Origin of the sequence: Nocardioides marmoriginsengisoli, assembly GCF_003725695.1 — a bacterium.
Lineage (GTDB): Bacteria > Actinomycetota > Actinomycetes > Propionibacteriales > Nocardioidaceae > Marmoricola > Marmoricola marmoriginsengisoli.
In genome coordinates this window covers 1,584,758-1,682,001 of sequence record NZ_RJSE01000007.1, presented here as the reverse complement: position 1 = coordinate 1,682,001, position 97,244 = coordinate 1,584,758, and the positions used below count along the sequence as shown (strand labels likewise).

General features: G+C 71.1%; 83 protein-coding genes. 31 read left to right on the top strand and 52 right to left on the bottom strand.

Features of this window, described 5'->3' with window-relative positions:
• The 5 genes from EFK50_RS22270 to EFK50_RS16530 form a co-directional block, all read left to right on the top strand.
• A partial coding sequence (locus EFK50_RS22270; protein ID WP_183407868.1) for a beta strand repeat-containing protein occupies positions 1–4,460 on the top strand: 4,460 nt, incomplete at its 5' end.
• A gap of 35 nt (positions 4,461–4,495) precedes the next feature.
• Entirely contained in the window at positions 4,496–5,065 is a 570-nt protein-coding gene (locus EFK50_RS16545; RefSeq protein WP_123228588.1) for a phage tail protein, read from the top strand.
• Entirely contained in the window at positions 5,062–5,586 is a 525-nt protein-coding gene (locus tag EFK50_RS16540; RefSeq protein ID WP_123228587.1) for a phage tail protein, read from the top strand. The genes EFK50_RS16545 and EFK50_RS16540 overlap by 4 nt, the downstream gene beginning before the upstream one ends.
• Positions 5,583–6,128, top strand: a complete 546-nt coding sequence (locus EFK50_RS16535; RefSeq protein ID WP_123228586.1) for a phage tail protein — start codon at positions 5,583–5,585, stop codon at positions 6,126–6,128. Before EFK50_RS16540 ends, EFK50_RS16535 begins: the two co-directional genes overlap by 4 nt.
• Positions 6,129–6,231: 103 nt before the next feature.
• Positions 6,232–6,855, top strand: coding sequence for a DUF5701 family protein (locus EFK50_RS16530; RefSeq protein WP_123228585.1), 624 nt, complete (start codon positions 6,232–6,234; stop codon positions 6,853–6,855).
• A gap of 47 nt (positions 6,856–6,902) precedes the next feature.
• Here the strand turns inward: EFK50_RS16530 and EFK50_RS16525 are convergent, their stop codons facing one another.
• Positions 6,903–8,882, bottom strand: coding sequence for a TIGR03960 family B12-binding radical SAM protein (locus EFK50_RS16525; protein ID WP_123228584.1), 1,980 nt, complete (start codon positions 8,880–8,882; stop codon positions 6,903–6,905).
• A 103-nt stretch (positions 8,883–8,985) separates the two neighbouring features.
• Here EFK50_RS16525 and EFK50_RS16520 point away from each other — a divergent pair, with 103 nt between their 5' ends.
• Positions 8,986–10,074, top strand: a complete 1,089-nt coding sequence (locus EFK50_RS16520) for a calcium:cation antiporter (RefSeq protein ID WP_123228583.1) — start codon at positions 8,986–8,988, stop codon at positions 10,072–10,074.
• Here EFK50_RS16520 and rodA read toward each other — a convergent pair.
• Genes rodA through EFK50_RS16495 form a run of 5 tightly spaced genes read right to left on the bottom strand, consistent with a single transcriptional unit; the run spans position 10,071 to position 15,836 of the window.
• The gene (gene rodA / locus EFK50_RS16515; protein WP_123228582.1) at positions 10,071–11,252 is read right to left on the bottom strand and encodes a rod shape-determining protein RodA; all 1,182 of its coding nucleotides are present in this window, start codon (positions 11,250–11,252) and stop codon (positions 10,071–10,073) included. The two genes, EFK50_RS16520 and rodA, sit on opposite strands and share 4 nt — an antisense overlap.
• Positions 11,252–13,378 carry a penicillin-binding protein 2 gene (gene mrdA / locus EFK50_RS16510; RefSeq protein WP_123228581.1) on the bottom strand — a complete coding sequence of 709 codons (2,127 nt, stop codon included), beginning with the start codon at positions 13,376–13,378 and terminating at the stop codon, positions 11,252–11,254. The genes rodA and mrdA overlap by 1 nt, the downstream gene beginning before the upstream one ends.
• A 3-nt stretch (positions 13,379–13,381) precedes the next feature.
• Entirely contained in the window at positions 13,382–13,894 is a 513-nt protein-coding gene (gene mreD / locus EFK50_RS16505) for a rod shape-determining protein MreD (protein WP_123228580.1), read from the bottom strand.
• Complete coding sequence (mreC, locus tag EFK50_RS16500; RefSeq protein WP_123228579.1) at positions 13,891–14,784, bottom strand: rod shape-determining protein MreC; 894 nt, start codon at positions 14,782–14,784, stop codon at positions 13,891–13,893. The genes mreD and mreC overlap by 4 nt, the downstream gene beginning before the upstream one ends.
• On the bottom strand, positions 14,784–15,836 hold the full coding sequence (locus EFK50_RS16495) for a rod shape-determining protein (protein WP_425454386.1): 1,053 nt from the start codon (positions 15,834–15,836) through the stop codon (positions 14,784–14,786). Before EFK50_RS16495 ends, mreC begins: the two co-directional genes overlap by 1 nt.
• A 156-nt stretch (positions 15,837–15,992) precedes the next feature.
• Here EFK50_RS16495 and EFK50_RS16490 point away from each other — a divergent pair, with 156 nt between their 5' ends.
• On the top strand, positions 15,993–16,538 hold the full coding sequence (locus tag EFK50_RS16490; RefSeq protein ID WP_123228577.1) for a DUF937 domain-containing protein: 546 nt from the start codon (positions 15,993–15,995) through the stop codon (positions 16,536–16,538).
• A 6-nt stretch (positions 16,539–16,544) separates the two neighbouring features.
• On the opposite strand, the gene ndk is transcribed toward EFK50_RS16490, so the two are convergent.
• Complete coding sequence (ndk, locus tag EFK50_RS16485; protein ID WP_123228576.1) at positions 16,545–16,952, bottom strand: nucleoside-diphosphate kinase; 408 nt, start codon at positions 16,950–16,952, stop codon at positions 16,545–16,547.
• A 138-nt stretch (positions 16,953–17,090) separates the two neighbouring features.
• Between ndk and EFK50_RS16480 the strand changes: the two genes are divergently transcribed.
• Positions 17,091–17,384, top strand: a complete 294-nt coding sequence (locus EFK50_RS16480; protein ID WP_123228575.1) for a hypothetical protein — start codon at positions 17,091–17,093, stop codon at positions 17,382–17,384.
• A 4-nt stretch (positions 17,385–17,388) separates the two neighbouring features.
• Here the strand turns inward: EFK50_RS16480 and EFK50_RS16475 are convergent, their stop codons facing one another.
• Positions 17,389–17,724, bottom strand: a complete 336-nt coding sequence (locus tag EFK50_RS16475) for a DUF4233 domain-containing protein (RefSeq protein WP_123228574.1) — start codon at positions 17,722–17,724, stop codon at positions 17,389–17,391.
• Complete coding sequence (locus tag EFK50_RS16470) at positions 17,724–19,106, bottom strand: bifunctional folylpolyglutamate synthase/dihydrofolate synthase (protein WP_123228573.1); 1,383 nt, start codon at positions 19,104–19,106, stop codon at positions 17,724–17,726. Before EFK50_RS16470 ends, EFK50_RS16475 begins: the two co-directional genes overlap by 1 nt.
• A gap of 97 nt (positions 19,107–19,203) precedes the next feature.
• Between EFK50_RS16470 and EFK50_RS16465 the strand changes: the two genes are divergently transcribed.
• The 5 genes from EFK50_RS16465 to EFK50_RS16445 all read left to right on the top strand — a co-directional run bounded on the left by EFK50_RS16465 (position 19,204) and on the right by EFK50_RS16445 (position 23,849).
• Positions 19,204–19,686: a DUF4334 domain-containing protein gene (locus EFK50_RS16465; protein ID WP_221177413.1), complete on the top strand. Its 483-nt coding sequence runs from the start codon at positions 19,204–19,206 to the stop codon at positions 19,684–19,686.
• Positions 19,683–20,777: an NAD(P)-dependent alcohol dehydrogenase gene (locus tag EFK50_RS16460; RefSeq protein WP_123228571.1), complete on the top strand. Its 1,095-nt coding sequence runs from the start codon at positions 19,683–19,685 to the stop codon at positions 20,775–20,777. Before EFK50_RS16465 ends, EFK50_RS16460 begins: the two co-directional genes overlap by 4 nt.
• Before the next feature lie 70 nt (positions 20,778–20,847).
• On the top strand, positions 20,848–21,996 hold the full coding sequence (locus EFK50_RS16455; RefSeq protein ID WP_123228570.1) for an acyl-CoA dehydrogenase family protein: 1,149 nt from the start codon (positions 20,848–20,850) through the stop codon (positions 21,994–21,996).
• Positions 21,997–22,005: 9 nt separating this feature from the next.
• The gene (locus tag EFK50_RS16450) at positions 22,006–23,055 is read left to right on the top strand and encodes an acyl-CoA dehydrogenase family protein (RefSeq protein ID WP_123228569.1); all 1,050 of its coding nucleotides are present in this window, start codon (positions 22,006–22,008) and stop codon (positions 23,053–23,055) included.
• Positions 23,056–23,078: 23 nt separating this feature from the next.
• Positions 23,079–23,849, top strand: coding sequence for an NUDIX hydrolase (locus EFK50_RS16445; RefSeq protein ID WP_246004181.1), 771 nt, complete (start codon positions 23,079–23,081; stop codon positions 23,847–23,849).
• A 9-nt stretch (positions 23,850–23,858) separates the two neighbouring features.
• Here the strand turns inward: EFK50_RS16445 and pstB are convergent, their stop codons facing one another.
• From pstB to EFK50_RS16390, 10 genes are all read right to left on the bottom strand, one after another.
• Complete coding sequence (gene pstB / locus EFK50_RS16440) at positions 23,859–24,728, bottom strand: phosphate ABC transporter ATP-binding protein PstB (protein WP_123228568.1); 870 nt, start codon at positions 24,726–24,728, stop codon at positions 23,859–23,861.
• Positions 24,729–24,736: 8 nt separating this feature from the next.
• Positions 24,737–25,708 carry a sortase gene (locus EFK50_RS16435; RefSeq protein WP_123228567.1) on the bottom strand — a complete coding sequence of 324 codons (972 nt, stop codon included), beginning with the start codon at positions 25,706–25,708 and terminating at the stop codon, positions 24,737–24,739.
• On the bottom strand, positions 25,705–26,994 hold the full coding sequence (locus EFK50_RS16430; RefSeq protein WP_183407867.1) for an Ig-like domain-containing protein: 1,290 nt from the start codon (positions 26,992–26,994) through the stop codon (positions 25,705–25,707). Before EFK50_RS16430 ends, EFK50_RS16435 begins: the two co-directional genes overlap by 4 nt.
• A 71-nt stretch (positions 26,995–27,065) precedes the next feature.
• Complete coding sequence (locus tag EFK50_RS16425; RefSeq protein ID WP_123228565.1) at positions 27,066–28,910, bottom strand: WxL protein peptidoglycan domain-containing protein; 1,845 nt, start codon at positions 28,908–28,910, stop codon at positions 27,066–27,068.
• Between the two features lie 105 nt (positions 28,911–29,015).
• A complete protein-coding gene (locus EFK50_RS16420) occupies positions 29,016–30,572 on the bottom strand; it encodes an Ig-like domain-containing protein (protein ID WP_123228564.1) in 1,557 nt (518 codons plus the stop codon).
• Positions 30,573–30,611: 39 nt separating this feature from the next.
• Positions 30,612–31,592 carry a hypothetical protein gene (locus EFK50_RS16415; RefSeq protein ID WP_148046206.1) on the bottom strand — a complete coding sequence of 327 codons (981 nt, stop codon included), beginning with the start codon at positions 31,590–31,592 and terminating at the stop codon, positions 30,612–30,614.
• Positions 31,593–31,826: 234 nt separating this feature from the next.
• Complete coding sequence (locus EFK50_RS16410; RefSeq protein ID WP_123228562.1) at positions 31,827–34,253, bottom strand: hypothetical protein; 2,427 nt, start codon at positions 34,251–34,253, stop codon at positions 31,827–31,829.
• Positions 34,250–37,057, bottom strand: coding sequence for a phosphate ABC transporter permease PstA (gene pstA, locus EFK50_RS22535; protein WP_221177412.1), 2,808 nt, complete (start codon positions 37,055–37,057; stop codon positions 34,250–34,252). The genes EFK50_RS16410 and pstA overlap by 4 nt, the downstream gene beginning before the upstream one ends.
• A complete protein-coding gene (gene pstC, locus EFK50_RS16395) occupies positions 37,054–38,076 on the bottom strand; it encodes a phosphate ABC transporter permease subunit PstC (protein WP_123228561.1) in 1,023 nt (340 codons plus the stop codon). Before pstC ends, pstA begins: the two co-directional genes overlap by 4 nt.
• Positions 38,077–38,229: 153 nt before the next feature.
• Complete coding sequence (locus tag EFK50_RS16390; RefSeq protein WP_123228560.1) at positions 38,230–39,150, bottom strand: EamA family transporter; 921 nt, start codon at positions 39,148–39,150, stop codon at positions 38,230–38,232.
• Between the two features lie 73 nt (positions 39,151–39,223).
• On the opposite strand from EFK50_RS16390, the gene EFK50_RS16385 reads away from it, so the two are divergent.
• Positions 39,224–40,123, top strand: coding sequence for a LysR family transcriptional regulator (locus EFK50_RS16385; protein ID WP_123228559.1), 900 nt, complete (start codon positions 39,224–39,226; stop codon positions 40,121–40,123).
• Here EFK50_RS16385 and EFK50_RS16380 read toward each other — a convergent pair whose 3' ends face one another.
• The 7 genes from EFK50_RS16380 to EFK50_RS16350 all read right to left on the bottom strand — a co-directional run bounded on the left by EFK50_RS16380 (position 40,124) and on the right by EFK50_RS16350 (position 50,562).
• Positions 40,124–41,233 (bottom strand): uroporphyrinogen-III synthase, encoded by a 1,110-nt coding sequence (locus EFK50_RS16380; protein ID WP_123228558.1) that lies wholly within the window; start codon positions 41,231–41,233, stop codon positions 40,124–40,126.
• A 13-nt stretch (positions 41,234–41,246) separates the two neighbouring features.
• The gene (gene nirD / locus EFK50_RS16375; protein ID WP_123228557.1) at positions 41,247–41,621 is read right to left on the bottom strand and encodes a nitrite reductase small subunit NirD; all 375 of its coding nucleotides are present in this window, start codon (positions 41,619–41,621) and stop codon (positions 41,247–41,249) included.
• Positions 41,618–44,239, bottom strand: coding sequence for a nitrite reductase large subunit NirB (gene nirB, locus EFK50_RS16370; RefSeq protein WP_123228556.1), 2,622 nt, complete (start codon positions 44,237–44,239; stop codon positions 41,618–41,620). The genes nirD and nirB overlap by 4 nt, the downstream gene beginning before the upstream one ends.
• Positions 44,240–44,249: 10 nt before the next feature.
• Positions 44,250–45,770 (bottom strand): FAD-dependent oxidoreductase, encoded by a 1,521-nt coding sequence (locus EFK50_RS16365; RefSeq protein ID WP_123228555.1) that lies wholly within the window; start codon positions 45,768–45,770, stop codon positions 44,250–44,252.
• Positions 45,767–47,893, bottom strand: a complete 2,127-nt coding sequence (locus tag EFK50_RS16360) for a molybdopterin oxidoreductase family protein (RefSeq protein ID WP_123228554.1) — start codon at positions 47,891–47,893, stop codon at positions 45,767–45,769. The genes EFK50_RS16365 and EFK50_RS16360 overlap by 4 nt, the downstream gene beginning before the upstream one ends.
• Positions 47,890–49,449, bottom strand: coding sequence for an MFS transporter (locus tag EFK50_RS16355; RefSeq protein WP_123228553.1), 1,560 nt, complete (start codon positions 49,447–49,449; stop codon positions 47,890–47,892). The genes EFK50_RS16360 and EFK50_RS16355 overlap by 4 nt, the downstream gene beginning before the upstream one ends.
• Positions 49,450–49,644: 195 nt before the next feature.
• Positions 49,645–50,562: a co-chaperone YbbN gene (locus tag EFK50_RS16350; protein ID WP_123228552.1), complete on the bottom strand. Its 918-nt coding sequence runs from the start codon at positions 50,560–50,562 to the stop codon at positions 49,645–49,647.
• Between the two features lie 16 nt (positions 50,563–50,578).
• On the opposite strand from EFK50_RS16350, the gene EFK50_RS16345 reads away from it, so the two are divergent.
• The gene (locus EFK50_RS16345) at positions 50,579–52,735 is read left to right on the top strand and encodes an ATP-binding protein (protein WP_183407866.1); all 2,157 of its coding nucleotides are present in this window, start codon (positions 50,579–50,581) and stop codon (positions 52,733–52,735) included.
• Here EFK50_RS16345 and icmA read toward each other — a convergent pair.
• The 8 genes from icmA to EFK50_RS16310 form a co-directional block, all read right to left on the bottom strand.
• Positions 52,732–54,432 (bottom strand): coenzyme B12-dependent isobutyryl-CoA mutase large subunit, encoded by a 1,701-nt coding sequence (icmA, locus tag EFK50_RS16340; protein ID WP_123228550.1) that lies wholly within the window; start codon positions 54,430–54,432, stop codon positions 52,732–52,734. The two genes, EFK50_RS16345 and icmA, sit on opposite strands and share 4 nt — an antisense overlap.
• A gap of 52 nt (positions 54,433–54,484) precedes the next feature.
• On the bottom strand, positions 54,485–54,970 hold the full coding sequence (locus EFK50_RS16335; RefSeq protein ID WP_246004180.1) for a MarR family winged helix-turn-helix transcriptional regulator: 486 nt from the start codon (positions 54,968–54,970) through the stop codon (positions 54,485–54,487).
• A 1-nt stretch (position 54,971) separates the two neighbouring features.
• Positions 54,972–55,496: a PH domain-containing protein gene (locus EFK50_RS16330; RefSeq protein ID WP_123228549.1), complete on the bottom strand. Its 525-nt coding sequence runs from the start codon at positions 55,494–55,496 to the stop codon at positions 54,972–54,974.
• Positions 55,497–55,507: 11 nt separating this feature from the next.
• Positions 55,508–55,681: a hypothetical protein gene (locus tag EFK50_RS22265; protein ID WP_183407865.1), complete on the bottom strand. Its 174-nt coding sequence runs from the start codon at positions 55,679–55,681 to the stop codon at positions 55,508–55,510.
• A gap of 117 nt (positions 55,682–55,798) precedes the next feature.
• Positions 55,799–56,296 carry a VOC family protein gene (locus tag EFK50_RS16325; RefSeq protein ID WP_123228548.1) on the bottom strand — a complete coding sequence of 166 codons (498 nt, stop codon included), beginning with the start codon at positions 56,294–56,296 and terminating at the stop codon, positions 55,799–55,801.
• 1 nt (position 56,297) lies between these two features.
• On the bottom strand, positions 56,298–57,119 hold the full coding sequence (locus tag EFK50_RS16320; protein ID WP_123228547.1) for an SDR family NAD(P)-dependent oxidoreductase: 822 nt from the start codon (positions 57,117–57,119) through the stop codon (positions 56,298–56,300).
• A 10-nt stretch (positions 57,120–57,129) separates the two neighbouring features.
• Complete coding sequence (meaB, locus tag EFK50_RS16315) at positions 57,130–58,095, bottom strand: methylmalonyl Co-A mutase-associated GTPase MeaB (RefSeq protein ID WP_123228546.1); 966 nt, start codon at positions 58,093–58,095, stop codon at positions 57,130–57,132.
• The gene (locus EFK50_RS16310; RefSeq protein WP_123228545.1) at positions 58,096–59,286 is read right to left on the bottom strand and encodes an acetyl-CoA C-acetyltransferase; all 1,191 of its coding nucleotides are present in this window, start codon (positions 59,284–59,286) and stop codon (positions 58,096–58,098) included.
• A gap of 185 nt (positions 59,287–59,471) precedes the next feature.
• On the opposite strand from EFK50_RS16310, the gene EFK50_RS16305 reads away from it, so the two are divergent.
• Positions 59,472–60,380, top strand: a complete 909-nt coding sequence (locus EFK50_RS16305; RefSeq protein WP_123228544.1) for a class I SAM-dependent methyltransferase — start codon at positions 59,472–59,474, stop codon at positions 60,378–60,380.
• 3 nt (positions 60,381–60,383) lie between these two features.
• On the opposite strand, the gene EFK50_RS16300 is transcribed toward EFK50_RS16305, so the two are convergent.
• The 6 genes from EFK50_RS16300 to EFK50_RS16280 are packed head-to-tail and all read right to left on the bottom strand — an operon-like array spanning position 60,384 to position 65,329.
• Complete coding sequence (locus EFK50_RS16300; RefSeq protein ID WP_123228543.1) at positions 60,384–60,812, bottom strand: VOC family protein; 429 nt, start codon at positions 60,810–60,812, stop codon at positions 60,384–60,386.
• A 1-nt stretch (position 60,813) separates the two neighbouring features.
• Positions 60,814–60,966: a hypothetical protein gene (locus EFK50_RS22260; protein WP_183407864.1), complete on the bottom strand. Its 153-nt coding sequence runs from the start codon at positions 60,964–60,966 to the stop codon at positions 60,814–60,816.
• Between the two features lie 2 nt (positions 60,967–60,968).
• Positions 60,969–62,171 (bottom strand): hypothetical protein, encoded by a 1,203-nt coding sequence (locus tag EFK50_RS16295; protein ID WP_123228542.1) that lies wholly within the window; start codon positions 62,169–62,171, stop codon positions 60,969–60,971.
• The gene (locus EFK50_RS16290; RefSeq protein WP_123228541.1) at positions 62,165–63,382 is read right to left on the bottom strand and encodes an MBOAT family O-acyltransferase; all 1,218 of its coding nucleotides are present in this window, start codon (positions 63,380–63,382) and stop codon (positions 62,165–62,167) included. The genes EFK50_RS16295 and EFK50_RS16290 overlap by 7 nt, the downstream gene beginning before the upstream one ends.
• The gene (locus tag EFK50_RS16285) at positions 63,375–65,078 is read right to left on the bottom strand and encodes an HAD-IIIC family phosphatase (RefSeq protein WP_183407863.1); all 1,704 of its coding nucleotides are present in this window, start codon (positions 65,076–65,078) and stop codon (positions 63,375–63,377) included. Before EFK50_RS16285 ends, EFK50_RS16290 begins: the two co-directional genes overlap by 8 nt.
• Positions 65,079–65,092: 14 nt before the next feature.
• Positions 65,093–65,329, bottom strand: a complete 237-nt coding sequence (locus EFK50_RS16280; protein WP_123228539.1) for an acyl carrier protein — start codon at positions 65,327–65,329, stop codon at positions 65,093–65,095.
• A gap of 116 nt (positions 65,330–65,445) precedes the next feature.
• Here EFK50_RS16280 and mce point away from each other — a divergent pair, with 116 nt between their 5' ends.
• The 3 genes from mce to EFK50_RS16265 all read left to right on the top strand — a co-directional run bounded on the left by mce (position 65,446) and on the right by EFK50_RS16265 (position 68,783).
• The gene (gene mce, locus EFK50_RS16275) at positions 65,446–65,919 is read left to right on the top strand and encodes a methylmalonyl-CoA epimerase (protein WP_123228538.1); all 474 of its coding nucleotides are present in this window, start codon (positions 65,446–65,448) and stop codon (positions 65,917–65,919) included.
• A 115-nt stretch (positions 65,920–66,034) separates the two neighbouring features.
• Positions 66,035–67,372 (top strand): crotonyl-CoA carboxylase/reductase, encoded by a 1,338-nt coding sequence (ccrA, locus tag EFK50_RS16270; RefSeq protein ID WP_123228537.1) that lies wholly within the window; start codon positions 66,035–66,037, stop codon positions 67,370–67,372.
• A gap of 163 nt (positions 67,373–67,535) precedes the next feature.
• Positions 67,536–68,783 carry a hypothetical protein gene (locus tag EFK50_RS16265; RefSeq protein WP_123228536.1) on the top strand — a complete coding sequence of 416 codons (1,248 nt, stop codon included), beginning with the start codon at positions 67,536–67,538 and terminating at the stop codon, positions 68,781–68,783.
• Here EFK50_RS16265 and EFK50_RS16260 read toward each other — a convergent pair.
• Positions 68,780–69,757, bottom strand: coding sequence for an EamA family transporter (locus EFK50_RS16260; RefSeq protein WP_123228535.1), 978 nt, complete (start codon positions 69,755–69,757; stop codon positions 68,780–68,782). The genes EFK50_RS16265 and EFK50_RS16260 overlap by 4 nt on opposite strands.
• A 39-nt stretch (positions 69,758–69,796) precedes the next feature.
• Here EFK50_RS16260 and EFK50_RS16255 point away from each other — a divergent pair, with 39 nt between their 5' ends.
• Positions 69,797–70,330, top strand: a complete 534-nt coding sequence (locus tag EFK50_RS16255) for a CGNR zinc finger domain-containing protein (protein ID WP_123228534.1) — start codon at positions 69,797–69,799, stop codon at positions 70,328–70,330.
• 4 nt (positions 70,331–70,334) lie between these two features.
• Here the strand turns inward: EFK50_RS16255 and EFK50_RS16250 are convergent, their stop codons facing one another.
• Together EFK50_RS16250 and EFK50_RS16245 are read right to left on the bottom strand one after the other, a co-directional pair.
• A complete protein-coding gene (locus tag EFK50_RS16250) occupies positions 70,335–71,144 on the bottom strand; it encodes an alpha/beta fold hydrolase (RefSeq protein WP_123228711.1) in 810 nt (269 codons plus the stop codon).
• Positions 71,145–71,167: 23 nt separating this feature from the next.
• A complete protein-coding gene (locus tag EFK50_RS16245; protein WP_123228533.1) occupies positions 71,168–71,935 on the bottom strand; it encodes an endo alpha-1,4 polygalactosaminidase in 768 nt (255 codons plus the stop codon).
• A 120-nt stretch (positions 71,936–72,055) separates the two neighbouring features.
• Between EFK50_RS16245 and EFK50_RS16240 the strand changes: the two genes are divergently transcribed.
• From EFK50_RS16240 to EFK50_RS16230, 3 genes are all read left to right on the top strand, one after another.
• Positions 72,056–72,757, top strand: coding sequence for a hypothetical protein (locus EFK50_RS16240; RefSeq protein WP_123228532.1), 702 nt, complete (start codon positions 72,056–72,058; stop codon positions 72,755–72,757).
• A gap of 62 nt (positions 72,758–72,819) precedes the next feature.
• Positions 72,820–74,838, top strand: coding sequence for a sensor histidine kinase (locus EFK50_RS16235; protein ID WP_123228531.1), 2,019 nt, complete (start codon positions 72,820–72,822; stop codon positions 74,836–74,838).
• Entirely contained in the window at positions 74,831–75,487 is a 657-nt protein-coding gene (locus EFK50_RS16230) for a response regulator transcription factor (RefSeq protein ID WP_246004179.1), read from the top strand. Before EFK50_RS16235 ends, EFK50_RS16230 begins: the two co-directional genes overlap by 8 nt.
• Here EFK50_RS16230 and EFK50_RS16225 read toward each other — a convergent pair.
• Positions 75,478–76,452, bottom strand: a complete 975-nt coding sequence (locus tag EFK50_RS16225) for a helix-turn-helix transcriptional regulator (RefSeq protein WP_246004178.1) — start codon at positions 76,450–76,452, stop codon at positions 75,478–75,480. The genes EFK50_RS16230 and EFK50_RS16225 overlap by 10 nt on opposite strands.
• 94 nt (positions 76,453–76,546) lie before the next feature.
• Here EFK50_RS16225 and EFK50_RS16220 point away from each other — a divergent pair, with 94 nt between their 5' ends.
• The gene (locus EFK50_RS16220; protein WP_123228529.1) at positions 76,547–77,131 is read left to right on the top strand and encodes a DinB family protein; all 585 of its coding nucleotides are present in this window, start codon (positions 76,547–76,549) and stop codon (positions 77,129–77,131) included.
• Between the two features lie 78 nt (positions 77,132–77,209).
• Here the strand turns inward: EFK50_RS16220 and EFK50_RS16215 are convergent, their stop codons facing one another.
• Genes EFK50_RS16215 through EFK50_RS16195 form a run of 5 tightly spaced genes read right to left on the bottom strand, consistent with a single transcriptional unit; the run spans position 77,210 to position 84,801 of the window.
• Entirely contained in the window at positions 77,210–78,427 is a 1,218-nt protein-coding gene (locus EFK50_RS16215; RefSeq protein WP_123228528.1) for a 3-hydroxyacyl-CoA dehydrogenase NAD-binding domain-containing protein, read from the bottom strand.
• A gap of 42 nt (positions 78,428–78,469) precedes the next feature.
• Entirely contained in the window at positions 78,470–79,282 is an 813-nt protein-coding gene (locus EFK50_RS16210; RefSeq protein WP_123228527.1) for an oxygenase MpaB family protein, read from the bottom strand.
• A gap of 5 nt (positions 79,283–79,287) precedes the next feature.
• Positions 79,288–81,855: an alpha-glucan family phosphorylase gene (gene glgP / locus EFK50_RS16205; RefSeq protein WP_123228526.1), complete on the bottom strand. Its 2,568-nt coding sequence runs from the start codon at positions 81,853–81,855 to the stop codon at positions 79,288–79,290.
• Between the two features lie 40 nt (positions 81,856–81,895).
• Entirely contained in the window at positions 81,896–83,602 is a 1,707-nt protein-coding gene (locus EFK50_RS16200) for an ATP-binding cassette domain-containing protein (RefSeq protein WP_148046204.1), read from the bottom strand.
• Positions 83,599–84,801 (bottom strand): nucleotidyltransferase family protein, encoded by a 1,203-nt coding sequence (locus EFK50_RS16195; protein WP_123228524.1) that lies wholly within the window; start codon positions 84,799–84,801, stop codon positions 83,599–83,601. Before EFK50_RS16195 ends, EFK50_RS16200 begins: the two co-directional genes overlap by 4 nt.
• 300 nt (positions 84,802–85,101) lie before the next feature.
• On the opposite strand from EFK50_RS16195, the gene EFK50_RS16190 reads away from it, so the two are divergent.
• From EFK50_RS16190 to EFK50_RS22255, 4 genes are all read left to right on the top strand, one after another.
• Positions 85,102–85,587, top strand: a complete 486-nt coding sequence (locus tag EFK50_RS16190) for a lasso peptide biosynthesis B2 protein (RefSeq protein ID WP_123228523.1) — start codon at positions 85,102–85,104, stop codon at positions 85,585–85,587.
• Complete coding sequence (locus tag EFK50_RS16185; RefSeq protein WP_148046203.1) at positions 85,584–86,507, top strand: phosphoenolpyruvate carboxykinase (ATP); 924 nt, start codon at positions 85,584–85,586, stop codon at positions 86,505–86,507. Before EFK50_RS16190 ends, EFK50_RS16185 begins: the two co-directional genes overlap by 4 nt.
• On the top strand, positions 86,504–86,785 hold the full coding sequence (locus tag EFK50_RS16180) for a PqqD family peptide modification chaperone (protein WP_183407862.1): 282 nt from the start codon (positions 86,504–86,506) through the stop codon (positions 86,783–86,785). The genes EFK50_RS16185 and EFK50_RS16180 overlap by 4 nt, the downstream gene beginning before the upstream one ends.
• Before the next feature lie 89 nt (positions 86,786–86,874).
• Positions 86,875–89,895 (top strand): carboxypeptidase-like regulatory domain-containing protein, encoded by a 3,021-nt coding sequence (locus tag EFK50_RS22255; protein WP_183407861.1) that lies wholly within the window; start codon positions 86,875–86,877, stop codon positions 89,893–89,895.
• Positions 89,896–89,901: 6 nt separating this feature from the next.
• On the opposite strand, the gene EFK50_RS16160 is transcribed toward EFK50_RS22255, so the two are convergent.
• Positions 89,902–91,128 carry a saccharopine dehydrogenase family protein gene (locus EFK50_RS16160; protein ID WP_123228520.1) on the bottom strand — a complete coding sequence of 409 codons (1,227 nt, stop codon included), beginning with the start codon at positions 91,126–91,128 and terminating at the stop codon, positions 89,902–89,904.
• Between the two features lie 10 nt (positions 91,129–91,138).
• Entirely contained in the window at positions 91,139–92,572 is a 1,434-nt protein-coding gene (locus tag EFK50_RS16155) for a gamma-aminobutyraldehyde dehydrogenase (protein WP_123228519.1), read from the bottom strand.
• Between the two features lie 155 nt (positions 92,573–92,727).
• Between EFK50_RS16155 and EFK50_RS16150 the strand changes: the two genes are divergently transcribed.
• Positions 92,728–94,116 carry an aspartate aminotransferase family protein gene (locus tag EFK50_RS16150; protein ID WP_123228518.1) on the top strand — a complete coding sequence of 463 codons (1,389 nt, stop codon included), beginning with the start codon at positions 92,728–92,730 and terminating at the stop codon, positions 94,114–94,116.
• A gap of 61 nt (positions 94,117–94,177) precedes the next feature.
• Entirely contained in the window at positions 94,178–95,452 is a 1,275-nt protein-coding gene (locus EFK50_RS16145; protein WP_123228517.1) for an adenylate/guanylate cyclase domain-containing protein, read from the top strand.
• Here the strand turns inward: EFK50_RS16145 and EFK50_RS16140 are convergent.
• Complete coding sequence (locus EFK50_RS16140) at positions 95,449–96,369, bottom strand: NAD-dependent epimerase/dehydratase family protein (RefSeq protein ID WP_123228516.1); 921 nt, start codon at positions 96,367–96,369, stop codon at positions 95,449–95,451. The two genes, EFK50_RS16145 and EFK50_RS16140, sit on opposite strands and share 4 nt — an antisense overlap.
• A 127-nt stretch (positions 96,370–96,496) precedes the next feature.
• Between EFK50_RS16140 and EFK50_RS16135 the strand changes: the two genes are divergently transcribed.
• Entirely contained in the window at positions 96,497–97,228 is a 732-nt protein-coding gene (locus EFK50_RS16135) for a TetR/AcrR family transcriptional regulator (RefSeq protein ID WP_123228515.1), read from the top strand.
• Positions 97,229–97,244: the final 16 nt, after the last annotated feature.

Below are 97,244 nucleotides of genomic sequence, written 5' to 3'. Positions count from 1 at the left end.
CCACACGCTTCGTCCTCACCGACGGCGACGGCGGCACCAGCACCCCGGCCACCCGCACGGTCACGGTGGCCGCCACCAACAGCGCCCCGGTGATCGCCGCGATCGAGGGCACCTCCCTGGCCTACACCGAGAACGCCGCAGCCACCCCGATCACCGCGACCGGCACCGTCACCGACGCCGACTCGGCCGACTTCGCCACCGGCACCCTGACCGTCGACTACACCGCGAACGGCGCCGCCGAGGACCGGCTGGCGGTCCGCAACCAGGGCACCGGCGCGGGCCAGATCGGCGTGTCCGGCGCCAACGTCAGCTACGCCGGGACGACGATCGGCACCTTCACCGGCGGCACCGGCACCACCGGGCTGGTGATCACCCTCAACGCCAGCGCCACCCCGGCCGCCGCCCAGGCCCTGGTCCGCAACATCACCTACGCCAACGTCTCCAACACGCCGTCCACGCTGACGCGGACCGTGCGCTTCGTGCTGACCGACGGGGACGGCGGCACCAGCGCCCCGGCCACCCGGACCATCACCGTCGCCGCGGTCGACGACGCTCCCGTGCTCGCCGCCAGCGGAGGCACGACGCCGTACACCGAGCAGTCGGCGGCGGTCGCCGTCGACGCCGGCCTCACCGTCACCGACGTCGAGGGCGGGCCGAACGCCACCGGGGCCGCCGTCACGATCACCTCCCCGGTGGCCGGCGACCTGCTGCACTTCACCACCCAGAACGGGATCACCGGAAACTTCGCCTCCGGAGTCCTGACGCTCTCGGGGTCGGCAACGCTCGCGAACTACCAGGCGGCGCTGCGCAGCGTGCAGTTCTCCAACCCGAGCAGCGACGCACCCGGAACCAGCCGGTCCGTCGGGTTCCAGATCGTCGGGCCGACCGCGTCGAACACCACGACCAAGACCCTCGCGATCACCCAGGTGAACGATCCGCCGGTGGTGTTCCTCGACATGGCCGGGCCGCTGGCCTACACCGAGCAGGCCGGCTTCGTGAACCTGTTCGGACCGGCCAGCACCGTCACCGACCCGGACAACGCGACGCTGAGCTCGCTCAAGGTGACCGTCAGCGCCGGGTTCGACGCGACGTTCGACTCCTTGCGCCTCGACCCGGCGGTCGCCGGCTTCACCTCGAACTTCAGCGCCGGCGTCCTGACCCTCACCCGGGCCGGCGGCACGGTCGCCCAGTTCCAGACCGCCCTGCGCGGCGTCCAGTTCAGCAACAGCAGCAACGACCCGGACCACCGCAACGACGGCACGGCCAACCCGGCCGATGCCGATCGCTCCTTCACCGTGGTCGTCGACGACGGCGCCGGAGGCACCACGCCGCCGCTCCCCCGGTTGCTGTCGATCACCCCGGTCAACGACGCGCCCGGTGCGCCCGGGACGCTGCCGACCACGACCGGCATCCGCAACACGACCCTGGTCGCGGGCGGTGCCGTCGCCACCGGCCCGCACGTGACCCGCACGGTGAACCTCATCGGTACGGCGACCGACCCGGACGGCCTCGAATCGGCGATCACGGTGACCCCGGCAGCGGCAGCCGCCACCGCGCAGGGCGGCCGGATGACTCTCGCCGCGAACGGCGACCTGCGCTACGAGCCGCCGGCCAGTGCGACGCTCCCCAGCGACACCTACGGCTACACCCTCACCGACGGCACCACCGCGAGCGCGCCGATCACCTGGACGGTCAACCTCTCCGGCGCCGTCTGGTACGTCGCCGACCAGGCCGCCGGCACCCAGGACGGTACGGCGGCCCGCCCGTTCGCCACGATCGCCGGTGCCACGGCGGTCGCCGGCGCCAGCCAGACGATCTACGTCCGACGGGCTCCCGGCGACGGCATCCTCACCGCGGGCGTGACCCTCCAGTCGGGCCAGAAGCTGATCGGCGAAGGGGTCGCCCTGACCAACACCGACGTCGGCTCGGCCACGGTGGAGACGCTCGCCCCGGCCGGCACCAAGCCGGTGCTGACCGCGTCCAACGCCGACGTGCTCACGCTGGCCGCGAACACGCAGGTAGCAGGGGTGAGCATCGACCCGAGCGGCACCGGCGGGGGCCTGTTCGGCAACGCGGTCGCGGGCGTGACCCTGCGCTCGATGGACGTCACCGACACCGGGACCGCCGCCACCCAGCCGGGCATCGAGCTCACCGGTGCCGGCAACGGGCTGACCTTCACCGCTCCGGTCTCGTTGAGCACCACCCAGGCGGGAGCGCTCAACCTCACCGGCGCCGCCCTGTCCGGCACGCTCGCGAGCACGACCGTCAGCGGCAGCACCACCAGCCCCGGCGTCAGCCTGACCAGCACCACCGGCTCGCTCACCTTCACCACGACGGCGATCACCACCACCAACCAGCCGGGCTTCGTGCTCAGCAACGCGACCGGCATCGACGTACTGGCCGGCAGCGTGGCTTCGACCAACCGGGCCGCGGTGGACGCGACCGGACTCGGCGCGGGCAGCGACCTCACCTTCACCGACGTCGACTCGACCACCAGCACCGGCGACGGCGTGAACCTGGACGGCACCGACACCGCCTGGACGTTCAGCGCCGGATCCGGCAGCACCATCTCGGGCGCGGCCGGCATCGGGTTCGACCTCAACAACGGCACCGGGGTGGTGACCTACGCCGGCACGGTCGGCGCCGGCGCGGCCGGCAAGGCGATCGACGTCTCCAGCCGCACCGCGAACGCCACCTTCTCCGGCAACATCACCGGAGCCGGCACCGCGGGCGGGATCAGCGTCTCCGGCAACACCGCGGGCACGACGACCTTCTCCGGCGCGACCAAGACCCTCAGCACCGGTACCGGTGCGGCGGTCAGCCTGACCGGCAACGCCGGCGCGACCATCGCGTTCAGCAACGGCGGCCTCGCTCTCACCAGCACGTCCGGCGGCGGCTTCCTCGCCTCCGGAGGCGGCACCGTCACCGTGGCCGGGACCGGCAACACGATCTCGACCACGACCGGGACCGGGCTCAGCATCGCGGCCACCACCATCGGTGCCGCGAACGCGACCTTCCAGAGCATCTCCTCCAACGGTGCGCCCAGCGGCATCGTGCTGAACGGGACCGGTTCGACCGGTACCTTCTCGGTCACCGGAACCGCCGCGGCGGACAGCGGCGGCACCATCCAGAACACCACCGGCCCCGGCGTCTCGCTCACCAACGCCGACGCGATCTCGCTGAACCGGATCAAGCTGCTGGGCACCGACCGCAGCGGCATCAAGGGCACCGGGGTCACCGGGTTCTCGCTGACCAACAGCACCGTCACCGGTGCCGGCGACGCGGCGATCGACGACAACGACTCGTCGATCGCGTTCAACGACACCGCCGGCGGCCTGACCAACAACGTGGACGGCGTCGTCACCATCACCGGCAACACGCTGTCGAACGCCTACGGCGCCGGGATCAGCATCTTCCAGTACAACGGCACCATCTCCGACGCGGTGATCACCGGGAACACCGTCACCAGCACGCTCAGCACGACGACGTCCCGGGGAGCCGGCATCGCGCTGAACCTGTTCGGATCGACGACCACGGTGGCGAACCTGACCAAGGCGACCATCTCGAACAACGTCATCAGCGGTTTCCCGGCGGGCGACGCGCTCGCCGTCCAAGGCGCCAACACCGCGTCCTCCGCAGCCCCGGCCGGCACCTACGGGGTGCCCGGCACGGCCAACGTGGTCACGATGAGCGGCAACCAGATCAACGGCGACGCGACCACCAAGTTCAACGGCTTCGGCATCACGGCCAGCGTGACCGGCCGCGGCCAGGGCAACTTCGCGATCACCAACAACGGAACGGCCGGAAGCCCGATCCGGAACATGAAGGGCGCCGCCATCGGCATCGGGGCCGCGGGCGACGTGACCGCCTCCTTCGTCGTCACCGGCAACCAGATCAACGCGAACAACCAGTTCGGCAGCGACGGCATCGGCCTCGGAACGGACAAGAACATCCAGGCGGACTCCAGCACCCTGACGCATCCGAACGTCCGGGCGACGATCACCGGCAACACCGTCGCCAACACCAGCGGCACCGGCATCGGCGTCCTGCACCGCGACTCCAACGGCAGCCTGAACGTGCGTATCGACAACAACACGGTCGGCGCGCCGCTCCAGGCGAGCCCCGGGATCTCGATCAACGCCGGAAGCTCCGGCAACGCCACGTACAACCCGACCGTGTGCGCGAGCGTGTCCGGCAACAACCCGACGGCAGGTCCGCCGGACACCTTCGGGGACACCCACCCCGGGATCGAGCTGTTCAAGCGCAGCTCGTCGTCGACCACCTACGTGCTCGGTCTCACCGGCCTGGCGCCGTCACCGGCGACGAACGCGCAGGTCGAGAGCTACGTCACCGGGCTGAACCCGACCAGCTCGCTCGGCGGCGGTTTCTACGCCGGCAAGCGGGTCGCGGTGCGTACCGGAAGCAACATCACCAGCTGCACGCTGGCCGCCGGAGTGTGATCGGGGGACCAACCGCAAGGATCGAGGAGGACCGCATGGCTGAGGACGAACCGGTCGCCGACGGCACTGCCGCAGACGACGACGCGCCGTACCTGGGCGAGATCAGGATGTTCAGCTTCAACATCACCCCGAAGTACTGGGCCCCGTGCGAGGGCCAGACTCTCCAGATCAGCCAGAACCTCGCGCTGTTCAGCCTGATCGGCACGCTGTACGGCGGCAACGGCAGCACCACCTTCATGCTGCCCGACCTGCGCGGTCGGGTGCCGATGGACTGCGGCCCGACCGGCTACCCGGGCGAGGCGGCCGGCGAGGCTGCGCACACGCTGAGCCAGGCGGAGATGCCGTTGCACAACCACATCGCGTACGGGGCGAACACCTACGAGGCCCAGAACCAGCCGGGGCCGGACCTGCAGCTCTCCAACAGCGCGGGCGGCAACCTGTACACGGCGGCATCGAACACCTTCCCGATGCACCCCAGCTCCGTCAGCCTGACCGGCGGGTCGAAGCCGCACGAGAACCGGCAGCCGTGGATCGCGCTCAACTTCTGCATCTGCCTGGCCGGCGCCTTCCCGGCGTTCAACACCGAGCAGGAGGTGCACGCATGACGGCTCCGTACGCCGGCGAGATCCGGCCCTGGACGGGCACGTTCGCCCCGCGCGACTGGATGTTCTGCGACGGGAGGCTGGTGCCGATCTCCGAGTACGAACTGCTGTTCAACCTGATCGGCACCACCTACGGCGGGGACGGGCAGTCGACGTTCCAGCTGCCGAACCTCTGCGGACGGGTGCCGATCCACATGACCAACGGGATGATCGGTATGACCGGCGGCTCGGAGACGGTCACGCTCACCCGGGACCAGCTGCCGACGCACACCCACCTGATGGTCGGGTCCGCCGACCCGGCGACCAACAGCGTCATGCAGGGCCGCATCCCGGGTTCGCTGCCGTCGGCCGGCACGACCTCGGCCTACGGCTCCGACGAGCCGTTCCGCGCGATCGCCGCCAGCTCGATCGCCCCGAACGGCGGCGGCGAGGCGCACTCGAACATGCAGCCGTACCTGACCATCTCCTACATCATCTCGATGCTGGGCGAGTACCCGTACCCCGGAGAGGGTGAGGACCGATGAGCACCTGTTTCCTCGGCGAGATCCGCGCGTTCCCGTACGGCAAGGGGGCGCCCCGAGGCTGGGCCGAGTGCAACGGCCAGCTGCTGACCATCCAGAACAACACCGCGCTCTTCTCCATCCTCGGCACCCACTACGGCGGCGACGGCCGGACCACGTTCGGACTGCCGGCCCTCAACCGCCGGGTGGCGATCGGCTGGGGCCAGACCCCGGGCGGCTCCTACCGCACGCTGGGCGAGCCGGGCGGCACCGACCGCGTGACGCTGAGGACCCAGGAGATGCCGCGCCACTCGCACGACCTCCAGGTCTCGACGTCCGACGCCACGGAGCGCCAGCCGGCCGGCCAGGGATTCGCGGTCGGACGCGGGATCGCGTACTACGCGAAGCCCGAGGGGTCCGGGCTCGCCCTCGACCCGCGGATGCTCAGCTCGAGCGGCCAGAGCGAGGCGCACAACAACCTGATGCCGTACCTGACCTTCCGGTTCTGCATCGCGTTGCAAGGCGACTGGCCGCCGCACGCACAGGAGCCGGAGGAGACGAGCTAGAGGACGGCGAGCCGCAGCGACCGCGGCCGGAACCTTCTCCCTAGGCGACGCGTTGACCAGAAGCGTCTCTTCGCGACACCTACCGGAGGTCCATCACTTGCCCGTGCTCGCCACCCTGCCCTCGCTCCACGACCAGGCCGAACGGCTCATCTCTCTCGGCGTCGCCGACCTCGCCCAGATCTCAGCGCAGGAGCTCCGCGAAGCAGCAGCACCCGGCACTCCCGATGCCCTCCTGGTGATCCACCCGGAGCGGCTCCCGGTCTCCCGCTCCGCGGCGCTCCTGCGTCGCGGCGACAAGCCGGGGTTCGTGGTCGTCGACATGCCCGACGTCGACGCCTTCACGCCGATCCCCGAGGCGGCACTGCCCGAGGCCAGCACCTACCTCCTCACCGGGATCGACCGCGGCGACGAGATGGCCAACTGGAGCCCGGACGAAGCCCTTCCGGCCATCGTGAACGCCGACCGTACGCCGCTCACCCTCGCCGAAGGCGTGCAGTGGCTGATCCAGCAGCCCGATGCGCTGGCACGGAACCAGTGCTTCATGACGATCGGGTCACGGCTCCGGAAACCTGGGAACAAGCTCGACTCGCGGACGCCGGCGATCTGGATCAGCAACGGCACCGGGCGTGACGGAGCCGAGAACCGAGATGCTCCCAAGGTCGGCTGGTGCTGGGCGGGGAACCGCCACACCTGGTTGGGGTTCGCCTCCGCGGCGGAGCGCCGCTGATCTAGGTACCTTCAGCGCGTCTCGACAGGCTCGACGTCCGGGGCTGGTCAGACGACGCTCAACGGCAGCAACCGCTGCCCCGTGGGACCGATCTGGATGTCGGTCCCCATCTCCGGGCAGACCCCGCAGTCGTAGCACGGGGTCCAGCGGCAGTCCTCGACATCGACCGAGTCGGCGTCGAGGGCGTCCTCCCAGTCCTCCCAGAGCCAGTCCTTGTCGAGGCCGGAGTCGAGGTGGTCCCAAGGCAGCACCTCGGCGTAGGTGCGCTCGCGGGTGGTGAACCAGTCCACGTCGACGCCGGTCCCGGCCAGTCCCGCCTCGGCCGCCGTCATCCAGCGGTCGTAGGAGAAGTGCTCGCTCCACCCGTCGAACCGGCCGCCGTCGCGCCAGGCCGCCTCGATCACCCGGCCGACCCGGCGGTCACCGCGGGACAGAATTCCCTCGACGATCCCGGGCTTGCCGTCGTGGTAGCGGAAGCCGATCGCGCGGCCGTACTTCTTGTCGTTGCGGACCGCCTCGCGGAGCTTGTACAACCGGGCGTCGGTGGTCTCGTGGTCCAGGTGCGCAGCCCACTGGAACGGGGTGTGCGGCTTCGGCACGAACCCGCCGATCGAGACGGTGCAGCGGATGTCGTTGTGGCCGGAGACCTCGCGCCCCTTCTGGATCACCTTGCGGGCCAGGTCGGCGATCTCCAGGACGTCCTCGTCGGTCTCGGTCGGCAGCCCGACCATGAAGTAGAGCTTCACCTGCCGCCAGCCGTGCGAGTACGCCGCCGCGACGGTCGCGATCAGGTCCTCCTCGGTGACCATCTTGTTGATCACCTTGCGCATCCGCTCGGAGCCGCCCTCGGGGGCGAACGTCAGACCGGAACGGCGGCCGTTGCGGGAGAACTCGTTGGCCAGGGTGATGTTGAAGGCGTCGACCCGGGTGCTCGGCAGGCTCAGCGAGACGTTGCTGCCGTCGTACCGGTCGGCGAGGTCCTTGGCGACCTCGCCGATCTCGGTGTGGTCGGCGCTGGAGAGCGAGAGCAGGCCGACCTCGTCGAAACCGGACTTCCGGATCCCGTTCTCGACCATCGCGCCAATCGTGGTGATCGAGCGCTCCCGGACCGGCCGGGTGATCATCCCGGCCTGGCAGAACCGGCAGCCGCGGGTGCAGCCGCGGAAGATCTCCACCGAGAACCGCTCGTGCACGGTCTCGGCCAGCGGCACCAGCGGGTTGCGCGGGTACGGCCACGAGTCCAGGTCCATCAGGGTGTGCTTCGCCACCCGAGCCGGTACGCCGGGCACGTTCGGGACGGCGGCGCGCAGCGATCCGTCCTCGCCGTAGCTCACGTCGTAGAACCGCGGCACGTACACCCCGCCGCTGACCGCGAGCCGGCGCAGCAGCTCGTCACGCGCGGACGGCATGTCCCCGCTCGGCCGCCCCTCGGCCTTCCACTCCCGGACGACCTCGCTGATCTTGAGGACGACCTCCTCGCCGTCGCCGAGGACGGCCGCGTCGATGAAGTCGGCGATCGGCTCCGGGTTGAACGCGGAGTGCCCGCCGGCCAGCACGATCGTGTGCCCGTCGGTCCGGTCCGCCGCGTGCAGCGGGATCCCGGCCAGGTCCAGGGCGGTGAGCATGTTCGTGTAGCCCAGCTCCGTGGAGAACGAGAGCCCGAGCAGGTCGAACGCGCCCACCGGCCGGTGGCTGTCGACGGTGAACTGCGGGATGCCCTCGCGGCGCAGCAGCGCCTCCATGTCCGGCCAGACCGCGTAGGTGCGCTCGGCCAGGGTGTCCTCGGCCTCGTTGAGCACCTCGTAGAGGATCTGGACGCCCTGGTTGGGCAGGCCGACCTCGTAGGCGTCCGGGTACATCAGCGCCCAGCGGACCATCCGGTCGTCGTCGCCCCACTCCTTGGTCACCGAGTTCAGCTCGCCGCCGACGTACTGGATCGGCTTCTGGACACCGGGCAGGTGCGGCTCCAGGCGGCCGAAGACCGACCCGGGGCTCGACTCGGGAGCGGTGGTGGTGCTGACGGACACGACGGACCTCTCGCAACGGGGAAGGGTGCTGGCTCCAGGGTACGCGGAACGCCGCCACCGCCACGAGTCGGCGACCGGCCGCGCACCTCCCTAGACTGCGCCTATGAGCGACGCCCCCGCCGCCCGAATCCGCGACTCGACCACCTACACCCCGATCGCCGCCGCGATCGTGCTGGCCGCGCTCTGGGGCAGCCACCCCAGCGACGCCGCCCTGGTCGCGCTGGTCCCCCTGCTCGGTGGCGCCGTCTTCTCGGCGGTCCACCACGCCGAAGTGGTCGCGCACCGGATCGGCGAGCCGTTCGGGTCGCTGCTGCTCGCGGTCGCGGTGACGGTGATCGAGGTCGGCCTGATCGTGATGCTGATGACCTCCGACAAGGACACCTCGATGCTGGCGCGGGACACCGTCTTCGCCGCCGTGATGATCTGCCTCAACGGCATCGTCGGCCTGGTGCTGCTGGTCGGCGCGCTCAAGCACCACCTGGCGATCTTCAACCCCGAGGGCACCGGGGCGGCGCTGGCCACGGTGATCACGCTCGCCGCCATCACGCTGATCCTGCCGCGCTTCTCCACCAGCGAGCCGGGCCCGGAGTTCACCCCGGGACAGCTGGTTTTCGCGGCCGTGGCCTCGCTGGTCCTGTACGGGATGTTCGTGTTCACCCAGACCGTCCGGCACCGGGAATTCTTCCTGCCGGTCGACCGGGACGGCGACGGAGTCGAGGACCCGCACGAGATCACCGACCGGGACGCTCTCTGGAGCCTGGTCCTGCTGCTGATCGCGCTGGTCGCGGTCGTCGGGCTCGCCAAGATCGAGTCCAGCGGGATCGAGCGGGCCGTCACCGCGGCCGGCCTCCCCCAGGCCGTCGTCGGCGTGATCATCGCGGTACTGGTGCTGGCGCCGGAATCCATCGCCGCGGTCAAGGCAGCCGCCCGCGATCAGGTGCAGACCGGCCTGAACCTGGCCTACGGCTCGGCGATGGCCTCGATCGGGCTGACCATCCCGGCGATCGCGGTCGCCTCGATCTGGCTGGACGGTCCGCTCACGCTGGGGCTCACCCAGGTGCAGATCGTGCTGCTGGTGATGACCGTGTTCGTCTCGATCCTCACCGTGGTCCCGGGGCGGTCGAAGCCGCTCCAGGGCGGGGTCCACCTGGTGCTCTTCGCGACGTTCGTCTACCTGTCGATCAGTCCCTAGCGATAGCGGACCGTCGAGCGCAGCTGGATGTTGAGCAGCAGCCCGATCGCCATCAGCGACGCGAACATCGACGAACCGCCGTACGAGACCAGCGGCAGCGGGACGCCGGTCACCGGCATGATCCCCAGGCACATCCCGATGTTCTGGAACGTCTGGAAGCCGAACCAGCAGGCGATCCCGGCGGCGGCGACCCGGCCGAAGACGTCGTCCGCGGTCAGCGCGATCCGCAGCGCCCGGGAGAGCAGCACCGCGAAGAGCAGGATCAGTACGCCGGCGCCGATCAACCCGAGCTCCTCACCGGCGACGGTGAAGACGAAGTCGGTGTGCTGCTCGGGCACGAAGCCGGACTTGGTCTGCGAGCCGCCGAAGAGGCCCTGCCCGAAGGGCCCGCCGTTGCCGATCGCGATCCGGGCCTGGGTGACGTTGTAGCCGGCGCCGCGCGGATCCAGGTCCGGGTTCGTGAACGCCATGAACCGGTCGACCTGGTAGGCCTTGAGGACGCCGGCAGTGACCGCGATCGCGGCGCCGGCGATCCCGGACAGGGCGAGCCCGGTCATCCAGCGGCGCGGAGTTCCGGCCGAGGCGAGCACCCCGAAGATCGTGGCGGCGAGCACCAGCATCGTGCCGAGGTCCGGCTGGAGCAGGATCAGCGCGGCCGGGAGGCCGGCGATCGCCAGCATCCCGACGACCTCGGGGGTGCCGACGGTGCGCTTGCGCGAGCTCTCGGTCCGCTCGGCGACCAACAGCGCCATCCCGACGACGACGGCCAGCTTGGCGAACTCGGCCGGCTGCACCGACAACCCGCCGATCAGCAGCCAGGAGCGGGATCCGTTGATGGTCGAGCCCATCACCAGCACCAGCAGCAGGCCGGCCACCGAGCCGGCGTACACCAGCGGCGCCAGGATCCGCACCCAGCGGCGGTCGGTGACGAGCACCGCCGCGGCCAGGCCGAGGCCGATCGCCACGTTGATCAGGTGCTTGCGCAGGTACGCCGTCGGGTGTCCGTCGGTGAGGACGTCGTTCGTCGAGGTCGAGGACCAGACCAGCAGCGTCCCGATCACCAGGATCGCGGCGGTGACAGCGATCAGCACCGTGTCGAGACGGCGCAGCAGGCTCGGCGTCCGGGTCGTCCCCGGGGCGGCGTGGTCGAGGCCGCGACTCGGGTTGAGCAGTGCCATCAGCGGCCTCCCACCGGCGGCATGATCTCGCCGTCGCTGGCGAAGACCGGCAGCTTGCGCGGCGGCGTGGTGCCGGGGATCGCCGCCTTGCCGGGCACGACGGTCTCGCCGTCGATGCCGTAGAGGGCCTCCCAGATCTTGCGCACCGGCGGACCGGACGTGCCGGAGCCGGTACCGGCCTGGGTCACCACCATGATCACCACGTAGTTCTTGTCGTACGTCGCCACCCAGGACGTGCTCTGCTTGCCGTAGACCTCGGCCGACCCGGTCTTGCTGCGCACCTTCACGTCGTCCAGCGGGAAGCCGCCGAACCGCCAGGCCAGGGTGCCCGTCCTGGTGGTGCCGAGGAGCGCCTCGTCGACGTACTTCAGCGCCGCCTTGCTCGACTTCACCTTGCCCTGGACGACCGGCTTGATCCGCTTCACCAGCTTGCCGTCGGCGTCGACGATCGCCTTCGCGATCCGCGGCGCGTACAGGGTGCCGCCGTTCGAGATCGCGGCGTATGCGCGGGCGAGCTGGATCGGGGTGACCATCGTGTCGCCCTGGCCGATCGAGAAGTTCACCGAGTCACCGGCGCGGTACTGGTTGCCCTCGAGGCAGAACTCGTGGGCGAAGACGTGCAGGAAGTCCCGCTTGTTCGCGGTGTTCTTCTTGTCGATCTTGCAGTAGTAGTCCTTCATCGAGTTCCAGTAGGCGAGCTTCCACTTCCGGTCCGCGATCCGCCCCGAGGCCTCGCCCGGGATGTCGATACCGGTCTTGGAGCCGAACCCGAACTCCTTCGCCTCGGTGACCAGCGGGTCCTTCGCCTTCACGTTGCTCGGGTCGGAACCGTACTTGTTCCAGTAGCTCAGCCCCACCCGGTAGAAGAACGTGTCGCAGGAGATCTGCAGCGCCTTGGCGAAGTCGATCGACCCGTACGACGCCGACTCGTAGTTCTTGAACCAGCGGTTGCCGACCTGCAGGCCGCTGGAGCAGTCCAGCCTGGTGTCCTGGGAGAAGCCGTGGTTGAGCGCGCCGACGGACATGAACGGCTTCCAGGTCGAGCCGGGCGCGAACTGGCCCTGGGTCGCCCGGGAGACCAGCGGGACGCCGTTCTTCTTCGAGTACAGCCCCTTGAGCTGCTTCTCGGTGATCCCGTTCACCCAGATCGACGGGTCGTACGTCGGCTGGCTCGCCATCGCGACGACGTTGCCGTTCTTGGCGTCGAGCACGACGACCGCGCCGCTGTCGGCCACGTAGTTCTTGCGGGTCACCGGGTCGAAGGTCTTCCGCGCGTTGGTGATCGCCTCGTGCAGCTCCTTCTCGGCGACGCCCTGCACCTTGGCGTCGATGGACGTCACCAGGGTCTCCCCCGGCTCGGCGCTGATCTGCTGGCCCTCGCCGAGGACGCGACCCATCGAGTCGACGGCCACCTTGGTGATGCCCGGCGTACCGCGCAGCCACTGGTCGTAGGACTTCTCCAGGCCGGCCCGGCCGACCAGGGACGCGCCGTTGAGCGTGCGGTCGTCGCTCCGCTCGGCCTCGGTGAGCTCGTCACCGGTGATCGGGCTCAGGTAGCCGAGGATCCCCGCGGCGTTGATCCCGAAGGGAGCCGGGTAGCTCCGGACGCTCTCGGCACGGGCGAGCACGCCGGGGTACTCCTCACCCTGCTCGGAGATCTCCACGGCGGTGGTCTGCGGGACGTCGTTGGCGACCGGGATCGGCTGGAACGGGGAGCCGTTCCAGCAGGTCTTCTTCTCGGCGCCCTCGGTGCCGCAGAGCCGGGTCCGCGCCAGCACCTCGTCGTACGGCTTCTTGATCGTCGCGGCGACCTTGCGCAGCAGCGCCTCCCGGACCTCGGCGTCCAGCTTGCCCAGCACGGTGCGATCGACGCTGACCACCCAGCTGGTCCGGTTGGTGACCAGCGGACGCCCCATCGCGTCGACGATCAGGCCGCGCGGCGGTTGCGCCACGACCTCGCGGACCGACTGCTCGGCGGCCTTGGCCTGGTACTCCTCGCCGGTGAACACCTGGAGGTACCAGAGCCGCCCGAACAGGGTCACGAACAGCGAGAGCATCAGCACCTGCATCACGAACAGGCGGAGCCGGCTCCGGGTCCGATCGGGACGGATCAGTACGGCGGCCATGGATCAGTGCGCCATCCGGAGCGGTTGCAGGCGGTCGATCCCCCAGAGCAGCACCGGGATCAGGAACGGCGCCAGCATCAGGTCCCAGAGCACGCTGATCACGATCACCCGCAGGGTCTCGGCGACCGGCAGCGCGCCGTCGTCCAGGACGAAACCGCTGAGCGCGAAGAGCGAGGTGCCCACGAACGACGCGGCACCGACGAGCACGACCGCCATGAACGGCGACTTGCGGGCGTCCTGGCGGACCAGCCCGGCCAGGTAGCCGACCAGCACCAGGGCCAGTGCCCAGCGGCCGGCGACGTGGTCGGCCGGCGGGGCCAGGTCGAGCAGCATCCCGGCGCCGAAGCCGAGCACCGCCGCGAACTGCGGGCCCCGGGAGATCGCGGCGGCGACCACCACGACCAGGGCCAGGTTGGGCACGACGCCGTCGACGCTGACGAACCGGAAGACCACCGCCTGCGCGATCACGGCGACGCAGACCACGGCCACCAGGGTGGCGTCCTTGAGTCCCGTCATCGGGCGCCCCCTTCGGTGATGACCGGGCGGTCGCCGCGGGTGCCCTTCGGTACGACGACGCCGACGACGTCGAGCGCTGAGAAGTCCGCGAACGGACGGATCACGGCGAGCCGGCTGCTCTGCCGCGGTGAGGAGGTGACCGACTCGACCCGGCCGATCGGGATGCCGGCGACGTACGGCACGCCGTTCTTGGAGCCCCAGGTGACGACGACGTCGTCGCGCGACGGGGTCACCGCGTTGTCGACCAGCTCGAGGTCGAGCCGGCCGGAGTCGCCGATCGAGCCGCGGCCGCGCAGGAAGCCGATCTCGGCGTTGGTGCCGAGGCGGCCGCCGACGACCGAGTCGGTGTCGATGATGAGCAGCACCGTCGCGGTGGAGCGGGTGGTCTGCACGACGCGTCCGACCAGGCCGTCGTTGTTCAGGACGGTCATGTCCTTGGCCAGGCCGGCCGACGAGCCGGCGTCGATCGTCACCGTCCGGGTGAAGGACTGCACCGGGCCCATCGCGATCACCCGGGCGGCGACCAGCGAGTAGCCGGTCTCCGAGGCGGTCCTGGTCAGCGCGTCCAGGGCGGCCAGCCGCTGCCGGTCCAGCGGCTCGGTCGAGACCTGGCCGCGGAGCCGGGAGTTCTCGGCGGAGAGCGTCGCGATGTCGTTGCGCAACGACTTGTTGGTGCGGAAGAAGCCGCCGGCGTCGGCGAACGGCCGGGTGGCGGTGGCGGTGGCGTCCTCGAGCGGGCCCACCACGGCGCCGACCGCGGACCGGACCGGGTCGAGCGGGGAGTCGGTGCGGGCGTCCAGGGTGATGACGGTCAGGCTGGCGAGCACCAGCAGGCCGAGGACCCGCCGGGACTTGTCCGCAGGCCCGCCACCGTAGCCACGGCGCGCCATCAGGCTCCCCGTCGTACGTTCTCGGCGACCAGCACCTGCTGCAACGCCTCGAACTCCTCGACGCACTTGCCGGAGCCGAGCGCGACGCAGCTCAGCGGGTCGGCGGCGAGGTGGACGGGCATCCCGGTCTCGTGGCGCAGCCGCTCGTCGAGGCCGCGCAGCAGCGCTCCCCCGCCGGTCAGCACGATGCCGCGGTCCATGATGTCGCCGGCCAGCTCGGGCGGCGTCTGGTCGAGGGTGGTGCGGACCGCGTCCACGATCGTGTGCAGCTGCTCCTCGATCGCCTTGCGGATCTCGACGCTGGAGATCGTCACCGTGCGGGGCAGGCCGGAGACCATGTCGCGACCGCGGATCTCCCCGCTCAGCTCGGTGGCCATCGGGAAGGCGGAGCCGAGGGTCAGCTTGATCTCCTCGGCGGTGCCCTCGCCGAGCATCAGGGCGTGCTCCTTCTTCAGGTAGGCGATGATCGCCTGGTCGAGCTCGTCGCCGGCGGTGCGCACCGAGAGCGTCGTGACCAGGCCGCCGAGGGAGATCACCGCCACCTCGGTGGTGCCGCCGCCGATGTCGACGACCATGTTGCCGGTGGCCTCGTGCACCGGCAGCCCGGCGCCGATCGCGGCCGCCATCGGCTCCTCGATGATGTAGACCTTGCGGGCGCCGGCCTGGTAGCCGGCCTCCTTGACCGCGCGCTGCTCGACCGGGGTGACCCCGCTGGGCACGCAGATCACCAGCCGGGGCTTGGCGAAGTACCGGCGCCGGTGCACCTGGGCGATGAAGTGCCGCAGCATCTGCTCGGTGGCGTCGAAATCGGCGATCACGCCGTCGCGGAGCGGGCGGATCGCGGTGATCCCCTCCGGCGTCCGGCCGATCATCCGCTTGGCGTCGGAGCCGACGGCGAGGATCTCCCGGGTCTGGGTGTGCATGGCGACCACGGAGGGCTCGTCGAGCATGACGCCCTTGCCGCGAACATAGACCAGCGTGTTCGCGGTGCCGAGATCCACCGCCATGTCACGGCCGATCAGGTTGTTCGCCATCCGTCCTCGCAGGTACATCGTGGGGAAGTAGGGGCGACGCGCCGTCCCGCGAACAACACCGGAACCACACGTCACACCAGTAACGAGACTAGGTTCCCCGGGCGCGGATCTGGGGGACGACACGCTGCGCGTCCGCGGGGTAGGTTCTCGGCACACCGACCCGAGGGAGCACTCATGTCCGCTGTCGACGACATCCTGGCCGACCTGCCGGTCGACGACCTGGCCCAGCAGCTCGGCACCGACCCCGCTTCGCTGCAGTCCGCCGCGGCCGCCGCACTCCCCGCGCTGCTCGGCGGGCTGGAGGCCAACGCCCAGGACCCGGCCGGAGCGGCGTCACTGGCCGAGGCCCTCGGCCAGCACGACGGACCGGTCGACGCGCTGAACGTCGACGCGGCCGACGGCGCCAAGATCGTCCAGCACATCTTCGGCGGCAACCAGGACCAGGTGGTCAGCCAGCTGGGCGCCCTGGACGGGCACCCCAACGACCTGGTCAAGAAGGTGATCCCGCTGCTGGCGCCGCTGGTGCTCGCCTACCTGGCCAAGCAGGTCGGCGGCAAGGGCGGAGCAGTGGGGGGAGCCTTGGGCGGCGGCATCCTCGGCACCGTCCTGGGCGAGGTGCTCAAGGGCGCGGGTCAGGGCTCCGCGACCAGCGGCGGCAAGAGCGCCGGCTCGATCATCAGCGACGTCCTCGGCGGACTGCTCGGCGGCGGCCGAAAGTAGGGACCCTCAGAGGTCGGCGAACCAGAGCGCGATCTCACGGGCGGCGGACTCCGGCGAGTCCGAGCCGTGCACCAGGTTCTCCCGGTTCGACAGCGACAGGTCACCGCGGATGGTGCCCGGAGCCGCCTTGCGGCCGTCGGTGGCGCCGTTGAGCGCGCGCACCACCTCGATCGCCTCGTCGCCCTCGAGGACCAGCGCCACCAGCGGGCCGCTGGTCACGAAGTCGCGCAGCGGCGGGTAGAAGTCCCGCTCGACGTGCTCGGCGTAGTGCTGGTCGGCCAGGGCGGCGTCGATGTGCTGGTGCCGCATCGCCACGATCGAGAGTCCCTTGGCCTCGAAGCGGGAGAGCACCTCGCCGACGAGTCCGCGACGGACGGTGTCGGGCTTGAGCAGGACCAGGGTTCGCTGAGTCATGGCCAAAACCTACCGGTGACTCCTCCGGGCTCGCGCTGCCGGGCGGGGTGATTACGGGTTCGCGGGTTCCTCAAACCTTGCCCCGGCAGCGGCCCAACACTGGAGGCAACAGGTTGCCCCAGCCCTTGGAGGTGGTCCATGTACGCCGTGATCAACACCCTGACGCTGAGCAGGCCGCTGGACACCGACCTGCTGCGCCGCGCGCAGAGCGAGCTGATGAGCCAGGCCCGGTCGGTGGTCGGCTTCGTCCAGGCCAGCCTGATCTCCCTGGACGAGCACACCGTCGTGATCGTCGCGATCTGCGACTCGCCGCAGTCGCTGCGGCAGCTGCAGGAAACGGTCGGGTCGGCCTGGGTCAGCAAGAACCTGACGCCCCAGCTCGAACGGGCCGACCGCCGGCACGGGCCGGTGATCGCGAGCACGCTCTTCTGAGCGGTCAGGCCTCGACCCCTGCGGCGGCCTTGTCCCGGTCGATGGTGTCGCCGAGCCGGACCGCCGTGAACCAGAGCACCCCGAAGACCACGCCGAGCACGATCATCACCGGGGTGAACGCGCCGAGCGCGAGTCCGGCGACCTGGATCGCCCAGCCGACGTAGTACGCCCACGCCTTGCGGAGCATCCCCGCCACCAGGACGCAGGCGACCGCGAGGCCGAGGCCGATCACCAGCGCCTGGGTGGTGCTGAGGTCGTCGCCCTGGACCAGGACCGGCGTGGTCAGACCGAGCACGATCGCCTGCAGGAAGAGGATCGCGGAGCAGAGCCGCCGCTTCATCACTGGTCGGCCCGGGGCTGGATCAGCGCGCGCGCCTCACCGACGGTGATCACCGAGCCGGTGACGAGCACGCCCCCGGAACCGATCGCCTCGCCGAAGATCCCGCCGACCTCGGCGAGCGTGGCCGCCTCGTCGATCGCGGACGCCAGCTCCGGCTGCACGCTGACCCGGTCCTGCCCGAAGATCCCCCGGGCGACCTCGGCCAGGGCGGACGCCGACATCGACCGCTCGGTGGAGTTCTGGGTGCAGACGATGTGCGCGAGCGCCGGCTCCAGGACCGCGAGCAGGCCCTCGTAGTCCTTGTCCGCCATCACGCCGACGACGCCGATCAGCGGGCTGAAGGTGAACGAGTCGCCGAGCGCCTCGACCAGCGCGGTCGCGCCGTGCGGGTTGTGGGCCGCGTCGAGCACGATCGTCGGGGACCGCCGGACGATCTCCAGCCGGCCGGGCGAGGTGACCTCGGCGAAGGCATCCCGGACGATCTCGATCGCCAGCGGCTCGTCACCGCCGACGAACGCCTCCACCGCGGCGAGGGCCAGGGCCGCGTTCTGGGCCTGGTGCGGGCCGTACAGCGGCAGGAACACCTCGTCGTACTGGCCGCGGAGGCCTTGGAGCGACAGCATCTGGCCGCCGACCGCCGGTACCCGGGTGATCACGCCGAACTCGAGACCCTCGCGGGCGACCACCGCACCGACCTCGGCGGCCCGCTCGACGATCTGGGCGGCCACGTCCGGCTCCTGGATCGCGGTGACCACGGTCGCGCCGGGCTTGATGATGCCGACCTTCTCGCGGGCGATCTCGGCGACCGTCGTGCCGAGGTACTGGGCGTGGTCGAGCGCCACCGGGGTCAGCACCGCGACCGCTCCGTCGGCGACGTTGGTCGCGTCCCAGGAGCCGCCCATCCCGACCTCGATCACGGCCGCGTCGACCGGGGCGTCGGCGAAGGCGGCGAAGGCCATCCCGACCACCGTCTCGAAGAAGGACAGCGGGTGGTCGTGCTCGGCGTCGACCAGGTGCGTGTACGGCGCGACCTCGTTGAAGATCCGGATGAAGTCGTCGTCGGCCAGCGGCTCGCCGTCGATCACGATCCGCTCGTTCATGGTCTCGAGGTGCGGGCTGGTGAACCGTCCGGTGCGCAGGCCGAGGCCGCGGATCAGGGTCTCGACCATCCGGGCCGTCGAGGTCTTGCCGTTCGTCCCCGTCAGGTGCACCACCGGGTACGCCGCCTGCGGCTCGCCGAGCAGCTCGGTGAAGGCCTGGATCCGGTCCAGGGTCGGCTCCAGCCGGGACTCGGGCCAGCGGGAGAGCAGGGCGTCCTCGACCTCGGCGTAGGTCTCGGCCGGGCGGGCTTCGGCGGGGCTGGTGTCGTCAGGGAAAGTCATCGCCCGCTCATCGTAGTGAGGCATCGAGACCGAAGCAGCATGGGACGGCGGCGCTGGACCGCAGACAGGTAGAACGTGTTCCACTATCGTGAACGTCGTGAGTGACGACGACGTGCTCCGGTCCCGGTTCGAGCTGCTGCGCGACGCCGAGTCCGCCGACCCGGCCGACCTGGACGCACTGTGGGCCGACCTGGCCACCCTGCGCCCGGAGGAGATGCTCGGCGCCTGGCGCGGCGGCGACTTCCCCACCGGTCACCCGGCGAGCGGGCTGCTCGCCAGGATCGACTGGCACGGCAAGCGGTTCGACGCGCTGCTCGACGGCCACCCGCTGATCTGCCGGGACGAGGACGGCGCGCTGTACTCGAACACCAAGTACGCCGGCGGCGGCTACTCCTCGCTGTGGGAGGTCGGCTTCCGCGGCGAGACCACCGCCACCATGGTCTACGACGCGATGGCCGTCTTCGACCACTTCAAGCGCGTCGATGACACCACCGTGATGGGCATCATGAACGGCAAGCTCGAGGCGGCCTTCGGAACCGCCGATCTCTACTACTTCTGGCTGGAGCGTGACCAAGGATGAAGACCACCGTCGCTGTCGTGAACTCGCAGGGAGCCGACTTCTCGCTGGAGGAGATCGAGCTCGCCGACCCGCAGGCCGACGAGGTGCTGGTCAGGATCGTCGCCACCGGCCTCTGCCACACCGACATCCACCTGAAGGGCTTCCTGCCGGAGGAGATGTTCCCGAACGTCTTCGGCCACGAGGGCGCCGGCGTCGTCGAGGCGATCGGCGACGGCGTCACCGGCATCTCCGTGGGCGACCACGTGGTGCTCTCCTTCCGCTCCTGCCGGCAGTGCGAGAACTGCAAGAACGACCTGGTCGGCTACTGCGACTCCTCGCTGCTGCTCAACTACATGGGCATGCGGATGGACGGCACCACCACCTACTCCCGCGACGGCGCCCCGGTCTTCGGCAGCTTCTTCGGCCAGTCCAGCCTCTCGCTGCACGCCCTCGCGTACGCCGACAACTGCGTCGTGGTCGACAAGTCGGTCGACCTGACCAAGGTGGCGCCGTACGGGTGCGGCTTCCAGACCGGAGCCGGCACCGTGCTCAACGTGCTGAAGCCGACTCCCGCCGACAGCCTGGTCGTCTTCGGCTGCGGAGCCGTCGGCCTGGCCGCGATCGCCGCCGCGAAGCACCTCGGCGTCGGCACGATCATCGCCGTCGACCCGCTGGAGTCCCGCCGCGAGGCGGCCGCCCGGTACGGCGCGATCGGCGTCGACCCGATGGACGAGTCCGCTCCGGTCGTCGACAAGGTCAAGGAGCTGACCGGCGGCGGAGCGTCGTACGCGATCGACACCACCGCGATCTCCGCGGTCGTCAAGCAGGCCCAGCAGGCGCTCAAGGTGCGCGGCACCCTGGTCGCCCTCGGCCTGGGTGCGGAGGAGTACGCGATCGACGCGATCGACCTGCTGCAGACCGGCAAGGTGATCAAGGCCTCGATCGAGGGCGACTCCGACCCGCTGGAGATGGTGCCGCGGCTGATCGACCTGAACGCTGCCGGTGAGTTCGACGTCGACGACCTGATCACGACGTACCCGTTCAGCGAGATCAACCAGGCCGTCGCCGACGTCCTGGCCGGGAAGGTCGTCAAGCCCGTCCTGGTCTGGTAGGTCCCCGCGTCTCGACAGGGCCCGGACATCGAGCCTGTCGAGATGCCCCGCGCCTCGCTAGGGTCTCCCCATGAGGCTACGACTCACCGAGGAGGAGGCCGCGTTCCGCGAGGAGATGCGGACCTTCTTCACCACGGAGATCCCCCAGGACATCCGGGACGACGTCCGCGCCGGACGCCACCTCGGCAAGGACCACTTCGTCCGCTCGATGCAGGCGATGAACGCCGCCGGCATCGCGGTCCCGAACTGGCCGGTCGAGTGGGGCGGCAAGGACTGGACCCCGCTCCAGAAGCACCTCTGGCACGAGGAGATGCAGCTCGCCTGCGTGCCGACCCCGCTGGCCTTCAACGCCGGCATGATCGGTCCGGTGATCGCGCACTTCGGGTCGCAGGAGCTGAAGGAGCGGTTCCTGCCGGCGACCGCGAACGTCGACATCTGGTGGGCGCAGGGCTTCTCCGAGCCGAACGCCGGCTCCGACCTGGCCTCGCTGACCACCCGCGCCGAGCGTGACGGCGACGACTGGATCGTCAACGGCCAGAAGACCTGGACCACGCTCGGCCAGCACGCCGACTGGATCTTCTGCCTGGCCCGCACCGACCCCGAGGTCAAGAAGCAGGCCGGCATCTCGATGCTGCTCTTCCCGATGGACTCCCCCGGCGTCACGCTGCGTCCGATCAAGCTGATCGACGGCAGCTACGAGGTCAACGAGGTCTTCTTCGACAACGTCCGGGTCCCCGGCGAGAACCTGGTCGGCGAGGTCAACCAGGGCTGGACCCAGGCCAAGTTCCTGCTCGGCAACGAGCGCGTCGGCGTGGCCCCGGTCGGCGCCACCAAGCGCGCGCTGGCCACCGCGAAGGCGCACGCGACCGACCTGGGCGCCCTCTCCGACCCGCTGCTCGCGGCCCGCTTCGTCGAGCTCGAGAACGAGCTGCTCGCCCTCGAGCTGACCGCCCTGCGGGTGGTGGCGAACTCGGCGGACGGCAAGCCGCACCCGGCCTCGTCGGTGCTCAAGCTCAAGGGCAGCGAGCTCCAGCAGGACGTCACCGAGCTGCTCGTCGACCTCGCCGGGCCGCTGTCGCTGTCCTCCGGGTCCGAGACGGTGCCGGAGTGGGCCGCGCTCACGGTGCCGACCTACCTGAACTTCCGCAAGGCGTCGATCTACGGCGGATCCAACGAGATCCAGCGGACGATCATCGCCGGCACGATCCTGGGACTCTGAGAGGCTGACATGGACTTCGAACTCGACGAGGAGCAGACCGCGCTGCGCGACGCCGTCCGCGGGCTGCTGAAGGGCTACGACCCGGCGACCAACTCCGAGCACCGGCGCGAGGTCACCGCGACCGACCCCGGGTACGACGAGGCGCTCTGGGGCCGGCTGGCCGAGATGGGCCTGCTCGGGCTCCCGTTCGCGGAGGCCGATGGCGGCATGGGCGCCGGCCCGGTCGAGGTGGCGCTGGTCGCCGAGGAGATCGGCCGGGTGCTCGCGCCCGAGCCGTACGTCGCCGCGGTGGTGCTGGCCGGCGGGCTGGTCGCCGAGCTCGGCAGCGACGCGCAGCGCAGTGACGTCCTCGGCTCGCTGGCGGCCGGCGAACGCCTGCTCGCCTTCGCGTCCGGCGACGTCGCCGAGCCGGTGGTCCAGGGCGCCCGCGCAGACACGATCGTCTGGGAGGTCGGCGGCGAGGTCTTCCTGGTCGACCGGCCCGCCGGGGCGGTGGCCTACCGGACCCACGACGGCGGCCGCGCGGCCCGGCTGGAGTTCGACCGTGCCGCCGCCACCCCGCTGGGCAACGGCGGTGACGCCCGCGCGGCCCTCGCCACGGTCCAGGCGCGCGCCCGGATCGCCGCCTGCCACGAGGCGCTCGGCGCGATGGACACGGCGCTGCGGCTGACCACGTCGTACCTGACCACCCGGCAGCAGTTCGGGGTGACCCTCAACCGGTTCCAGGCGCTGACCTTCCGGGCCGCCGACATGTACACCGACCTCGAGCTGACCCGCAGCATCGTCACCTGGGCGACCCTGGTCGCGGCCGACGGCGACACCGCCGCGCTGCCGGACGCCGCTGCCCGGGCGAAGCTGCAGACGGTGCGGGCGGCCCGCCGGATCGGCCAGGAGGCGATCCAGCTGCACGGCGGGATCGGGGTCACCGACGAATTCTCGATCGGCCACTTCACCTCGCGGCTGACCGCGCTGAGCCACTGGCTGGGCGACGCCCGCGAGCAGGTCTCGGTGCTGTCGGCCAGCCTGGGACAGCACGGGGTACTCGACCCGCTGGACTAGTGCGTGCGCATAGGCTGTCGACCGTGGCTGCCGAACTGATCCCCGTCTCCCCCGGGGTCGTCCGTGTTACCTGGACCGCCGAGCTGCAAGCCCAGGGACTGGGCCCCTCCGTGGAAGCGGTGCGCGATGCCCTGACCACCGGGTTCACGTCGGGCCACCAGCGGATCGAGGCGCACGTCGACCCCGAGGACGAGGAAGCGCAGCGGATCGCCACCTTCTCCGGCCTGATGCGCGAGGGCATCGCCCGCAGCGTGGCCGACGGCTCGGACCGGATCGTCTACGCCCGGCTCGCCGACGACACCCCGGTCGACGACCCGGCCGGCTTCCGGCGGCTGCTGAACTCGTTCCTCCCCCGCAAGCGCGCGATCAGCCAGATGCTGATCCGCGACCAGAACGAGCGGGTGCTGCTCTGCCAGCTCACCTACAAGAAGGACTGGGACCTGCCCGGAGGCGTGGTCGAGGTCGGCGAGTCCCCGATGATCGCGGTGGGCCGCGAGGTCACCGAGGAGCTCGGCCTGACCCTGGAGACCGGGCCGCTCGTCCTCACCGACTGGCTGCCCGCCTGGGGCGGCTGGGACGACGCCGTCTGCCTGGTCTTCGACGGCGGGGTGCACCCGGAGTCGCTGGTCGACGGGATCGTCCGGCAGAAGCGCGAGATCCGCTCCGCCAAGTTCTGCACCGTCGAGGAGGTGCACGAGCTCTGCGCCGACTTCACCGCCCGCCGGATCGTCTCCGCCCTGATCAACCTCTCCGGCTCCCCCGGGTCGTCGTACACCGAGAGCGGTCGTCCCTGACCTGCTCCGCTAGCCGAAGCGGCCGTTGACGTAGTCGTCGGTGCGCTGGTCGGCGGGGTTCTCGAAGAGGGTGGTCGTGGGACCGGACTCGACGATCTGGCCGGGAGTGGTCGCGGTCGCGAGGAAGAACGCGCACTGGTCGGAGACCCGCTGCGCCTGACCCATGTTGTGGGTCACGATCACGATCGTGACGTCCGCCCGCAGCTCGCGGATGGTCTCCTCGATCCGGTTCGTCGACGTCGGGTCCAGCGCGGAGCAGGGCTCGTCCATCAGCAGCACGTCCGGGCGCACCGCCAGCGAGCGGGCGATGCAGAGCCGCTGCTGCTGCCCGCCGGAGAGCGCACCGCCGGGTTCGCGGAGGCGGGCGCTGACCTCCGACCAGAGACCGGCCTTGGTGAGCACCTCCTCGACCAGGTCGTCCTTCTCGCCCAGGGAGGCCCTCTTGCCGGTCATCTTCAACCCGGACAGGACGTTCTCGTAGATCGACATCGCCGGGAACGGGTTCGGCTTCTGGAAGACCATCCCGACCCGGGCCCGCGCCTCGGTCATCCTCAGCTGCGGGTCGTAGAGGTCCTGCCCGTCCAGCAGCACCTCCCCGGCGAACGACGCCCCCTTGATCAGCTCGTGCATCCGGTTCAGGGTGCGCAGGAACGTCGACTTGCCGCAGCCGGACGGCCCGATCAACGCCGTCACCTGGTGGGCCGGCATCTCCAGGGACACGTCGTCGAGCACCTGGTGGTCTCCGAACCAGGCGGAGATGCCGCGCGCGGACAGGCTCGCCGGCGCGGCGACCGCCCGGTGGGTGGCGGTGACCAGTCGTTCGACCCGCTGCTCCGGGATCGGGGGGATCTGGGTGGTGTCGTCGTACAGGGCGCTCATCTCGTCTCTCAGATCAGGTTGGGCAGGAGCTGGGCGACCAGGCCGGCGACCTGGAAGCCGACGAACCCGAGGATCGGGACGCAGACCATCCAGGACTGCCACCGACCCCAGACCGCGCGCACCCAGGCGAGCAGCACCGCGAGCAGCAGCAACAGCTGCGACCAGAGCAGCAGCGGCAGCAACGCCGACTTGTCGCCCGCCATCGGGCTCTCGCCCTTCGACAGCCCGGCGACGGTCACCGGTCCGGTGACCGAGGGCAGCTTCTCGCTGACCAGCGCGGCGTCGACCCGGACCACGTCCGAGGGCAGGTACGGCGTGCCGTCGCCGGTCATCAGGGTCAGCCGGGCGGCGGTGGCGTCGGCGGCGGGCGCGGGATCGCCCTCGCGCCGGATGCCGGTCACCTTGTAGAGCGACTTGCCCTGGCCGGTCAGGAACGCGATCTCGTCTCCCGGCTCCAGGGTGTCGATCTTCCGGAACGGGCCGCCGTACGTCGCCTGCCGACCCATCACCACCACGGTGCCGACCTGGCCGGGCAGCGGCGAGTCGCGCCGGTGCCCCGGCCCGGACATCAGCACCCGCGACGTCGTGCCCTGGGACACGATCTCCTTCAGGCCGAGGCTCGGGATCGCCATCAGCGTGACCGGCGCGCCGAGCGGGACCGGCTTCTTGTCGTCGAGGACCCAGACGCCGTCCTTCTTCGTCGCCGCACCGAGCTGGCCGGTGGGCGCCACCGCCTCGGCGACCTGGCTGCGGAACTCCTGGTAGAGCACCGCCTGGTTGCGGGTGTGCTTGATCGGCCCGACGAGCACCATCTCGGCCACGAACACGAAGAGCATCACGGCGAGCACGGTGGTCGCCGAGGCGGCGGCACGGCTGATCAGGAGCGCACGACCACCCGACCCGGGAGCGGCTGCTCCCGGGGCGGGCGTCGGGGCTGCCGGCGGCGCAGGCGGCGCCGGCCTCTGGGCGAGCTGGGTCACGTCACCTTCCTCGCGGGCGAGGTCGCCACGCCGTTGAGGTAGCCGGACTTGAGCACGGTCACCCGGCAGGAGACGGCCTTCTTCTTGTCCGCCTTGACGAGCTTGTACTTCGCGGCGGTCTTGCGCGGGATGACCTTGCCGGAGCGCAGCCAGGTGTACTTGTACGTCGTCGGGGCCGGCGACCAGGTGCCGCGCGAGCAGGTCACCGTCTTGCCGACCTTGGTGGTCCCGAGGACCTTGGGCTTGACCCGGGCGACCGGCGCGGCGCCGGCGGCGACCTTCACCGCGGTGCTGGTCCGGCTGACGCTGGTACCGCCCTTGGTGCTGGTCAGCGTGCAGGAGATCGCGGCGTTCACCCAGGCCGCCGGTACGACGACGCTGGCCGTGGTGATCCCGGTGGGGACGTTGTTCTTCAACCACGAGTACGTCTTCGTCCCGCCGGTCACCGCGGTGCAGCCGCGGGTCGCGCCGACCCGGGAGGTCCCGGTCAGAGTGGTGGCTCCGGCGACGATGTAAGCCTGGCCGGCCGAGGTGGAGGTGGCGAAGTTGTTCGCGCCGGGCAGGTAGACCGCGGTGAGCGCGCCCGCACCGGCCGGGATGGCCATGGTGCTCAGCGACGCGACGCCGGCGGCCAGCGCGACCGGGGCGCCGAGGTTGGTCGCACCGGACTTGAACTGGACGGTGCCGGCCGGGGTGCCCTCGCCGGAGGTGACGGTGGCCTGCAGGGTGACCGAGGTGCCCTGGACGACCGGGTCGACCGGCGTCGGGGTGGCCAGCGTCGTCTGGGTGGCGGGCTTCGCGGCCGGGTTGGCGACGTAGGTGCCGCCGTTGGGCGCGCTGCGCGGGGTGAACGTCACCGTCTGGGCGAACTCACCCACCTCGGAGAAGAAGTCGGGCCCGATGCAGGCGATCCGGACGGTGAACACGCCGCTCGGAGCGCTGATCGAGTTCGCCTGGAAGACGTCCTTGAAGATGCCGCTGAGCGGGAACGTCGTCTCGTTCGCCGGTCGGTTGCCCTGGATGATGCTCTGGGCGACGCCGTTGTTCTGCTCGGTGATGCCCGGGCCGCTCATGTAGCCGATCAGGCCGGTCGACCCTGCCGGGCAGGAGCTCGAGGTGGTGGCGGTCAGCGCGTTCGACTCGTTGCCGGTGGCCGGCGTGATCGAGAGCGTGCCGAGGCTGGTCGCGGCCTGGGCCGCCGGGGTCAGGGCGACACCGAGGGTCGTGGCGATCGCGCCTGCCGCGAGGAGCGCCGTCATCCTCCTGCCGAGGTGAGTGCTGCGCATCGGATCTCTCCTTCTCGTGTACTGCGAGGTTGCGTCGGCTGACGCGGGATGGATGGACGTCGGGAGGGGATTCATGAGCGCCGCCACGGGCCGGGGATCCGGCGGCCGAAGGCCAGCGCGAGCGAGCCGATCAGGACGACGATCCCGGCGGCCATCAGGACCCAGGACGGGCCGTCGTCGGTCGCGGCGGGTGCGTCGGTGCCGAGCAGGTCACCGGCTCGGTCCGCCGCGGAGCCCTGTGCCTGGGCGTCGTCGGACGGGTTCCCGTCCGGGCCCGCCGTACCGCCCCCGGGCTGGTTCTTCGTCTTCGGCTCGCCGTTCGGGCCGGTGGTCGGGATCTGCACGACCGGACCCTTCTTGTTCGTCAGCGGCGGCAGCGCCACCCAGTGGTCGGGCTTGTCGAACTTGATCGCCGCGACGTACTCGCCGTAGCTCTTGTCCGGGAACTCGGCCTTGATGCACCGGATCACGAACCGGTACTCGCCGGCGAGCCCGCGCGGGTCGGGCTGGGCGGCCATCAGGTTCTTCATGCTGTCGCCGAGCGCCGCCGTGAAGCCGGTCTCGTTGGTGACGGCGCCGTCGGTGTTGGAGACCACGATGGCGCCCTCCTTCGGGAACCCGCGGCCGTAGCCGTAGCCGATCATCGAGGTGGCCGGGAGCGGGCAGCCGCCGGAGGTCTCGATGTCGAACGGCTCCAGCGCGATGCCCTGCTTCTTGCTGATCGTGGCCTTCCACTCGTCGCCGTTCGCCGCTGTCGCCGGAACCCCCAGGCCCGGCGAGAGCAGCGCGCCGAGCACGCCGGCGAGGAGCGCACCACGGACCAGCATCCGGTGCTTGGCGCTGGCCCGGTCCCGCTCCTCGGCCGCGAGCAGGCCCGCCTGCTCCGCGGCGCGGGCCTGGCGACGGCGGCGCTCGTAGTAGCCACCGCCACCGGCGAGCAGCAGCACGGCGACCACGATCGCGATCAGCAGCCACGGCCAGGCGGCGAATCCTTCGGTCGTCGTCACGTCGATCGCCTTCTCCTTCAGCGCCGCGTCCACGGGCACGCCGTGGAGGGCGATCTCGGCCTTCATCGGCCCGGTCCCGAACACGTTCTTGACGACGCTCCGGTACTGCGCGACACCTCCCGGCAGCAGGTCCTCGACCGGCGGCGCCGTCGCGTCCACGCCGGGTAGTCCGAGGATCCTGGTGAGCTCGATGCCACCGGAGGCGTTCATCCGGACGTTCCCGGTGTTGCGCACCGTGTAGGTGACGGTCGCGTCGCCGCGCCCCAGCGGGGACCCGGCGCCGTTCCAGTCGACCTTGAGGTCCTCGACCTTCAGCGCCGGCTTCAGGTCGCCGGGTACCCGGAGGTGGATCCGCATGCCGACCCGGTGGTCGACGACGATGCTGCCGCCGTCCGGCTTGGGCTCCTTGGCCAGCAGCGAGACCACGATCGCCCCGGAGTGGTCACCGGGGGTGGCGTCGTGCGGGACGCCGAGCTGGAAGGGCACCACGACCTCGGTGCGCGCGGGCAGGGTGAGCTTGTTCTTCTTCAGCGAGATCCAGGAACCGACATCCTCGGCCTCGTCCGCCGAGGCCTGGATGTCGAAGCCGGCGTTCGGGGTGCTGCTGGCGTCCTTCGCCAGGAGCCTGATCGTGATCGGCTGGTAGCGGAAGTTCGAGATCGCGATCCAGTCCTGGACCACGCCCCGGGGCAGCACCTCGTAGTCGAAGACGCCGCGGTCGTCGCCGCCCTTGGCGTTCGCCGTACGGATGCCGACGGTGGCTGAGTTCTTCGCCTTGGTGTCCGGCCCGGACGGGTCGTCGGCCGCGTGCGCCGCGGTCGGGAGGGCCAGCAGCGATCCCGCCAGCAGGCCTGCGGCGAGGACGGCCAGGGCGGAGGTCAGCCGAGGGGCCGCGCGGTGTCGTCTCATCTCTACTTCCGGTTCTCAGGGGGTGGAGCTTCTTGCGGTGCTGGGGTGTGGCGGCGCCCGGTCTGCGGGCGCCGCCACACGTGGAGCAGTGCTGCGACTACGTCGTCAGCTGACCGTCAGGGTCAGCGTCGCGGCGTAGGTCCCGGCCGGAACGTCGGTCGGGATGTTGAGGTTGAGCAGTGCGTCGAGCACGGCCGTACCGTTACCGGCGTCGTCCTGAGCCACCGCGAGGACGCGGGAGAGCTTCAGACCGGTGGCGCCATCGGCCGGAGTGCTGGACGGGCTGCCCTCGGTGCCGGCTGCGACGGTCGGACCGGCAGCGATGCCGACCTGGTTGACCGACGAGCTGATCACGTTCGGGACCCAGCCCAGGTTGAAGCCGTTCACCTGGTCGGTGCCCTTGATGAAGTTGGTCACGATGCCCGACGCGGTCCAACCGGGGTCTCCGGCGCGCGTGTCGGTCACCTTGACGGCGTCCATCCGGCCGCTGGCGGTGAGCAGGTCACCACCGGCGTTGATCTGGGCGGTACCCAGGTCGACCTGGCCGTCGGCGCCGTCGTCCAGCACCATCACCAGACCACCCGCGGGCACGGCGACCACGATGTTCTCGGTCAGGCTGACACCGGTGAAGGCGTCGACCACGTGGTTCACCGCGGACGAGTCGGCCGCGAGCGCGCCCGATCCGGCAGCGGGGGTGAAGTGCGCCGTCACCGAGTGGGTGCCCACCGTCAGGCTGGTCGAGCTGAAGGTGGCGACGCCCGAACCGTTGACGCTGCTCGTGCCGAGGACGGTCGCGCCCTCGGAGAACGTCACGGTGCCGGCGACCGCCGGCGAGACGGTGGCGGTGAAGTTCGCCGGCGCGTACTGCGCCGACGGACCGTTGCTGGTCAGCGCCAGCGTAGTGCCGATCGCGTTGACCACGTGGCTCACACCGTTGGACGTGGACGGGCTGTTCGCCGCCGCGTTCGTCGGGGTGAAGACCGCCGTGATCGGGTGCGTCCCGACGTCCAGGGTCGTCGAGGTGAACGTCGCCACACCCGAGGCGTCGACGGCCTGGGGCGCGCCCAGGTCGTTCGCGCCGTCCTTGAACTGCACCGAGCCGGCGACACCGTCGGTGGCGTCGGCGGTGAAGGTCACGGAGTCACCGAAGGTGCTGGTGGCGTTGTTCTGGGTGAGCACCGTGGAGGTGGGCGCAGCCGGAACGACCGTCACGTAGTTGGCGTTGTTGGCGCCACCTCGCGGCGTGAAGTTGACCGTCTGCGTGAACTCGCCGACCTCGGAGAAGAAGTCCGGGCCGATGCAGGCGACCCGGACGTTGAACGCACCGCTCGGGGCCGCCAGGCTGGCGGCCGCGAACGCGTCCTTGAAGATCGCCGAGACCGGGAACGACGTGGCAGTCGGGCGGTTGCCCTGGATGATCTGCTCGGTCGCCATGCCCGGACCTGAGATGTAGCCGATCAGGCCCGTGGAGTTCGCCGGGCACGGCTCGCTGAGGGTCGCGTTCAGGGCAGTCGACTCGTTGCCGGTGGCCGGGGTCAGCGTGAGCTGACCCGGGTCCGCCGGGAACGCCGCCTGCGCAGAACCCGCACCGATCGTCACCAGGACTCCGGCGCTGAGGGCGCCGGCTGCTGCAATGCTGAGAAGCCTCTTGTTGAGGTTCACGACAGTTTTCCTTTCAGAGGGGGGTGAGGTGTCGTGGAATCACTGCGGGTTGACGATGGATCCGGTGCCGCACGTGGCGATCGGCGCGAATCCGTACTTGGCCAGGACGTCGGTGCGGTTGCAGAGCATCGAGGTGTTCGTGCCCGCCGCCGGGTCGGTGTCCTCGAAGACCGAGATGGCCGTCGGGTTGGCGTTCGCGCCACCGGTCAGGATCGACGTCGGAACGACGTTGAAGACCGTGCGGGTGGCCGCGAAGTCGTCGGCCGTGCCGGCCAGGTTGCCGTACGACGTGTTGAGCGAGATCGGGTACGAGAGCTCACCGCTGGAGGCGGTGATCGTGCCGAGCATGCTCGAGCCGCGCAGGTCGCTGTCGACGCCGCCGCCCATCATCGAGACCCACTGCGCCACGGAGACCGGGGCGATCGAGGTGCCGTTGAGGGTGCGCAGGTCGTGCTCCTGGAGCGGGTTGGACCCGCCACGGGTACCGAGGTCCGCCTGGTCGGTGACGCACGGCAGGTTCGCCGGGTTGGTGAGGTCGCCCTCGGTCAGGCCGACCTTGCCCAGCCAGGTGCTCCGGGTGCCCGAACCCGCCTGCGGGATCAGGGCCTTCCAGGCGCCGGTGGTGAAGCCACCGAAGTTGCAGTGGTACGCGTCGATCAGGTTCTGCTTGGTCAGCTTGCGCGGGATCGCGGTCTGCTTGTTCACCGCGAAGGTGAGCGAGTCGGTGGCGAGCGCGAGACCCTTGACCTCGACGGTGCCGAGGTTGGACGCCGAGGCGGCCGAGGACGAGCGGGCGAAGTCGAGGCACCCGAACGTGGTCTTGCCCGTGGTGAAGGCGTCCCGGAGAGCCTGCTGGCCGGCGCCGGAGCCGTTCGCACGGCGTCCTTCGACGTAGGCGGACTCGCCGTTGTTGCCGATGTAGTTGCAGCCGCTGGGCCGGGTCTGGAATCCCGCGCTACCCTTGGCGTTCCACGAAGAGATCAGCTTGTTGTTGGAGCCATCGACGATGACTTCAGACATGCCGTTCATGACCTCTTCAGTGGTGTCCGATCCCACTCCCTGCAACGGTCGAGCGTTGCCGGGAAGTGGGGTCGGATCTGCGTTGGCAACGCTGACACCGATGAGGCTGACCGCAACACCGAGGCCGCAGGCGGCCGCGATGAGGCGCTTGGAAACCTTCATCTCTACTCCTTGTTAGGACTAGGCCGGGAGCGGGCGCTCTCGACCAACCCGATGACGGGACTCACCGGGGGCTCAGGGTGACCGCGGATCCGGTCGGGAGTGCAGCAGCTTCTGGACGGCCGCGTACGCGAACGTCGCGGGTTTGGCGGAGAGGGCGAGGACGCCGAGGAGCAGCGCGATCAGCAGCACGTAGCGGGTCGCGCCGGGCTCGATCCCCTTCGTGGTCACCGATGCCGGGGTGACCGCCGCCGGGACCGGGGCGACCGCCGTACCGCCTGGCGGGGCGGGTGCGCCGACCGGTGCCTCGGTGACCGGCGTCTCGGTCTCCGGCGTGCTCGTGCCGCCGTCGCCCTCCTCGGTCGGCTTGGCGGTGGGCTCGGCCGCCGGCAGCGGCCCGCCCTGCTTGGCGATCAGCGCCGCGGTCGCGAGCGCCTGCTTGCGCATCGCGGCCGGTAGCGGCAGGTAGCCCTCTGGGAGCTCCCCCGGCGAGATCCCCGGCGTCTGTCCGGGACCCCCGGCGTACTTGACGAAGCCGGCGTAGTCGGCGGCCTCGTCCTTCTTGAGCTGCCGCGGCGCCGTCATCGCGTAGGTGACCTCGGTCAGCGGGTACGCCGCCTTCACCTTGGTCCCCGGGTTCGCCGCCAGGACGCCGGCCGTCCCGGACGGCTTCATCGCTCCGAGGGCGGCGCTCATCCCGGCGTTCGTCGGCGAGATGAACGCCCCCGAGGCGTTCTGCAGCTTGGCCATCGAGAGCTTGAAGCGGGCCGCGGTCGCGGTGTCGGTCAGCACCAGGACGGCGCGCTCCCCCGGGGCCTGGGCCGGGTTCTGCTTGTACCGGGGCGGGATCGCCGCCAGGTCCCAGGTGTCGTTCGCCAGCGTCATGCCGCGGATCGCGCCGCGCGACGCCGAGTGGAAGTCCGCCGCGTAGGCCAGGTGGTCCAGCGCGCAGAAGTCGGCCTGGTTCAACGCCGCCGGGAACTTCACGCAGGTCGGGTCGGAGCGCGGGAAGTCCTGCCGGTCCAGGTCCATGCCCTTGTAGAACGGGTTCACCTTCACCGTCTGACCGCCGACCTTCGCCGGGGTGCCGGCGATGAACGCGCGCGCTGCCGGGTCGGACTTGATCCACTCCCAGATCGAGCGGTTGGCATCGGCCAGGCCGAGCGGGTTGGTGATCGAGTAGAGCTGCCCGATGTACTGCAGCTGGTTGAACTCGGGGTTGAGCGCCAGGAACTCCTTGTCGTCGGTCAGCGACCGCGGGTTGCCGGCGACGTGCGCGGTGCTGCCGGTGATCGAGCCGAGGTAGGACTGGGTGAGCAGCTTGGCCACCAGCCGGGCGTTCAGCTTCACGTCGAGCACCCGGGTGCCGCGCTTGGCCTTCACCTCCGGCGTCGAGCCGGTGTTCCGGTCCGGGTCGTACGGGCCGTCCTTGGGGACCCGTTCGACGACCACCCCGATGCCGACGGCATTGACCGCGACCGGGGCGTAGGCGAGCAACCGGCCGTCGCTGTTCAGATCGGCGTCCAGCGGCCGGTTGACCAGCGACAGCCAGGGGGTCTCGGTCAGCGCCTGGGCACGGGCGCTCTGGTCGGCGATCTGCGAGTAGCCGAAGTTGGCCCCGGTGGCGTCGCACAGCTCGGGCTGCCACTGGCCGACCGCCTCGGCTGCCGACTCGTTGCCGAGCACCCGGCGCTCCGCCGAGTCGATCGAGCAGGTGGTGCCGACCGGGTCGAACTTCAGCCGGAAGCTGATCGCGTGGGCGAAGTTGGACGCGGCCAGCGGCGAGGTCTCCAGCCGGTTCGACGGCGTCTCGGAGACGTCCGCGCCGGTGACCTCCTTCGTGTCGCGCGGCACCACCACCAGCCAGCAGTCCCGGGGGTCGCCGTCGTCCTTGACCACGCCGCAGCCGAGCCCGGCCGCCTCGCGACCGGTCTGCACCTCGAAGAACTCCTCGCCGGTGCCGTCGTTGGAGGTCCGGCCGTAGTCGATCTCGTTGGTCGACTGGGTGTCGAAGAACTCGTTGCGCCTCGTGGTGACGACCTTGCCGGTCACCGACTCGAACGGCACCAGGGCGGTCTTCGGGAACGGTGCCGTGTAGGTCTCGTCCGGGTCGTCGTGCTGACCGTCGTTGAGGATCTCCCGGGTCGAGGTCGACGCACCGCCGCGCGGGTCGTCGAAGATGCCGCCGTACTGGCACTTCTCCCGCTTCGGGCCGCTCTCGTCTCCCCAGCACTGCATGATCTGCAGGTAGTTGTTGAAGAAGTTGCGGCCGCTGGTGGTGCTCTGCTCGCCGCCGGTCCAGGAGACCCGGATCACCTGGTTGCGCAGGTGGGTGTGCTGGCTGATCGTCACCTTGAGGTCTTCGAACCGGCCCGCCCCGGTCACCGTCAGCGAGCCGTCGTCCTCAGCCGCGACCGCTCCGGTCGGGGTCCCGAGCGCGATCAGCGAGACCAGCACCGCGCCGAGCGCGACACCGGCGGCCAGGGCACGACGCGCGATCACGGGGTCCTCCTCCGGGCCAGCTGGGCCACCAGCGGCGGCAGCATCACGACCAGCAGCAGGGCGAGACCGGCGATCACCATCAGCGCGGTCTGGGTCCCGGTCGAGTAGTCGGCGCCCAGGGTCTGCGCGGTTCCGGAGACCGGCTGGGAGCTGGTCTCCCCGCCGTCGGCGATCGGCTGGCCGGTGTCCGGATCGATCGTGCCCGGTGTGCTCCCGGCTCCCGGCACCTCGGTCCCCGGGGTGCCGGTCCCGGGGCTCCCGGTCCCGCCGGTGCCGTTGCCGGTCGTGGTGCCGCCTCCCGAGCTGGTCCCGGTCGGCGCCTGGGCGCCCCCGGTGCCGGTCGTGCACTGGGTCGTGCCGGCCTTGTCGCACGCGGGCGGGAACTTGGCCGTCGTGGCGAGCAGGTTCGGGCTGGACGAGGAGAACGTGGGGTTGCGGCACTTGGAGATGTCGACCGTCCCGGAGGAGCCCGGGATCCGCTTGACCTGGTTGAGGCCGGCCTGGACCAGGTTCCGCGGCAGCGGCGAGTAGCCGAGCGAGTCGGCCTGCTGCTGGCCGTCGCAGAGGAAGTAGTTCGCGAACGCGGCCAGGGTCTTGCCCTTGGCGGTGCTGAACGCGCCGCGGACCTCGAGCGGCACGATCATGTACGAGTAGCTCGACAGCGGGTACGCGCGCGCGTCCGGGTTGTCGTAGACGCCGTCCAGGATCTGGGTCAGGTAGTTCACCGATCCGGCGTTGTTGTTGATCTGCGCCTTCAGCAGCCCGACGGCGACGTTGCCCGCGGTCGGCTCGACGTAGTACCCCTTCTTGTTCAGCAGCTTGGCCACCGGGAAGCCGGTGTTCCGCGCGTAGGAGTACTCGACGTACGTGATGGTGCCCTCGTTCTGCTTCTGGGCGACGTAGCCGGAGACACCGAGCGACCCGGACTGGGCGGTGAAGCCGCTGCCCGACTTCACCGGGTACGACGAGGTGATGCCGCACGGCGTCGACCGCCCGGCCGACTTGCAGTACGGGTCCCAGAGCGACTGGTAGCGCTTGGAGAGCCAGGTGGTCAGCTGGGCCGTCGTACCGGAACCGTCCGAGCGGACCACCGGGACGATCCGCCGGGCCGGCATCGCCAGGCCGGGGTTGTCCTTCTTGATGGCGGCGTCGTTCCACATCGTCGCCTTGCCGGTGAAGATCCGGGCGATGTTGGTGCCGGAGAGCCGCAGGTTGGTGACCTTCTTGCCACCGATCTTCAGGTTGTACATGAACGCGGTGCCGCCGGCCACGATCGGCATGTAGGCGTACTTGAAGGTCGGCGGCTGGTCGGTGACCCCGCCGTCGGTCAGGCCGTAGGGGATCTCGGAGACGCCGAAGTCCACGGTGGCGTTCTTGAACTCGTTGCGTCCGACCGAGGAACCGGCGTCGCCGTTGTAGTTGACCTTCATGCCGTACTTGACGACGTTGGCCTGCCAGTCCTTGATCGCGTTCGCCGACCAGCTCGACCCGGACCCTGAGATCGGGACGTAGGAGTTGTCCGCCGCCGAGGCCGGCTGGCTCGGGCGCAACGTCACGCCGGCCAGCAGGCCCAGCGCGGCGAGGACGGCACCGGCACGGATCACCGCACGCCCTGCCGACCTCTGGGCCGACCTTTGGGCGAACCGCTGCTGGTCGCGCTGCGAGTCGCGGGCGATCTTGCGGCGCTGCCGCGCGTTGAGCTGCCCGGGCCCGCGACCGCCGATGATCCGGGCGATCACGAACATCACCAGCACCAGGATCAGCAGGAAGGCCGCGGTTCCGAAGCCACGGGTGACCATCGCCTCCTGGGGAGAGCGGACGGCGGAGAATGCCTGGAGCGGGAGTGACACTTGGGGGCCCTTCGCTGGGTTCGCGTTCAGTGCGTTGTTGAAGCCGGCCGTGAGCAGCACCGGAGAGGTCTCGCCGATGCCGCGAGCGGCGCCGAGGATGACGGCCGTGGTGAGGCCGGAGCGGGAGGTCGGCAGGACCACGTGCCAGACCGTGCGCCAGTGGCTGGTGCCGAGCGCGTACGACGCCTCCTTGAGGTGGCCGGGCACCAGCCGGAGCACCACGTCGGCAGCACGGATGATGATCGGCAGCATCATCACGCTGATCGCGAAGGCCGCCGCGTAGCCGCTCTTCTCGTGGCCGAGGGCGACGATCCAGACCGCGTAGATGAACAGGCCGGCGATGACGCTGGGCAGCGCCGTCATCGCCTCGACGACGGTGCGCGCGACCCGGGCGAACCGGCCTGGGAACTCGTTGAGGTAGACCGCGCAGAGGACACCGAGCGGCACCGTGATGATCAGCGCGATGGTGATCTGCTCCAGGGTGCCGACGATCGCGTGCTTGATGCCGCCGACCGTCAACGGGTCGGTCGGCCGGGTGACCTCCATGTCCTGGGTGTAGAAATTCCAGTGCACCATCGCCTCGCCGCCGCGGACCAGGGTGTAGCCGACGACCAGGATCAGCACGGTGAGCAGGATCAGGCTGAGCGTGTGGATCACCGCCGAGGCGAGCCGGGCGCGGACCACCTGGGCGCTCTCCTCGAGCGCGACCAGCGCCGCGTAGTAGCCGAGGAACAGGGCGTAGCCGATGACGGCGCAGGCGATCGGACCGGTGATCGGCATCAGCGACACCAGGGCGGCCGTGGTCGCCGCGGCCGCTCCGAGGGCGCCGACGAGGGCGAGGACGTCGTCTCGCTTGATCGTGCCGATCGATCGCGGGACGGCGTGGGTCCCGTCCTGGCGCTCGGTCCTGGTCGGCAGGAACGTCGCCGGCCTCGAGGTGGTGTCGACGCTCATCCGCTCTCCGCCCCCGATCGGCTGCGGGCCACGATCGTGGAGGCGGTGAAGTTGATCGCCATCGTCATCAGGAAGAGCGCCAGCCCGGCGGCGAAGAGCGCGGAGAGCGAGAACTCCTGGGCCTCGCCGTACCGCAGCGCGATCAGCGACGAGACCGAGCTGCCGCCGTTCTGGAAGATGTTCGGCTGGAACGCCGGCACCACCGAGAGCACCATGTAGACCGCGATCGTCTCGCCGAGGGCGCGGCCCAGGCCGAGCATCGAGCCGCCGATGATGCCGCCCTTGCCGAACGGCAGCACGACGGTGCGGATCATGCCCCACTTGGTGCTGCCGAGCGCGTAGGCGCCCTCGCGCTCACCGATCGGCGCCTGCGAGAAGGCCTCGCGCATCAGGGCGCACATGATCGGGGTGACCATGAACGCGACCACGATCCCGGCGATGAACGTGGAGGAGGTGAAGACGGTGTTCTGGGAGGTCGCGCTGCCCTTCACGTACCCCTCGGTGTCGATGCCGAGGAACGGCAGCCACCCGAAGCGCTCCGAGATCCACTGGGCCAGCGGGACCACCTGGTTCTGCAGGAAGAAGAAGCCCCAGAGGCCGTAGACGACGCTGGGGACCGCGGCCATCAGGTCGATCAGGGTGATGAAGGTGCGCTGCAGCCGTGCCGGCGCGTACTCACTGATGTACAGCGCGGTCGCGGTCGCCAGCGGTACCGCGAAGAGGATGGCGACCAGGCCGATCAGGACCGTCCCGGTGAGGACGCCGGCGATCCCGAAGTGGTGGGCGTCCGGCTCCCACTTGGTCTCGGTCAGGAAGTCGAGCTTGGCGACGCTGAGCGCGTCGGCGGCACGCAGCGCCAGGAAGCTGCCGACCAGCAGCATGATCCCGAGCACGATGATCGCGCTGGTCGAGGTGACCCGGTGGAAGACGATGTCGGCGCCGGTGGGCCGCGAGGTCAGCGACCTTCGGGGACGCGCCGGGGGCGCCGTGCCCGGAGGGACCTCGACTGCGGTCGACACACATGCCTCTGAATCGTTCGTAGCGACGGGCCGAGTCCCGTAGAGGCGGGTGGGGCCCGCTTCCACGACGCACAGTGGCTACCGGCGGAGACCAGAAGGCTCCCCCCAGGTGAACGGGAGGCGAATCGAATTGGTGCAGTTGGGGTCGCGCCGTCAGACGGTGGAGGAAACCTGTGGAGACCGCGGTTCAGACCGGTCCGAAACGGGCAGCGTGGGTCGTTCACCGGTACGGCGGAGGGCGACCAGGACGCCGGCGAGGACCACCAGACCGCCGACCGCCTCGGCCGCGTTGGGCGCCTCGTCGAGGAGGATCCAGGCGCTGAGCATTGCCACCGGTGGCGCGATCAGCACGAACGGCACCACCGAGGAGGCCGGGTAGCGGGCGAGCAGCCCGTTGAAGATCGAGTACCCGACCAGCGACGCCAGCCCGGCGGTGTAGAGCGTGGAGAGCGCCGCACGCCCGTCCAGCTGGGTGAGCGCGTCCCCGACCTGCGCCGGTCCGTCGACGACCAGGCTGAGCAGGACCAGCGGCACCGGGACCACCAGCGACGACCAGACCGCCATCGACAGACCGGACTTCACGCCGGCTCGACGCGAGACCACGTTCCCGATGCCCCAGGACAACGCACCGGCCAGGCAGAGCAGCAGGGCGACCAGCGGGACGTGCCCACCCCGGCCGATCCCGACGACCGCCAGGCCGGCGGCACCGACGAGCACGCCGGCCAGCTGCTGCCGGGTCGGCGGCTCCCGCAGCCAGAGCGCGGCGATCAGCACCGTGAACAGGACCTGCGCCTGGAGCACCAGGGCCGCCAGGCCGGGCGGCATCCCGAGGTCCATCGAGGTGTACAGGAAGCCGAACTGGCCCAGCGACATGAAGATCCCGACCAGCGCGACCGTCCGCCAGCCGGCCTCGGGGCGGGGCACGAAGAACGCCGCCGGTACGACGACCGCGGCGAACCTCAGCGCCACGAAGAGCAGCGGCGGGATGTCCCCCATCCCCCACTCGATCACGACGAAGTTGAACCCCCAGATCACGGCGACCAGGGTGGCGAGGGCGACGTGACGGGGGCTCATGGAGACAAGTCTGGGCGCGAACTTCATGAAGCACCAGCGATTGCTTCTGCATGAATCCATGTAATCTGACTACATGATAGATCTGACCGCGCTGCGCTCCCTGGAAGCCGTCGACCAGTTCGGGTCGGTGGTCGCCGCCGCGGACGAGCTCGGCTTCACCCCCTCCGCCGTCTCGCAGCAGATCAAGCGCCTGGAGCGGCAGTCCGGGGTCGAGCTGCTCGAGCGGGTCGGCCGGGGCGTGATCCTCACCGGCCCCGGACGCCTGCTGGTCGAGCAAGGCTCCCGGATCGCCGCCGACCTCGAGCGCCTGGAGACGGACCTGCACGCCCACGCCGGCGAGGTCGTGGGCGAGATCGGTCTGGCCGGGTTCTCCACTGCGATGCGCGGCCTGATCGGACCGGTCGCCGCCGCCCTGATGCGCGAGCACCCGGGACTGCGGCTCCGGCTCAGCGAGCTCGAGCCGTGGGACGCCGTCGACCAGGTCGCCACCGGGCAGGCCGACGTCGCGCTGGTGCACCGCTGGGGGGACGTGGTGCTGGAGATACCCGGGCACCTGGACCGTCGTACCGTCCACCACGACGAGGCCGAGGTGATCCTGCACCAGGACCACCCGCTGGCCGACAGGCGCAGGCTCACGCCGACCGACCTCGCCGAGGAGCGCTGGATCGCCACCCCCGAGGGCACTATCTGCCGCCAGTGGTTGCACCGGATGTACGCCGGCACCGGGGCGCTGCCGCGGATCGAGCACGTCGCGATGGAGTTCGCCTCGCACCTGGAGCTGGTCTCCGCCGGACTCGGGATCGCCCTGATCCCGCGCCTCGGCCGCGCCCCGCTCCCGGTGAACACCCGAGCGATCCGGGTCACCGACCCGGTCCCCACCCGCGAGACCCTCGCGATCTGGCGCCGCACCCAGGACCGCTCCCCCGCCGTGCGGGCGATCGTCGCCGCGCTCGCCGACGCGGGATCGCTCTGACTACACCGTCTGCAGCACGTACCCGCGCTTGATCACCGTCCGCACCAGCGGGTGCGGGGAGAGCGACTCGCGCAGCCGCGCCACCGCCACCTCGGCGGTGTGCGGGTCCGAGGATTCTCCCGGCAGCACCTCGAGGAGCCGGTCGCGGCTGACCACCTCACCCGGGTGCAGCGCCAGCCGGCGCAGGATCGCCAACCCGTTGGGCGAGAGCGCCAGCACCTCGTGGTCGAGCGTCGCCGCGGCCGCCCGCACGTGCAGCACCCCGGCGGGGGTCGGCACGCTGTGCGCCTCGTCACCGAGGGTCAGGATCACCAGCCGGACCAGCGCACCCATCCGGGACCGGTCCGGGTGCACCGGCAGCAACCCGGCGTTGACCAGCGGCTCCGCGGTCACCGGGCCGACGGCCGCGAGCAGCAACCTCTGGGACCGCACCAGGTCACCGACGATCTCGGTGATGCCCTGCTCGGCGAGCTCGGCCAGCCAGGCGATCGCGGCGGGGGCCGAGGTGAACATCACCGCGTCGAACCCGCCGGCCGCGACCGCGAGCGCGGTGTCGGTGACCGCCGCCGGATCGGCCGGCGGTCCCCAGCGGTAGACCTCCAGCGGCACGATCTCGGCACCGCCGCCGACCAGCATCGCCTCCAGGTGCGGGTCGCCGGCACCGTGGTGCTGGACCGCGATCCGCTGCCCCTGGACCCCCTCGGCGAGCAGGAACTCGACGATCTCCGCGGACGTCTCGGACTCAGCCACCCAGTCCGCCTTCAGACCGACGGCCTGCAGCGCACCCCGGGCCTTCGGGCCGCGCGCGACCAGCCGGGTGCTCTCCAGGTTTGCCAGCAGTGCCTCGTAGAGCCCGGCCGTCTCGCAGGCGTCCATCAGCCCGCGGAAGCCGATCCCGGTCGTCACGACGAAGGTGTCGGCCGGGTCGGCGATGATCTCGCGAGCCCGGCGCAGCAAGGTCTCCTCGTCGATGCTCGGCACCACGCCGAGGGCCGGCGCGACCGTGACGTCGGCGCCGCGCCTGGTCAGGGCGGCCGCCAGCTCGTCGGAACGGCGCTGGGCCGTCACGAGGATGCGGGTTCCGGCGAGGACCGGGGTGAGTTCGGTCAAGGTTCTTCCTGTCCTAGGCGACCAGGGACGGGGCGAGCGGGACGGGATGGACGTAGACCACGCCGCCGGCGATCCAGGTGCGGTACACCGGGATCCGCTCGGACGGGTCGGTGAGGCACTCACCGGTGGCGAGGTCGAACACGTGCTTGTACATCGGCGAGGCTACGGTGTCGCGCTGCTCGGAGCCCGACCCGACCGACCCGACGATGCCCCGGGCGATCACGTTGGCGTCCGCGAACGGATCACGGTGCCCGACCGCGTAGACGAAGTCGGAGCCGTCGGCGCCGGTCACCCGGAACAGCGCGACCTGCTGGTCGTGCACCAGGACCGCGACGCCGCGCTCCGAGATCAGCTGGCCCTTGGTGCAGACCGACACCCACGCACTCATGAACGCACCTCCAGCGTCGCGCCGGCGATCAGGGTCCCGCGTTCGTCCGCGGTCGCCGGGCGCCGTTGCCCGCGCTCGGTCACGTAGGTCAGATCCGGATCCCCCGCCTCCGGCGCGTTGAGGAACGAGACGAACTGGGAGAGCTTCTCCGGGTCGGCCAGCGTCGCAGCCCACTCGTCGGCGTAGCTGTCGACGTGCGCCGCCATCGCCGCGTCCAGGTCCGCGCAGATCCCGAGCGAGTCCTCCATCACGACCTCCCGGATCGCCTCGATCCCGCCCTCGTGCGCCTCGACCCAAGGAGCCGTCCGCTGCAGCCGGTCGGCGGTGCGGACGTAGTACATCAGGAACCGGTCGATCGTCCGGACCAGCTCCTCGGTGTCCAGGTCCTCGGCGAACAGCTGCGCGTGCCGCGGGGTGAACCCGCCGTTGCCGCCGACGTACAGGTTCCAGCCGTTGTCGGTGGCGATCACGCCGACGTCCTTCCCGCGCGCCTCGGCGCACTCGCGAGCACATCCGGAGACGCCGAGCTTGAGCTTGTGCGGCGACCGGAGCCCGCGGTAGCGCAGCTCCAGGTCGACGGCGAGCCCCACCGAGTCCTGGACGCCGTACCGGCACCAGGTGGAGCCGACGCAGGACTTCACGGTGCGCAGCGACTTGCCGTACGCGTGCCCGGACTCGAACCCGGCCTCGACCAGCCGCTTCCAGATCGCCGGCAGCTGCTCCAGGCGGGCACCGAAGAGGTCGATCCGCTGGCCGCCGGTGATCTTGGTGTAGAGGCCGTAGTCGGCGGCGACCTGCCCGATCGCGATCAGCCCCTCGGGGGTGATCTCGCCGGCCGGCACCCGCGGGACGACGGAGTAGGTGCCGTCCTTCTGCAGGTTCGCCATCACGTGGTCGTTGGTGTCCTGGAGCCGGGCCAGGTCCTTGTCCAGCACGTGACCGGTGCCCAGCGAGGAGAGGATCGACGCGACCACCGGGCGGCAGATGTCGCACCCGCGTCCGGTCCCGTGCTGGCCGATGATCTCGCTGAAGCTGCGCAGCCCCGTCACCGAGATGATGTCGAAGAGCTGGGCCCGGCTGAACGCGAAGTGCTCGCAGAGCGCGTTGCTGACCTCGATGCCGGACTTCTCGAGCTCGGTGGTCATCAGGCGCTTGACCAGGGGCAGGCAGGACCCGCAGCTGGTGCCGGCCTTGGTGCACGCCTTCACCGCGCCCAGGTCGGTGCAGCCGCCCTCGCAGACCGACGCCCGGATGGTCCCGGCGGTGACGTTGTTGCACGAGCAGACGTTCGCGGCGTCGGGCAGGTCGCCGGTGACCGGCGCACCGGAGCCCTCCGGCAGCAACCAGGCGTTCGGGTCCGAGCCGAGCTCGGCGCCGAGCATCGGCCGCAGCGAGGCGTAGGCACTGGCGTCGCCGACCAGGACGCCACCGAGCAGGGTCTTGGCGTCGTCGGACATCACCAGCTTCTTGTAGACGCCGGCGACCGGGTCCGCGTAGGTGACCTCCAGGCTCCCCGGGGCCTCCGCGAACGCGTCGCCGAAGGAGGCGACGTCGACCCCGAGCAGCTTGAGCTTGGTGCTGGTGTCGGCGCCGGGGAAGGTCGCCTCGCCACCGAGCAGCCGGTCGACGACGACCTCGGCCATCGTGTAGCCGGGCCCGACCAGGCCCCAGGTGCGGCCCTGGATGCAGGCGACCTCGCCGATCGCGTAGATCTGTCCCCCGGACGTCGAGCCCCCGGACGTCGAGCCTGTCGAGACGACGCACCCGTCGTCCACCACCACCCCGCCGCGCTCGCCGATCACCAGGTCGGCCGCCCGGGCCAGCTCGTCGCGCGGACGGACCCCGGTGGCGAAGACGACGACCTCCGCGTCGACCTTGGTGCCGTCGCCGAACTCCATCGCCGAGACCCGGCCGTCGGCGCCCGGGTGCAGCGCGGCGCTGGCGGTCGAGGTGAGCACCTCGACGCCCATCCCCTCGACGATCCGCCGCAGTGCGGCGCCGCCGCCCTCGTCGACCTGCAGCGGCATCAGCCGGTCCGCGAACTCCACGACGGTCGTGGCCACGCCGAGCCCGTGCAGGGCACCGGCCGCCTCGAGGCCGAGCAGACCGCCGCCGACCACGACGCCGCGGACGCCGTCGCCCAGCCCGTGGACCCAGCCCTCGAGCTGCTGGACGTCCTCGATCGTGCGGTAGACGAAGGACCCGGGCAGGTCGGCCCCGGTCACCGGCGGCACGAACGCCGACGATCCCGTCGCCAGCACCAGGGCGTCGTACGGCTGCTCGCCCTCGGTGACCCGGACCGTGCGCGAGACAGGGTCGATCGCGGTCACGGCGCTGCCCAGGTGCACGGTGACCAGGGGGTCCGCGCCGAGGTCCTGGTCGCCCAGGACCAGGTCGGTCGGCGACTGCCCGGCGAAGTACGACGTCAGCGCCACCCGGTCGTACGGCGGGTGCGCCTCCTCGCAGTACAGGTCGACCGACCAGACGCCGTCCGCGTCCCGGTCGCGCAACGCCTCGACGAGACGGTGCGCCACCATCCCGCCGCCGACGACGACGAGCCGCTTCGGCGCGTCCGAACCGTCGGACGAACCAGCCAGTGAGGGGTGAGTACTGGTCATGTCAGGCACCTTAGGTAGTGGATTCAACGGTCGTGTTTCGCTGTGTTACGGGCGTGCTACGGCTCGGCGGGCCCGCGTCGGGATCGGCGCCGGGATCGACTCCCGGGTCGCTGGCGTTCAGCCAGTCCACGAGGCCGCACACGACGTCCCGGCAGCCTCCGCACCCGGTGCTGGCCCGGGTCGTCGCGGCGACCGCGTCGGCACTGCGGGCGCCCTGCTCCCAGGCGGTGACGATCTCCTTCTTGGTGACGCTGCTGCACCGGCAGACCGTGGTGGAGCCGGGCATCCGGACCGGCGAGGTGGACTCCTCGGTCCGGGCCTCCGGGACCAGCATCGTCAGCGGGTCCAGCGGCAGCGGGGTCCGGCGGTCGTAGGCGACGCTCAGCGCTGCCGAGATCTCCGGGGCGCCGAGGCAGGTCACGCCGACCAGGGCGTCCTCCCGGATGACGAGGTCGACGTGCCGGCGGCCGCCGCTGTCGGTGAGCGTGACCAGCCGGTCGTCGTCGCGGGCCGCGGAGGGCCGGACGCCCATCGTGACCAGGTCCACGCCGGCCGCCTTGAGCCGCACCGGCTCCGCGCTCGCGGTCGGCAGGTCGACGTCGGCCCCGACTCCGCGGACGAGCAGCTCGACGAGCCGTTCCGCCTGCGCCCACCCGGGCGCCAGCAGCCCGGTCATCCCGGCAGGAGCCTGCGCGCAGTCCCCGATCGCGTGCACCTGCGGGTCGGCCGTGGTGAGGTCGGCGTCGACCACGATGCCGCGTTCGACGGCCAGTCCCGCGGCCGCCGCCAGCCCGGCCTCGGCGCGCACGCCGCACGAGACCAGCATCAGGTCCGCGGCCAGCAGCCTGCCGTCGGCGAGCCGGACCGCGACGATCTCGTCGTACGCGCTGATCACCTCGCTGATGCTGCTCCGGGTGATCACGTCGATGCCGAGGTCGCGCAACCGCCCGGCCAGCATCCGGGCCGGCGGGCCGTCGAGCTGGGTCGCCATCAGGTGCTCGTCCAGGTCGATCACGGTCACCGGCACCCCGCGCCGGCGCAGGCCGCAGGCGGCTTCGAGGCCGAGGACCCCGCCGCCGAGCACGACGGCGTGCTTGGCGTTCATCGCCCGGGCGGCGATGTTGCGGCAGTCGTCCAGGGTGCGCAGCACGTGCACGTGCCGAGGTCCGCTCTCCAGGCCCTCGATCGGCGGCACGAAGGCCGTCGCGCCGGTGGCCAGCACCAGCCGGTCGAAGGAGGACGCCGAGCCGTCGTCGAGCAGCACCCGGCGCTCGGCGAGGTCGAGCCCCACGGCGGCGCATCCGCGTCGGAACGTCACCCGCTCGGAGTCCGGCAGCGGCAGGCTGAGCGCCTTGAGGTCGGCGCGGCCGGCGACGACCTCGGAGAGCAGGATCCGGTTGTACGGCTCGTAGCTCTCCGCACCGATCAGCTCGACGGCGTAGCGGCCGGTCCGGTCCGCGCGGACCAGCTCGTCCACGAACCGGTGACCGACCATGCCGGCACCGACCACGACGATCTTCTGCGGGCTCATGCGAGCACCTCCTCCAGAATCTCGGACGGCTGCGCGGCGCGGGCGATCTCGACCGCGCAGACCTTGAACTCGGGCATCCCGGAGACCGGGTCGGTCGCGTCGTTGGTGACCGCGTTCGCCATCCCGGCGCCGGACCAGTGGAACGGCATGAAGACGGTGTCCGGACGGATCGCGGTGGTGATCCGGGCCCGCGCCACCGCGGCGCCCCGGGCCGAGGTGACCCGGACGTCGTCGCCGTCGTCGATCCCGTAGCGCGCCGCCAGGTTCGGGTGCAGCTCGACGAACGGCCCCGGTGCGGACCGGTCGAGCGCGGCGACCCGGCGGGTCTGGGCCCCCGACTGGTACTGCGCCAGCACCCGTCCGGTGACCAGGTACAGCGGGGCGTCCGGTCGCAGGTCGTCCGCGGGACCGCCCGGGCTGACCGGAACCATCCGGGCCCGTCCGTCGGCGTGGCCGAACCGGTCGCGGAAGAGCCGCGGCGTCCCTCCGGAGCCGGCCGGCACCGGCCAGTGCAGGGGCCCGGTCTCGGCGTCGAGTCGCGCGTGCGACAGCCCCGAGTAGTCGGCCACCCCGCCGGCACTGGCCCGGGCCAGCTCGTCGAAGACCAGCGCCGGCTCGGTGTCGAAGTGCACCTCGGAGCCGAGCAGCCCGGCCAGGTCGGCCAGGATCTCGAGCTCGCTGCGGGCCTTGCCCGGCGGGTCGATCGCCTTCCGCCGGCGCAGGATCCGGCCCTCCAGCGAGGTCATCGTGCCCTCCTCCTCGGCCCACTGGGTGACCGGCAGCACGACGTCGGCGAGCAGCGCGGTCTCGCTGGGCACGAAGTCGCAGACCACGAGCAGGTCCAGGGACTCCACCCGACGGCGGACCGCGGTGGCGTCGGGAGCGCTGACCAGGAGGTTGGCGCCGTGCACGAAGAGCGCCCGCACCTCGCCCCCGAGCTTGTCGAGCAGCTGGACCGCCGGCACGCCCTTGCCGGGGATGGTCGCCTCCTCGACACCCCAGACGCGCGCGACGTGCGCCCGCGCGGCCGGGTCCTCGATCGAGCGGTAGCCCGGCAGCTGATCGGCCTTCTGGCCGTGCTCGCGTCCGCCCTGGCCGTTGCCCTGACCGGTCAGGCAGCCGTAGCCGCTGGCCCGACTGCCCGGAAGGCCGAGCGCGAGCGCCAGGTTGATCGCCGCGGTCACCGTGTCGGTGCCGTCGGTGTGCTGCTCGGCGCCGCGACCGGTGAGCACCATCGCGCCCCCGCCGCCCCGCGTCGGCGACGCGGCGGCCAGCACCTGCACGGTACGCCGGAGCACCTCTTCCGGTACGCCGGTGATTGACGCCACCCGGGTCGGCCACCAGAGCGCGACCGAGCGCCGTACGTCGTCCCAGCCGGTGACCCGGGCGGCCAGGTACTCCTCGTCGGCCAGCCCCTCGGCGACCACCAGGTGCAGCAGTCCCAGCAGCAGCGCCTGGTCGGTCCCGGGCAGCGGCTGCAGGTGGATCCCGGCACCGTCCTCCGCCAGTGCCGCCGTCGCCGAACGGCGCGGGTCGACGACCAGCAGTCCCCCGCGCTCGCGGACGCCGGCCAGGTGCTGGACCAGCGGCGGCATCGTGTCGGCGACGTTGCTGCCGAGCAGCAGCACCGCCTCGGCCTCGCTGAGATCGGCGAGCGGGAACGGCAGGCCGCGGTCGATCCCGAAGGCGCGGTTGCCGGCGGCCGCGGCCGAGGACATGCAGAACCGGCCGTTGTAGTCGATGTGCCTGCTGCGCAGCACCGTGCGGGTGAACTTGCCCAGCTGGTAGGCCTTCTCGTTGGTCAGCCCGCCGCCGCCGAAGACGCCGATCGCGTCCCGCCCGTGCTCCGCCTGCAGCGTCCGGACCCGGTCGGCAACGAAGGCGACCGCCTGCGCCCAGGAGACCGGCTCCAGCTCCCCGGAGGTGCCGCGCAGCAACGGCGTGGTGATCCGGTCGGTCAGGGTGAGCACCTCGGCGCTGGTCCAGCCCTTCTGGCAGAGACCGCCCTTGTTGGTCGGGAAGGAGCGTGCGGCGACGCCGACTCCCTCCTCCGAGGGAGTCAGCGTCATCGCGCACTGCAGCGCGCAGTACGGACAGTGCGTGTCGGTCCCGGCTGGCGTCATACCCGCGCCTTCGCCATCGCGGAGCCCGGACGCAGGTAGTAGGCCCAGGTCACCGCGAGGCAGATCACGTAGAAGACCGTGAAGACGACGAACGCGCTCTTGGTCGCCTGCACCGGGTCGGCCACCCACGGCGAGCTGAAGGTGATCGGGATCAGGAACCCGCCGATCGCCCCCACCGCGCCGACGATGCCGAGCACCGCGGAGGCCTCCTTGGTGGACTTCGCCTCGGCGTCGGCGCGCGGCTGGCTGCCCTCGGGGCCGGCGGAGGCGGCGTAGGTCTTCCAGATCGCCGGGATCATCCGGTACGCCGACCCGTTGCCGATCCCGGTGGCCGCGAAGACGAAGAGGAAGGCCAGCAGGAAGAACGGGAAGATGTCGGAGTTGTGGTTCACCGCGGCGACGACCTCCGGGGAGAACCCGGGGAAGCTGGCCGGGTCCTTGGTCCAGGCGGCGAGCTTCTCCGGCGACGGCACCGGGACCGTGTCCAGGCGGGTCAGCGTGAAGTACACCGTCAGGGTGCCGAGGATCATCGCGACGAAGGCACCGAGGGTGACTCGGGCACCGCCGTACTTGTCGGCCAGCCAGCCGCCGAACGGCCGGGCGATGGAGCCGACCAGCGCACCCAGGAAGGCGTAGTAGACGAAGTTGATGCCGATCGAGGCCGACGGGATCGGCGAGCGGAAGAAGTTGATCTTGATCAGCAGCGGCATCGCGGCCGAGTAGCCGATGAACGAGCCGAAGGTGCCGATGTAGAGGAACGCCATCACCCAGGTGTGCCGGTAGCGGACCACGGCGAGCTGCTCCCGGGGACGGGAGTAGGCGGCCCGCAGGTTGTTCATGAAGGCGTAGGCGCAGACGGCGGCCAGCACCGCGAGCACGGCGTACAGGTAACCGGCCCGCTCCAGGACGATGCCGCTCTGGCTGGCCTTGACCAGGCCGAAGGCGCCGGCCCCGCCGACGATGATCGGCAGGAAGAACTGGATCACCGCGACACCGGCGTTGCCACCGGCGGCGTTCAGCCCGAGCGCCGCGCCCTTCTTGTCGGCGGGGAAGAAGAAGTTGATGCTCGCCATCGAGGAGGCGAAGTTGCCGCCGCCGAAGCCCGCGGTCGCGGCGATCACCACGAAGACCCAGAACGGGGTGTCCGGGCGCTGCACGAAGAACGCGAAGAGCAGCGTCGGGATCACCAGCAGCAGCGCGCTGATCACGGTCCAGTTCCGGCCGCCGAACTTCGGCACCGCGAAGGTGTACGGCAGCCGGAGCAGCGAGCCGACCAGGTTGGGCACGGCCACCAACCAGAAGAGCTGCTGCGGGGTGAACCCGAAGCCGGCCTTGGTGAGCAGCGCCGCGCTGACGCTCCAGAGCAGCCAGACCGAGAAGCCGAGGTGCTCGGCGAGGATCGAGAAGATCAGGTTGCGGCGGGCGACCGGCTTGCCGACCGATTCCCAGAACTCCGGGTCCTCGGGCTCCCAGTGGTCGATCCAGCCGTTGCGCGGCGGTGGTGCGAACGTGCTGGTGCCGACGGACTGCTGCGTGGGGGTCTCGGTGGCGGACATCCGCACTCCTTCACGGTCACGGACCCGTGGATGGATCCTGACCAGAAGGTGTCAGCGTGATGTTTCGCGGCGATCACGTCAGCGATGTCCCGCAGGTAAACCGTTTCTCGCAAGGGCCTGCCGAGCGGCGTGAATTGCGCGATCTGGATCACAGTGCCGCGATGACGGCGTGAGACCCGCGTAACAACCGCCCCGTCAGAACAGGGCGGACGTCAGGTCCCGCCGAGCCTTCTGCACCCGCGGGTCGTCGTTGCCGACGGCGCCGAAGAGCCCGATCAGGTGGGTCCGGGCGGCGTCGCGATCGGCGTCGGAGGTACGGCCGACCAGGTTGACCAGGCGCACGAAGGCGTCCTCGACGTGCCCGCCGAGCAGGTCCAGGTCGGCCACCATCGTCTGCGCCGCGACGTCGTCCGGGGCAGCCGCGGCAGCGGCACGCGCCTCGTTCAGGTCGACACCCTCGGTGCGCTGGAGCAGTAGCGCCATTGCCAGCCCGGCGGCGGCCTCGGCGTCTCCCCGGTTGGCGTCCACCAGCTTCTGGTACTCCGCGACCGCGCCGGCGATGTCGCCGCGCTCGAGCGCGTCCTGGGCCGGCAGGTAGCGCGGGTCGACGATCTCCTCGCCGGTCTCGGCGTCGACCTCGGCGGCCCGGGGCTGGTGCCGCCCGGCGAAGCCGCTGGTGGTGAGCTGCTGGAGCACCTGGGTGATCGCGGACCGCAGCTCCTCGATCGGGGCCGCGTTCTGGAGCAGCGGCATCGGCCGTCCCTGCGCGACCAGCACCACGAGCGGTACCGACGGGATCTGCATCGCCTTCGCGATCTGCGGGTTGGCGTCGATGTCGACCCGGCCCAGCAGGAACCGGCCCTCGAACTCGTTGGAGAGCAGCTGGAGGTCGTCGGCGAGCTGCATGCTCTCCGGGGACCGGGAGCTCGAGAAGAAGGCGAGCAGGACCGCCGCGGACATCGAGCTCTCCAGGACGGTCTGGAAGTTCGCCTCGTCGACGACGACGGTGTAGGCACCGCTGACCCCGGGGGCACCGGTGGCACCGCCGGCGGGCGGCGCCTGGAGCCCGGCGAGGTCGACGGCACCGGGACGGGAGAAGGGCTGCTGCGTCATGGCTCCATTGTGTCCGATGCCGGTTGCGGATCTCACTCAGGTCGGCGCGGGCGGTGCCGATCGGACCTTCGTGACCAGTGCGGGGGCAGGCACGAGGGAACCGACGTGGGGAGGTCGGGCGCTCCGCCTTGCCGTCGGGACGACGCTCTTCGTCCTCGCCGGCTACCTCGGCCGGGCGACCGTGATCGGCGGCCAGGGGATCAGCCTGATCTGGCCGGCTATCGGCATCGCGGGACTGTGGATCGCCAGCGGCAACCGGCGGACCTGGCCCGCGGACCTGCTGGCCCTGTCGATCTCGATCGTGGTCGTCACGACGACGACCGGCGCCACGCTGCCCCGGGCCGGGATCTTCCTCGCCACCAACCTGACCCAGGTCCTGGTCTTCGTGGCGCTCACCCGGCTCTGGACCCCGCACCTCTGGGGCCTCGGCGGCACCGAGCAGCTGCACCGGCTGGTGGACCTGGGCCGGCTCACCCTGGCCGCCGGCCTCTCCGGCGTGGCCGGGCTGACCACGGCGTTCGTCGGCTCCGCGGCCCTGCTCGGGGTCACCCTCGACCCCCTCACCCTGGCGGTCTGGTGGGGGCGCAACACGGTGGCGCTGATCGTGATCACGGTCCTCAGCATCCTGGCCGGACGGCCGCTGGCCCGGGCAGGCGGCCCGGCGGCCGCGGCGCGGTCCGTGCGGGAGGCCCTCCGTCCGTCCTCCCGGCGACGCCTGCTGGAGGCGGTCGCGCTGCTCGCGCTGACGGTGGTGCTCTCGTTCCTGATCTTCAGCGACCCCACCGGGCGGCCGCTGTCGTTCCTGCTCCTGGTGATGTCGGTCTGGGCCGGGCTGCGCTTCGGACCGGTCGTGGTGACCGTCCACGGCGTCGTGATGGGCATCTGCGGGATCGCGTTCACCCTCGCCGGTGACGGGCCGTTCGCCGCCGTGGGCTCGATCCACTACCGAGCCCTGGTGGCGCAGGCCTTCGTCGCGATGACGGTCCTGACCGGCCTCGCCCTCGCCTTCAGCCGGGCCGAGCGGGATGCCGCCAACGTCGAGCTGGCTGCTGCCCGACGGGCCGCCGACGAACGGGCCCAGCTCCTCGACGCCGTGCTCGAGTCGATGCAGGAGGGGGTGGTCGTCGTCGAGGACGGCGGTCGCCTACTCCTGCACAACTCCGCCAGCCGGGAGCTGGCCGGCCTGCTCGACGAGGTCCCGGACCACGTCCGCGGCGCCTCCGAGTACGGCCTCTTCCACAGCAACGGCCTCCCGCTGAAGGACGAGGAGATGGCCAACGCGCGAGCGCTCGCCGGGGAGACCGTCGCACCGTTCGACGTCCACGTCCGGGCCGCCTCGATCCCGGAGGGACGGGTGCTGGAGATCAGCGGTCAGCCGCTGCTCTCCGACGACCCGGCGGTCCCGCGCCGCGCGATGGTCAACCTCCGCGACGTCACCCTGGAGCGCCAGCACCGCGACACCCTGGCCTCGTTCGCCGGGGTGGTCGCCCACGACCTCTTCAACCCGCTCTCGGTGCTGGGCGGCTGGACCGAGGCGCTGGCCGACGAGTTCTCCCGGGGCCCGGTCTCCCCCGTCGTCGGCGAGGTGATGGTGACTCGGATCGATCGCGCGGCCACCCACATGCGGGACTTCATCGCCGACCTGATGTCCTACACGATCGCCCGCGACCAGTCGCTCCGCTACGGCCCCGTCGACGTCACCGCGACCGTCCGCGCCCTCGCCGCGATGCGTTCCGACGGCCCGTCCGCACCGCTGATCGCGGTCGCCGACGGGCTCCGGGTCTGGGCCGACGCCGGCCTGGTGCGGCAGCTGCTGGACAACCTGATCGGCAACGCCCTCAAGTACGTCGGCCCCGGCGTCCGCCCGGTCGTCGAGGTGTCCGGCGAGGTGATCGGCGACTGGCTGGAGCTCCGCGTGGTGGACAACGGGATCGGCATCCCGGAGCACCAGCGCGAGGAGGTCTTCGAGACCTTCCACCGTGCGCACGGGGACGGCTTCCACGGGACCGGCCTCGGCCTGGCGATCTGCCGGCGGATCGTGGACCGGCACGGCGGCACGATCCACGTCGTGGGCGCCCCGCGCGGGACCGGCAGCACCTTCGTGTTCCGGCTCCCCCGGCTGGCCGTGCTCGCCGGCGCACCGGCCGTGCCCAGTCAGGAGCAGAAGGTCTAGAAGCGGGCCGGCTCCCGGTACTCGCCCCACTCCACCCGGAGCGCGTCGCAGATCTCGCTGAGCGTCGCCTCGGCGCGGCAGGCGTCGAGCATCGCCGGGATCATGTTGCCGCCCTCGCGGGCCACCACCAGCATCCGCTCGAGGGCCGCGCCGATCACCGCCGCGTCCCGGTCGGCTTTGCGGGCCCGGAGCTCGCGGACCTGCTCGATCTCGACCTCGTGCGAGACCCGGAGGATCTCCAGGTCGTGGGTGACCGAGTCCAGGTGCACGTTGACCCCGACGACCTTCTTGTCACCCTTCTCCAGCGCCTTCTGGTAGACGAAGGCCGCCTCCGCGATCTCGGACATGAACCAGCCGTCCTCGATCCCGCGGAGCAGGCCCTGGGTGATCGGCTTCTCGCCGTTCGCGGTAGCTGCGGCGAGGCCGGCGTGGTCGGTCGCCTTCAGCGAGGAGCCGCCGAGGGACAGGATCTTCTCGAAGATCGCGTTCGCCTCGGCCTCGATCTGGTCGGTCAGCGCCTCGACGTACCAGGAGCCGCCGAGCGGGTCGGCGACGTTGATGACGCCGGTCTCCTCCATGATCACCTGCTGGGTGCGCAGCGCGATCTCGGCCGCCTGCTCGCTCGGCAGGGCAAGGGTCTCGTCGAGGGCGTTGGTGTGCAGCGAGTTGGTGCCGCCGAGGACGCCGGCGAGGGCCTCGACCGCGGTCCGGACGACGTTGTTGTACGGCTGCTGGGCGGTCAGCGAGACGCCCGCGGTCTGGGTGTGGAACCGCATCCACTGCGCCTTCTCGGTCTTCGCGCCGTAGACGTCGCGCATCCAGGTCGCCCAGATCCGGCGGGCGGCGCGGAACTTCGCGATCTCCTCGAAGAAGTCCAGGTGGCTGTCGAAGAAGAAGCTCAGGCCGGGGCCGAAGACGTCGACGTCCAGGCCGCGCTCCAGGCCGAGCTCGACGTACCCGAACCCGTCGGCCAGGGTGAAGGCGAGCTCCTGCGCGGCCGTCGAGCCGGCCTCGCGGATGTGGTAGCCGGAGACCGAGAGCGGCTTGTACGCCGGGATGTTCTCCGCGCAGTACTCCATCAGGTCGCCGATCAGGCGCAGGTGCGGCTCGGGCCCGAAGATCCACTCCTTCTGGGCGATGTACTCCTTGAAGATGTCGGTCTGCAGGGTGCCGTTGAGCTCACCGGTCTCGACCCCGGCCCGCTCGGCCGCGACCAGCATCATGCAGAAGATCGGTACGGCGGGCCCGCTGATCGTCATCGACGTGGTGGTGGCGCCGAGGTCGATGCCGTCGAAGAGCACCTCCATGTCGGCGGCCGAGTCGATCGCCACCCCGCAGTGGCCGACCTCGCCGAGCGAGCGCGGGTCGTCGGAGTCGCGGCCCATCAGGGTCGGCATGTCGAACGCGACCGAGAGGCCGCCGCCGCCGCGGCCGAGGATCATCTTGTAGCGCTCGTTGGTCTGCTGGGCGTTGCCGAAGCCGGCGAACTGCCGGATCGTCCAGGTCCGGGCGCGCTGCCCGGCCGCGTAGAGGCCGCGGGTGAACGGGAACTCGCCAGGCCACTCGGAGTCCTCGGTCCCGTACGCCGGCTCGACCTCCATCCCGGAGAGAGTCGTGAAGTCGGCATCGCGGAGGCGCGAAGCGGCGTACCGTTCTTGCCACCGGGAGCGGGCGGAGTTCTCTCCAGAGTGTTCCATAGCAAGATAGTAGGACACCCAACTAAATTTGGGAAGCCCCGGGAGAACCGCCCTAGAAGTCGCCCGCCGCCTCCCGGACCGGGCGGAGCAGCTCGGAGACCTGGCGCAGGTCCGGCTCCTCCAGCGCCGCCACCCCGAAGCCGGCGGCCAGCAGGTCCGCCGTGGCGACCTCGACCAGCTCGCGGCCGGCGGGGGTGATCTCCGCCAGCACCGCGCGCCGGTCCACCGGGTGCGGGCGCCGGCGGACCAGGCCCGCGGACTCCAGCCGGTCCACGATCGGGGTGACCGAGGTCGGGTGCACCTGGAGCCGCTCCCCCATCTTCCCGAGCGGCAACGAGCCGGCCGAGGTGAACGAGAGCAGCACCAGCGCCTCGTAGCGGGCGAAGGTCAGGTCGTGCGGCCGCAGCAGCGCGTCGAGCCGGGAGAGCACCAGCTGGTGCACCCGCATCAGCGAGGTGACCGCGTGCATCTCCGGCACGCCCGTCCAGCGCAGCCCCCACTGCCGGGCCGCCTCGTCGATCGGATCGAAGTCGAGCACGTCAGTTCACCTTGGGCCCGCGCAGGCCGGAGCGCTGCACCACGCGCTGGATGGCCAGGTCGCGCTGGTCGGGGGCACCCACGAACCGGATCTCCCGCAGGCCCTGGTCCTGGGCCGCGGACTCGAAGGTGAAGTGGCCGTAGCCCAGCACCCGGCCGGTCATCGGCTTCACCACGGTGATGTCCAGGATCCTGCCCAGCGGCATCGTGGCCAGCGAGCGGGAGAGCACCCCGTTGACCCGGAAGACCCGCATGTTGGTGATCACGAACCGGTCCAGGTTCGCCGCCAGCGCCCGCCACGCGGCCCAGACCAGCAGGCCGAACCCGAGCAGCATCGGCAACCAGGCGAGCTGGACCGACGCGACCGCCGAGACCACCAGGAAGGCCACGCCGGCGCAGGCGATCAGCGCCGGGACGACGTACACGATCCGGTGCTTGCGGACCTCGTCGACGATCACCTCCCCCTCGTCGCGGAGCAGGTGCCGACCGATGTCGGGGTCGGTGAGGAACCGCGGCAGCACGGCCATGACGGCGCCCCTCAGGACAGGATCGCGTCGAGGAAGTCGATGGTGGCCGAGAAGAGCCGGGTCAGGCCGTCCCACAGGGAGGCCGCACCGTCCTTCGCCACCTCGGCCAGCCCGCTCGGGTCGGTGAACATGTAGTAGCCGATGAACACCACCAGGAGAAGGGGTACCACCTTCTTCAGCGCCATCGCTCTGCTCCCGTTCCGGTCCGTGTCCGACGACCTTCGTGCGCCCGAGTGCGCACAAGTCCCCTCATTTGTACCAATCGGGAACCCGACTATCGGGGAGGCGCGCTCAGCCGCGCGTCACGACTGCGCTTTGATCGCCTCGAAGATCGCCTTCATCTCGGGACCGATCCGGGCGATCTCGACGTACGGGACCCCGTGCGCGGTGCCGTCGATGTAGGCGAAGTCCATCCCGCCGGCCATCATGCTGCCGGCCTGGTGCACCGGGTGCCCGAGCTCCGCCGCAGCCGCCAGCGCCGCCTCCATGTCCTCGACGTCGAAGCAGAGGTGGTGCAGTCCCGGGCCCTTCTCCGCCAGGAACTCGGAGTAGATGGAGGTGCCGCTGACCGGCTGGATCACCTCCAGCTGGAGGTCGCCGACGTAGACGATCGAGACGTGGATGACGAAGTCGGCCGGCTCGCCGCGCAGGGTGCAGTCCTCCGGCGCGAAGCGGATGTCGTTCATCCGGGTCCAGGTGCCGGCGCCGAAGGCGGTGGAGAGGAACGCCTCGGTGGCGGCGATGTCGTCGGTCACCCAGGCGATCTGGGTGACCGGTCCGGTGGCGATGGTCGCGGTCATCTCAGCCCTCCAGCCAGGCGGTGGTCTCGGCGCGCAGACGGTCGCGGACCGAGGCGTCCCGCGCGTCCGCCGACGGCTCGGCGAGCGCGCTCTTGGCGTAGTAGCCGCCGGGGACCAGGTCCGCGGTGGTCAAGGTGTGCACGGTCGTCTCGGCGCCCTGCTCCGGCGTGAGCAGCAGCAGCTTCTCCACCGGCCGCGCGAAGGACCGCAGCTTCGCCAGCACCGGCGTGTTCGCCAGGCCGCCGTCGGCGATCTTGGTCAGCACCTTGCCGGGGTGCACCGAGACCGCCCGCAGGCCGCGGTCGGCGTACTCGCCGCTGAGTCGGGCGGCATCGTGCATCAGCGCGAGCTTGGTGGTCCCGTACGCCTTCCAGGAGCTGTACGGCGCGACGCCGTCGAAGAGGAACTCGTTGCGTCCGCGGGTGTGCAGGTAGGAGACGACGTGCACGATCCGGGCGTCACCGGTCACCGCGCCGGCGCTGAGCACCGCGGGGAGCAGCGCCTCGGTGAGCTGCATCGTGCCGAGGTAGTTGGTCCGCCAGTGGATCTCGTGGCCGTCGAGCAGCTTCGGCTCCTTCCACGTCGCCCGCAGGTCGAGGTGGATGCCGGCGTTGTTGACCAGCGCGTCCAGCGGCCCCGACCCGACCCAGTCTGCGAACGCGGCCACCGACGCGCGGTCGGCCAGGTCGAGCGGGTGCCAGGCGAAGCCGTCCACCGGCGTCGACCGGGTGCTGACCAGGACCTCGTGGCCCAGGTCGCGCAGCGCCCGTGCGGTGGCGAGCCCGATCGAGTCGGGACCGGCACCGGTGACCACGACTCTCATCGGGACTCCTTCACTCCGCGTAGGTGGCGAGCAGCTCGTCCGCAGCAGCGTAGGGGTCCGTGGTTCCGGCCACGACCTGTTCGGCGAGAACGTCCAGCTCGGTGCGGGCGTGCACGTCGCCCCAGCGCTCGCGCAGCGAGGTCACCGCGATCGCCTCGATCTCCTCGCGGGCCCGCAGCGCCCGGCGCCGGGCCAGCTCTCCCGAGTCCCGCAGGTGGGCCAGGTGCGCGTCGATCGCCTCGACCACCTCGTCGACGCCCTCGTCGCGCATCGCCACGGTCTTGAGGATCGGCTGGTTCCAGGAACCCTCGGGGCGCTCACCGAGGGCGAGCATGCCGCGGAGCTCCCGGCGTACGGTGTCGGCGCCGTCGCGGTCCGCCTTGTTGATCACGTAGAGGTCACCGATCTCCAGGATGCCGGCCTTCGCCGCCTGGATGCCGTCACCCATCCCGGGCGCGAGCAGCACCAAGGTGGTGTCGGCCATCGAGGCGATCTCCACCTCGCTCTGCCCGACACCGACGGTCTCGACCAGGATCACGTCGCAACCGGCCGCGTCCAGCACCCGCAGCGCCTGCGGGGCGGCCCAGGAGAGTCCGCCGAGGTGACCGCGGGAGGCCATCGACCGGATGTACACCTCCGGGTCGAGCGCGTGGTCCTGCATCCGGATCCGGTCACCGAGCAGCGCGCCGCCGGAGAACGGGGAGGACGGATCCACCGCCAGGACGCCGACCCGCTTGCCCTGCCTCCGCAGCGCACCGACCAGGGCGTTGGTCGAGGTGGACTTGCCGACCCCGGGCGAGCCGGTGATGCCGACGACGTGGGCGCCGCCGGCCAGGGGGGCGAGCAGCGCCATCACCTCGCGCAGCAGCGGCGAGGCGTCCTCGACCAGCGAGATCAGCCGGGCGACAGAACGAGCGTCCCCGGACCTGGCCTTCGCGACCAGTCCGGGGACGTCTGCTGTCGTTCTGCGGCTCACTTACGCCTTCGGGACGCGCACGATCAGGGCGTCACCCTGACCGCCACCACCGCACAGGGCCGCCGCGCCGATGCCGCCACCGCGGCGCTTCAGCTCGAGCGCCAGGTGCAGCACGACCCGGGCGCCGGACATGCCGACCGGGTGGCCCAGGGCGATCGCGCCGCCGTTGACGTTGATCTTCGACTCGTCCAGGCCGAGCGCGCGGGTGGACTCGATGCCGACCGCGGCGAACGCCTCGTTGAACTCGATCAGGTCGAGGTCGGTCGGGGCGATGCCCTCCTTGTCGCAGGCGAGCTTGGTGGCGTTGGCCGGCTGCAGCTGCAGGCTGGAGTCCGGGCCGGCGACCATGCCGTGCGAACCGATCTCGGCCAGCCACTCCAGGCCCAGCTCCTCGGCCTTGGCCTTGCTCATCACGACGACGGCGCAGGCGCCGTCCGAGATCTGCGAGGCCGAACCGGCGGTGATGGTGCCCTCCTTGGCGAACGCCGCCGGCAGCTTGCCCAGGGACTCGGCGGTGGTGTCGCCGCGGACGCCCTCGTCGGCGGAGACCACGATCGCGTCGCCGCGACGCTGCGGGATCGTCACCGGGACGACCTCCTCGTCGAAGACGCCGTTCTTCCAGGCCTCGGCGGCCTTCTGGTGCGAGGCGGCCGCGAACGCGTCCTGCTCCTCGCGGGTCAGCTTCACGCCCTCGGCGTTGATCTGCTCGGTGAGGCCGCCCATCGCCTGCTTGGTGGCCTGGTCGTAGAGGGCGTCGTACGCCATCGAGTCCACCAGGCTGGTGTCGCCGAACTTGAAGCCCTCACGGGACTTCGGCAGCAGGTGCGGGGCGTTCGTCATCGACTCCATGCCGCCGGCCACGATGATCTCGTGCTCACCGGCGCGGATCATCTGGTCGGCCATCGCGATCGCGTTCAGGCCCGACAGGCAGACCTTGTTGATCGTGATCGACGGGATGTTCGCGGGCAGGCCGCCGGCGAGACCGGCCGCGCGGGCCGGGTTCTGGCCGGCGCCGGCCAGGATGACCTGGCCCATGATCAGGTAGTCGACCTTGTCGGCGGCGACGCCGGCCTTCTCCAGGGCGCCCGCGATGGCGACGCCACCGAGGTCAGCAGCCGAGAGGCTCTTCAGGCCGCCGAGCAGGCGGCCGATCGGCGTACGGGCGCCGGCGACGATGACATTGACGGACATGGGTCCTCCTGAAGGAACGCTCTGACGAGCAAGAAAGGGAACTCCCCGACACTACCCACCGGTCACCGATCTCGGGAGGGGGTCTCGCCCCCGATCGATGTCGTACCGGTCACACGCCCGCACGCCGGCGGGCCGCCGCATGTCGGGGTTGCCTGTCACGGCCGTCGCGGTAGCCTGCACACGCTATGACTGAGACCACAGCCGTCGTCGACAGCCTCCTCGAGAACATCGCCGACCAGTATCCCGTCCATCGCAGCTTCCTCGACCAGGCGATCAGCGGCGCCACCCCCGAGGAGGTGACCCGCCTCTCCGGCTACCTCTCGTTCTGCATGGGCAAGGGCCTGACCCTCGACTACCTCGCGGAGAGCTACCTGACCATCCTCGGCGACACCCTCGAGGAGCAGATCTACTTCCGCGACCACGGCACCTACCGGCACTCGACCTTCGCCGAGGTCGCCGACGCGGTCTACCACGACCGCGAGTACATGGACCGCTACATGTACGGGCTGGCGATCACGAACTTCCTCTGGCCCAACCACGTCGAGATGGCCCGGCTCCTGCACCGCACGATCCCCCGCGACCGCGGCGGTCGCTACCTGGAGGTCGGCCCGGGGCACGGCTTCCTGCTGCTCGACGCGATCGAGACCGGAAGCTTCGACGACTACCTCGGCGTCGACCTCTCCGCCGCGAGCGTGGAGCAGACCCGGACGATCGTCGAGCACTTCCACCCGGGCGCGCCGGCCCGGGTCGAGCTGCGCGACTTCCTGGAGGCCGCCGACCTGGAGGCCGGCTCGTTCGACGCCGTCGTCATGGGCGAGGTTCTCGAGCACGTCGAGCAGCCCGAGGTCTTCCTGCGCCGGATCGCCGAGCTGGCCAAGGACGACGCGTACATCTTCATCACCACCTGCATCAACGCGCCGGCGGTCGACCACATCTTCCTGTGGCGGACCACCGACGAGCTGGAGGAGATGATCACCGGCAGCGGGCTGCGGATCGTGGAGCCGCTCCGGCTGCCCTACGAGGGGAAGACCCTCGAGGAGTCCCGCGAGCAGAACCTGCCGATCAACGTCGCCTACGTGCTGGCCAAGGCCTGACGCTCAGCGCTTCGTGCTCATCAGCTCGACGACCAGGCCGCCGCGGCGCTGCACGAAGGCGATCGTGGTGTCGAAGGTGAGCGCGTGCGTCGGCGGCACCAGCAGCATCGCGTCGTTCTCCAGCTCGCGGGCCAGCGAGGCGTCGAGGTCGTCGACCCAGAAGCACAGGTGATCCAGGCCGCCGCCGCGCTGGAGCCGCGCGGTGATCGGCGACTCGCTGTCCGGCAGCGGGGCGACCAGCTCGATGTCGACACCCTCGGGGAGCCGGATCAGCACGCAGCTGACCCCGAGCCCCGGGTCGTCGGTCGGCCCGATCACGACCTCGCCGCCGGCCTCCTCGAAGCGCCGGATCCCGGCCGCCATCCGCGGCACCACGTAGCCGACGTGGTGCAGCCCCGGGCCGAGCTCCTGGTCCCCGCCGATCGCCGGCATCTCAGTAGCCGCCGTACACGAAGCGGATCGCGGTGCTGGAGGCCCACGCCACCAGGACCACCGCGCCGGCGAGCCCGAGCCCGATGACCAGCTCGATCAGCAACCGCGACGGCAGGCCGGTACGGCGCTCCGTCGGCGTCTTCTCGGGTTCCATCCTCAGCGCCCTTCGCAGGTCGGGTCCCGGTTCCAGGACTTGAGCAGCTTGCAGAGGTCGTCGGCGAGCACGCCCGCCTCCGGCTTCGGGTCGAGCACGTGCACGATGTCCTCGTACTCGGTCTCCGGGACCCGGTCCTGGAGACCTTGCGGGTCGAGGAAGAGGTGCGCGTTGGTCCGGCCCTCGGACGCCTCGGCCAGCATCGCCCGGACTTGGTCGACGTACCGCTTCGCCTCCGGGTGCTGGTAGAACTCGGCGTTGATCGGCGGCATGTAGAAGTACGCGTCCACGCCGGCGCGGTCGACGACGTCCATCATCGCCCGCAGCACGGTGCGGTTGAAGGACGACCGGGAAGCCACCTCGCGGGCCAGGATCGCGAACTGGGCAGCGGTGACGTCACCGGCGGCGTCCTCGACCTCCTGGGACTCCCCGAAGAAGAAGTCCACCGGGCGGCGCAGCCCGAGCTGGGCCAGCTTCGAGAGCTCCGGCGGCTTCGCGTCCTTGATCTCGTGCAGGAAGGACCACCCGGCGGTCTTCTCGGTCAGGTCGACGCCCCAGTCATAGCGGTCGTTGACGACACCGCTGATGCCGGAGAGCACCTTCCACCCGGCGTCGCCGGGGCTCACCAGGGAGGCGACGACCGGCCACAGCGCCGGCTTGTCGACGCTGTGCAGCGCCAGGTTGCCGTCCAGGTAGCCCCACTGCTGCACGGCCAGGTCGTTCATCACCCACACCGGGTTGAGGCTGACGACCACCAGGTCGGGCTTGGACGCGACCGCGCTGGTCAGGGCGCTGAGCTCGTCGGTGAGCCGGATCGCGTCCATGTAGTAGATGTCGGTCGAGATCGGCTTGCCCCCGACCCGGCCGATCTCCTTGGCGGCGACCCCCGGGATGAACGCGCGCTTCCCCAGGCCCTTGCCGAGCAGCTCGGACCCGCCCACCCAGGCGACCCGGAACGAGTTCGGTCGATCCGTCGGACGGAACCCGCGGGTGTCCCCGAACGGGAGCGCGATGTTGCGGGTGGTCTTGGTCGCCAGGCCGTTGTACTTGCCGTCGTCGATGGTGCTGATCTTCCCCGGGAGCACCATCCCGGCCACCACCAGCGCGACCACGGTGACGATCGCGATCCGGAGCAGCGACCAGCGCGTCGGGACGTAGCCGGGCCCCGTCCGGAGCCAGGCGAGCAACCGGTCGACGATCACCACAGCAGCCTCCCGTAGAAGTCGAGGAGCGAGGACAGCTCGAGGCTGAGCAGCGGCAGGCTGAGCAGGTAGAACGCGAAGAACAGCACGTTCGCGCCCACCCGGCGTACCAGCGGGCGGTCCGCGGGGACCGGGTGCCGGGCGATCCACCAGCGGTGCCCGATCAGACCCGCCGAGTGGTACGCACCGAAGATCAGCAGCGAGAAGCTGACGTCGTGCCAGAGCGCGATCACCATCATCGTCGCGACGATGGCGAGGTACTGGGTGCGCGCCCGCATGCCGCCCATCGGCACGAACACGTTGCGCTGGGCGAACCGGGTCAGGCTCATGTGCCAGCTGTTCCAGAAGTCCTGCGGGTTCGTCTTCAGGTACGGGTTGTTGAAGTTCGGTGCCAGCCGGTAGCCGAGGATCCGGGCGCTGCCGATCGCCATGTCGGAGAACCCGGAGAAGTTGAAGTAGAAGTACCAGGCGTACATCGCCAGCTCGAGCCAGTACTCCAGCGGGGACCCGTCGCTGGTGCTCGTCCCGAAGACGCCCTGGCTGCCCCGGAGGACGTAGGCGATGCCGAACACCTTGATCGCGCCCAGGGCGACGGTGAGGATCCCGGCCAGGGTGTCCTGCGGATCCCAGCGCGGCTTCGTCGCCAGCCCGGACTCGATCTCGGTGTACTCGATCACCGGGCCGATCACCAGCACGGACGGGAAGAACGCGAACGAGAACTGCCGCAGCGGCGAGAGCGGCTCGACGATCTCCAGGCGCACCTTGATCAGCTGGTCGACCGCGCGGAAGGTCGCGAAGCTCAGGCCGATCGGCAGGATCAGGCTGCGCACCCGGTCGATCGAGCCGACCCACGGGTTGAGCCAGTCGACCAGCGCGTTGAACTGGATGTTGAACTCGGGTACCGACCAGTCCGCGAACAGCTTCCAGGTCAGCATCGGCGCCAGGGCGAGCCCGATCAGCAGGGTCGTCCACAGCCAGCTGAACCGGCGGTCCCGGAACAGCCGGGCGGCGTGCTGCAAGACGTAGACCAGCAGCCAGAAGAGCACGTAGAACGCGAGCAGCCGCGGCGCGATCAGGAAGGTCAGGTAGACGCCGGTCAGGCCGAGCAGGAGCTGGCGGAACCAGGCCCAGGGCGCGACGTAGTAGAGCGGTACGACGACGACCATCAGGACGAGCAGGTCGGAGAAGTACAGGAACGGATCGCTGTCAAGCATCGCGGAGCACCGTCACGTGGTCCGCCGCCGGGGCGATCGGCAGCACGGCGTCGTACTGACCCTCTCCGGAGCTGCTGAAACCGCGCTCGGTGTAGAAGTCGGCGACCTGGACGTTCTTGGCCGACGGGACGTAGCGTCCGCGCAGCGCGGTGGCTCCGACAGCCGCAGCGTCCTCGGCGATGCACGCCAGGATCGCGTCCTCGACACCGCGGCGCAGTACCCGGCAGCTCATCAGGAAGGTGTCCACGTCCCAGCGCTCCGCGCCGGTCTCCACGATCGCGACCGCGACCAGCCCGTAGCCGCCGAACCGGTCCGACACCTCGGCGGCGTAGACCCGGTGGGTGCCGTCGGCGACCAGGGCGGCCACCTCGGCCTCGTCGCGCCGGATGGTGGTCAGGTTGAACTGGTTGGTCTTGTTGATCAGCTGCGCGACCCGTCCGACGTGCGCCTCGGTCGGCTCGAAGACCCGGACGGTCAGCTCGAGGGACCGCAGGAAGTCCTCGTGCGAGAGCGCACCGGAGGCGGCGGACTTGCGGTCCGCCTCGATCTGCATCATCGCGGTCCGCTCGCGGTCCTCCTGGGAGACCCGGGCGAACCGGAAGGCCTTGAAGCCGGCCGTCAGCTCGGCGATCTCGGAAGCCTCGTCGGTGACCTTGACGACCTCGACACCGGACAGCCGCTGCCGGACCTCGTCCAGCTCGACGTCGTTGTCGTCGATGAAGACGAAGCTGTCGATGCCCAGGTTCAGCTCGGCGGCGATGGCGGCGATGTTGTCGGCCTTGCTGTTCCAGTCGACCCGCTTGGCGGCGAAGCTGGACCGGCCGAGGACCATGTCCCCGGAGCGGTTGTCGAAGACCTCCTCGACGTCCTGCTCGTTGTTCTTGCTCACCATCGCGAGCAGGGCTCCGTTGGCGGCCTGGTAGGCCAGTCCCTGCTGCAGGGCGCGGAAGCCGTTGCCCGGGAAGCTGTCGCCGATCAGGATGCCGTCGGCGCCGTCCTCGCCGACGATCCCGCCCCACAGGGTGTTGTCGGCGTCCACGGCCAGCACCTTCGGCGTCGGCCGGCCCAGCTGGGCGAGCGCCTCGCCGAGGAGCGTGCCGAGGACCTTGGCGAACTCGCTGGTGTAGGGCTGGTGGTACATCAGGTCGTTGCGGGTGTCGTGCGCCCGGGCGCTGCCGTGCTGGCGCTGGAGAGCGGCCAGGTCGACCAGGGTCACCGGCGCCTGACCGATCCCGTCGACGAACGCGGCCACCAGCTGGCCGTGCAGAACGGTCAGCCGCACGCTGGTGCGGGTGTCCAGCGGGTCCAGCCAGGAGAACTCCGGCACCGGCGGGATCGTGGCGACGACCGGTACGCCGGCTGCCGCGGCCTGGGCGACCAGCGCGCCCAGCTGCCGGACGTCGGCGACCAGCGCGGAGGCGTCCCCGGACTCGATCACCCAGATGGTCACGGCGGCCGAGAACACGTCCTCGATCCGCCAGAGCACCAGCAGCCGGTCGAGCGGCTTCTCGAAGCTCGAGGCCGGGTCGAGCAGGGTCTGGTGCACCTGGTTGAAGTCGGCGACCAGCACCTCGGCGGTTGCCGAGTCGCCCAGAACCGATTCCAGGGCCGATTCCAGGGCAGCGCGCAGCGGCCTGACCAGTGGTTGAGGCGTGAAGCTGGCCGTGAGGCCGACCACCGTGCTCGGGTCAGTCACCGTCATCCGCGTTGTCAGATGCCCTCGACGCCCTTGCCGCGGAGAACCGTCCGGGCCAGGCCGATCGAACGCATCTTCATGATCTCCGCGACCTTGAGGCGCACGTCGAACTCGTCCTCGATCAGGGTGACCATCTCCATCGCGGCCAGCGAGTCCCAGGCCGAGGTGTTGGTCGGGCTGGTCTCGTCGTTGAGCTCGGCGACGGGGATCGAGAGTCCCTCCGAGAAAACCTCGAGCAGACGGTCGGACATTCAAGACTCCTGGGGGTCGGCGGAAGCGGCATCAAGGTATCACCGGCACCTAATACTGGTTGTCGGCCTCGTCACAGGTCGTTGAGGTTGGGTCGCCGCACCATGAAGATGTGCCCATGACCACTCCCCTGGGCCTGCCCGACGAACTCTTCCTCTGCATCGACCACGTCGGCGTCGCCGTCCCCGACCTGGACGCCGCGATCGAGCTGTACACGACCGCGTTCGGCATGACGGTCGCGCACCGCGAGGTCAACGAGGAGCAGAAGGTCGAGGAGGCGATGATGCAGATCAACAGGGGCGGAGGCGACGCTGATCTCTCGGGCACCCAGCGGATCCAGCTGCTGGCCCCGCTCAACGACGAGTCGACGATCGCGAAGTTCCTGGACCGTTCCGGCCCGGGCCTCCAGCAGCTGGCCTACCGCGTCACCGACGTCGAGAAGGCCTCCGCGGTGCTGCGCGAGCGCGGCCTGCGCCTCCTGTACGACGCCCCGAAGCGCGGAACCGCCAACAGCCGGATCAACTTCATCCACCCCAAGGACGCCGGCGGGGTCCTGGTGGAGCTGGTCGAGCCGGCCGCCGACGGCCACTGAGGCGCCGGATTACCGGCCACTGAGACGTCGGGCACAGCCCGGCCCACACCACGTGACTCGCGGGTAACATTCGGCCCCGAGTCAGCAAGTAAGCCAGAGAGCAGGAGTTCCTGACGTGCAGCACATTCTCGACGCGATCAACGCGGATGCCTCCAGCGAGGACTTCGCAGCCCTCGCTCTCCCCGAGTCCTACCGGGCCGTGACGGTCCACAAGGACGAGGTCGACATGTTCGAGGGCCAGGAGTCGCGGGACAAGGACCCCCGCAAGTCGCTCCACCTCGACGAGGTCCCGCTCCCCGAGCTCGGCCCGGGCGAGGCCCTGGTCGCGGTGATGGCCAGCTCGATCAACTACAACACCGTCTGGACCTCGATCTTCGAGCCGGTCTCCACCTTCGGCTTCCTGGAGCGCTACGGCCGCGAGTCCGAGCTCTCCAAGCGGCACGACCTGCCGTACCACATCGTCGGCTCGGACCTGTCCGGCGTCGTGCTGGCCACCGGCGCGGGCGTGACCCGGTGGAAGGCCGGCGACCGCGTCGTCGCGCACTGCCTCTCGGTCGAGCTCGAGGCTCCCGACGGCCACAACGACACGATGCTCGACACCTCGCAGCGGATCTGGGGCTTCGAGACCAACTTCGGCGGTCTCGCCGACGTCGCGATGGTCAAGGCCAACCAGCTCATGCCCAAGCCCGAGCACCTCACCTGGGAGGAGTCGGCCTCGCCCGGCCTGGTGAACTCCACCGCCTACCGCCAGCTGGTCTCCTCCAACGGCGGCAACATGAAGCAGGGCGACAACGTCCTCATCTGGGGTGCCTCCGGCGGCCTCGGCGGCTTCGCCACCCAGTACGCGCTCAACGGCGGCGCGAACCCGGTCTGCGTCGTCTCCAACGAGGAGAAGGCCCAGATCGTGCGCAACATGGGCGCCGAGATGGTGATCAACCGCTCCGAGCTCGCTCCGAAGTTCTGGAACGAGGAGGGCACCAAGCAGAACCCGAAGGAGTGGCAGCGCTTCGGCAAGGCAATCCGCGAGCTCACCGGCGGCGAGGACATCGACATCGTCTTCGAGCACCCGGGCCGGGAGACCTTCGGCGCCTCGGTCTACGTCACCCGCAAGGGCGGCACCATCACCACCTGCGCGTCGACCACCGGCTACATGCACGAGTACGACAACCGCTACCTGTGGATGAACCTGAAGAAGATCATCTCCAGCCACTTCGCCAACTACCGCGAGTCGTGGGAGGCCAACCGCCTCATCGCCCAAGGCAAGATCCACCCGACCCTGTCGCGCACCTACAAGCTCGAGGAGACCGGCCAGGCCGCGCTCGACGTGCACCACAACAAGCACCAGGGCAAGGTCGGCGTCCTCTGCCTCTCGCCCGAGGAGGGCCTCGGCGTCAAGAACCCCGAGCTCCGCGCGAAGCACCTCGACAAGATCAACGCCTTCCGCGGCGTCTGATCCCGGCTCGAGCACCCGTCACCGGGGCTCGATCTCCGTCCTGGGACGGAGATCGGGCCCCGTCGGCGTATCCGGACTGTGGTCGGCTTGGGATTCCGGTCCACGATCGGCAAGACTGGGTTCGAGGGGCTAATCGATGCAACCGCCGACCATGAGGGAAACCATGAGTGACGACCGAGGACTGTCCATCTTCGACGAGGCCGCCGACGCGGACGAGCCGACGCAGGTGATCCCCCGGGTCGTCGATCAGAGCACACCGCCGGCACCCGCCGCCGCGAAGCCGGCACCCGCTCCGGCCGCTCCCGTCGCCGCGCCGGCAGCGCCGGCCACCGCGGAGCCCGCCCGCTCGGCGAACGCACCGCTGGTGCCGCCGAAGGCCGCCTCGACGAGTGCCGCCGCACTGCCGCTGGTCCGTCGCGGCGGGTACGACAAGGACGCGGTCGACAAGCACCTGCGCACCATCTCGGCGGAGAAGGCCGGCCTGATCGCGAGCCTGAACGAGGCCCAGGAGAAGGTCCGCGCAGGCCAGGCCGAGAACGCCCGGCTCCAGGAGAAGGCCAGCGAGGTCGAGGCCCCGTCGTACGCCGGTCTCGGCGGCCGGGCGAGCGAGATGCTGCGCCTGGCCGAGGAGCAGGCCGAGGACGTCCTCGGCGAGGCGACCGAGAAGGCCGCCTCGTTGCTGGCCCAGGCCGAGCGCGACGCCGCGGCGGTCCGCGCCCAGGCCGAGAGCGACGCCGACGACATGCGCGTGGTCCAGCTCGGCGAGCTCGACGACCTGCGGATCCGGACGATGGCCGAGATCGAGGCCGAGCGCCGCCGGCTCAAGGCCGACGCCGACGACCACCTCGCGGCCGCCCAGCGCGAGGCCGACCAGTTGCGGCTGGCGACCGAGCAGGCGACCACCGCCCTGCGCACCAGCACCGCCCGCGAGGTCGAGCAGGCCCGGGCCGGCGTCGACCGCGAGGTCAGCGAGGCCCGCCGGGTGATGGCCGTCGAGCGCGAGCGACTGGTCCGCGAGGCGGCGGAGCACCACGAGACCGCCACGACGGAGTCGCACCGGCTGGTCTCCGAGGCGGAGGCCCGCGCGAACGCCGCCGAGGACCGCTCGCGGGAGTCGATCAACGCCGCGAACCTGCACCGCGACAACGCCCAGGCCGAGGCCGACTCGCTGCTCTCCAAGGCCCGCCGGGAGGCCGAGCAGCTGGTCAACGCCGCCAAGAAGGAGGCCGAGAGCCTGCGCAGCTCCGGCCACGCCGAGTCCGAGCGGGCGCTCTCCGCGATCAAGGCCGAAGTGGCCCGGGTCTCCAAGCGCCGCGACGCGATCGTCGCGCAGCTCGGCGCCCTGAAGGACGTCGTCGCCGGCTTCGGCAGCGACGACGACAAGGACGAGGACGAGGCCGAGGAGGCCTAAGCGGCTTCCGCCAGCACCGTGTCCGGCTCCGGGGCGACCTGGAGCCGGACCGTCTGCTTCTCCCCCGCCTTCACCACGATCACGCCGATCAGTACCAAGCCGGCACCGGCGAACTGGATCGCGCCCGGGAGCTGGCGGAGCAGCAGCCAGGCGAAGAGCAGTGCGAAGAGCACCTCGATCAGGGCGACGAATGACGCCACCCGGGAGCCCAGTCGCCGCGAGGCCGCGATACCGCTGACGTACGCGATCGCCCCGGAGAGCAGACCCAGAGCCAGCAGCGGCGCCCAGAACGGAACCGTGGTCCCGGAGTAGTCGACGTCCCGGGTGGAACCGGACAGGTCGAGCACGCCGATCGCGCCGGCACCGATCAGCGTGACCGCCGCGAGCGCGAGCCCACCGCCGGCGAGGACCAGCGGGGGCAGCTCGCTCCGGCGCGCGGAGAGGATGAAGTACACCGCGGCCCCGACCATCGCGAGCAGCGACCAGGAGACACCGGGGATGCTGACGCTCGCCCCCGAGACCACGTCCAGCACCAGCACCAGGCCGAGCACGGCGACCACGGAGCCGAGGATCGTCACCCGCCCGGGACGCTGGCCGTGCCGGAACCAGGCCCAGCCCAGGACGGCCACCGGGGCGGCGTACTCGATCAGCAGGGCGACGCCGACCTCCATGTGCTGGATGGCGTTGAAGTAGGCGAGCTGGCAGCCGGCAACGGCGACCAGTCCGTAGGCCACGAGCGTGCCCAGCTCGGCGCGAAGCAGCGACCAGCGCCCGTCCAGGGCGATCCAGGCCGGGACGAGCAGCACCAGCGCGGCGATGCTCACCCGGGCCGCGACCGCCCCGCCGGCCGACCAGCCCGCGTCCATCAGGCCGCTGCCGAGGGCGCCCGAGGTCCCGAACAACGCCGCGGAGAGCAGCGCCCAGCCCAGGCCGGTAGCGATTCCCTGCGGTGCGTCATGAGTGAACTGCTTCATGGCTCATGACAGTACGGACTCAAGTGGTAATCTGTCAAAATGGTTTTTGCTCATGACACCGAGACGGCGCTGCTGGCTGCCGTCGAGCTGGCGAACTCCGAGCTGGAGCCGGACACCCTGACCCGGGTCGCCGACCTCGACGCGTTCTACGAGCGGCACCAGTACACCGGCGCGCACGAGCGGACCACCGCCGAGCTGGACGCCGTCCGCGCGCTCCGCGGCGACCTGCGTGCCCTGCTGACCTGCACCCGTGACGAGGCGGTGGCGACCGTCAACACGATGCTCACCGAGGCCCAGGCGGTCCCCCAGCTGATCCGGCACGGCGACCTGGACTGGCACATCCACGCGGTCGCGATCTCCGAGCCGCTGGACGTGCGGATCGTGGTCGAGACCGCGATGGCGATGGTCGACGTGATCCGGGCCGACGAGATGTCCCGTCTCGCCGTCTGCGCCGACGAGGACTGCGACGGGGTGGTCCTGGACCTGTCCCGGAACCGCTCCCGGAAGTTCTGCTCGACGACGTGCGGAAACCGCAACGCGGTCGCCGCCTATCGCGCCCGCCAGAGCGGCTGACCCGCTACGCCAGGAACCGCCGCAGCACCTCGAGGAAGACCTCCGGCTGCTCCGAGTGCACCCAGTGCCCGGCGTTCTTGATCGTCACCCGCCGGTTCCGCGGGAACCACCGGTCCATCGCGGGGGCGTACTCGTCCGTGACGTACTCCGAGTTCGCCCCGGCCAGCCAGAGCACCGGGCCGCCGTACGGCGCCGTACCGGCCAGCCCGTCCTCGGGCCAGGAGCTGATCGCCCCCAGGTCGCGGCCGAGTCCCAGCAGGTTGGCCTGCCAGCGCCAGCCGCTCGCCCCGCCGGGGTCGGTCTCGCGGCGCAGGTTCTGGAGCAGGAACGATCGCACCGTCCGGTTCGGCACCGCCGCGGCGAGGGCGTCCTCGGCATCGGCGCGCTGAGCCAGCGCGGCGAGGTCGAGCCCGCGCATCGCCTCGATGTACCCGGCGAACTCACTGGCGCGCTGGTAGGCGACAGGTGCGATGTCGACCACGCAGAGCCGCTCGACCAGCCCGGGATGGCGCAGCGTCAGCGCCATCGCGACCTTGCCGCCCAGCGAGTGCCCCACCAGCGCGACCGGATCGTCACCGGCCAGCTCCCCGGCGATCGTGTCGGCCACCTCGAGGATGTCGAAGCCCCGTCCCCCGGGAGGGCCCTGCGTCCAGGTCGATCGGCCGTGGTCGGGCAGGTCGACGAGCAGCACCCGGTGCTCGACGGCGAGCGCCTTGGCGTGCTGGGTCCAGTTGCGCCCCTGACCGAAGAGGCCGTGCAGGAAGACCACCCGGCTGCCCTGCTCGCCGTACGAGGTGGTGTGCAGCGCGTTCACCACGCCAGCCTGCCAGATCCGGGTCAGCAGAACCGGCGGACCCCGGCGCTCGTCAGGTCCCGGTCGCGGAGCACCACCGGGAGCCGGTCGCCGTAGCGCGCGCAGGTCCAGGCGAAGTCCGCGCGGCGGTACTCGATCGCCACCACCCGGGCGCCGTAGTGGGCGACGTACGCACCGCACTCCCGCCACCGGCCGCAGCTCTCGGCGATCGCGAAGTCGAAGCCGGCACGACGTCCGTTCCACTCCGCCCAGTTCTTCTGGCCCGCGGCCAGTCCGGCGCGGTGGGCGCGGGCGACCAGGAGCCGGGCCATCGCCCTGTTGTCGGCCCGGCTGATCAGCCGGCGGCTCCGGGAGAACGAGTCGAGGTTGTCGAACTCGACGGCGTCGAATCCGGATCGTGCGCACCCGTCGATCCAGCGTCCGAGGATCGTCGCCAGCCGCTGGCGCTTGGCCGGAGTCCGGGTGTCGAGCAGCCACTCCCCCCAGCCCTCGTCCACGACCGGGCGGCCGTTCCTCTTCAGCACCAGCCCCCCGTGCTTGCGCCAGAACCTGCGCTCGTCCGGCTGGGTCTGGAAGCCGTTGACGTAGCAGATGTTGTACCGGTCCGGGACCGGTGCCGCCCGCCGGTCCCGCACCACGATCGTCACCGACTCCGGCACCGAGCGGGTGCCGCCGAGCTGGTAGTCGGCGTCGCCGGCGGTCGGCAGCGGGGTCACCGACGCCTCGGCGGCTCCGGGAACGAGCAGCGGCAGGACGAGCGCGATCAGCAGCGTCCGCAGCACCCGGGTCATGCGTCCAGCCTAGGCCCGGCCAGGAGCCCGGGAACTCGGGACGCCCGCCCGTGGCGGCCGGGACGGCGGGCGCACCAGCCTGGTCCGGACAACCTGACCAGATCGAAAGGAACCGACGCCATGTCCACGGCGACCTCCACCCTCCCCCGCCGCGCGGGCAGCAAGGCCGATTCCGCCGGACCCGGCCGCGGCTGGGCCTACGCCGGCGTCGCCGCCGGCCTCTCCGGCATCCTCGCCATCGGCGCCTCGCTGAGCGTCTCCGCCGTCTACGAGGAGGAGAACCTCGGCAACGCCGAGAAGATCGTGGCGAGCCTCAAGGACGCCACCGGGAACCTGATCGCGTTCCACACGTTCACGATGCTCGCCTGCGTGACCCTGCTGGTCTTCGCCGCCGGCATCCGCCGTCGCCTGGGCGAGCAGACCCGGGCCGGCAGCATCTTGCCGGACGTCGCCGCCGCCGGCCTGCTGCTCGCCTCGGTCGCGGGCCTGATGGGGAGCGCCCTCGACACCGAGTTCATCTTCGGCGTGAACGCGCCGAAGGGCGAGCTGGTCCCGGAGGTCGGTGCCCTGTACGGGCACTGGGTCGGCACCGTCCCGTGGCTCTGGGTCGGCGCCGGGGTGGCCGGCGTCGCGATCGCGGTCGCCGTCTTCAAGCAGGCGGCCGCGCCGCGCTGGATCGGCTGGGTCGGTGCGATCCTCGGCGGTCTCACCCTGGTCGCCGGGATCTCCCCGCTGCAGTACATGGCCGGGTTCACCGGTCCGATCCTGGTCTTCGTGATCGCGCTCGGCTTCGCCTTCGGCGACCGCGACGAGCTGAGTTGACCGAGGACCTTTGCCGGAAAGGACGGCAGGAGGCCGGGTCGCCGCCCTACGCTTCGGCCACCATGTCCCTGACCTCTCCGGTTCCCGGAATGCCCCGGGTGGCGACCGCGATCGCGGTCGCCGCCTGGGCGATCGCTGCGCTCGCGGTCGCGCTCGTCGTGGTGGCCCGACCCTCGGCGGACATCGGCTTCTGGTTCTTCGCCGTCGACGTGATGGTGGCGATCGTCTACGGGACGGTCGCCGCCGTCACCCTGTCCCGCCGCCGGCACCCGGTCCCGTGGATCCTGGCGGTCACGGCCGTCGGCGGCGGCCTGGCCTCGCTCAGCTACGGCTGGACGACCCTCACCCTCCGCTACCCCGATGCCCCGTTCTTCGGCCGGCTGACCCCGTACGTCGAGGACGCCCAGCTGCAGAACACCGCCTGGGTGCCCGGCACCCTCGCCCTCTTCCTGGTGATCCCCTGGCTGATCCGGGACCGCCCGTTGCGCTGGGAGTGGCTCGGCCCGGTGACCGGCACCGGCGTGATCGCCGTCATGGTCTACGAGCGCTACGCGAAGGAGGGCGCCTGGGACCGGACGCTCTTCATCGTCACCGTCGCGCTCGGCGTGCTGACCGCGGCCGCCGTCGAGCTCCGCCGGCGTACCGGCCCGGCCGAGGAGCGCAACGGGCTCGGCTGGCTGGCCCTGGGCACGCTGGTGATGGCGCTCTCGTTCCTGCCGCTGACGATGCCGATCGGGTACGACGACGAGCTGCAGGTCCCCACCGTCGCCCTCTTCGGCGACACCTGGAACTTCCTGGACGTCCTCAGCATCACCCCGGCCCTGCACCTCGCCGCGCAAGCCCTGTTCCCGGCCGCGATCCTGGTGGCGGTCCTCCGCGGCCGGATGTGGGGGCTGGACCTCGCGATCAGCCGGGCGACGCTCTCCGCGCTGCTCGCCCTCGGCCTGGTCGGCGTCTACCTGCTGGTCTCGCTGGTCGCCCAGCAGGTCATTCCCGGCGACGGCTTCGCGCACCTGGTCAGCGCGGCCGCGGTGGCGGTCGCCGTCCAGCCGGCGCGCCTGGTCGCGGAGGCCCGGGTCAACCGGCTCGTGTACGGCGACGCCGTGGCCGACCCGGCGCACCTGGTCCGCCGCTTCGGCAACCAGCTCGGCGAGGCCGGCAGCGCCGACGAGCTCTTCGCCGGGCTGGCTCGCGACCTGGGCACCGGGATGCGGCTGGAGTCGGTCACGATCCGGCCGATCGGCGCCCGCGCGGTGCCCTGGGGCGAACCCACGTCCGCGCCCACCGTGGTGCCGCTGCTGCACCGCGGCGAGGAGGTCGGCACCGTCGAGGTCACCCTGCCGGCGGGAGAGTCCCTCGGTCCCCGCGGCGAGCAGATGATCGCCGAGTTCGGAGCCGTGGCCGCGACGGCGCTCGCCGTGCTGCACCAGGCCCGCCAGGTCGACGAGGCCCGGGCGCGGCTGACCCGGGTCCGGCTCGAGGAACGCCGGGTGATCCGGCGCGAGATCCACGACGGCCTCGGCCCCTCGCTGGCCGGGCTCCGGCTCGGCCTCCAGGGGGCGCGCAACCTCCTCGGCCGCGACGACGAGGCGGCCGGGAAGATCCTCCAGCAGCTCCAGGGTGAGCTCGACCAGCGCGTCCAGGACGTCCGCAGCCTCTCGCACAGCCTGCTGCCGCCGGTCCTCGACGAGCTCGGCCTCGGGCCCGCACTCGCCGAGCTGGCGGCCCGGCACCGCGACACCGGGCTGGACGTGACCAGCACCGCGACCGGCATCCCGGCAGGACTGGACCCGGGCCTGGCGGCGACGGCGTACGCGATCGCCACCGAGGCGCTCTCCAACGCCGGCCGGCACAGCGGCGCGACCCGGTGCCGGCTCGACGCCGCCGTCCGCGAGGACGCACTGGTGGTCGAGATCGCCGACGACGGCTCCGGGATCGGCCCGGACGCCGTCCCCGGCGTGGGCAGCTCCTCGATGCGCGAGCGCGCCGAGGAGCTCGGCGGGATACTCGAGGTCCTCGACAACCAACCGAGCGGGACCCGGGTCCGGGCCGTGCTGCCCCTGGAGGTGTCCCGTGCCTGAGTCCGCCGACGAGATCCGGGTGCTGATCGTCGACGACCACCCGGTCTTCCGGCTGGGCATGACCGCGCTGCTGCACTCGCTGGACGGCGTCCGGGTGGTCGCCGAGGCGGAGACCGCCCAGGAGGCGTACGACGCGGCGACCGAGACCGTCGACGTGGTGCTGATGGACCTGCACCTGGGCGAGGACTCCGGGATCGAGGCGACCCGCGAGATCGTCCGGCGCCGGCCCGGCCTGGCCGTCCTGGTCGTCACGATGCAGGAGGACGACGAGTCCGTGGTCGCCGCGATGCGCGCCGGTGCTCGCGGCTACCTGCTCAAGGCGTCGTCCCCGGAGGAGGTCGAGCAGGCGCTGCGCGCGGTCGCCGGCGGCGCGATGATCCTCGGGCCCAAGATCGCGGAGCGGGCGATGGCGACCGTCACCTCGGGGCGTACCGCCGTCCGGGTGCCGTTCCCGGAGCTCACCGACCGGGAGCGCGAGGTGCTCGACCTGGTCGCCCGCGGGTTCGACAACCTGGCGATCTCCCGGCGCCTGGTGCTCAGCCCGAAGACGGTGCGCAACCACGTCTCCAACGTGCTCAACAAGCTCGGCGTCCGGGACCGCTCGGCCGCGATCGTGACCGCGCGCGAGAGCGGCCTCGGTCAGGACTGAGCCGACCGGCCGGCCCGGGTCATCCGGTCGCCGAGCTCGGCCAGCACCGTGCGCAGCTCCGGCGGCTCGAGCACGTCGATGTCCCAGCCGAGCCAGCACAGGTGAAAGGCCAGCGCGTACAGGTTGCCGCTCCCGGCCTCCAGCAGGCACCGGTCCGCATCGACCGGGCTGACCGTGCCGTACGCCGGCAGCACCCGGGCGCGGACCTCGTCGTACGGCGCCCGCACGTGCACCCGCGCCAGGAACCGGTACGGCGAGCTGATCGAGCGGCCGACGTACTCGACCGGGTCGGGGTGCTCGCGGAAGTCGAACCGCCAGGTGCTCTCGGTGACCGCGGTCATCCGGTCCAGCCGGAAGGTCCGCCAGTCCTCGCGCTCCAGGTCCCAGGCCATCAGGTACCAGCGCCGTCCGGTGGCGACCAGCCGGACCGGTTCGACCCGGCGCTCGGTCCGGGCGCCCTCCCGGGCGACGTACTCGAAGCTCGCCCGGCGGCGGTCCCGGCAGCACTTGGCCAGCGCCAGCAGCGCGTCCGGGTCGACCTCGGTGGCCGGGCTGTCGATCATGTCGGTGGCGGCGAGGATCGCGGCGATCTCGGAACGCAGCCGTGGTGGCAGCACCTGGTCGAGCTTGGTCAGCGCCCGGAGCGCCGCCTCGCTCGCGCCGGCCACCGTCCCGCCGGCGGCGAGCCGCAGCGACACCGCGACCGCCACCGCCTCCTCGTCGTCGAGGAGCAGCGGCGGCAGGGCCCGGCCGGCCCCGAGCTGGTAACCGCCGATGGTCCCCTGCTGCGCGTTCACCGGGTACCCCATCGACCGCAGCCGCTCGACGTCGCGCCGGACGCTGCGGGTGGTGACCCCGAGCCGCTCGGCCAGCTCCGGTCCGCTCCAGGTCGGGCGGGACTGGAGCAGGCTCAGCAGGCGCAGCGCTCGGCGGGTCGGGCCGGCGCCGGGCTCGAGATCGGGCACGGATCCAGAATGGCAGAACATGCGGACAGAATCTGTCCTATTGGGACGCGACGATGGAACCGACCACCAGATCCCCCGAGCAAAGGACAGCCCGATGGCCGCACAAGTCGCCCCCGTCAGCAACGAGACCGAAGCCCTGATCGGTTACATCGCCCAGCAGCAGGACGCCTTCCGGGTGGTGGTGCACGGCCTCACCGACGCCCAGGCCGGCGAGGTCAGCACCGTCAGCGCGCTGACGCTCGGCGGCCTGATCAAGCACGTCACCGAGACTCAGGAGCACTGGCTCGAGCTCGCCCTGGCGGCACCGTCGCGACCGGCGCCGGCGGACCCGGCCGCGGTCGCCGACTACGGCGACGGGTTCCGCTACGACCCCGAGGCCGGGCTCGAGCCGCTGCTCGCCCGGTTCGACCAGGTCTGCGCCCGGGTGCTCGACGCGGTCGCGACCGCCGACCTCGCCGCCCCGGTCCCGGTGCCGGACGCACCCTGGAACCCGAAGGACATCGACGCCTGGTCGGTCCGCTGGGTCTGGTTCCACCTGATCGAGGAGCTCGCGCGGCACGCCGGGCACGCCGACATCATCCGCGAGGGCGTCGACGGAGCCACCCTCTACGAGCTCGTCGCGGCGATCGAGGGCTGGCCGGAGACCGACTGGCTCAAGCCCTGGAAGCCCGCCGTCTGAGCCTCGGACGTCGAGCTTGTCGAGCTGCGGCGTCTCGACAAGCTCGACGTCCGGGGCAAGCTCGACGTCCGGGAAGGATCAGCTGTAGTCGTGGAACCCGCGCTTGGTCTTGCGACCGAGGTGCCCGTCGGCGACGACCTTCTCCAGCGAGGCGGCCGGCGCGAAACCGGGCTCCTTGAACTCGGCGAAGAGCTCCTTCTGGATGGCCAGCGAGACGTCGTTGCCGACCACGTCGAGCAGCTGGAAGGGACCCATCGGGAAGCCGGCCTCGGCCTTGATGGCGTCGTCGATGACGGTGAGCTCGGTGCCCGCCTCAGCCAGGGTGCAGGCGTCGTTGAGGTACGGGAACAGCAGGCAGTTCACGATGAACCCGGAGCGGTCGGCGCAGGAGACGGCGACCTTGCCGACCTTGGCGCAGAGCGCGAGGGTGGTCTCGTTGACGTCCGCGCCGGTGGCGGGGGCGGTGACGACCTCGACCAGCTTCATCGCGGTCGCCGGGTTGAAGAAGTGCATGCCGATGACCGACTCCGGACGCGCGGTCGCCTCGGCCAGCTGGGTGATCGGCAGCGAGCTCGTGGTGGTCGCCAGGATCGCGCCCGGCTTGATGATCCGGTCGAAGTCGCGGAACAGCTCGAGCTTGAGGTCGAGGTCCTCGGCGATGGCCTCGACGACGATGTCGACGTCGGCCAGGGCGTCGCGGGTGGTGGCGCCGGTCAGGCGGCCCAGGACGGCGGCCTTGGTCTCCTCATCGGACTTGCCTCGCTCGATCAGCTTGTCCAGGCCCTTGGTGATCCCGGCGATGACGCCGGCGACCTTGTCCTCGCCGCGGCCGACGAAGACCACGTCGTACCCGCTCTGGGCGAAGACCTGGGCGATGCCCGAGGCCATCGTGCCGGTGCCGACGACGCCGACCTTGGCGATCTCGTGCTTGAGCTGCGGCTTGTCGTCGGCCGACGGGGTCTCGTCGTCGCTGACGACCTCGCCGTCGGCGTAGGTGTAGAAGCCGCGGCCGGCGGCCTTGCCGGTGCGGCCCTCGGCGACCAGCGACTCGAGCAGGTCGGCCGGCTTGTGCAGGTTGTCGCCGGTCTCGGCGTACCGGGCCGCGAGGGCGTCGCGGACGGTGTCCAGGCCGAGCTCGTCCAGCGTGGTCAGCGGGCCGCGCGGGTAGCCGCAGCCGAACCGCATGGCGGCGTCGATGTCGCCGCGGAGGGCGTACTTCTGCTCGTACATCCGCACGGCGTGGTTGAGGTACGGGAGCACCAGGGTCTCGTTGATCGTGGCTGCGGTCTCAGTCATGGCGAGAATGGTGCCACGGGTCCTACTGGTGAGTAGCACGTCTCAGGAATCGAACAGGTCGCGGCCGTCGGCCAGCCGGGAACGGATGCCGCGGATCGAGCGGGTGAACGGCCAATTCCGCGCTCGTGGCGGCAGGAGACGGACGATTCTTCCCAGAATGCGGTTGAACCGGACGAATCGTTTCTGCTGCCGCGGCGTCCAGGTGAGTCCCAGCTGGGCCCGGAGCTCGGCCGGGAGGTAGCCGCTGACCAACCAGAACCGGAACCGGAGGACCGGCCCCGGGATCCGCCGACGCAGGTACTCCAGGCGGATCACCCGGAGCAGGTACTCCCGGACGGCGTCGTCGATCCGGGCGCCGGCGAGGCCGGTGCGCCAGTACTCCTCGAAGGCGTCCCGGTCCGCCGGCCAGAGCTCGGCCGGCATCTGCAGCATCCCGCCGAAGATCGCCCCCTGCCGGTAGAACGCCTCCCGCTCGGCACCGCGCAGCGGCCCGTAGGTCAGTTCGCGAGCCTCCTCGAAGCCGCGGTAGATGCAGGCACCGACCCAGCGCTGCAGCTCCGGGTCGAACGCGTTCGGGACCCGGGCGTGCGACGCGTTCGTCGCCCTCCGGTACGCCGCCCGCTCGTCCGCGGTGCCCAGGGTCGCCACCGCGAGCAGGCCCACGGTGGTCCGCTGCCGGCGGCGCGGGTTGCCGAACAGGCTGCCCTCGACCACCTGGCTGTCCTTGACGCCGTACCCGACCTCCGGACGGCTGAGCTGCATCACCACGTTCGCGGTGCCCGACAGCGCGGTGAAGATCGAGGCGCCGGTCGCGAGCAGGGCGGTGTCGAGGGAGTCCAGGTCACCGACGGGCATGGGAGTCAGGCTAGGGCGACGAGCCCCAGCTCCGCAGCCGATGCCAGCGCCTGGTGCCGCGGCAGCACCCGCACGGTGTAGCCGAACGGACCCGGGCGGTCGAGGACCAGCCGGGTCTCGAACCGGTGCCGCCCGCCCTCGTAGGTCTCGACCAGGTCGAGGGTGCTGACCGCCGGCTCGAGGATCGCGTCCTCCCCCTTGACCCGGCCGTGGACCAGCTGAACCGCGACGTCGCCCGGAGCCAGGTCGCCGAGGCTGACGTACGCCTTCAGCTCGAGCGCGCCGCCGACCTCGGGCGACTCGGAGACCCCCGCGGAGTCGAGGTGGTCGATCCGGACCTGCTCCCAGCCGGCCCGGACCCGGGCCTTGAACGAGGCCAGGTCGCGCGCTCCGTCGTAGTCGGAGTTGATCTCCCGGGCCGCGCCGGCAGCCGGCACGTAGAGCCGCTCGACGTAGTCGCGCACCATCCGGGTGGAGAGCACCTTCGGCCCCAGCGACTTCAGGGTGTGCCGGACCATCTCGATCCAGCGGATCGGCAAACCTGTCTCATCGTGGTCGTAGAACCGCGGGGCGACCTCGTTCTCGATCAGCTCGTAGAGGGCGTTCGCCTCGATCGCGTCCCGGGCGTCCGGGTCGTCGATGCCGTCCGCCGACGGGATCGCCCAGCCGTTGTCGCCGTCGTACCACTCGTCCCACCAGCCGTCGAGGATGGAGAGGTTGAGCCCGCCGTTCAGCGCCGCCTTCATGCCGGAGGTGCCGCAGGCCTCGTAGGGCCGCAGCGGGTTGTTCAGCCAGACGTCGCAGCCGGGGTAGAGCGGCTGCGCCATCGCGATGTCGTAGTTCGGCAGGAACACGATCCGGTGCCGGACGCCCGCCTCGTCGGCGTACCGGACGATCTCCTGGATCATCTTCTTGCCGCCCTCGTCCGCCGGGTGCGACTTGCCCGCGATCACCAGCTGGATCGGCCGCTCCGGGTCGGTCAGCAGCCGGGTCAGCCGGTCCCGGTCGTGCAGCATCAGCGTCAGCCGCTTGTACGACGGCACCCGGCGCGCGAACCCGATCGTCAGCACGTCCGGGTCGAGCACCTCGTCGACCCAGCCGAGCTCGGCCGGGGCGGCGCCGCGCTGCTGCCACGACTTCCGCAGCCGGGCGCGCGCATCCTCGACCAGCCGCAGCCGGAGCGCGCGCTTGGTCGCCCAGAGGTCGGCGGCCGGGATCTTGTCGACCACGTCCCAGACCTGGTCGTCGTCGGAGTCCACGTCCGCGCCGAGCGACGTCGCCAGCTCGAAGACCTCGCGGGCGACCCAGGTCGGCGCGTGCACGCCGTTGGTGATCGAGGTGATCGGCACGTCGGTCTCGTCGAACGCCGACCAGAGGCCGTTGAACATGCCGCGGCTGACCTGGCCGTGCAGCAGCGACACCCCGTTGGCGCGCTGGGCCAGCCGGAAGCCCATCACCGCCATGTTGAAGACGCCCGGGTCACCGCCCTCGTAGTCCTCGGCTCCCAGTGCCAGCACGTCGTCGACCGCGACCCCGGGCACCGCACTCTGCGAGCCGAAGTACTGGGCGATCAGGTCCCGCGGGAACCGGTCGATCCCGGCCGGGACCGGGGTGTGGGTGGTGAAGACGGTGCCGGCGCGGCTGACCTCGAGCGCCTCGGCGAAGGCCAGCCCGGGACCGCCCTCGGCGACGCTGAGCTCCCGGATCCGCTCCAGGCCGAGGAAGCCGGCATGGCCCTCGTTGGTGTGGAAGACCTCCGGCTCGGGAGCGCCGGTGATCCGGGACCAGGCGCGCAGCGCCCGGACGCCGCCGACCCCGAGGAGCAGCTCCTGGCGCAACCGGTGCTCGGGAGTGCCGCCGTACAGCCGGTCGGTGACCTCCTGCAGGGCGGGAGGGTTGGCTTCGACGTCGGAGTCGAGCAGCAGCAGCGGGACCCGGCCGACCTGGGCGACCCAGATCCGGGCCAGCAGCGGGTGGTCGCCGGGGATGTCGAGGCGGACCTGGGCGTGCGACCCGTCAGCCTCGCGCAGCGGCGTGATCGGCAGCCCGTCCGGGTCGAGCACCGGGTAGGTCTCCTGCTGCCAGCCCTCCCGGGAGAGCGACTGCCGGAAGTAGCCGTGCCGGTAGAGCAGGCCGACCCCGATCAGCGGGACGCCCAGGTCGCTGGCGGTCTTGAGGTGGTCGCCGGCCAGGATGCCGAGGCCGCCGGAGTACTGCGGCAGCACCGAGGTGATCCCGTACTCCGGGGAGAAGTAGGCGATCGTCGTCGGCGCCGCGCTCTTCTGGAACCAGCGGTCCCCGGTCAGGTACGCCTCCAGGTCGGCGCGGACCCCCGCGAGCCGGTCCAGGAACGCGGTGTCGGCGGCGAGCTCGTCCAGCCTGCTCGGCAGGATCGACCCGAGCATCTTGACCGGGTCGTGGCCGGACTCGGCCCACGCGTCGGCGTCCATCGCCGCGAACAGGTCCTGGGTCGGCGGGTGCCAGGACCAGCGCAGGTTGGTGGCCAGGTCCAGCACCGCGGCCAGGCTCGACGGGAGGACGGGACGGACGGTGAATCGTCTGATCGCGCGCACGAGCCGACGTTAGCCGAGTCTTCTGGATCGTTCCAATTTCTCAGTCCGAGCCTGTGGACAGACCGTTCTCCAGGCGCAGCACCGTTCCCGGGTGCTCGCTCAGGGCTCGGTGGGTCACCATCAGCACGGCGCGGTTGCCGTCCAGCAGGCGAGCCAGGATCCGGCTCTCGGTGGCCCGGTCGAGCGCGCTGGTCGCCTCGTCGAGGATCAGCAGCTCCGGGTCGCGGACCAGCGCCCGGGCGATCGCCAGCCGCTGCTGCTCGCCGCCGGAGAGCTCGGCGAGCTCCTGCAGCGGAGCCTGCAGCCTCCCCGGCAGGGCCCGGACGACGTCCGCCAGCTCGGCCGTCTCCAGGGCGGCCCAGGCGCGGTCGTCGGTCAGCGGCGTTCCCGGCTGCATCGACCACGCCAGGTTCTGCCGGACGGTCCCGGGCACCAGCACGGTCTGCTGCGGCACGTACCCGATCCGGCGCCGCCAGCCCGCCAGGTCGGCGACCGGCTCGCCGTCGACCAGCAGCTCGCCCTCGTCCGGGGGCAGCAGCCCGAGGATCACGTCCAGCAGGGTGCTCTTCCCGGAACCGCTCGGGCCGGTCACCGTGACCAGCCCGCGGTTCGGGATCTCCAGGTCGATGCCGGCCAGTGCCGGCTCCTCGTCACCCGGGTAGGTCACCCCGAGCCCGTGCAGCTCGACCAGGCCGACGGCCCGTCGACGCCCGGGACGCTCGACCCGCGGCGTGATCGGCGCGGGCGCGCCGGTCCGGCCGGCCAGCTCGGGGTGCTGGAGGATCTCGGCGCGGAAGTCCACTAGCGACTCCAGCGCCGGGACGTCGTTGGCGAAGGTCTGCGCCGAGATCAGCAGCGTCTGGGCGGTCGCCAGCAGCCGGGTCGCGACCACGATCAGGGTGGCCAGCTCGGCCAGCGAGAGGCCGATCTCCCGGCCGAGCAGGATCAGGCCGAGCACGGCGACGACCCCGACGACACCGAGGGTGGCGCTGACCATCGAGGACCGGGCCACGTAGTTGCTGCGCACCTCGCGGACCCGGGCGGCCTCCTCGGCGACGAGCTCGGACCAGGCCCGCTCGGCACCGTGGGCCCGCATCACCCGCGCCGATCCCAGCGAGTCGGAGAGGGCGGCGCCGAAACCGGCGATCCGAGCGCTCATCACCTGCCCGAGGGCGGTCGCACCCCGGGTGGACCGGGCGGCCAGCAGCATCACCACGACGACCGCGACCAGCGCCAGCCCGCCGACCACCGGCGCCAGCAGCACGCCGACAGCGGCGGTGGCGACGATCAGGAAGGCGCTGACGAAGATCCGCAGCACCATCGCCACCGCGCTCTGGGCCCGCTCGACGTTGGTGGTCAGGCTCTGGATCACCTCGCTGCGCCGCTGCGCCGCGAGATAGGTCCAGTCCGAGCCGTAGAGGTCGTTGATCAGGCCGAGCCGGAGCCGGTCGACGGTCGCCAGCCGGATGTCGACGGCCAGGACCGCGGCCCACCACTGGCCGAGGCCGCGCAGCACCACCACGGCGATCACCAGCGCGAAAGCGCGCGGCAGCGTCAGCTGCACGCTGAGCCCGGGCACGGAGAACCGGTCTCCGCCGCCGAGGGCCTGGATCACCGGGACCAGCAGCACCAGCCCGGCACCCTCGAGGACGGCGACACCGGCCTGGAGCACCAGCAGGACCAGCACCCGGGTCCGGCCGACGGTCCCGCTCATCAGGCGCAGGCAGGCCAGCGCCCGACCCATCATCCGCGGCTCCTGACCAGCGGCTCGACGACTCCGGCGCCCGGTTCGCGACGGGCCCACGCGACGCTGCGGCGGCGGACCCGGCGGAGCCGGTAGAGCAGGGTCAGCGGGACGCCGGTCCAGGCGGTGCGGCTCTCGATGCCGACGACCGCCTTCACCGGCAACGCGGTGCTCACCGCCGAGTGCGCCAGGTCCCGGGGCGTGCCGCTGGCGGCCACCATGTAGCGCAGCAGCCGCATGCTCTCGGCGCCGGGGAACGGGACCGGTGCGTAGACCGGCCGCTCCTGCGCCTGCACCGCACGGGTCAGGACGGCGGCCGGCACCTGGTCGAGCCGGCGGACCACTGATGCCGGGACCGACGGCGGCAGACCGACGACGAACCTGGTCACGGCGAGCGTGCTCACCTCGAGCCGGCGCAGCGGCTCGGTCGTCCCGGCGCGTTCCCAGGTCGAGGGCAGTGCGGCCAACCGGTAGACGTCGACCAGGCTGCGCATCCAGCGCCAGGAGTCCTTGGCAGTGTGCAGGCTGGTGTGCGCGAGCAGGTCGGTCCGCGCCAGGGTCGGCACCAGGATGCCGCCGAGGTCGACGATCTCGCGGCGCGCCCAGACCTCGGCGAAGGTCGGCAGCGCGTCCAGGGTCGGGTCGAGCCGCCAGTGCAGGTCCACGGTGCTGCCGGGCCCGTCGTAGGTGAAGGCGTTGAACGAGCCGAGGGTGTGCCGCCAGGCCCAGGTGCCGGGGGTGACCTCGCTGCCCGCGCGCAGTGCCCAGCCGTTCGCGATCAGCAGGTGGTGCGCCTCGGCGACCCGGTCTGGCGCGACCAGCAGGTCGACGTCGCCGGCTCCGCGCGCCGTCCGGTCCCCGGCGCTCTGCACCGCCAGGGCGGGCCCCTTGATCACCAGGCAGTCCAGGTCGGCCTGCTCGAAGAGCCGTTGCACCCGCTCGATCTCGAGCACCTGCACCATCAGCGCGCGCCGGTTCGCGGTCCGGATGAGGGCGATCTCCTCGGCGACCGGTGCCGGTACGCCGACCTCGGCCGGGTGCGCGCCGACCAGCTCGGCGACGCGGTGCCGCCGGACGGCGTCGACCAGGTCGGCCGCCGATTCGGTGGCCGGTTCGGGGATCCAGGCGAGGCCGGATTCCAGCCTCAGCGACCCCCGGACCCAGGCGCGGACACGCCGTACGGCCGATGGGGAGGGAGACACCTGCCAAGCGTAGGAGCCCGCAGGCGTCCGGGGTGGTCGAACGGAGAGAAGTTCTTCGCGGAAATGCGTTACCTCCCGAGTGCCGAATCGTTGCCTCTGATTGAGAAGGCAACAACCGACAGGAGCTCCACATGACCGGTTCTGACAAGGCTTACAGCGCTCCCAAGCTGGAGTCGCTCAGTCTTCGGGCCACCAGTGACATCGACATCGGGCTCGGGATCCACATCCCGTTCCCGCCGCTCGGTAGCTGACGGCTCGACGCCGATCAAAGGACACTCGGGGGTCACGAGGCCGCGCACCATGCGATTCGTTCACACGATGCGGGGTTTTGTCCGTCTAGGACTCAGGGACCAGGTCCGCTTCACGGCGGCCTGGTTCCTGCTCGGTTTTGCCCGCCTTCTCATCATCCTGCTGCCGTTCACCGCCGTACGACGGCTGCTCGGCGAGGACCGCACCGGCGCCGGGCAGCGGCCGGCACCGGCACTCGAACCCGAGCAGCTGGTCCGTGCCGCCCACATCGGGCGGATCGTCGAGGCGGCCGCCGCGCACGCGCCCTGGCGGTCGGACTGCTACCCGCAGGCGCTGACCGCGCGGACCTTCCTGGCACTCCGCCGGATCCCGCACGTCGTCTCCTTCGGGGTGCGCCGGGACGGCGACGCCCTGGTCGCGCACGCCTGGGTGCACGCCGGCGACGTGGCCGTGACCGGGGGCAACGGTCGCGAGTACACCGAGGTCGGGGCGTTCTCCTGGTCCCCCCGATCCGCACGGCAGCGTGATCGCGCGTGAGCGCTGGCTCCCCGAGGACGTACTCCTGCTACGGACTGGTGCTCCGTAGTGACCTCGACCTCCCCGACCTCGGCGCACCGCTGGAGACGTCCGACGCTCCGGACGTGACGATCCGGTTCGGTCCGCTCGAGCCGCCGCCGGCCGGCACCGACCCGCTCCCCTACGGGCTGTGGCGCACCGGCGACCGCTGCGGCGTCGAGGTTCCCGACGTGGGTCGCTACGAGGCCCGAGCCGGTCGCGAGGTGGTCATCGACCCGGTGCCCGGCGCCGACCCCAAGGCGATCCGGCTCTTCCTGCTCGGCAGCGTGATGGGGGCCGTGATGATGCAGCGCGACCACCTGGTGCTGCACGGCAACGCGGTCCGGATCGGCGATGCCTGCGCGGTCGTGGTCGGGCACTCCGGGGCCGGCAAGTCCACCCTCGCGGCGGAATTCGACCGGCGCGGGTACGACGTCCTCTCCGACGACGTGGTCCCGGTCGACGCCGACGGGAACGCGCTCCCCGGCTATCCGCGGATCAAGCTCTGGGACGACGCCCTGGAGCGCCTCGGCGTCGGGACCGACGGCCTGGAGCGGATCAACGACGACCACGAGAAGTTCCAGCTGCCGCTGCGCCGGGCCGAGCTGGCGCCGTTGCCGGTGCGCTGGATCTACGTCCTGGAGCGGCACACCGGGACCGAGCTGACCACCGAGCCGGTCCGCGGCGCGGCCACCTTCGGCCTGCTGCACGAGCACACCTACCGCAACGAGCTGGTGCACGGCCCGGACGCGGTGGCCCGGCACCTGCAGCAGTGCGCCCGGCTCGTCGCCGGCGCGCGGGTCACCCGGGTGCAGCGTCCGGTCGAAACCATGACCGCGGGCGCGACCGCGGATACGATCCTGGCCGACACCCGAATCGACCTCCCGCAGGAGTGTGCATGACCAGCAGTGCCCCCGACGTCGCCTACCTCCGGCGTCCCGAGCTCAACGCGGTCGAGATGGACGGCGAGCTGGTGATGATGGGGCAGGAGCAGGGCGAGTACTACGGCCTGCGCGACGTGGCCGCGTCGATCTGGCAGCACCTCGTCGAGCCGCGGACCCTGGAGGACCTGGTGGTCCTGGTCTGCGCGGAGTACGCGATCGACCCGGACACCTGCCGCCCGGACGTGGTCGCGTTCCTCGACGACCTCGTGGCCCGGAAGCTGATCGCCCCGGTCTAGGGCAATGTTCGGGGTGGCACCCTGAGGACTTCACGGCACCCCGCTGTCGAGAATTCGAACGAATTCCGATCGAGAGGAACGTTTCGCCCGTGGCTCGTCTCAAGGCCGTCGCCTCCCTGCTGGTCCTCACCCTGCTCGCGCTGGGCGGCCTGGTGGCCGTGGCGCCCAGCGCCTCCGCCGCGACCGGCACCATCCAGGGGACGGTCACCGGTCTGACGACCGGCACCGCCGTCGACGCCTGGGTCTTCGTGTACAGCGCCGAGCCCGAGACCGACGTCTTCACCGACCCGTGCAACGACGACGGCTGCGTCGGCTACATCCGGACCTCCGGGAGCGGCGCGTTCGCGGTGACGGGGCTGACGCCCGGCAGCTACAAGGTCTTCGTCCAGTCCAACGACGCGACGGCCGCCAGCCGCTGGTACGGCGGCAAGGGCGACACCTACGCGGCCGCGACCGCCGTGGTCGCACCGAACGGCGGCCAAACCACGATCGCGGTGAAGCTGACCACCAAGGGCGGCATCAGCGGGACCGTCTCCGACGACACCGGGGTCAAGTCCGGCGTCACCGTGACGGCGTACCGGGTCAACGGCGACGGCACCCAGGACCCGACCGGCAAGAACACCACCACCAACGGCAGCGGTCAGTACCTGATCCCCGCCCTCGCCTCCGGGAACTACCGCCTCTACGCGGTCGACCCCGCCCATGTGGGCCGGTGGAACGGAGGTGCCTCGACCTTCGCCACCGCACCGAACGTGGTGGTCGCGGATGGAGCGGAGACCACCGGCGTCGGCTTCACCCTCGCCCGCTACGGGTCGATCTCCGGCAAGGTCCGGGACGCGGCCGCCGCGGCGGTCAGCGGCGCGACCGTCGAGGCGCACCGGGTCGACGGCACGACCGACGGCGGGGTGGCGCGGACCGCTACGACCGGCGCCGACGGCAGCTACCCCCTCGGCACTCTGACGCCCGGGAGCTACCGGGTGCGCGCGGTGCCGACCGGCCTGTCCAGCGGCCCGGCCTGGAACGGCAACGCCACCAGCTTCGCGACGGCCGCGAACATCACCGTCGCCAACGGCGGCGCGGTCACCGGCACCGACATCGGCCTGCCGGCACTGCCCGGCGGGATCAGCGGGACGATCACCCCGGTGTTCGCGGGGACGACCGTCACGGCCATCCCGTACGGCGGCGCGGGCGACAGCGTGACCGGCCCGGTCGACGGTTCAGGGAAGTTCGAGCTCGCACTGCCGGCCGGGAGCTACCTGCTGGCGATCGACGCTCCGGCCTCCCGCCCGGACTACCCGCGTGCGTGGGTCTACCGCTACTGCGACTGGGGCTGCACCTGGGTCACCCGCAGCAAGCTCGCCGGTGCTTTCGACATCGAGAGCCCGGTCCAGGTCGAGGCGGGAGTCGTCACCAGCGGCATCACCGCGACCCTCCCCCAGGTCCCCGTCCTCGCCGGGAGGATCACCGACTCGGCCGGCGACCCGGTCGCGAACGCCTCGGTCCAGCTGTGGCTGCGCGGCCGGATCGACCCGGTCTTCACCACGGACGACACCGAGTGGGACCTCTACGGCCACAACGCCTGCGCCGGCGACTACTACGCCGCCCCGCAACCGTGCGTGACCGCGACGACCGACGCCGAGGGCGACTACCTGATCTACCCGCCGCGGACCTGGCCCGACGGCTACTACGCGGACCAGCAGGACTACCTGCTCCTCGTCGTCCCGGGCGACGGCCTGCACCGGCCCCGCTGGGTGGGCGCCGCGACCGATGCGAACCTTCCCGCCACCTGGCCGGCGCCGGCCGACATGTTCGCCGGCGAGTGGACCGCCGTCCCCGGGTACGGGAACTCCCCCGAGCTGCTCGACCTGGACCAGGTGCTCTCCGGCGCGGGCCGGTTCGCCGGCACGGTGACCACCGCGGGAGGACCGGTCGGCGGCATCGCCGTGCGCGTCCACGCCAACCTCGACGACGGCAGCCCGCTCGCGGGCCGCGACTACACCACCACCACCGCGAGCGACGGCACCTGGTCGATCGGCGGCCTGCCGCCGGGCGGCTACTCGGTCTACTTCGGCGACGGCTCGGACCACTACGTCCCGCTGGCCTACGACGGTGGCGCCGGGATGCTCCTCGCGGCGTACCAGAGCCGCACCGGCATCGACGGCGTGCTGCAGTCGGGCGGGAGCGTGACCGGGACGATCACCGGCGATCCCGGCTCCGGGCCGGTGCCTCTGGCCGGGGCGACCGTGCACGCGTACCTGCCGGCCGGCGGCGAGGTCGGCTCGGCGACGACCGGCGACGACGGGTCCTACACGCTCACCCTCGACGTCGGGACCTACCGGCTCCGGGTGACGCCTCCGGCGGGCGCCGAGTACGCCGCGCGCTGGTACGGCACCGACGCGACCTCGCAGGCGACGGCGGCCGACGTCCAGGTCACCCTGGGCGCGGACACCAATGCTGATGCCCGGCTGACCTTCACCGGTCACACGACGCCCCCGCCGGCGGTGACGGTCCTGAGCATCAAACCCGGTGCGACCCAGACTGTCGCGGGCAAGCGGGTCGTCGTGACCGGGGCCCTCCGGACCATCACGGGACAGCCGGTGGCAGGTGCCGTGCTGACGCTGCAGGCCCGGGCCGGCACCTCGGGTGCTTTCCGGACCGTCGGGACCGCGACCACCTCCGCGACCGGGACGGTCTCGATCTCGGTCGCCCCGACCGCGGCCACGACGTACCGGTGGGTCTACGGCGGTGACACCGACCATCTCGCCACCACCGGCCCGGCCACCGCCGTCAAGGTCGCCTTCGCCCTCACCGCCAAGGCCGTCAAGCGAGCGCTGAGCCACAAGAAGGCCGCCACCGTGTGGGGTGCCGCGACGCCCGCACGTGCCGGCACGACCGTGGTGCTGCAGCAACTCGTCAAGGGATCGTGGCGGACGCTGTCGACCAGGACGACGGTCAGGAAGGTCCGGCTCCCGGGCGCCGCGCGACCGACGCTCGGGTACGTGCTCACCTTCAAGAAGCGCAAGGGCGCCTACACGTTCCGGGCGATCACGCTCGCCAGCAGCGCGAACCTGAAGGGGACCTCGGCCGCCGTCCGGATCAGGTTCACCTGAGGGCAGTCACCCCTGGGGAGCGAGCTCCTGCTGACCCCACGGCGACCCGTAGGCGGTGAGCAGGTCGAGGAACGGCACCGCGTCGAAGGCCTCCGGCCCGAGGACGCCGGCGCCGGACCAGACCCCGGTGGCGATCAGCTCGAGCGCCACCACCGGGTTGATCGCCGTCTGCCAGACGACGCACTGGTGGCCGTAGTCCGCCATCACGGTCTCGTTGTCGACCACGTGGTAGAGGTACGTCGACCGCTTCTCGCCGTCTTTGCCCTTGCCGGTGACCCAGAGTCCGGCACAGGTCTTGCCCTTCATCCGCGGGCCGACGGTCGCCGGGTCCGGCAGCACCGCCGCGACGACATCCCGCGGACTCACCTCGACGCCTTTAACCCGGACCTTCTCGGTGCTGTCCAGGCCGAGGGTGTGCAGCACCTTGAGGATGGTGATGAACTCGTCACCGAGGCCGTACTTGAAGGTCGCCCGCTTGCAGTCGACCCAGCGCGGCATCAGCAGCACCTCTTCGTGCTCGACGTTGACGCACTCGACCGGGCCGATGCCCTCGGGGAAGTCGAAGACCTCGGGTTCGCTGAACGGCGGGGTGGTGAACCAACCTCGCTCCTTCTCCCAGATGACGGGCGGGTTCAGGCACTCCTCGATCGTGGTCCACATCGAGAACGACGGCGCGAAGATCTCGTTCCCGTCGTCGTCGGTGACCACCAGGTTGGCGCCGTCCCGGGTGCCGAGCTCGTCGATCTCGGAGAACAGGTGGTCGGCGGCGTACCGGGCGAAGACGTCGGAGAGCCCGGGCTCGACGCCCATCCCGACCAGGGCCAGCCGGCCGGCCGCCTCCCACTCCTCAGCGACCGCGAACTGCTCGTCGCCGAGCATCACCCCGACCTTCTCGTACGGCGCCTCCGGGTGCGGCTTGCTCAGCGACATCGCCATGTCGAGGTAGTCGGCGCCGGCGGCGAACGCCCCGTCGAAGATCGGCATGTTGAAGACCGGGTCGACCGCGTTCATCACGTGCGTGATGCCGTGCTCGCGGCAGAGTGCGGTGACGGCCTCGGCCGAGGACGCGTCGATCTTCGCCGCGGTGAAGCGCTCGTCCAACGCGCCGGCGGCATGCTGCGCCTTGGCTTCGTCGTAGTCCGCGATCACGATCGCCTCGAAGAAGTCGCGGCGGGCAGCGATCGCGGTGAACGCACCGCCGACCCCACCGGCGCCGACCAAGAGGATCTTCACGTCGCGGCGCCTAATCCTGGCCGATGTAGGACATGACGTGCTTGATCCGCGTGTAGTCCTCGAGCCCGTACATCGACAGGTCCTTGCCGTAGCCGGAGTGCTTGAACCCTCCGTGCGGCATCTCGGAGACGAACGGGATGTGGGTGTTGATCCAGACCACGCCGAAGTCGAGGTTCTTCGACATCCGCATCGCCCGGGCGTGGTCCTTGGTCCAGACGCTGGAGGAGAGCCCGTACTCGACACCGTTGGCCCAGCGCAGCGCCTCTCCCTCGTCGCTGAACTTCTGCACCGTCATCACCGGCCCGAAGATCTCGGACTGGATCTGCTCGTCGTCCTGGCGCAGGTTCGAGACCACGGTCGGCTCGTAGAAGTAGCCGCGGTCGCCCTGGCGCGCTCCGCCGGTGACCAGGTTCGCGTGGTCGGGCAGCCGGTCGACCATCCCGGCGACCCGGTCGAGCTGGCCCTGGTTGTTGAGCGGCCCGTAGTAGGTGTCCTCGGAATCGGGCATCCCGGTCGGCATCCCCTGGGCCGCCTCGGCCAGCGCGGCGACGAACTCGTCGTGGATCCCGGGCCCCACCAGCACCCGGGTCGCGGCGGTGCAGTCCTGGCCGCCGTTGAAGAGCCCGGCACCGGCGATCCCCTCCGCGGCCTTGGCGATGTCGGCGTCGTCGAAGACGATCACCGGCGCCTTGCCGCCGAGCTCGAGGTGCACCCGCTTGAGGTCGGTCGCCGCCGAGGCCGCCACCTCCATGCCGGCCCGGACCGACCCGGTGATCGCCACCATCGCCGGGGTCTTGTGCTCGACCAGGGCGCGGCCGGTGTCCCGGTCGCCGCAGACCACGTTGAGCACGCCCGGCGGCAGGAACTCGCCGCAGAGCTCGGCGAGCAGCGTCGAGGACGCCGGCGTGGTGTCGCTCGGCTTGAGCACGATCGTGTTGCCCCCGGCGAGCGCCGGGGCGATCTTCCAGATCATCATCAGCAGCGGGTAGTTCCACGGCGTCACCTGACCGACGACGCCGACCGGCTCGCGGCGGATCCAGGAGGTGTGATCGGCCATGTACTCCCCGGCCGCCTTCCCCTCGAGGACCCGGGCGGCGCCGGCGAAGAAGCGGAAGTGGTCGGCGGCGTACGGCATCTCCTCGCTGAGGGTGAGGTGCAGCGGCTTGCCGGTGTCGCGGCACTCGACGGCGTTGAACTCGTCGGTGCGCGCCTCGATGGCGTCGGCGATCTTGAGCAGCGCGGCGGCCCGGTCCTGCGGCGTCGTGCTGCCCCAGGTCTCGAAGGCCGCGGCGGCGGCGGCGTACGCCCGGTCGACGTCGGCGGCCCCGGACATCGGCGCCTGTGCGTACACCTCCCCCGTGGTCGGGTCGATCACGTCGTAGGTCGCACCGTCGGCGGCGGCCGTGGAGGCGCCGTTGATGAAGTTGGCGAAGGTCTCAGGCATGGGCCCAAGTCAAACGATTCGACCGAACCGCGTCAAGCGCGTTCACAACGAAATCCGCAGAATCAGAGCCGTTGTTTGCTCGAAAGCAACCTTAAAAGTGCCCGCCCGGTGCGGATTCACTTGCTTGGCTGACCTGGCCTTGGCAGACTGCTCCCATGAGCGACGCAGCAGAAGCAACCCGTCAGCAAGCGGGCCGCGACCACCTCTGGATGCACTTCACCCGGCACTCGTCGTACGCGACGAACCCGATCCCCACGATCGTGCGCGGCGAGGGCGCCTACGTCTACGACACCCAGGGACGGCGCTACCTCGACGGTCTGGCCGGCCTCTTCGTCGTCCAGGCCGGGCACGGTCGCGCCGAGCTCGCCGAGGCGGCCGCCAAGCAGGCGGAGCAGCTGGCGTTCTTCCCGCTCTGGTCCTACGCCCACCCGGGCGCGATGGACCTCGCCGCCCGGGTCGCCGACTACGCGCCGGGCGACCTGAACCGGGTCTTCTTCACCACCGGCGGCGGCGAGGCCGTCGAGACCGCCTGGAAGCTGGCCAAGCAGTACTTCAAGGAGACCGGCAAGCCGACCAAGCACAAGGTGATCAGCCGGGCGATCGCCTACCACGGCACCCCGCAGGGAGCGCTCTCGATCACCGGCATCCCCGGGATGAAGGCGCCCTTCGAGCCGCTGGTGCCGAGCACCTTCCGGGTCCCCAACACAAACCTCTACCGCGCACCGGAGCAGTTCCAGGGCGGCACCGAAGCCGACGAGTACGCCTTCGGTCAGTGGGCCGCGAACAGGATCGCCGAGGCGATCGAGCACGAGGGCGCCGACACCGTCGCCGCCGTCTTCCTGGAGCCGGTGCAGAACTCCGGCGGCTGCTTCCCGCCGCCGGTCGGCTACTTCGAGCGGGTCCGCGAGATCTGCGACGAGTACGACGTGCTGCTGGTCTCCGACGAGGTGATCTGCGCGTTCGGCCGGCTCGGCCACATGTTCGCCGCCGACCGGTACGGCTACCAGCCGGACATCATCACCTGCGCCAAGGGACTCACCTCCGGGTACTCCCCGCTCGGCGCGATGATCGCCACCGACCGGCTCTTCGAACCGTTCAAGACCGGCGACACCACCTTCCTGCACGGCTACACGTTCGGCGGCCACCCGGTCTCGACCGCGGTCGCGATGGCGAACCTGGACATCTTCGAGAAGGAGGGCCTCAACCAGCACGTGCTGGACGAGGAGGGCGCCTTCAGGGCGACCCTGGAGAAGCTGCGCGACCTGCCGCTGGTGGGCGACGTCCGCGGGGCCGGCTTCTTCTACGGGATCGAGCTGGTCAAGGACAAGGCCACCAAGGAGACGTTCGACGAGGACGAGTCCGAGCGACTGCTGCGCGGCTTCCTCTCCAAGGCTCTGTTCGAGGCCGGCCTGTACTGCCGCGCCGACGACCGCGGCGACCCGGTGATCCAGCTCTCCCCGCCGCTGATCTGCGACCAGCAGCACTTCGACGAGATCGAGCGGACCCTGCGGACGGTGCTGACCGAGGCCGAGAACCACCTGTAACCCCGGGAGCCGCCGTCGTGAGGTGGTGACGGGCGCACCCGACTCCCGCTACCGTCGATTCATGGACGTCGTGTCCTTGGACCGGCACGGACCTCTCGGCCGCTTCGAGGCGCCCATCGAGTCGGACTACCGCCGGTGGCTCGAGCTGCACCTGGTCCCGCTCGTCGTCGCGCTCGGCGGCACGTCGGTCATCGCGTGGCTGGCGGCCTCCCCGTCAGCGCTGCTGCTGGCACCCGGCGACGTGGACCTGAGCGTGGTCGTGATCGTCTGCTGGTGCGTGAACGTCCCGGTCCTGGTCGCCGGGCTGACTTGGGTGCGGTACTCCGGGGGCCGGTACGTCGTCGAGTTCGCGACCTTCGGCATCGCGCTGACCACCGTGGACAGCATCCTGCTCCTGGGCCCGGCGATCAACGCCGACCGGATGACCTACCTGGGCGCCGGGATGTTCTACGGGATCCTGGCCCCGCTGGTGCAGTGCCCGTTCCGGCACAGCGTCGGCCTAGCGGTACTGGTCTTCACCCTGGCGCTCTGGCGCGGGCTGGCCGAGCCGCTCGGTTCGACCTCCCCGGTCGCGGCGACCGCCATCTACGTGACGCTCGGGATCTCGGTGCTGATGATCGGCCCGGCGATGGCCTGGGTGAGCGAGCGCGGCCTCCGCGCCTCCTACGCGGCCGAGCGGACCATCGAGCACCAGCGCGCGCTGATCCGCCGGTACGCGCCAAGCTCGGTGGTCTCCCGGATCGAGCACGGTGACAGCTCGGTCGACCAGCCGCAACGACGCCGGATCACGGTGCTCTCCTCCGACGTCGTCGGCTTCACCGCGATGGCGGACCGGATCGATCCCGAAGCCCTCGCGCTGATCATCAACGACTACCTCGGGTCGGTCTCCGACCTGATCGAGGGACACGGCGGCACGGTCACCGAGTTCGCCGGCGACGGCGTGATGGCGATCTTCGGTGCGCCCGAGGAGATCGACCCGGTCGACCAGGTCCGGTCCGCGATCCACGCCGCCCGAGAGCTGCAGGCGTCCCTGTCGGACTGGAGCCGCAGCTGGTACGAGCACGGCATCGTGGAACCGACCAGCGCCCGGATCGGGATCAACACCGGGGTGGTCTCGGTCGGCACCTTCGGTTCGGCGATCCGGGCGACCTACACCGGGATCGGGTTGCAGATGAACATCGCGGCCCGGGTCCAGGCCCAGGCGGAGCCCGGCGGGATCCTGCTGTCCAGCACGAGCTGGCACCTGGTCAAGGACCTCCTGGCGTGCTCGTCGCGCGGCGAGGTGATGGTGAAGGGCGTGCACTTCCCGATCGCGCTCTACGAGCCCGCCCCCTAGACCACGGCGGTCCGGCGGCAGACCTCGTCCCACGGAGTCGGCTCCATCCCGAAGTGCGCCCGCGCGGCGCTGTCGTCGATCAGGTACGGCCGGTTCCACTGGTACGCGAGCTCGTTGAGCTCGCGCAGCAGCGGCACGAACAGTCCTGCGGCCGCCTGGACCGGCCCGGGGACCACCGAGACCTTCGGGGCCGGGCGTCCGACAGCCGCCATCACGTCGGTCAGCGCCTCGGCCTGGGTGCGCGGCGGGTTGCTCGGGACCAGCCAGGTGCGCCCGAGCGCGGTCTCGTCCTCCGCGGCCGCCACCAGCAGCCGGGCCACGTCCAGGACGTCGGTGAAGGCGTGCGGCTCGTCCTTGGCGCCGAGGACCCAGGCCCGCTTGCCGGCGAGCATGCCCGGCACCTGGCGGCTGACGTGACCGTTCCCGCCGACGCCGGTGCCGACGTAGTCCGATCCGCGGACCTCGACGGTCCGGATCCGGCCCGCCTCGTGCAGCTCCCGGGCATCGGCCCACATCCGCGCTCGGAGCACGCCCTTGCGGTCGGTCGCGGCGTCCGGCGTGCTCTCGCTCATCGGGCCGTCGACGGGACCGTACGGGTAGAGGTTGCCGGTGATCGCGCACGTCGCCCCGGACCGCTCGGCCGCGACCAGCAGCGCCTCGGCCAGCGGCGGCCAGACGGTGGTCCAGGAGGTGTAGTCCCCCGGGTTCGCGCAGTTGTAGAGCACCGACGCACCCTCGGTGGCGGCGCTCAGCGCGTCGGCGTCGGACGCGTCCAGCGCTAGGTGGCCGACCCCGGCGATCCCGGTGTCGGTCCCGGAACGGGTCGCGACCACGACGTCCGAGCCGCGGTCCGCGAGCAGCTGGGCGACGTGGCGGCCGACCGGGCCGGCGCCGACGACGAGATGACGATCGGTCATGAACCTTCTCCTTCGAGTCAAATGGAGAGCGGTGCTCTCGGTTTGAGCATGGCACTCCACCCAGAGAATTGCAAGAGCACTGCTCTCGTTTGTTGCGCCTGCTCTCGTCCTGCGTCAGAGTGGTCCCGTGAACGCAGCCACCCCCGCGAAGGCCCGGACCGCACGCCAGCGCGCCCGCGAGGAGATCACCGCGGAGATCCTGCTCGCCGCACGTGCCCGGCTGGCCGAGGCCGGACCCGGCGAGCTCTCGCTGCGCGCGGTCGCCCGCGACGTCGGGATGGTCTCCTCCGCCGTCTACCGGTACTTCCCCAGCCGGGACGACCTGCTCACCGCCCTGCTGATCAGCGCGTACGACGAACTGGGCGTCGCGGCGGAGGCTGCCGACGACGCCGTGCCCGACCGCGACGACCCGGCAGCCCGGTGGACCGCCACCTGCACCGCCGTCCGCGAGTGGGCGATCGCGCACCCGCACGACTACGCGCTGCTCTACGGCTCCCCCGTCAGCGGGTACGCCGCACCGCAGGACACCATCGTGCCGGCGACCCGGGTGATCGTGCGGCTGGTGCAGATCATCGTCGCGGCGCACGAGGCCGGCATACCGGCTCCGGTCGCGCCGGTAGGAGCACCGGCCGGCTTCGACGCTGCGGTCGCCGGAGCCCGCGAGGCGATCGCGCGGTTCGGCCTCGGGTCGGACGCCGACGCACCGGCCGAGCTGGTCGGCCGGACGCTGATGGCCTGGACCACGATCTTCGGCACCATCTCGTTCGAGCTCTGGGGACACCTGGTCGGCTCGGTCGAGGACCACGCGATCTACTACTCCGGCGTCGTCGCCCGGCTGTGGGACGACCTCAGCGGGTAGTCACCTCCGAGCGCAG

What these genes read in the sequence shown, in the direction of transcription:
- EFK50_RS16545 (WP_123228588.1), top strand. Translation starts at nt 4,496, where the DNA reads ATGGCTGAGGACGAACCGGTCGCCGACGGCACTGCCGCAGACGACGAC.
- EFK50_RS16540 (WP_123228587.1), top strand. Translation starts at nt 5,062, where the DNA reads ATGACGGCTCCGTACGCCGGCGAGATCCGGCCCTGGACGGGCACGTTC.
- EFK50_RS16535 (WP_123228586.1), top strand. Translation starts at nt 5,583, where the DNA reads ATGAGCACCTGTTTCCTCGGCGAGATCCGCGCGTTCCCGTACGGCAAG.
- EFK50_RS16520 (WP_123228583.1), top strand. Translation starts at nt 8,986, where the DNA reads ATGAGCGACGCCCCCGCCGCCCGAATCCGCGACTCGACCACCTACACC.
- rodA (WP_123228582.1), bottom strand. Translation starts at nt 11,252, where the DNA reads ATGGCACTGCTCAACCCGAGTCGCGGCCTCGACCACGCCGCCCCGGGG.
- mrdA (WP_123228581.1), bottom strand. Translation starts at nt 13,378, where the DNA reads ATGGCCGCCGTACTGATCCGTCCCGATCGGACCCGGAGCCGGCTCCGC.
- mreD (WP_123228580.1), bottom strand. Translation starts at nt 13,894, where the DNA reads ATGACGGGACTCAAGGACGCCACCCTGGTGGCCGTGGTCTGCGTCGCC.
- mreC (WP_123228579.1), bottom strand. Translation starts at nt 14,784, where the DNA reads ATGGCGCGCCGTGGCTACGGTGGCGGGCCTGCGGACAAGTCCCGGCGG.
- EFK50_RS16495 (WP_425454386.1), bottom strand. Translation starts at nt 15,836, where the DNA reads ATGTACCTGCGAGGACGGATGGCGAACAACCTGATCGGCCGTGACATG.
- EFK50_RS16490 (WP_123228577.1), top strand. Translation starts at nt 15,993, where the DNA reads ATGTCCGCTGTCGACGACATCCTGGCCGACCTGCCGGTCGACGACCTG.
- ndk (WP_123228576.1), bottom strand. Translation starts at nt 16,952, where the DNA reads ATGACTCAGCGAACCCTGGTCCTGCTCAAGCCCGACACCGTCCGTCGC.
- EFK50_RS16480 (WP_123228575.1), top strand. Translation starts at nt 17,091, where the DNA reads ATGTACGCCGTGATCAACACCCTGACGCTGAGCAGGCCGCTGGACACC.
- EFK50_RS16475 (WP_123228574.1), bottom strand. Translation starts at nt 17,724, where the DNA reads ATGAAGCGGCGGCTCTGCTCCGCGATCCTCTTCCTGCAGGCGATCGTG.
- EFK50_RS16470 (WP_123228573.1), bottom strand. Translation starts at nt 19,106, where the DNA reads ATGACTTTCCCTGACGACACCAGCCCCGCCGAAGCCCGCCCGGCCGAG.
- EFK50_RS16460 (WP_123228571.1), top strand. Translation starts at nt 19,683, where the DNA reads ATGAAGACCACCGTCGCTGTCGTGAACTCGCAGGGAGCCGACTTCTCG.
- EFK50_RS16455 (WP_123228570.1), top strand. Translation starts at nt 20,848, where the DNA reads ATGAGGCTACGACTCACCGAGGAGGAGGCCGCGTTCCGCGAGGAGATG.
- EFK50_RS16450 (WP_123228569.1), top strand. Translation starts at nt 22,006, where the DNA reads ATGGACTTCGAACTCGACGAGGAGCAGACCGCGCTGCGCGACGCCGTC.
- pstB (WP_123228568.1), bottom strand. Translation starts at nt 24,728, where the DNA reads ATGAGCGCCCTGTACGACGACACCACCCAGATCCCCCCGATCCCGGAG.
- EFK50_RS16430 (WP_183407867.1), bottom strand. Translation starts at nt 26,994, where the DNA reads ATGCGCAGCACTCACCTCGGCAGGAGGATGACGGCGCTCCTCGCGGCA.
- EFK50_RS16425 (WP_123228565.1), bottom strand. Translation starts at nt 28,910, where the DNA reads ATGAGACGACACCGCGCGGCCCCTCGGCTGACCTCCGCCCTGGCCGTC.
- EFK50_RS16415 (WP_148046206.1), bottom strand. Translation starts at nt 31,592, where the DNA reads ATGTCTGAAGTCATCGTCGATGGCTCCAACAACAAGCTGATCTCTTCG.
- pstA (WP_221177412.1), bottom strand. Translation starts at nt 37,057, where the DNA reads ATGAGCGTCGACACCACCTCGAGGCCGGCGACGTTCCTGCCGACCAGG.
- EFK50_RS16390 (WP_123228560.1), bottom strand. Translation starts at nt 39,150, where the DNA reads ATGAGCCCCCGTCACGTCGCCCTCGCCACCCTGGTCGCCGTGATCTGG.
- EFK50_RS16385 (WP_123228559.1), top strand. Translation starts at nt 39,224, where the DNA reads ATGATAGATCTGACCGCGCTGCGCTCCCTGGAAGCCGTCGACCAGTTC.
- nirD (WP_123228557.1), bottom strand. Translation starts at nt 41,621, where the DNA reads ATGAGTGCGTGGGTGTCGGTCTGCACCAAGGGCCAGCTGATCTCGGAG.
- nirB (WP_123228556.1), bottom strand. Translation starts at nt 44,239, where the DNA reads ATGACCAGTACTCACCCCTCACTGGCTGGTTCGTCCGACGGTTCGGAC.
- EFK50_RS16365 (WP_123228555.1), bottom strand. Translation starts at nt 45,770, where the DNA reads ATGAGCCCGCAGAAGATCGTCGTGGTCGGTGCCGGCATGGTCGGTCAC.
- EFK50_RS16360 (WP_123228554.1), bottom strand. Translation starts at nt 47,893, where the DNA reads ATGACGCCAGCCGGGACCGACACGCACTGTCCGTACTGCGCGCTGCAG.
- EFK50_RS16355 (WP_123228553.1), bottom strand. Translation starts at nt 49,449, where the DNA reads ATGTCCGCCACCGAGACCCCCACGCAGCAGTCCGTCGGCACCAGCACG.
- EFK50_RS16350 (WP_123228552.1), bottom strand. Translation starts at nt 50,562, where the DNA reads ATGACGCAGCAGCCCTTCTCCCGTCCCGGTGCCGTCGACCTCGCCGGG.
- EFK50_RS16345 (WP_183407866.1), top strand. Translation starts at nt 50,579, where the DNA reads ATGCCGGTTGCGGATCTCACTCAGGTCGGCGCGGGCGGTGCCGATCGG.
- icmA (WP_123228550.1), bottom strand. Translation starts at nt 54,432, where the DNA reads ATGGAACACTCTGGAGAGAACTCCGCCCGCTCCCGGTGGCAAGAACGG.
- EFK50_RS16330 (WP_123228549.1), bottom strand. Translation starts at nt 55,496, where the DNA reads ATGGCCGTGCTGCCGCGGTTCCTCACCGACCCCGACATCGGTCGGCAC.
- EFK50_RS22265 (WP_183407865.1), bottom strand. Translation starts at nt 55,681, where the DNA reads ATGGCGCTGAAGAAGGTGGTACCCCTTCTCCTGGTGGTGTTCATCGGC.
- EFK50_RS16325 (WP_123228548.1), bottom strand. Translation starts at nt 56,296, where the DNA reads ATGACCGCGACCATCGCCACCGGACCGGTCACCCAGATCGCCTGGGTG.
- EFK50_RS16320 (WP_123228547.1), bottom strand. Translation starts at nt 57,119, where the DNA reads ATGAGAGTCGTGGTCACCGGTGCCGGTCCCGACTCGATCGGGCTCGCC.
- EFK50_RS16310 (WP_123228545.1), bottom strand. Translation starts at nt 59,286, where the DNA reads ATGTCCGTCAATGTCATCGTCGCCGGCGCCCGTACGCCGATCGGCCGC.
- EFK50_RS16305 (WP_123228544.1), top strand. Translation starts at nt 59,472, where the DNA reads ATGACTGAGACCACAGCCGTCGTCGACAGCCTCCTCGAGAACATCGCC.
- EFK50_RS16300 (WP_123228543.1), bottom strand. Translation starts at nt 60,812, where the DNA reads ATGCCGGCGATCGGCGGGGACCAGGAGCTCGGCCCGGGGCTGCACCAC.
- EFK50_RS22260 (WP_183407864.1), bottom strand. Translation starts at nt 60,966, where the DNA reads ATGGAACCCGAGAAGACGCCGACGGAGCGCCGTACCGGCCTGCCGTCG.
- EFK50_RS16290 (WP_123228541.1), bottom strand. Translation starts at nt 63,382, where the DNA reads ATGCTTGACAGCGATCCGTTCCTGTACTTCTCCGACCTGCTCGTCCTG.
- EFK50_RS16280 (WP_123228539.1), bottom strand. Translation starts at nt 65,329, where the DNA reads ATGTCCGACCGTCTGCTCGAGGTTTTCTCGGAGGGACTCTCGATCCCC.
- mce (WP_123228538.1), top strand. Translation starts at nt 65,446, where the DNA reads ATGACCACTCCCCTGGGCCTGCCCGACGAACTCTTCCTCTGCATCGAC.
- EFK50_RS16265 (WP_123228536.1), top strand. Translation starts at nt 67,536, where the DNA reads ATGAGTGACGACCGAGGACTGTCCATCTTCGACGAGGCCGCCGACGCG.
- EFK50_RS16260 (WP_123228535.1), bottom strand. Translation starts at nt 69,757, where the DNA reads ATGAAGCAGTTCACTCATGACGCACCGCAGGGAATCGCTACCGGCCTG.
- EFK50_RS16255 (WP_123228534.1), top strand. Translation starts at nt 69,797, where the DNA reads ATGGTTTTTGCTCATGACACCGAGACGGCGCTGCTGGCTGCCGTCGAG.
- EFK50_RS16245 (WP_123228533.1), bottom strand. Translation starts at nt 71,935, where the DNA reads ATGACCCGGGTGCTGCGGACGCTGCTGATCGCGCTCGTCCTGCCGCTG.
- EFK50_RS16240 (WP_123228532.1), top strand. Translation starts at nt 72,056, where the DNA reads ATGTCCACGGCGACCTCCACCCTCCCCCGCCGCGCGGGCAGCAAGGCC.
- EFK50_RS16235 (WP_123228531.1), top strand. Translation starts at nt 72,820, where the DNA reads ATGTCCCTGACCTCTCCGGTTCCCGGAATGCCCCGGGTGGCGACCGCG.
- EFK50_RS16220 (WP_123228529.1), top strand. Translation starts at nt 76,547, where the DNA reads ATGGCCGCACAAGTCGCCCCCGTCAGCAACGAGACCGAAGCCCTGATC.
- EFK50_RS16215 (WP_123228528.1), bottom strand. Translation starts at nt 78,427, where the DNA reads ATGACTGAGACCGCAGCCACGATCAACGAGACCCTGGTGCTCCCGTAC.
- EFK50_RS16210 (WP_123228527.1), bottom strand. Translation starts at nt 79,282, where the DNA reads ATGCCCGTCGGTGACCTGGACTCCCTCGACACCGCCCTGCTCGCGACC.
- EFK50_RS16200 (WP_148046204.1), bottom strand. Translation starts at nt 83,602, where the DNA reads ATGATGGGTCGGGCGCTGGCCTGCCTGCGCCTGATGAGCGGGACCGTC.
- EFK50_RS16190 (WP_123228523.1), top strand. Translation starts at nt 85,102, where the DNA reads ATGCGATTCGTTCACACGATGCGGGGTTTTGTCCGTCTAGGACTCAGG.
- EFK50_RS16180 (WP_183407862.1), top strand. Translation starts at nt 86,504, where the DNA reads ATGACCAGCAGTGCCCCCGACGTCGCCTACCTCCGGCGTCCCGAGCTC.
- EFK50_RS16155 (WP_123228519.1), bottom strand. Translation starts at nt 92,572, where the DNA reads ATGCCTGAGACCTTCGCCAACTTCATCAACGGCGCCTCCACGGCCGCC.
- EFK50_RS16150 (WP_123228518.1), top strand. Translation starts at nt 92,728, where the DNA reads ATGAGCGACGCAGCAGAAGCAACCCGTCAGCAAGCGGGCCGCGACCAC.
- EFK50_RS16145 (WP_123228517.1), top strand. Translation starts at nt 94,178, where the DNA reads ATGGACGTCGTGTCCTTGGACCGGCACGGACCTCTCGGCCGCTTCGAG.
- EFK50_RS16140 (WP_123228516.1), bottom strand. Translation starts at nt 96,369, where the DNA reads ATGACCGATCGTCATCTCGTCGTCGGCGCCGGCCCGGTCGGCCGCCAC.